97 protein-coding genes (2 of these 97 running past the window's edge) are annotated in these 115,343 nt (G+C 39.5%); 40 read left to right on the forward strand and 57 right to left on the reverse strand.

Features of this window, described 5'->3' with window-relative positions:
- The 3 genes from BTO08_RS07060 to BTO08_RS07070 form a co-directional block, all read right to left on the reverse strand.
- Positions 1–1,146 carry the 5' portion of a hypothetical protein gene (locus BTO08_RS07060; RefSeq protein ID WP_105060452.1) on the reverse strand. Its footprint begins 678 nt before the window's first position, so only the first 1,146 of its 1,824 coding nucleotides appear in the window; the start codon lies at positions 1,144–1,146; its stop codon lies beyond the left edge, outside the window.
- Between the two features lie 326 nt (positions 1,147–1,472).
- Entirely contained in the window at positions 1,473–3,563 is a 2,091-nt protein-coding gene (locus BTO08_RS07065; RefSeq protein WP_105060453.1) for a DEAD/DEAH box helicase, read from the reverse strand.
- The gene (locus BTO08_RS07070; protein ID WP_105060454.1) at positions 3,563–4,486 is read right to left on the reverse strand and encodes a HamA C-terminal domain-containing protein; all 924 of its coding nucleotides are present in this window, start codon (positions 4,484–4,486) and stop codon (positions 3,563–3,565) included. Before BTO08_RS07070 ends, BTO08_RS07065 begins: the two co-directional genes overlap by 1 nt.
- 458 nt (positions 4,487–4,944) lie before the next feature.
- Here BTO08_RS07070 and BTO08_RS07075 point away from each other — a divergent pair, with 458 nt between their 5' ends.
- The gene (locus BTO08_RS07075; RefSeq protein ID WP_105060455.1) at positions 4,945–5,793 is read left to right on the forward strand and encodes a LysR family transcriptional regulator; all 849 of its coding nucleotides are present in this window, start codon (positions 4,945–4,947) and stop codon (positions 5,791–5,793) included.
- A 27-nt stretch (positions 5,794–5,820) separates the two neighbouring features.
- On the opposite strand, the gene BTO08_RS07080 is transcribed toward BTO08_RS07075, so the two are convergent.
- The 10 genes from BTO08_RS07080 to cmoM all read right to left on the reverse strand — a co-directional run bounded on the left by BTO08_RS07080 (position 5,821) and on the right by cmoM (position 20,506).
- Complete coding sequence (locus BTO08_RS07080; RefSeq protein ID WP_105060456.1) at positions 5,821–7,206, reverse strand: sensor domain-containing diguanylate cyclase; 1,386 nt, start codon at positions 7,204–7,206, stop codon at positions 5,821–5,823.
- A 277-nt stretch (positions 7,207–7,483) separates the two neighbouring features.
- Positions 7,484–8,266: a TSUP family transporter gene (locus BTO08_RS07085; RefSeq protein ID WP_045147913.1), complete on the reverse strand. Its 783-nt coding sequence runs from the start codon at positions 8,264–8,266 to the stop codon at positions 7,484–7,486.
- 135 nt (positions 8,267–8,401) lie between these two features.
- Entirely contained in the window at positions 8,402–8,854 is a 453-nt protein-coding gene (locus BTO08_RS07090; protein ID WP_005367166.1) for a group II truncated hemoglobin, read from the reverse strand.
- Between the two features lie 133 nt (positions 8,855–8,987).
- Positions 8,988–11,468, reverse strand: a complete 2,481-nt coding sequence (torA, locus tag BTO08_RS07095) for a trimethylamine-N-oxide reductase TorA (protein ID WP_105060457.1) — start codon at positions 11,466–11,468, stop codon at positions 8,988–8,990.
- A 72-nt stretch (positions 11,469–11,540) separates the two neighbouring features.
- Positions 11,541–12,725: a pentaheme c-type cytochrome TorC gene (gene torC / locus BTO08_RS07100; RefSeq protein ID WP_105060458.1), complete on the reverse strand. Its 1,185-nt coding sequence runs from the start codon at positions 12,723–12,725 to the stop codon at positions 11,541–11,543.
- A 39-nt stretch (positions 12,726–12,764) separates the two neighbouring features.
- Positions 12,765–12,935, reverse strand: a complete 171-nt coding sequence (locus tag BTO08_RS07105) for a periplasmic nitrate reductase, NapE protein (RefSeq protein ID WP_105060459.1) — start codon at positions 12,933–12,935, stop codon at positions 12,765–12,767.
- Positions 12,936–13,166: 231 nt separating this feature from the next.
- Positions 13,167–17,630 (reverse strand): chromosome partition protein MukB, encoded by a 4,464-nt coding sequence (gene mukB / locus BTO08_RS07110; RefSeq protein ID WP_105060460.1) that lies wholly within the window; start codon positions 17,628–17,630, stop codon positions 13,167–13,169.
- On the reverse strand, positions 17,630–18,373 hold the full coding sequence (mukE, locus tag BTO08_RS07115) for a chromosome partition protein MukE (protein WP_005367158.1): 744 nt from the start codon (positions 18,371–18,373) through the stop codon (positions 17,630–17,632). The genes mukB and mukE overlap by 1 nt, the downstream gene beginning before the upstream one ends.
- A complete protein-coding gene (gene mukF / locus BTO08_RS07120; protein WP_105060461.1) occupies positions 18,354–19,676 on the reverse strand; it encodes a chromosome partition protein MukF in 1,323 nt (440 codons plus the stop codon). Before mukF ends, mukE begins: the two co-directional genes overlap by 20 nt.
- A complete protein-coding gene (cmoM, locus tag BTO08_RS07125; protein ID WP_105060462.1) occupies positions 19,673–20,506 on the reverse strand; it encodes a tRNA uridine 5-oxyacetic acid(34) methyltransferase CmoM in 834 nt (277 codons plus the stop codon). The genes mukF and cmoM overlap by 4 nt, the downstream gene beginning before the upstream one ends.
- 119 nt (positions 20,507–20,625) lie before the next feature.
- Between cmoM and elyC the strand changes: the two genes are divergently transcribed.
- The 4 genes from elyC to BTO08_RS07145 all read left to right on the forward strand — a co-directional run bounded on the left by elyC (position 20,626) and on the right by BTO08_RS07145 (position 24,305).
- Positions 20,626–21,453, forward strand: a complete 828-nt coding sequence (gene elyC / locus BTO08_RS07130) for an envelope biogenesis factor ElyC (RefSeq protein WP_105060463.1) — start codon at positions 20,626–20,628, stop codon at positions 21,451–21,453.
- A 344-nt stretch (positions 21,454–21,797) separates the two neighbouring features.
- Positions 21,798–23,186, forward strand: a complete 1,389-nt coding sequence (locus tag BTO08_RS07135; protein ID WP_105060464.1) for an L-cystine transporter — start codon at positions 21,798–21,800, stop codon at positions 23,184–23,186.
- A gap of 349 nt (positions 23,187–23,535) precedes the next feature.
- The gene (hpf, locus tag BTO08_RS07140; RefSeq protein ID WP_105060465.1) at positions 23,536–23,895 is read left to right on the forward strand and encodes a ribosome hibernation-promoting factor, HPF/YfiA family; all 360 of its coding nucleotides are present in this window, start codon (positions 23,536–23,538) and stop codon (positions 23,893–23,895) included.
- Positions 23,896–24,068: 173 nt separating this feature from the next.
- On the forward strand, positions 24,069–24,305 hold the full coding sequence (locus BTO08_RS07145) for an RNA recognition motif domain-containing protein (protein WP_105060466.1): 237 nt from the start codon (positions 24,069–24,071) through the stop codon (positions 24,303–24,305).
- Between the two features lie 34 nt (positions 24,306–24,339).
- On the opposite strand, the gene BTO08_RS07150 is transcribed toward BTO08_RS07145, so the two are convergent.
- The 6 genes from BTO08_RS07150 to BTO08_RS07175 all read right to left on the reverse strand — a co-directional run bounded on the left by BTO08_RS07150 (position 24,340) and on the right by BTO08_RS07175 (position 31,408).
- Positions 24,340–25,065, reverse strand: a complete 726-nt coding sequence (locus tag BTO08_RS07150; protein ID WP_105060467.1) for a potassium channel family protein — start codon at positions 25,063–25,065, stop codon at positions 24,340–24,342.
- Between the two features lie 169 nt (positions 25,066–25,234).
- Positions 25,235–25,981 (reverse strand): 3-deoxy-manno-octulosonate cytidylyltransferase, encoded by a 747-nt coding sequence (gene kdsB, locus BTO08_RS07155; protein WP_105060468.1) that lies wholly within the window; start codon positions 25,979–25,981, stop codon positions 25,235–25,237.
- Complete coding sequence (locus tag BTO08_RS07160; RefSeq protein ID WP_006645988.1) at positions 25,981–26,160, reverse strand: Trm112 family protein; 180 nt, start codon at positions 26,158–26,160, stop codon at positions 25,981–25,983. Before BTO08_RS07160 ends, kdsB begins: the two co-directional genes overlap by 1 nt.
- Positions 26,141–27,175 carry a tetraacyldisaccharide 4'-kinase gene (lpxK, locus tag BTO08_RS07165; RefSeq protein WP_105060469.1) on the reverse strand — a complete coding sequence of 345 codons (1,035 nt, stop codon included), beginning with the start codon at positions 27,173–27,175 and terminating at the stop codon, positions 26,141–26,143. Before lpxK ends, BTO08_RS07160 begins: the two co-directional genes overlap by 20 nt.
- Positions 27,175–28,932, reverse strand: a complete 1,758-nt coding sequence (msbA, locus tag BTO08_RS07170; RefSeq protein ID WP_105060470.1) for a lipid A ABC transporter ATP-binding protein/permease MsbA — start codon at positions 28,930–28,932, stop codon at positions 27,175–27,177. The genes lpxK and msbA overlap by 1 nt, the downstream gene beginning before the upstream one ends.
- 166 nt (positions 28,933–29,098) lie before the next feature.
- Positions 29,099–31,408, reverse strand: a complete 2,310-nt coding sequence (locus tag BTO08_RS07175; protein WP_105060471.1) for a DNA internalization-related competence protein ComEC/Rec2 — start codon at positions 31,406–31,408, stop codon at positions 29,099–29,101.
- 31 nt (positions 31,409–31,439) lie between these two features.
- Between BTO08_RS07175 and BTO08_RS07180 the strand changes: the two genes are divergently transcribed.
- The 3 genes from BTO08_RS07180 (at position 31,440) to BTO08_RS07190 (ending at position 34,082) form a co-directional block, all read left to right on the forward strand.
- Complete coding sequence (locus BTO08_RS07180) at positions 31,440–31,964, forward strand: DUF2062 domain-containing protein (RefSeq protein WP_006645984.1); 525 nt, start codon at positions 31,440–31,442, stop codon at positions 31,962–31,964.
- Positions 31,965–32,260: 296 nt separating this feature from the next.
- The gene (locus BTO08_RS07185) at positions 32,261–32,821 is read left to right on the forward strand and encodes an HdeD family acid-resistance protein (RefSeq protein WP_105060472.1); all 561 of its coding nucleotides are present in this window, start codon (positions 32,261–32,263) and stop codon (positions 32,819–32,821) included.
- Between the two features lie 592 nt (positions 32,822–33,413).
- Complete coding sequence (locus tag BTO08_RS07190; RefSeq protein ID WP_105060473.1) at positions 33,414–34,082, forward strand: DedA family protein; 669 nt, start codon at positions 33,414–33,416, stop codon at positions 34,080–34,082.
- 249 nt (positions 34,083–34,331) lie between these two features.
- Here the strand turns inward: BTO08_RS07190 and BTO08_RS07195 are convergent, their stop codons facing one another.
- From BTO08_RS07195 to lolC, 4 genes are all read right to left on the reverse strand, one after another.
- Positions 34,332–34,871, reverse strand: a complete 540-nt coding sequence (locus tag BTO08_RS07195; protein WP_005367125.1) for an outer membrane beta-barrel protein — start codon at positions 34,869–34,871, stop codon at positions 34,332–34,334.
- A 688-nt stretch (positions 34,872–35,559) separates the two neighbouring features.
- Entirely contained in the window at positions 35,560–36,807 is a 1,248-nt protein-coding gene (gene lolE / locus BTO08_RS07200; protein WP_105060474.1) for a lipoprotein-releasing ABC transporter permease subunit LolE, read from the reverse strand.
- Entirely contained in the window at positions 36,807–37,499 is a 693-nt protein-coding gene (gene lolD / locus BTO08_RS07205; RefSeq protein ID WP_105060475.1) for a lipoprotein-releasing ABC transporter ATP-binding protein LolD, read from the reverse strand. Before lolD ends, lolE begins: the two co-directional genes overlap by 1 nt.
- A complete protein-coding gene (gene lolC / locus BTO08_RS07210; protein WP_105060476.1) occupies positions 37,492–38,700 on the reverse strand; it encodes a lipoprotein-releasing ABC transporter permease subunit LolC in 1,209 nt (402 codons plus the stop codon). The genes lolD and lolC overlap by 8 nt, the downstream gene beginning before the upstream one ends.
- Positions 38,701–38,953: 253 nt before the next feature.
- On the opposite strand from lolC, the gene BTO08_RS07215 reads away from it, so the two are divergent.
- From BTO08_RS07215 to BTO08_RS07235, 5 genes are all read left to right on the forward strand, one after another.
- Positions 38,954–39,538: a PilZ domain-containing protein gene (locus BTO08_RS07215; RefSeq protein WP_105060477.1), complete on the forward strand. Its 585-nt coding sequence runs from the start codon at positions 38,954–38,956 to the stop codon at positions 39,536–39,538.
- The gene (mfd, locus tag BTO08_RS07220) at positions 39,531–42,992 is read left to right on the forward strand and encodes a transcription-repair coupling factor (protein ID WP_105060478.1); all 3,462 of its coding nucleotides are present in this window, start codon (positions 39,531–39,533) and stop codon (positions 42,990–42,992) included. Before BTO08_RS07215 ends, mfd begins: the two co-directional genes overlap by 8 nt.
- 80 nt (positions 42,993–43,072) lie before the next feature.
- Positions 43,073–43,627, forward strand: coding sequence for a GNAT family N-acetyltransferase (locus tag BTO08_RS07225; RefSeq protein ID WP_005367115.1), 555 nt, complete (start codon positions 43,073–43,075; stop codon positions 43,625–43,627).
- A 106-nt stretch (positions 43,628–43,733) separates the two neighbouring features.
- A complete protein-coding gene (locus BTO08_RS07230) occupies positions 43,734–43,973 on the forward strand; it encodes a YecH family metal-binding protein (protein ID WP_105060479.1) in 240 nt (79 codons plus the stop codon).
- A gap of 91 nt (positions 43,974–44,064) precedes the next feature.
- Positions 44,065–44,538: an FKBP-type peptidyl-prolyl cis-trans isomerase gene (locus BTO08_RS07235; RefSeq protein ID WP_005367112.1), complete on the forward strand. Its 474-nt coding sequence runs from the start codon at positions 44,065–44,067 to the stop codon at positions 44,536–44,538.
- Positions 44,539–44,616: 78 nt separating this feature from the next.
- Here the strand turns inward: BTO08_RS07235 and BTO08_RS07240 are convergent, their stop codons facing one another.
- The 7 genes from BTO08_RS07240 to hinT all read right to left on the reverse strand — a co-directional run bounded on the left by BTO08_RS07240 (position 44,617) and on the right by hinT (position 50,316).
- Positions 44,617–45,906, reverse strand: a complete 1,290-nt coding sequence (locus BTO08_RS07240; protein ID WP_105060480.1) for an NAD(P)/FAD-dependent oxidoreductase — start codon at positions 45,904–45,906, stop codon at positions 44,617–44,619.
- 191 nt (positions 45,907–46,097) lie between these two features.
- A complete protein-coding gene (ycfP, locus tag BTO08_RS07245; protein ID WP_105060481.1) occupies positions 46,098–46,637 on the reverse strand; it encodes an alpha/beta hydrolase YcfP in 540 nt (179 codons plus the stop codon).
- 148 nt (positions 46,638–46,785) lie between these two features.
- Positions 46,786–47,625: a DUF6279 family lipoprotein gene (locus BTO08_RS07250; RefSeq protein WP_242446245.1), complete on the reverse strand. Its 840-nt coding sequence runs from the start codon at positions 47,623–47,625 to the stop codon at positions 46,786–46,788.
- Between the two features lie 45 nt (positions 47,626–47,670).
- A complete protein-coding gene (locus BTO08_RS07255; protein WP_105060482.1) occupies positions 47,671–48,582 on the reverse strand; it encodes a phosphotransferase in 912 nt (303 codons plus the stop codon).
- A gap of 37 nt (positions 48,583–48,619) precedes the next feature.
- Positions 48,620–49,210: a penicillin-binding protein activator LpoB gene (lpoB, locus tag BTO08_RS07260; protein ID WP_105060483.1), complete on the reverse strand. Its 591-nt coding sequence runs from the start codon at positions 49,208–49,210 to the stop codon at positions 48,620–48,622.
- 30 nt (positions 49,211–49,240) lie between these two features.
- A complete protein-coding gene (locus BTO08_RS07265; protein WP_242446246.1) occupies positions 49,241–49,615 on the reverse strand; it encodes a YcfL family protein in 375 nt (124 codons plus the stop codon).
- A 350-nt stretch (positions 49,616–49,965) separates the two neighbouring features.
- Positions 49,966–50,316, reverse strand: coding sequence for a purine nucleoside phosphoramidase (gene hinT, locus BTO08_RS07270; RefSeq protein WP_005367093.1), 351 nt, complete (start codon positions 50,314–50,316; stop codon positions 49,966–49,968).
- Between the two features lie 341 nt (positions 50,317–50,657).
- On the opposite strand from hinT, the gene BTO08_RS07275 reads away from it, so the two are divergent.
- On the forward strand, positions 50,658–52,661 hold the full coding sequence (locus BTO08_RS07275; RefSeq protein WP_198038422.1) for a methyl-accepting chemotaxis protein: 2,004 nt from the start codon (positions 50,658–50,660) through the stop codon (positions 52,659–52,661).
- A 31-nt stretch (positions 52,662–52,692) separates the two neighbouring features.
- Here the strand turns inward: BTO08_RS07275 and BTO08_RS07280 are convergent, their stop codons facing one another.
- Positions 52,693–53,616, reverse strand: a complete 924-nt coding sequence (locus BTO08_RS07280; protein WP_045149625.1) for a DMT family transporter — start codon at positions 53,614–53,616, stop codon at positions 52,693–52,695.
- Between the two features lie 110 nt (positions 53,617–53,726).
- On the opposite strand from BTO08_RS07280, the gene BTO08_RS07285 reads away from it, so the two are divergent.
- The 3 genes from BTO08_RS07285 (at position 53,727) to pyrC (ending at position 57,011) form a co-directional block, all read left to right on the forward strand.
- A complete protein-coding gene (locus BTO08_RS07285; protein WP_105060485.1) occupies positions 53,727–54,668 on the forward strand; it encodes a LysR family transcriptional regulator in 942 nt (313 codons plus the stop codon).
- Between the two features lie 219 nt (positions 54,669–54,887).
- Entirely contained in the window at positions 54,888–55,826 is a 939-nt protein-coding gene (locus tag BTO08_RS07290; RefSeq protein WP_198038423.1) for a DMT family transporter, read from the forward strand.
- 153 nt (positions 55,827–55,979) lie between these two features.
- The gene (gene pyrC / locus BTO08_RS07295; protein ID WP_105060486.1) at positions 55,980–57,011 is read left to right on the forward strand and encodes a dihydroorotase; all 1,032 of its coding nucleotides are present in this window, start codon (positions 55,980–55,982) and stop codon (positions 57,009–57,011) included.
- A 91-nt stretch (positions 57,012–57,102) separates the two neighbouring features.
- Here pyrC and BTO08_RS07300 read toward each other — a convergent pair whose 3' ends face one another.
- The 4 genes from BTO08_RS07300 to BTO08_RS07315 all read right to left on the reverse strand — a co-directional run bounded on the left by BTO08_RS07300 (position 57,103) and on the right by BTO08_RS07315 (position 64,025).
- Positions 57,103–60,177, reverse strand: a complete 3,075-nt coding sequence (locus tag BTO08_RS07300) for an efflux RND transporter permease subunit (protein ID WP_105060487.1) — start codon at positions 60,175–60,177, stop codon at positions 57,103–57,105.
- Positions 60,177–61,271, reverse strand: a complete 1,095-nt coding sequence (locus BTO08_RS07305) for an efflux RND transporter periplasmic adaptor subunit (RefSeq protein ID WP_105060488.1) — start codon at positions 61,269–61,271, stop codon at positions 60,177–60,179. Before BTO08_RS07305 ends, BTO08_RS07300 begins: the two co-directional genes overlap by 1 nt.
- Positions 61,268–62,305 carry an efflux RND transporter periplasmic adaptor subunit gene (locus tag BTO08_RS07310; RefSeq protein WP_105060489.1) on the reverse strand — a complete coding sequence of 346 codons (1,038 nt, stop codon included), beginning with the start codon at positions 62,303–62,305 and terminating at the stop codon, positions 61,268–61,270. The genes BTO08_RS07305 and BTO08_RS07310 overlap by 4 nt, the downstream gene beginning before the upstream one ends.
- Before the next feature lie 205 nt (positions 62,306–62,510).
- Positions 62,511–64,025 (reverse strand): fumarate hydratase, encoded by a 1,515-nt coding sequence (locus BTO08_RS07315; protein WP_045083029.1) that lies wholly within the window; start codon positions 64,023–64,025, stop codon positions 62,511–62,513.
- Positions 64,026–64,104: 79 nt separating this feature from the next.
- Here BTO08_RS07315 and pabB point away from each other — a divergent pair, with 79 nt between their 5' ends.
- From pabB to BTO08_RS07340, 5 genes are all read left to right on the forward strand, one after another.
- Positions 64,105–65,601: an aminodeoxychorismate synthase component I gene (gene pabB, locus BTO08_RS07320; protein ID WP_105060490.1), complete on the forward strand. Its 1,497-nt coding sequence runs from the start codon at positions 64,105–64,107 to the stop codon at positions 65,599–65,601.
- 81 nt (positions 65,602–65,682) lie between these two features.
- Positions 65,683–66,291, forward strand: coding sequence for a CoA pyrophosphatase (locus BTO08_RS07325; RefSeq protein ID WP_105060491.1), 609 nt, complete (start codon positions 65,683–65,685; stop codon positions 66,289–66,291).
- Between the two features lie 187 nt (positions 66,292–66,478).
- Positions 66,479–67,732, forward strand: coding sequence for an aromatic amino acid transport family protein (locus BTO08_RS07330; protein WP_105060492.1), 1,254 nt, complete (start codon positions 66,479–66,481; stop codon positions 67,730–67,732).
- Positions 67,733–67,970: 238 nt separating this feature from the next.
- Positions 67,971–69,332, forward strand: a complete 1,362-nt coding sequence (locus tag BTO08_RS07335) for an L-serine ammonia-lyase (RefSeq protein ID WP_005367064.1) — start codon at positions 67,971–67,973, stop codon at positions 69,330–69,332.
- A 358-nt stretch (positions 69,333–69,690) separates the two neighbouring features.
- The gene (locus BTO08_RS07340) at positions 69,691–70,572 is read left to right on the forward strand and encodes an AraC family transcriptional regulator (protein WP_045127163.1); all 882 of its coding nucleotides are present in this window, start codon (positions 69,691–69,693) and stop codon (positions 70,570–70,572) included.
- Positions 70,573–70,672: 100 nt separating this feature from the next.
- Here the strand turns inward: BTO08_RS07340 and BTO08_RS07345 are convergent, their stop codons facing one another.
- Complete coding sequence (locus BTO08_RS07345) at positions 70,673–71,263, reverse strand: acetate uptake transporter (protein ID WP_005367053.1); 591 nt, start codon at positions 71,261–71,263, stop codon at positions 70,673–70,675.
- Between the two features lie 807 nt (positions 71,264–72,070).
- On the opposite strand from BTO08_RS07345, the gene BTO08_RS07350 reads away from it, so the two are divergent.
- The 5 genes from BTO08_RS07350 (at position 72,071) to BTO08_RS07370 (ending at position 77,710) form a co-directional block, all read left to right on the forward strand.
- The gene (locus BTO08_RS07350) at positions 72,071–73,024 is read left to right on the forward strand and encodes a porin (RefSeq protein WP_105060493.1); all 954 of its coding nucleotides are present in this window, start codon (positions 72,071–72,073) and stop codon (positions 73,022–73,024) included.
- A 178-nt stretch (positions 73,025–73,202) separates the two neighbouring features.
- Positions 73,203–73,466 (forward strand): GrxA family glutaredoxin, encoded by a 264-nt coding sequence (locus BTO08_RS07355; protein ID WP_006645951.1) that lies wholly within the window; start codon positions 73,203–73,205, stop codon positions 73,464–73,466.
- A 254-nt stretch (positions 73,467–73,720) separates the two neighbouring features.
- The gene (locus tag BTO08_RS07360) at positions 73,721–75,403 is read left to right on the forward strand and encodes an aspartate:alanine antiporter (protein WP_105060494.1); all 1,683 of its coding nucleotides are present in this window, start codon (positions 73,721–73,723) and stop codon (positions 75,401–75,403) included.
- 286 nt (positions 75,404–75,689) lie between these two features.
- Positions 75,690–76,364 (forward strand): response regulator, encoded by a 675-nt coding sequence (locus BTO08_RS07365; RefSeq protein ID WP_005367047.1) that lies wholly within the window; start codon positions 75,690–75,692, stop codon positions 76,362–76,364.
- Positions 76,361–77,710, forward strand: coding sequence for an ATP-binding protein (locus BTO08_RS07370; RefSeq protein WP_105060495.1), 1,350 nt, complete (start codon positions 76,361–76,363; stop codon positions 77,708–77,710). The genes BTO08_RS07365 and BTO08_RS07370 overlap by 4 nt, the downstream gene beginning before the upstream one ends.
- Before the next feature lie 340 nt (positions 77,711–78,050).
- Here BTO08_RS07370 and fabV read toward each other — a convergent pair whose 3' ends face one another.
- The 3 genes from fabV to BTO08_RS07385 all read right to left on the reverse strand — a co-directional run bounded on the left by fabV (position 78,051) and on the right by BTO08_RS07385 (position 82,443).
- On the reverse strand, positions 78,051–79,253 hold the full coding sequence (fabV, locus tag BTO08_RS07375) for an enoyl-ACP reductase FabV (protein WP_105060496.1): 1,203 nt from the start codon (positions 79,251–79,253) through the stop codon (positions 78,051–78,053).
- Positions 79,254–79,440: 187 nt separating this feature from the next.
- Positions 79,441–81,717 carry an acyl-CoA dehydrogenase gene (locus BTO08_RS07380; RefSeq protein WP_105060497.1) on the reverse strand — a complete coding sequence of 759 codons (2,277 nt, stop codon included), beginning with the start codon at positions 81,715–81,717 and terminating at the stop codon, positions 79,441–79,443.
- Positions 81,718–81,783: 66 nt separating this feature from the next.
- A complete protein-coding gene (locus tag BTO08_RS07385) occupies positions 81,784–82,443 on the reverse strand; it encodes a TetR/AcrR family transcriptional regulator (protein ID WP_105060498.1) in 660 nt (219 codons plus the stop codon).
- A gap of 841 nt (positions 82,444–83,284) precedes the next feature.
- Between BTO08_RS07385 and BTO08_RS07390 the strand changes: the two genes are divergently transcribed.
- Entirely contained in the window at positions 83,285–84,538 is a 1,254-nt protein-coding gene (locus BTO08_RS07390) for an L-lactate MFS transporter (protein WP_105060499.1), read from the forward strand.
- Between the two features lie 733 nt (positions 84,539–85,271).
- Here the strand turns inward: BTO08_RS07390 and BTO08_RS07395 are convergent.
- Entirely contained in the window at positions 85,272–86,090 is an 819-nt protein-coding gene (locus BTO08_RS07395; protein ID WP_105060500.1) for an SDR family oxidoreductase, read from the reverse strand.
- Positions 86,091–86,460: 370 nt separating this feature from the next.
- Here BTO08_RS07395 and BTO08_RS07400 point away from each other — a divergent pair, with 370 nt between their 5' ends.
- Together BTO08_RS07400 and pyk are read left to right on the forward strand one after the other, a co-directional pair.
- Positions 86,461–87,318 carry a MurR/RpiR family transcriptional regulator gene (locus BTO08_RS07400; protein ID WP_005367039.1) on the forward strand — a complete coding sequence of 286 codons (858 nt, stop codon included), beginning with the start codon at positions 86,461–86,463 and terminating at the stop codon, positions 87,316–87,318.
- A 237-nt stretch (positions 87,319–87,555) separates the two neighbouring features.
- On the forward strand, positions 87,556–89,001 hold the full coding sequence (gene pyk / locus BTO08_RS07405; protein WP_105060501.1) for a pyruvate kinase: 1,446 nt from the start codon (positions 87,556–87,558) through the stop codon (positions 88,999–89,001).
- Between the two features lie 66 nt (positions 89,002–89,067).
- On the opposite strand, the gene rimJ is transcribed toward pyk, so the two are convergent.
- On the reverse strand, positions 89,068–89,664 hold the full coding sequence (gene rimJ, locus BTO08_RS07410) for a ribosomal protein S5-alanine N-acetyltransferase (RefSeq protein WP_105060502.1): 597 nt from the start codon (positions 89,662–89,664) through the stop codon (positions 89,068–89,070).
- A 75-nt stretch (positions 89,665–89,739) separates the two neighbouring features.
- On the opposite strand from rimJ, the gene BTO08_RS07415 reads away from it, so the two are divergent.
- Positions 89,740–90,321 carry a methylated-DNA--[protein]-cysteine S-methyltransferase gene (locus tag BTO08_RS07415; protein WP_005367032.1) on the forward strand — a complete coding sequence of 194 codons (582 nt, stop codon included), beginning with the start codon at positions 89,740–89,742 and terminating at the stop codon, positions 90,319–90,321.
- An 81-nt stretch (positions 90,322–90,402) separates the two neighbouring features.
- Here the strand turns inward: BTO08_RS07415 and tyrR are convergent, their stop codons facing one another.
- From tyrR to BTO08_RS07430, 3 genes are all read right to left on the reverse strand, one after another.
- A complete protein-coding gene (gene tyrR, locus BTO08_RS07420; RefSeq protein ID WP_105060503.1) occupies positions 90,403–91,941 on the reverse strand; it encodes a transcriptional regulator TyrR in 1,539 nt (512 codons plus the stop codon).
- Positions 91,942–92,231: 290 nt separating this feature from the next.
- A complete protein-coding gene (locus BTO08_RS07425; RefSeq protein ID WP_105060504.1) occupies positions 92,232–93,383 on the reverse strand; it encodes a DUF1501 domain-containing protein in 1,152 nt (383 codons plus the stop codon).
- A 10-nt stretch (positions 93,384–93,393) separates the two neighbouring features.
- On the reverse strand, positions 93,394–94,755 hold the full coding sequence (locus tag BTO08_RS07430; RefSeq protein ID WP_105060505.1) for a DUF1800 domain-containing protein: 1,362 nt from the start codon (positions 94,753–94,755) through the stop codon (positions 93,394–93,396).
- Positions 94,756–94,944: 189 nt separating this feature from the next.
- Between BTO08_RS07430 and BTO08_RS07435 the strand changes: the two genes are divergently transcribed.
- On the forward strand, positions 94,945–95,451 hold the full coding sequence (locus BTO08_RS07435; RefSeq protein ID WP_005367023.1) for a hypothetical protein: 507 nt from the start codon (positions 94,945–94,947) through the stop codon (positions 95,449–95,451).
- A gap of 79 nt (positions 95,452–95,530) precedes the next feature.
- Here BTO08_RS07435 and BTO08_RS07440 read toward each other — a convergent pair whose 3' ends face one another.
- The 5 genes from BTO08_RS07440 to pspA form a co-directional block, all read right to left on the reverse strand.
- On the reverse strand, positions 95,531–96,556 hold the full coding sequence (locus BTO08_RS07440) for a YcjF family protein (protein WP_005367022.1): 1,026 nt from the start codon (positions 96,554–96,556) through the stop codon (positions 95,531–95,533).
- On the reverse strand, positions 96,553–97,950 hold the full coding sequence (locus BTO08_RS07445) for a YcjX family protein (protein WP_105060506.1): 1,398 nt from the start codon (positions 97,948–97,950) through the stop codon (positions 96,553–96,555). Before BTO08_RS07445 ends, BTO08_RS07440 begins: the two co-directional genes overlap by 4 nt.
- 157 nt (positions 97,951–98,107) lie before the next feature.
- Complete coding sequence (gene pspC, locus BTO08_RS07450; protein ID WP_105060507.1) at positions 98,108–98,494, reverse strand: envelope stress response membrane protein PspC; 387 nt, start codon at positions 98,492–98,494, stop codon at positions 98,108–98,110.
- Positions 98,494–98,721, reverse strand: a complete 228-nt coding sequence (pspB, locus tag BTO08_RS07455; RefSeq protein ID WP_006646015.1) for an envelope stress response membrane protein PspB — start codon at positions 98,719–98,721, stop codon at positions 98,494–98,496. The genes pspC and pspB overlap by 1 nt, the downstream gene beginning before the upstream one ends.
- A 56-nt stretch (positions 98,722–98,777) precedes the next feature.
- Positions 98,778–99,443, reverse strand: coding sequence for a phage shock protein PspA (pspA, locus tag BTO08_RS07460; protein ID WP_005367014.1), 666 nt, complete (start codon positions 99,441–99,443; stop codon positions 98,778–98,780).
- A 209-nt stretch (positions 99,444–99,652) separates the two neighbouring features.
- Here pspA and pspF point away from each other — a divergent pair, with 209 nt between their 5' ends.
- The 6 genes from pspF to BTO08_RS07490 all read left to right on the forward strand — a co-directional run bounded on the left by pspF (position 99,653) and on the right by BTO08_RS07490 (position 106,099).
- Entirely contained in the window at positions 99,653–100,678 is a 1,026-nt protein-coding gene (pspF, locus tag BTO08_RS07465; RefSeq protein WP_105060508.1) for a phage shock protein operon transcriptional activator, read from the forward strand.
- A gap of 137 nt (positions 100,679–100,815) precedes the next feature.
- Positions 100,816–102,435: an ABC transporter substrate-binding protein SapA gene (sapA, locus tag BTO08_RS07470; RefSeq protein ID WP_105060509.1), complete on the forward strand. Its 1,620-nt coding sequence runs from the start codon at positions 100,816–100,818 to the stop codon at positions 102,433–102,435.
- Between the two features lie 3 nt (positions 102,436–102,438).
- Positions 102,439–103,401: an ABC transporter permease gene (locus tag BTO08_RS07475; protein WP_105060510.1), complete on the forward strand. Its 963-nt coding sequence runs from the start codon at positions 102,439–102,441 to the stop codon at positions 103,399–103,401.
- Positions 103,388–104,275 carry a putrescine export ABC transporter permease SapC gene (sapC, locus tag BTO08_RS07480; RefSeq protein WP_045129544.1) on the forward strand — a complete coding sequence of 296 codons (888 nt, stop codon included), beginning with the start codon at positions 103,388–103,390 and terminating at the stop codon, positions 104,273–104,275. The genes BTO08_RS07475 and sapC overlap by 14 nt, the downstream gene beginning before the upstream one ends.
- Before the next feature lies 1 nt (position 104,276).
- Positions 104,277–105,278 (forward strand): peptide ABC transporter ATP-binding protein, encoded by a 1,002-nt coding sequence (locus tag BTO08_RS07485; RefSeq protein ID WP_105060511.1) that lies wholly within the window; start codon positions 104,277–104,279, stop codon positions 105,276–105,278.
- A complete protein-coding gene (locus BTO08_RS07490; RefSeq protein ID WP_005367003.1) occupies positions 105,275–106,099 on the forward strand; it encodes a peptide ABC transporter ATP-binding protein in 825 nt (274 codons plus the stop codon). Before BTO08_RS07485 ends, BTO08_RS07490 begins: the two co-directional genes overlap by 4 nt.
- Before the next feature lie 62 nt (positions 106,100–106,161).
- Here the strand turns inward: BTO08_RS07490 and pyrF are convergent, their stop codons facing one another.
- The 7 genes from pyrF to aroA all read right to left on the reverse strand — a co-directional run bounded on the left by pyrF (position 106,162) and on the right by aroA (position 112,954).
- Positions 106,162–106,872 (reverse strand): orotidine-5'-phosphate decarboxylase, encoded by a 711-nt coding sequence (pyrF, locus tag BTO08_RS07495; protein ID WP_105060512.1) that lies wholly within the window; start codon positions 106,870–106,872, stop codon positions 106,162–106,164.
- A 153-nt stretch (positions 106,873–107,025) separates the two neighbouring features.
- The gene (gene lapB, locus BTO08_RS07500) at positions 107,026–108,195 is read right to left on the reverse strand and encodes a lipopolysaccharide assembly protein LapB (RefSeq protein WP_045082605.1); all 1,170 of its coding nucleotides are present in this window, start codon (positions 108,193–108,195) and stop codon (positions 107,026–107,028) included.
- A gap of 6 nt (positions 108,196–108,201) precedes the next feature.
- Positions 108,202–108,486: a LapA family protein gene (locus tag BTO08_RS07505; protein WP_005366997.1), complete on the reverse strand. Its 285-nt coding sequence runs from the start codon at positions 108,484–108,486 to the stop codon at positions 108,202–108,204.
- Positions 108,487–108,615: 129 nt separating this feature from the next.
- Complete coding sequence (gene ihfB / locus BTO08_RS07510; RefSeq protein WP_008986714.1) at positions 108,616–108,906, reverse strand: integration host factor subunit beta; 291 nt, start codon at positions 108,904–108,906, stop codon at positions 108,616–108,618.
- Between the two features lie 79 nt (positions 108,907–108,985).
- A complete protein-coding gene (rpsA, locus tag BTO08_RS07515; RefSeq protein ID WP_005370867.1) occupies positions 108,986–110,656 on the reverse strand; it encodes a 30S ribosomal protein S1 in 1,671 nt (556 codons plus the stop codon).
- 123 nt (positions 110,657–110,779) lie between these two features.
- A complete protein-coding gene (cmk, locus tag BTO08_RS07520) occupies positions 110,780–111,457 on the reverse strand; it encodes a (d)CMP kinase (RefSeq protein WP_105060513.1) in 678 nt (225 codons plus the stop codon).
- A gap of 216 nt (positions 111,458–111,673) precedes the next feature.
- A complete protein-coding gene (gene aroA, locus BTO08_RS07525) occupies positions 111,674–112,954 on the reverse strand; it encodes a 3-phosphoshikimate 1-carboxyvinyltransferase (protein WP_105061323.1) in 1,281 nt (426 codons plus the stop codon).
- A 162-nt stretch (positions 112,955–113,116) separates the two neighbouring features.
- On the opposite strand from aroA, the gene BTO08_RS07530 reads away from it, so the two are divergent.
- The gene (locus BTO08_RS07530; RefSeq protein ID WP_005370860.1) at positions 113,117–113,542 is read left to right on the forward strand and encodes a nucleotide triphosphate diphosphatase NUDT15; all 426 of its coding nucleotides are present in this window, start codon (positions 113,117–113,119) and stop codon (positions 113,540–113,542) included.
- A 42-nt stretch (positions 113,543–113,584) separates the two neighbouring features.
- On the opposite strand, the gene BTO08_RS07535 is transcribed toward BTO08_RS07530, so the two are convergent.
- On the reverse strand, positions 113,585–114,721 hold the full coding sequence (locus tag BTO08_RS07535; RefSeq protein ID WP_105060514.1) for a DUF5666 domain-containing protein: 1,137 nt from the start codon (positions 114,719–114,721) through the stop codon (positions 113,585–113,587).
- Positions 114,722–114,812: 91 nt separating this feature from the next.
- On the opposite strand from BTO08_RS07535, the gene BTO08_RS07540 reads away from it, so the two are divergent.
- Positions 114,813–115,343 carry the 5' portion of a response regulator transcription factor gene (locus tag BTO08_RS07540; protein WP_105060515.1) on the forward strand. It continues 141 nt past the right edge of the window, so only the first 531 of its 672 coding nucleotides appear in the window; its start codon is at positions 114,813–114,815; its stop codon lies beyond the right edge, outside the window.

Raw genomic sequence — 115,343 nt, forward strand, 5'->3', positions numbered from 1 at the left:
TGATAGTAAATAACTATTTTCAAATAGTTTCTTCGAATGATACGCGATATGTGGCTTATCAAATGTAATGACATAATTACTATTTTTATTAATATACTCTTCAAGAGTGAGCACCTCCCCTGTTGAATAGTGTAAATTAATATTTTTAAAAGTGTCAGACCTAATTTTTATACTTTGTTTTAGTATTTTTATTTCAATATTAATAGCTTTAAAAAGTAGTTTTTTAGTTGGCGAAGACAAAAAAAGCCTTCCCTTACTTTGGAATACCTCTAATGCACTATCATATTTTGAAATGTACTTTTCAAGCTTCAAGTTACTAGTTGATGAATTGTAATTATATGTAACCTTTGTTATTACTCCTTGTTCTATTTGTTCAATAACATCCCCAAGCTTAAATAAAACACCTTTTGGTGTTAGAGAGCCTATTTTACTACTAAATGAGATAGGAACTGCAAAGCTATCCACAAAGCTACTTGAAGCTTTATATTTTGATATGTCGTCGCAGACACTACCAATCCAATTTAAGAAGCTAACGACATCTACTTTTCCACTATGTTTATTAATCCTAGATGTGCCTAAAGACAAACTATATAACTGACCATTTGATGTAACTCGCATATTCCTGATTGCATAATTGTTAGCGCCAAATGTTGAAAAAGAGTTTTTTAACTCTAACGCTTCTATCACTTTACTTCTTAAAGCCAATGAAGAAACGTCCAAATTATCAAGTTGTAACTTGTGAAACTTTGATTGCTCGTCAGCATATAGTTTAGATAGAATAGAGTAATCAATATTATCTAGATACTTATCTAATTCATTTTTATTTTTTACATTCTTCTTACTAATTATAATATAATCAAGATATTCTAGTATGAGAATGTGGCAAAATTTAATCTCATACTCCTTAATATTATAGCTCTTCAAAATTGAAGGTTTGAACTTTTGCTTAAAAACACAAATAGAATATCGTGCATCATTGCCATTAATAGTTATATAATCTCTTTCCACTTTAACAGTATGCGACCTTGTCATCCTGTTCTTTGATATCTCGAAAAAAATATTTTTTATTGCTTTATCGGATATGGTTTTACTATCATTCTTTTTATAAAAGTAGGCACCTTCTGCCATCTCAATTTCATTAATCATTACGTTCCTAACCTAGCTTTCACCCTGAATGCATAATTGTGCTAATAATCTATTATTGGGGGTTTTAGATCAAGAAATCATAATAAAAATTGCTCAAGAATATAATATTAAACTATATTTATCACTTCTTTATTAGAAAGTACTATGGTCAAAAGTCAGGTTGTCACGGACCGTACAAAAATGAAGTTTTTTAGGTACAGCATAATTGGAAATTCAATCCAAGTTAAAATTAACAACTACAGCAAAAGTACTACAAAGTTCGCGTTACACCATTTATAAGATTAGGAGTTAATTGTTGGCTCCTATAATCTAGGAGCCGAAAAATTTTAATCTGTGGTTATGCCTTCTAAGAAGTAGTCATAAATATATCTATCAAAAGGACTAAAAATACGTAATAACATACTTTTGTTCTCTATTGTCATGTTTATAAACTCTTTAAATACGTCGTGTAACTCAATTTCAGTCCTTTCTAAGTCGATAACACCGTGCCCATGTATTTTTTTCGACAACATTCGCGGTAAGCCATACTCTTCTAATTGATAAACAAGAGGAGGTAAAAAAGCGTTTGATGTCCTAGCTATGAACGGTGATATGTCAACTGATTTGTCAATGATATTTTTTTGAATTACATTTATGTCATTCAAAAGTGACGTTAATTTAAAGGTAACGTGTCTTTCTAATTCAAAAAACTTATCAACATCAATATCGTAGTTGTCTAACTCGTCTAGTAATTCAGGTATTGTCAACTTCCAGTTGTTTGATAGCACTTTTATAAAGCCTACAAAACTTCCGTATTGGATTCCCCATTGTCCTGGTGCCATTTTTAGCACCAAATATAGTAAACGATCCCAATCATTAACATTTGTTGAGTTAAGGTAATTTAACCCTGCCCAAGTCTGCTTATTAGCGACAAGTTCCTTAGCTATATTACGAAGCGCCATTGAGTTGCTAGATTCAAACTGACCGGATTCTTGTAATTCGTTGAACTTGCCGTAACCAAGTATCTCGTCCATTTCCTGCTTGTAAGCGATAATATGGGCAATCTGCTCAGGAGTAAGTTCGTTCTTAAGTTCGTCGAGATCAACATCACCAGCTAGCTCTTCGGGTAAATCCAGATTTAACTGTGTATCACTTGCCAGTGGTGGTTTGTCTAATATGTATATTTGACCAATAAAATGCTTAAACATTCTACCGCCACGGCCGATTATGTTTTTATAAGTGAAATCATTTAATTTAGACCTGCCATTTTTGTTCTTCCAAATAATAACGTTTTCCGCTGATGTGTTTACGCCTTCAATGATGGAAGAAGTTGAAACTAAATTGGTCAATCCTTCTGGTTCTTCAAATAACCTAACTTGAATCTGAGTTAACGAGCGATGCAACTGCCCATTGTGAATACCGGTTCCTCTTTTAATCAAATTCGTCAACTTCCAATTTCTATCATAATTTTCAGTTAACCATGACTCAAAGTCTCTCAACAATCGACGTTCAGTAGGTTTGTGCTTGTCTATCAACAAATTAGAAATATTAGTAATGTTGGAGTATGTACCCGCATAAATTAGAGACTTTCCTTTAGTGTTAGAAAGGATTTCCAATAAAACGTCACTTTTTAGATTGTCATCTTTACCAATATCTCTATATAACTCATGCATCTCTAAAAACACCGTATTAAAGTCTACAGGCACAAACTCCATACCCTTAGTGAATATACTTTCATTCACCGACTTAATGTTGGGTGCTAAGAAGTAACGTTGTTTAGCTTTATTGCCAAGTTTCAAAATCGCATTTATTAGTGCCGGAGAACGTTCCTTATCGAAATCAGCACTGGCTTTATAAAACTCATCGATAACAAGCATATCTATTGAATCCAGTTTATTAACATAATGGATTGCTCGTTCCTGAGGGAAAATAAAGATGTTCTTGTCTGCTAAGGAGACTTCTGAAGTCGTAATCACCTTATATTCGCGGCTAAATTTTTTGTGTAAGCGACGGCGTGTTTCATCAGTTAAGGCAATTGTAGGTACGATTATGACAACATTAGTCGGCTTTTTGATTGCAATAAATGAATCGATAATGAAGCTTTTTCCGAAACTAGTAGGGGCGCTTACCGCAAGATGCTTACCGTTGATCAGCTTTTTTAATATAGATGATTGCTCACGATGAAGTGTTAACGGCTTTTCTTCACCGACATCAACCTTAAATGATTCGTGAGCAAAACGGTCTTGCCACGACGATGTATTCAAATCTAAATATGGATAAAGCCCAACTTGCCTAATCAAGTTATTAATTAGTGGGTTATACGGCTTATTATTTTCCTCCAAAAATGCCAGCAACTTAATTAATTCATTTCTGGCAGAAAGTTCATCATGATCATTAATAAAGTCGTTTATTTCAATACATTTATCAAAAACGTCCATCAATCATCTTCCTTGTATTGTTCTACTTTTCTTACAAATCTATCAACGATTCTTTGCTTATCTGGAACAGGAAATAGAATTATATGGAATGTTACTTGATCGTATAAATGGACACCTTTTAAGCCATTTATTTGCTTTTTGAAAAAGGCGTTAGCTCTGTCTAAATGATAATCCTTGATATTCTTTATATAATCGCTATCCATGCTGGTACACGAACTTGTTATTTCGCATTCGTGTAGTATAAAAATAGGCACATGTATTTTGGGTTTCAAAGAATCTATCGAAATACGGCTAGAAAGCGCATCTCTAATTGACTTTCGAAGTGTTTCGTCTTCAATCAGAAAATCTATATCACTGACATTAGTGATAATGCTGTTTTCTTTTTTTAGTTTTTTAGTATCTAAAGAATTAGCTACAGAACTGACGATGGAAGCTAGTCTAGTATCTTCGATTTTATTGTAGAATTTAGCTTCACCAAACCATACAGTAAAGTCATTGTCTTTGATGACTAAATGCACACTATCTGCACCTTTCGCATTATCTTGGGCATTTTGCTTATAAAATATCTTTGGTACTACGGGTAAAGCCCCGTAATGGTGCTTCATAATACCGTATAGCAGTATTTCTGCTAATTCGCTTCCCTTGCTAATGTCTTTACTCTTATCTTTGTCTACCAATCGTAAGTTCTCAGCGGCAGCTGTTAAAAGAGAATGAGATTGGTCGACTAGTGCTTGCCGTTCGGTAATTGAAAGAGAGGTTTCTGCAATGTTATCCCAAATGAAATTTTGGAAATGTTTGAACCTCCATTTACCATCTTCGAAATCATTGACGAGGCTAAGGACATGTTTGTTGTGTATAGGAGAAATGTTTTGGCTACTGCAATGTTCAGAAAAAGAACTATCAATTAGTATTTCGAAATCCATATAGTTGCTACCGTATTAAACTTGGCGGAATGCACATGGTTGTCTAAGAAATAAATAGAAACCAAGCATACACTCTTTACTGTCCAATTAAGCGTACACCCTTTACTGTCCAATTAATAGCAAAAATAAATAAAACATGATAGTTAACCCACTGTTTTATAAAGATCTAATCATAAAAAAGGGAGAGAGATTATAAAAACAGATTGACCAAAAGTCCATAATTACGGTGAATTTACCCCATGATACGTCACGGGGTCTCTCTGTTAACAGTATTATAAGAATGGATATTTTTTAGTAGAGCAAAGTACATGAACCGAATGTGAATGATTATTTGATCTAAATAGTTTTGGGAGCAATTATTAGTTAGCTATGTAAGTTAGCAGCAACAAGTAAGCACCTCGCCTCCTCTCCCATAATCACGTATGATTAATTCCTCTCTTTCATCAATGGAATGAACTATGTTACTCGAAGGTATTGAAACCTTATTAGTGTTAGCGGAAGAAGGCACCATGAGCCGTACGGGTAGCCGTTTGTATATCAGCCAATCCGCAGTGAGCAAACGGATAGCCAAGCTAGAGGCGACATTAGGCACTAAGCTGATCATTCCTGCGGGACGATTAATTAAGCTAACCCCTGACGCCCATGCGCTGATTAACAATGTAGGGCCGAGTTTTAATGAAATTCGAGGGCTGATTTTTGAACATCAGAATTTAGACGATCAAAGCATTATTACGATTGATTGCTCTGAAACCTTAGTCGCGGGTTATTTATCTCAAGCGATGGGGCAATATTTCCAGCACGATAAATACATTTCAATTACCACTCACCATACCCCAGTGATTGTCGAAAACGTGCAATCTGGTAAGGCTTCAATTGGCTTTTGTGCAGGGCATCTACCTGCAAATTATAGTTTTATTGCCGAACATTTAATCGATGAGCCTTTTAAGGTGGTATTTAACCAGCCTTTGAAGGCACTACCGAAAGCGTTAGTGGTTAATGATTTGAAAAACCCATCCAATTATTCTCAAGCTGCGATTTTGCAAAAAGTCGGAATTACACCATTAATGGAGATGGATTCTTACACTGCCGCAGCACAGTTAGCCTTGGCAGGTATGGCACCAGCACTTGTGCCTTTGTCTATTGTGAACACACTACAGATTGAAGATACGTTCTGTTTTGATTTTGAAGAGTTATCTGGCTTAACTCGCCCTATTAACCTGATTTATCGTCAAAATAGTTACAAGCTACCTAGGGTGAAAAAACTGGTTAAGACTATCGCTGATGTTGTGATCCCTAAAACAATATAAATGATCACTCCCCCCCGAGCAGAAACGCTATTTATTCGCGTTTAAATGCCCTAGTGTGACTTTGTTTTTACCCGTTTTTTTAGATACATATAGTGCTTCATCAATACACTTCATCACACCTGTTATCGTAAAATCTGGGGTGGTAAATTCACATAACCCAACCGATGATGTCACTGAAAAGTGACTATCACCAGAGGTAATACGGTGCTGTGACAAGGTGTGAAGAATACGCGTACAAATTTCTTGGCCATAATGACTGTCGGTATTTTCCATTAACAACACAAACTCTTCACCGCCCCAACGCGCAATGATGTCGGTCGAACGTATGCTCGATAAACAAATGTTGGCAAACGCAACCAGTACATCATCACCAACATCATGCCCATAAGTATCATTAACCTGTTTAAAGTTATCGATATCGAATATCGCAATACTATAGGTTTGGTTGTTGGTTAACGTTGAAATAGCGTCTAGCTTTTCATTTAACAACCGCCTGTTGGGTAGATGTGTTAACTCATCAGTATATGACGCTTTTTGCAGCATCATATTCATATCAAGAATCGAGTTCTGGCTCTGTTTAAGGTACATCTCGCGCTTATAGACATAAACGCAGATCAAGCAAGAGAAAATGTAAAGCAAGCACCTTAAATAGATACTGTTGTCTTGGTGGATTTTTTGTTGGTTTTGAATAACGAACAACCACTCACCATTCGGCACTTTTACTGTAAATGAGTTATCGGTTTTTTCGCAGGTCTTTTCTAGGTTATTAAAAATAGTTAATCGATGACCATCTGGGTTAAAGCCAAGGATTTTATAATAGCTTTTATCTAGCGCTAGTTTTTCTCGAAATGTATCAAGGTAACTGATCGCATTAACAAACCCTGTAAACTCATTTTTTTCATTAAATAAGGGTAAGCGTAAAATAAACGCCAGTTTACCGTTTTGAATGAGCTTTACGGGACCAATTAGGCTAACACTTCGGTTTTCAATGGAAAGTAATACGCCTTTTTTACGCTCTTCAATATGGGTGAGATCGTGCCCTATCGCGCTATGCTTTGTCTGGTTGGGGTAAATATCTGTAATAATCCCCCTAGGCGCATATTGAAGTTCTGAAATTACATCGTTATCAGCCATTACTTTTTTAGCTATTTCATCAAATGCTTTCGTATTTTTACTATTTTGAATATTTAATGAATAACTTAATGCTTTAAGGCTAACAACCATACTATTAATTTGTTCATTAATTTTTGTTGTGATGGTCTGACTGATATTAGCAGTATCTTTATCAATTAATATATTATGTTTATTTTTGTTATTAAAAAACAACAATTCAATAACAATTAAAAATAAAAACAAGGCAAGTAATATTGCAAAGCCAGAATGCGTTATCCTTACTTTAAATTTGTTATCCATAAATAAATCACTGCCAGCATTAGAGTTGAAAATATCAATCGCTTAATTGCGCAAATATACTTCATTTTGAATGAAATTAATATCTTATGTGCAAAAAATGAAGCATTTTCTTACACTGCTAGAGTTTATTTAGAATATCGAAGAGTAAAAATATTTAATTATTATGATTTACTATTTTTTTATTTGTTACGCCTATCACTCCTCTTGTCTCTTTCTTTTTATTTTGTATGCCACGCTAAATAGATGTATAGCGTGGCATTCGTTTTATTTATTGAATTTAAAAACTAAGAAATTGAAACCATTGCGGGTGTTGATCCCAAAGCAGTTTAATCGCCATGATCATCGACATAATAATAACCATTGGACGAATAAACTTCTGCCCTTTATTAATCACAATGTGCGCCCCTAAACGCGCACCAATAAAGCCACCTGCTGCCATAATTAAACCCAGTTTCCAAAGAGGTAGCCCTGCGATAATAAAGAAGGTAAGCGCAGCGATATTAGAAGTGAAGTTTAATATTTTGGTTCTCGCTGTTGCCTCAACTAGGCCGAACTTAGCAATAGCAACAAAACAAATAGTAAATAAAGAGCCGGTTCCTGGGCCAAAGAAACCATCATAAAAACCAATCGATGTACCCACGGCAAAAGCAAACATCGCTTCTGATAGTTTTGGATCGCCCTGCGGTTTACCGATATTAGGGCTAAAAAGAAAATACAGTGATACAAATATTAATAAGAGAGGAATAAGACTGGTTAATATACCTGCATCAATATGTTGAACTAACAACGCGCCAATCGCTGAGCCTGTAAAGGTACAGGCAATGGCTAAGCGCATGTCTTTAAGTTTCACTAATCCATTGCGGACAAAGTACAGAGATGCTGAAAAACTACCAAATGAGCTTTGTAATTTATTGGTGGCAAGCACTTGTGCTGGTGGAATGCCCACCGACAATAAAGCAGGAACCGTTAATAACCCGCCGCCACCAGCAATGGCATCAATAAAGCCGGCTAATCCTGCGACAAAAAACAGTAGTACAAAGATCTCTAACGTTAATTCCATTGCGACTCACATTGTAAGTTATTCTTTAATATCGTGATATTAACGTTATGAATAAAAATGCAATAGCGAAAAACAAGACGACAACCTATTCCAACTTGGAATAGGTTGTCGATATAGAAAATGATTGCTTAGCGATTACTTTCTGTTACGACACATTTCTGCGGGGAAGGAAAGCTGTACCATAACGTAGCGTTTGAAGGTTTCTTCATAAGGCTGATCGTCTAACGCTTTTTGCATACACAATAGCCATGCATCTTTTTCTGCTAAACCAATATCTAAATGACGGTGCGCGCCCGGTATATTGATTGAGCCATACATTTCTGCGTAACGAGAAGGGCCACCCATCCAGCCCACTAAAAATGTGGTGAGTTTGGCTTTAGATTCCGTTAAATCAGGGCTATGCATAGCACGTACTTTGGCAGCAACGGGTAAGGTATCCATGTAGTGATAAAAGGCATCCACTAATTGTTTTACCCCTTGCTCACCACCCGCCGCTTGTAAGGTGCTGTCTCCCACCCCATATACGGGCGCTTTGGCTTTCTTAACACCTGAAAACTCATCTTGCTCTGGGTATTCTGAACTATCCAATCTCGACTCACTGTCTTTTACTGCTTTTGTTTATTTTATTATATCCAAAAATAATAAAGAGCCATGTTACTGACTCTTTATTGTTTGCTTGATGTCACAGCAATTGTTGATTTACTGCTGCTGTTATAGCGGTTTAACTCACATAAATTGGCCCACTGAATGAGGTTACAGGTGGCACTTCTCCAGTGAATTTTTCAATATCGACAACAACGGTATTGGCACTGGTTGCTTGCGCTAGCTCTGAGGTTGGAATATCAATGGTGACGGTATTAGGATCGCCGTAAGTATCAATCGCACCAATGTCGTTATTCAACGGCCCAAACCATGCCCCTTCGTAAATTCTTATTACACCTGTCGGGTAATCTTCCGATAATACCGCTCCTGCTAATAACTGGCCGCGATCATTAAAAACTCGAACAATATCACCGTCTTTAATGCCTTTTTTCTTAGCATCATCGGGGTTGATATAAACGGGCTCATGATCTTTCACTGCATAGGTATTACGGTACTCTTCCGAATCACACATTTGCGAGTGTAGGCGTTTATTGGGATGGCAAGATTGCAGCCAGAATGGAAATTGCTCCGATTTCGGCCCACCATGAGAACGCTCTTCTTTTTCAAACCACATTGGGTGGCCTTGGCAATGTTCATAGTTATAACGCGCTATTTTTCGGCTATAAATTTCTATAAACCCTGACGGCGTACCCAGTGAGTTGATTTCAGGATCATTTCGGAACGCTTCATGGCTAACGAAGGTTTGATCGGTTTTGAATTCGACGATGCCATTTTTCCAAAACTCGTTAAATTCTGGCATCGGGTTTTTATCTTTGTTTGCATCACGACAACTTTTATACAGATCTTGTATCCACTGCATTTCTGTCATGCCGCGAGTATATTGCTTACTTTTGCCAAACCGTTCGGTCAGTTCAGTGAAGATCTGAAAATCTGTTTTTGATTGGTATAGAGGGTCAACCAATTTATGCATTGCCAACACACCAGAGGTGGAATACGTGCCGTATTGGTCGAGATCATTACGTTCAAACTGCGTACATGCTGGTAATACGATATCGGAGAAACGACAAGTTGGCGTCCATGTATAATCAATATTGACGACGGTTTGTAACTTTCTAAACGCTTCTTTCATTCGATTACGTTGTTGATGGTGATTCCATGGGTTACAGCCGCTAAACACCATCATTTTAATATCGGGTAACACGACATTACCGCCGTTATATTTGATCTTTTTCCCCGGCTCCATAATCGCATCAATCCACCGAGCAACAGGAATAACTGCACTATAACCTTTGAAGTCATTATTATTCCAAACTGGCTCTTGCCCTTCATCGACATTTCGTGGAAAACCACCCGGCCCTGCTGCGGTACTAAATGGTAACCCAACGCCACTATAGAAATGAGAATATGAAACCCCACCTCCGGGTAAGCCAATTTGCCCGAGCATAGATGCCAACACTGCTCCCATCCAATACGGCTGTTCACCATGTTGCTGGCGTTGTACTGCCCAGCCAAACATTATCATGGTGCGATCTTTTACTAAGCGACGAGCAAATTTACGAATATCGTCAGCTTTAACGCCACAAATTTTTTCTGCCCATTCTGGGGTTTTCTCGACTTTATCTTTACCTGTACCGAGTAAATACGGTAAAAATTCGTCAAACCCTAAGGTATACGTTTCTAAGAATTGTTTATCGTAAAGATTTTCTTTGTATAAGGTATGGGCAATACCTAGCATGAAAGGAACGTCGGTTTGGGGATTCACGTATTGGTGCTCACAGTCGAAATATTTTTGGCTTTTCGACACCACCGGATCGACCGATATCATGGTGAGCTCGCCCTTTGCAACTTTGTCTTTTAATTGGGCGTAATAGCCATAAGAGCCGTGCGTTTCACACTGCCAACCAACTTGGCTGTTTTTAATCGGATCGTTAGACCACCAGATTAAGGTTTTGGTCTCTTTTAAGATTGTTGACCATGTCGTTGCTTGAGCATATACCTCGGTAGAACCTAATACATAAGGTAAAATGGTTTGCCCAGCTCCCGTTGAGTAATCCCCCACTTTTTTAATAAAATTACCATGCATACCCACCGCACGTTGCATGTGTGAGGTACAACTTTGGAACTGCCCTGTTTCACGCCAGCCTGTTTGCCCCGCATGAAGAGCCCAAGGACCATAATCTTTTTGGATACGTTGTAATTCTTGATAGAAGAGATCTAACGCTTCATCCCACGTTACTCGAACAAAGCGATTGTTACCTCGTGTTTCGCCGCTGTATTTGTTTTTCTTAAGCCAGTCTAACCGCACCATGGGATAACGAATTCTTGAAGGGCTATAAATTATCCCTTTAATTCCGTTTAACATATCGGTTGGATGCTTATCTAATTCAAAGGGCTTAATTTCTGCGACTTGACCATTATAAATACGCGCTCTAAATGCTCCCCAGTGTGAACCTGACACTTTCCAAATACCCGGTGGCTCTGTTGATTTTGTGACTTCTTCAGCAGCCTTAGCCGCTTGCATCAGTAATCCGGGACCAATAACAGAAGCAGCACTCGTAGTTGCTAAGCCTTGCAAAAATTTACGTCTACTCAGTGACATAAAAAAATTCCTCACGATTAAAACGTAAAAAGGTTGCTGAACATGATGTATGTCTAGCAACCTTTAGTTTGATTAATGTTCAGCTTTAGAAAAGTCTGACGAATGGTTTTGTAAATATTTCAAAACAATAGCTTCACTATCAGTATCAAAATTCACAAATGCAAGCATACCGTTAAACATGCCAGGCCAAGTATTTGCGTCAAAATGGTTTTCTGCTGGCTGGGTATGACATACGCTACAGTTGGTGTTGTATGCCGATTTAGCGGCAGTCCAAACAGTACTAATATCACTAACAAAGTTCTTTTTCTCAACCCATAATGTTGCGGTTACTTGTTGCCATTTTAGCCCTGTGGTGTCATCTTCTTTTTGCTCGAAACCTTTTACAATATCAGCACTTTGCGCGGCATTTTTACTTAATGCAGCTGTCGGTATATTCATCCCGAAATCTTGATTAATAACCCGACCAAAGCCTTTTTCTTTACGCCAACCGCTTAGTTCAATTTGCAGCATGTCGTCTTTAATCGCTACCACTTTCACCGCAGATGCAGGCTCTAAAGACCCCCCGTCTTTCGTTTTAGCTTCATCTTCATAAAGGGGTAAAAACTGTACGCTGTAATATGTGTCACCTTTTGAATAATCGGTGCTTTGCGATGCGGCGGATAATTCAGACACAATCCCGCCCGACGAGGCCATATTAGCAGGTAAATGGTGGGCAATACCTTTGTGGCAATCAAGACAGCTTTGGTCTTTCGCTGCTGCTTGTTTCATTTGTGCCTGTGCACGTGGTGACATTTCATCCCATTTCATGCTGTCATAATTGTGGCAACTTTTACATTCCAACGATCCATTCGCTGCAAAGCGTTTCCACTCATGCTGGGCTAATTCCAGTCTTTTTGCCTCAAATTTTGCAGGCGTATCAATGGTGCCAGCAATCGCGCCAAAGACTTCTTTACTCGCCTGCATTTTTCGAGCAATTTTATCCGTCCAATTATGGGGAACATGACAATCAGGACAAGTAGCACGGACACCTGAGTGATTTGACCAGTGAACGGTTTCTTGCAGCTCAGGATACACAGTGTCACTCATGGAGTGGCAACTGATACAAAATTTTTCTGTGTTGGTCATTTCAAGAGCGGTATTAAATCCCCCCCAAAATATAACCCCAGCAACAAAACCACCTAACGCGAGAACACCAAGGCTTATTTTGGTTGCTGGACGCCACAGCGTTATCCAAACTTTTTTTAAGGACGACTTCATTATTTACCTACCCGTTTTTTATTTAATGTTGACGAGTGCTTAACCATGACCCGGAGGGCCGAGGAAAAACACTTGCAGCGCCCAAATAAAAAAACCATATCCGCTAACAAACATCACAGATAAAATAGGAAACAGTAAAACAATGATGAATAGAAATGTTCGCCATTCATAACGACCTTTTTCTTTATCATCCATTTCTTCACTTAACATTATTGCTCTCTCACTTATTAGTAAGCCTTATTATTCTTAATAGGCTTTTTCCAGTGCTTAAAATGAATTATAGACAATAGTTATACCTTGCATTAATAAGGTTATTAAAAAGCCACTAGGATCACATTTTCGCTTACCTTATAAATCCTGATTTTTTCTCTAAGCACTTATTTTAGGTATAAAAAAAGGCCAGCATCTCTGCTGGCCTTTTTTACAATATTTAACGGAGAATTATTCTACCGTGTCGATATCTAATACCGTTTGGATTGGATCTGCAATCTTTGGTGTATTTCCAAAGCCACGTAAACCCACCACGTGTACGTGTTCACGATCTTTGAAAATCTTACGTACTAGTTTGTAGGTTGTACCTTTTTCCGGACTGATATTTTCAGGTGCAGCAATCAGTAACTGCATGTCTAAGCGTTCACATAACTCAAACAATGTTGCGATTGATTTACCATCAAGTCGTGCCGCTTCATCCAAGAACAATAGTCGACAAGGAATAATATCTTTACCACGTAAGCGGCGAGATTCTTCTTCCCAACTCTGAACAACCATTAATAGAATTGCCTGACCTGTACCAATCGCTTCACCCGTAGATAGCGCGCCAGATTCCGCTTGTAGCCAACCGTCTGTACCACGGTTAACTTCAATGCTTAACTCTAGGTAATTACGGTAATCTAACAGTTCTTCACCCAAGATCTGCGGTGAACGTTGACCCATATCGATATGTGGATTCAAACGTTGGAACAACTTCGCAATCGCTTCAGAGAATGATAAACGGTTATTACCAAATAGATCGTTATGTTGATCTTTATTCTCAACAAGTCCTGCAAGTAATGATTCGTGCGTATCACGTACTTTAACGTTTAGACGCACACCATTTACCTGACCAAAACCAATACTTTGTAAGCCTTGGTTTAGCATACGAATACGGTTTTGCTCACGCTGGATTGTTTTACGAATAATATTCGCAACAGAATCTGAACTGATCGCTAAACGTTGTTCACGAGCCGTTAGTTCTTCAGTTAAACGACCAAGTTCTGCTTCCATTTCTTCGATAGCTTCAACCGGATCGTCGGTACGAATAATATCGTGTCGAATACGCTCACGTAGATGCTGGTATACCACGATGTAGAACAGAACTTTACGTTCAGGACGCGTCACATCTTCTGACGCACGTAATGCATCACGTAAATCTTCGTTATCCGCAACCGCAAGACGTAGTGAACCGAGCGCTTTATCCGATAGTGAACGTAGTTCATCTGCTGACATATACGCCATTTCACGACGGTGTAAACGACGTTCAACATCGCTTTCACGTGCTAAACGTAATACCGCACACCAGCCCGCTTTCGCGTTAACCACTAACTTACGGAAGTCTTGGTAATCTTTACCCACTTTACGTAAACGCTTCACTAACGACTTCATTTCAAGTTCGATAGAGGTGGTTGATTTTTCTAACTGGCTACGGCGACTACGCGAACTGTGTAAACGCTCATTGAGTTCATCACGACGAATACGCGCGCGCTCTTCTGCTTCAACATCCGCACGAACACCTAGCTCTTGTAGTTCACGTTCAAACTCTTGAACGGTTTCCATTTTCGCTTGGTGCGAGCTCTTCAGTGACGCCATTAACTGGTTGTACTGGTTCGCTTGTGCGCGCGCTTGTTTTAAGCTTTCACGGCTGCGACCACGAGCTTGTTCTGCGGTTGCGAGTTTCGCTTTAAGCTGCTCGTTTAGCTCTGAACTCTTACTCAGTAGCTCTACCGCATCGGCATAGCTAAAGTAGTGACGACGTTCTGCCAAATCAGCGACGGCGAAAATCAGCGTTTTCAGCTCTTGTAGCTTCTTATCTGCCGCTTCGTAATCAGCTTGTAGCGCATCAAATTGCTCTGGATCAGCATCCAGTGCAGACACTAATGTTTCAAGCTCGGCTAACGCTTTGCCATGACGGTCAAGGTAGTTACGCGCTTCATCCATTTGTGAAAGTTGTTGTTCAACTTCTTCAAAACGTGCGATTAGCGTGTCATCTTCAAGCAGTGTTACTACTGGGTTTAATTTACCCAGTAATGCAAGACCTTCACGTGCTGCCGCTAACTGGCTACGCTGTTGTTGTTCTTGCGCTTGTGATTCAGATAGCTGACGTGCAATTTGGTTACGTTGATCACGTGCTTGTTTTAATTCTACTTCTGGATCTGGGTTAAATGCCACAGACATGTGCGTAGCTACAAAGCTATTGAAGCTTTGGTACAAACGCTGAAGTTTTTGCGAATCAAACGATGCTTTTGCGTGATCTTCTACAACTTGATCTTTCTCATCACGTAAGAACTCTAAACGTTGTTCACGTGCTGCACGACCAAATAATGGCATTTCTGGGAAACGTGAATAACGTAGTTGACGATCGTTTAAGTGAACACAAACCGCATCTTCTAGTTCATCAACATCAAAGCCACTGTCATCGAATGAATCCGCATCACCTTCGATGATGTAAAGATCATCTGGGCAATCATCTAGCGAGACTAATTTTTCTTTAATACCGCTAAGATCAGGAACAATAATCGCGTGTCGTGCAGGGCCGTACATCGCACTGAAATATGGCGCATCATCAATAGTGATATCGTCATAAACTTCAGATAACAGCGTACCGCCAAGGGTATCGGCTAAGCCACGTAAACGTGAATCATCACTACCACCTGGCTGTGCTAAACGTTCAATATCAGCATCAAGTTGCTTCTTACGTGCCGCTAATTCATCACGTTGACGCGAAGCTTCACGCTCGTTATCCAACGTTAGTTGCATTGCATCCATTACCGCTTGGCTGCTTGAAAGCTCAGCGTTGGCTTGCTCTGCTAATTTTTCAAGCGCATCAGAAGCTGCAATCCATGTTGGTGCTTGCGATTCTAATGTCGCGATACGAGAAACTAGGCGTTGCTCGTCATGGCGCATGTCGTTACGTTGCTCAACCAGTGTTGCTTGATCTTGCTCTAGGCTTTCAAGCGTTGCTTCATGGCGCGCTTGCTCTTCAACTAACGCTAATTCGCTATCTAATGTAGTAGCGAATTTCTTTGTATACGTTTCAGCTAGTTCAAGCGCTTGGCGTTGGCTACGAACACTGCGCTCTAAGTCACGGTATTGCGCTTTTAGCTGCTCACCACGATCTGAAATCGCACGTAGTTGACGACCATGATCAATCAATTCACGGGCTTTGTTACTTGCGTTTGCGCGATCTACAGCACCTGCAATAGTGGTAATGATCGCTAAGCCTTTATCAAACTGTTGCGCCGCCGCTGACGACATATCCAGTTTGTGTTTAAGGGCTAATAACGCTGTTGTTTGGGTATCTTGCTGCTGTTTAAGTTGCGCAAGATACGGTGGCGCTTGATCAGGTAGCATTTGATGATCGCCAGACAAATCACGTGCTTTTTCTAATGCCTGTACCGCTTGTTGGTACTGCAATGCACGGGTTTGCTGCATATCTAATGCTTGCTGGTAATCGGCTAACTGGGTTTTTAAGCTATCAACTTCTTCTTCCGTTAGCTGTGATTGTTCTTCGGCAATCGCAAGTTGCTCTGCCGCTTCTTCAACCACCATGACCTGCTCTTCAAGACGCTCAGTTAGCTCTTCAAGATCTTCTTTGTAACGCTCGATTTTCTCAGCTTGACGAACAGCGGTTTGTACTAGCTGTAGGTGATCCGATGCTGCTTGATGATCTTGCTCTAACGCGCCTTCTTGCTCAGTCAATTCATCCAGCTCTGCGGTCATGTTATTAAACGTAGACTGCTGATCGATTAAGGTTTGGCGTGAGCCCATTAGCTCACCACGTAAGCTTAATGTTTGCTCTAGCTTCTTCTGACGCTCGTTAGCATGACGCATATAATCGGCAGCAACATAGTTCGTTGCTTCTGAGATCAAATGCTTAAACAAATCACGGTCACGCTGAGTCAGCTTGATCGCTTCTAATGTCGAACGGTTTTCACGCAGTGCTGCTTCCATATCTTGGAAGGCTTTTTTAACACCGGTGTTGTGCGGTAATAGGTAATCACGTAATGAACGTGTGATCGCACTAGAAATACCACCGTATAGCGATGCTTCAATTAAGCGGTAGAACTTAGAACGATCTTGGCTGTTACGTAATTTCTTCGGTAACACGCCCATTTCAAACATTTGAACGTGGTAATCAGTTACCGAGTTAAATGCTTTAAATTGCACGCCTTCATATTGTGAAACAATGTCTTTAACATCATTAAGCTGGCGAACACGCGCTTGATTTTCTGATAGTGTTTCAATTAACACATCAGTTGGTTTGATGTTTGAAGGCAAGCCTTGAATTAAGAAAGGTTTAATATCGACTTTCTTATCACGACCCGCGACTTGCTGTAATTTTACAGCAAAGATAATGCGTTGCTTCTTCGAGTTAACCACATCAAGCGCAGCATAACAGGCACCCGGCTTCAATTTACCGTGAAGACCTTTATCGCGTGAGGCATTTGAGCTTCCCGCTTCCGTTGTATTTCGGAAGTGAAGTAGGCTTTGATCAGGAATGAGTGTGGTAATGAAAGCAGCCATGGTTGTTGACTTACCTGCACCGTTACCACCTGAAAGCGTTGTCACCAAATTATCAATATCAAAGGTACGTGCAAAGAAGCCGTTCCAGTTGACCATGGTGAGCGATTGATACTTACCGCGTTCCATTAAATACTACTCTCCTGTTCCACTTGTTGTGCATCTGCATTTTCAAGTGATTCTTGACTGTCTTGTTCGATATCGTCGAGCAAACTTGATTGGCTTGGTTCTTGATGATGCACGACTGCTTCACCGTCACGGATCAAGCGTAACTGCGCTTCACGCATATCATCACCCGTTCGTACATCAGCACCAAAACGGAATACCGCTTCACTAATACGGAATTTACCGTGATCACCAATTGGAATTAACATCCCAATACGTCGTAAACGACGCAATGATGTTTTCACTTTATCGAACAGTTTTTCACGATCAAGATCTGAACCTGTTGCGCGGTTAGTGACTAATTTCATTAGCTTTTGTTCATCAGCTAATGTTACTAATTCGTCAAATAACTCTTGGTTGGTAAAAATACCTTCGTGCGCTAAACGCTCTGGGCTTAGGTAAAGGAAACACAACACTTTACCTACCAGCATGTCGATTTCTGATAATACAGAACGACCAATCAATGAGGTTGAACGTGGGCGAAGGTATAAAAAGCCTTCTGGCGCACGGACTAATTCCGCATTATAACGCTTGTAAAACATGCCGAGTTCTTGTTCAAATTCGATCAAAAAGGCATGGTTATCTAAATCTTCACTAGAAATATGGCGACCTGAACGGAGCGCGTTATCCAGTGCGGGGAAAAGTGGATTAGCAATCGCTTTTGCTAAATTTTCCGGCATGAATTCTTCAATATTTGTCAATGACATGAGCTTGTACCTTGGCTCCGTATTCGTTAATTGCTTCCCAATCCGGCTGAATTGCATTGAAGTCAGCCTCTGAGTATCCCATTCTTACTGCTTGATCAATCACGATTCTTGCCAAATCAAAATGCTGGGCAAATGGGTGTTGAGCCAAATAATCTTTGAGCAGTGAGCTTAGGTTGATGGGTGCGCCTGTAGCTTTATGCGCTTTTAGCATTGCTGCAACTTTTTCAGCCAATATATCATTAACTAAGTCGAGCTCTTCAAATTCCATCTCAGCAGGAACAATACCTGTTACTTCATCGTCACGAAGCACTAATGCTTCATCACGCATGTCTAATAAACGTTCAGCGTCTGCATAGGTCAATAACCATGGCGCATCAAAATAATCAGTAACCGACTGGCGTAAACGCTGACTAAATGCACGGTTCTTGTCCATGTCTATCGCGGTACGAATAAACTTATGGACATGGCGATCGTAGCCAATCCATAAATCAATCGCTTGCTGACCCCAACTGATAATGCGATCCAGTTTTGCTTGAAGGATATAAACCATCCCATCAACATAATCTAAATCATCACGACCTTGTGTGGATTCTTGAATCGTCAGTAACTGCGTTTGTAGCTGATCGCCTGCCGCTTGTAGTGTGTCTTGAAGCTCTTTTAACGTCGCTGACGTTTCATCAAGTAACTGTTCACAACTACTGATTGCTGCGCGCCAGTCTTGGTTTAGCAATTCAGCAATATCGACTTTAACTTGCTGCTGTTGCTCATCCATGGTGCGCTGGTTTAAATCAATGCGATCGAATATTTCAGCTACTGAGTATTTCAATACGGCATGGACATTTTGACGCCAGTGTTTTTCATCACCGTCTTCTTGTGCCGCTGTTGCTGCTTTATTGATTTCGTCTGCCACCATTGCTAACTGGATAGATAGCTTGAGCGTTGAAAACTCTCGTTGGCGAACGTAATAATCAGTAATGCCTAACGCTAATGGGCTTAAACGATAAATACTAGCGCCATCAGTTACTTCACTAGTAAAGCGTGAAATTAATCGCTGTCTTACCAATTCATTAATGGCGTTGTTGGCGCGAAATGCCAGGGTTTCTTTGGATTGGCCAAACATATCACTTACTATGCGAAATGCGTCAACCAGTTCTCCTTCCCCTAATTCTTCATCAAAGCGATCACCGCTTAAAACGGCAATGGCTAACAAGAACGCCAGCCGTTCCGTTGGTAGGTTTAAAGCAAAGTCGTTTTGCTTTACCCAGCTAACCAACTCAGGAACCGTCTGGGTAACTTCACTCATCCCTTGTCCTTATTGCTGTTATTAGAGTTTGTCGTTGTGATGTGCGTTTCTTTCGCAAAAGGCTTACGGGCATACACATGAATATAACGCCCCAACGACAAAAACGGCTCTTGACGGCAAAGCTTCTGCTCCATCTCAAGAACCTGTTCAAAACTGTAGTCACCTACCATATGAGTCTGAATATAATCATGGAAGGTGCGAACACCTGTTTTACCCATGATTTCAAATCCTGCATCGGTTAGGCACTGATAAACATCTTCTGGTTTTATCCCTTGCTGCGGCTGTAATTTAAAGCGCTTACGATGCGGCATTCCTTGCTCAATATGAGTCAAGTTGCCACAAATTAAGTTTTTAAACAGTAGACCGTTGTAGTTATAAAACATCACGGAAATTGCACCGCCAGGTTTCACATTGTGTAATAGACCAGTAAGTACCTCGATTGGTTCAGCTAACCATTCCATTACTGCATGAAATAAAATTAAATCGACAGGTTCAGGTATGAACTCGCCAATTTCCTGTACAGGACAATGCACTAAACGATATTGCTCAAGCAAACCGTTTTTAGCAATTTCTTGTTGAGCTAATGTCAACATTTCGCTAGAAAGATCACATAACGTTACTTGATGTCCAAGTGATGCAATTTTTTGTGACAATTGCCCAATACCTCCCCCTGCATCTAATACAGTAAGAGGTGATACACTGCTAAGCGAGGTAAGAATTTGTTCAATATCTTGCCAAACGACAGTTTGTCGAATTTGCCCTTTTGCTGTGCCATATATGTTTTCAGCGAACTTTTGCGCTAAATCATCAAAATTTCGGTCTTTGATCACGGCTGCTTTACGTTATGATAGCGAATCTAAAAAGTGACTCATTTTCTCACAAGCAGTAAAGGAATAAAGGCTTGTGATGCTTTTTCAAGCTCAACTGCTGAAATTTCGGACTACATTTCATGTTTGAATTAAAAAAATTAATCGCAACACTCCTTATGCCCCTCCCAGCACTGCTGATCATTGGGGTTATTGGATTACTGGTTCTATGGTTTACACGTAAGAAAAAACTGGCTTCGGGAATTATTGCATTCTCTTTTTTAGGTATTTTTGCCGTCTCTTTTCAGCCTGTTTCTACAAGTTTACTGCGACCATTAGAGCAACAATACCCCGCTTTTGTCGGCTCATCTAAACCTGTCGATTTTGTTATGGTGCTCGGAAATAGCCATGTGATCGATAAAACGTTTCCCATCACCTCTGAAATTTCACGAACTGCATTAATGCGTTTAGTTGAAGGCATACGTATTGCTCGAATGTACCCAGGGTCTAAAATAATCCTCTCCGGTTACGGTGGTGGAACCAATATCAGTCATGCTCGTATGATGGCTAAAGTTGCCCTAGCATTGGGTGTGAATAAGTCGGATATTCTGTTATTAGAAACAGCTAAAGACACATGGGAAGAAGCCCATCAAGCTGCTTCTGTTGTTGGTAGTAAAAGCCTAGTGCTTGTCACTTCTGCCAGCCATATGCCAAGGGCTATGTATGAATTTCATCAAGCGGGACTGAATCCAATTCCAGCGCCGACTAACTTTTTAGCGACGAACAAAATTAAACAGCCTTGGATGCGCTACGCCCCAAGCTCACAGTTTTTAAACCAAACTGAACGTTATTGGCATGAAAAACTAGGAAGTTTATGGCAACAATTACGTACCTTTCTTGCAAACCATAAAGAACCTAGCACTAATGAAAACAATCAAGATAGTGCAGATGCATTAACAGTTGCAGGCTAAAGCTTAACAAACTCTCTTATCGCCCAGTAAATCATTACTGGGCTTTATTTTGCCAACGCCACTCGCCTTTCTTTTATCTCTCTGATTAGTCTTCGATATATTGCCACACAACTATAAATAGCTAAAAACCACATATAACTAAAAGATATATATATAAAACAATTGAGCTAAAAAAAGTCATAAAAAATGTATCTGAAAAAAGCGTTAGCCACTATGATTCTCCTCCAATGAGAAACAATGATTGCTTAACATTTTAATTCCTAAATTTCACAAGCATCAGTTTATTTAACTGCAAATTATTGCTTTCTTATTTTTATTATATTGATAAATTAAAGGTTAGCAGTATGTATCAAATTATAAATTTAGCCGTATTTACGCTACTGATCGCCTTGTTGATTAAGCAACAGCGTACAGATAGTACCCTGTCAAAACGCGTTTTTACCGGATTAATTCTTGGTGTCTTATTTGGCGCCTCCCTACAATGGTTATATCACCCACAAACTCCTGTCGTTAGTGACACCCTTGAGTACATTAATATTGTAGGGGCAGGCTATATCAGCCTTTTAAAAATGATTGTTATGCCACTCATTATGGTTTCTATCATTGGTGCAATTATTAAGGTGAAGGATTCAAGTTCGCTGGGCAAAATATCATTTCTCACCATAGGTATTTTATTAGCAACAACAGCAGTCTCTGCTTTAATCGGCATAATGATCACTAACCTATTTGGTTTAACTGCTGATGGTATTGTAGAAGGTGCGCGAGAAATAGCCCGTGGCGAAGCATTACAAACACGCTTGGGTAGTATTGCGAATGTGTCGTTTGCAGACATGATAATTTCATTTTTCCCTTCTAATCCTTTTGCTGATTTAGCGGGTACTCGTCCTACTTCGACTATTGCAGTGGTAATTTTTTCTGCATTTGTTGGCATGGCTGGCTTAACCGTAATTAAAACAAACCCAGAGTTAGGCGCTAGCTTCGAAAAGTTTGTTAATGTTGCCCAAGAAATTGTTCGTACATTAGTACGTATGGTTTTGAGCTTAACACCTTACGGTGTGATGGCATTAATGACGAAAGTGGTTGCTGGTTCGAACTACGACGATATTTTAAGTTTACTGAATTTTGTTATCGCATCTTATATTGGCCTTGGGCTAATTCTGGTATTGCATCTCGTACTCGTTAGCTTTGTTGGGGTCAATCCTCTGCGCTTTTTCAAGAAGATTTTACCAGTACTGACGTTTGCTTTTACCTCGCGTTCAAGTGCCGGCACAATTCCGTTAAACATTGATGCTCAAGTAAAGTCACTAGGCAATGGCGATGCGGTTGCTAACTTCTCAGCTTCCTTTGGCGCTACGATGGGTCAAAATGGTTGTGCGGGTTTATATCCAGCAATGCTTGCAGTAATGATTGCGCCTACAGTGGGCATTAACCCATTAGATCCAAGCTTTATGATTTCTCTTATTGCCATTGTAACTGTCAGCTCATTCGGTATTGCAGGTATTGGTGGTGGTGCGACATTTGCCGCTCTTATCGTTCTTTCAACATTAGGTATGCCAGTTGCACTTGCAGGCTTATTAATTTCTATCGAACCTTTAATTGATATGGGAAGAACTGCAGTAAATGTTAGTGGCTCAATGACGGCAGGAACTATTACTTCTCGTATTTTAGGCTTAAATAAAACTTCTGAGATAGATAAAGGGAAACAACCAGACGTTATTGATACACATGCTTAAACACAATTTAGCGATGATCATTCTTGTGTTTACAAATAAAAATCACGGGTTGTTTTAATTTTTCACTATTCAATCAAAGATTACTTTTTTAGTGATAAACACCAACCTCACATTTTAATAACACTATTTATTATTTAATTTTAATAAATAGTGTTTTTTTTATTCTTATTCGATAAGAAATTTATTATTAACTATTAGCATCACAATTATTTGCTTATAAAGCAATCAATAATCTCTTCGTTTTAACAAATGCTTTCATAATAATTAATGTGACACAAATCACATTCCATAATCATTTTTAGGTTCATCTTATTAAGCATGAACTCCAACAAATTATGAGTAACTTATTATGAGCATTAAAATTACAGCACGCGGTTTTGAACTTCCTGACTACCTAGAACAACATATTAAAGAAGCATTCTTTAAGTTTGATAAATTCAAAATTGCCTTTCAAAGCAAAGATGTATTCATGAAACTTGAAGAAGGTCGTAACTTTACTGTTGAGATTGCAACTAAATCTAACTTAGGCAAAATCGATGCCTCAGGTGAAGCAAATGAGCTTATTGATGCATTTAACGAAGCATTTGATCGTTTAGAGCGTCAAATCATTAAACATAAAGAAAAACCACAAGCTCACCTAAGTGAAAAAGCACAAAAAGAAAAAGCTCACTTAATTAAAGAAGAAGACGAAACACTAGCAAATCTATAATTTGTCTTTAGTATTAAGAGCAGTCACTGAATTCTCACCCACTATTTCAGTGACTGCTTTTCAATATAGGTAATAGAAATATCTATATTCCTCATTTCTTACTCCGTTATATGCCTATCTTGAATATTTTTCGTGTTAAAATAGTAAAACATCCCTAATCAAAAGATCTCTAAATGAAAATTCTAGTTCGTAACCTTTCTCGAAGCACCACTGAAATCCAACTTCGTAAAATGTTTGAAGAGTTTGGCAAAGTAGGAAACTGTAACCTTGTTTTAGATGCAATTACAGGTAAGTCAAAAGGCTTTGCTTTTGTAGAAATGGACGATGAGGAACAAGCAGCTCGTGCGATGAAAGCTTTAAATGAAACGATGATAGATAACAGTCGTATTCGAGTAAAAACAGCACAGTAATCAGTCTATCTAACAGGGCAGCAACATTGCCCTGTTAGTCAACTTTATGCTGACTATTTTTATCCTTTACTCTGTAGCTATTATCTTTATAAGTAATATTAAAAGCGAAATTACTTAAAATTAAACCTATAAATATAAAATTATACATCGCATGTAATATCACTAAGGCTTTCGCATCATGTGCTATTGGTGCCATGTGCCCATACCCTATTGTTGTCGCCGTAATAAAACTAAAATATATCGCATCAAAATTTGACACTAGATTACTCACTCCACCTGTTGCTTTATATAAAACAGCAAAACCAAAGCAGACTTCGATATAATTAATAACTAACATCAAAAATGATCGTTTTTTAGATATTGGTGGACTATAGATATCTGAAAGAAAAATGATACTTAATAAATAAAGCAACGTTTCTAAGAGTAAATAAGATATAAATACAATTGCAAATGGGGATGATTCAAGATTGAAATTAAAGATTAAGATCGGTGTTATTAATTTAAGAATAACATAAATTTCTGAACATATTTTCCTTGCTAATAAACCAAACTTACCAGAGATATGTCGAATATACAGTCCAGGAAAAATGTATGAGGATAGAACTAGAAAAAGTTTGAATAATCTTTCTATGCCAAATGTATTTTCTTTTTCATCATTCCAGACTTCTTTTACATGATCATTTTGGTTTTTGATTGCGGGTTTAACATAGCGAAAGTCAATGCTCCATTGGCTTAATAATAACTTCTTAATAAATGCCATGGATTCCTTCCTTCTTCTTTCATTAAAACCGTTAACCAAGTGACGTCAGCACTGTAACACTTATTACTTACTACTTTGTATTTAACCGATATAAAGCCTGATCTCTATTCCATTATCAAGACAAATAAAAAAGCCTAAACATTGTTTAGGCTTTACTGTTGTTGCGTTTTTAACCCACGATCTGACGAACTTTCTCCAGATCCTCTGGCGTATCTACCCCAGCAGGAGGCGCATCAATCGCCACATCAACATGGATTTTCTCACCGTACCAAAGCACGCGTAATTGCTCTAGAGACTCAATCTGCTCGAGTGCACTTGGTTCCCAATTAATATAGGTTTTGATAAAACCTGCGCGGTACGCATAAATACCAATATGACGTAGTAAATTATGGTGCACAATTCGTGGCTGTTTCGCAAAGTTATCACGATCCCATGGAATGGATGCACGACTAAAATACAATGCATAACCATCTTTATCCGTAACAACCTTTACAGCATTTGGATTAAACACTTCATCATGGTGATCAATTTCTACCGCTAATGTCGCCATAGGTGCGTCTTTATGCGCAATATTATCAGCAACTTGACGGATAATAGTTTCAGGAATAAGTGGCTCATCCCCTTGCACATTAACAACAATATGATCATCCGATAATTGATATTTTTCAACCACTTCGGCTAAACGCTCAGTACCAGATTCGTGATCTGTGCGTGTTAAACACACCTCACCACCAAAACCTTTTACCACATCAACAATGCGTTGATCATCGGTTGCAACAATCACTTGATCGGCACCAGATTTTATCGCTTTCTCGTAAACCCACTGCACCATTGGCTTACCTGCAATATCTGCCAACGGTTTACCCGGTAAACGTGTAGATTGATAGCGCGCAGGTATAATAACGGTAAATGTCATTATTTAACCTCGTCAGAGCTTAACGTACGTGCTTCTGGCTCAAGTAAAACTGGAATGCCATCTTTAATAGGATAAGCTAAACGATCAAATTTACATACCAGCTCATTATTTTTTTTATCGTAACTCAACTTGCCTTTACATACAGGACAAGCAACGATTTCAAGCAGACGGTGATCCATACGTTTCCTTTACCTCAATGATCTTATTAATAATGTCTGTTGCCTGAGGCTGAGCAATATCTGCATTAACAGGTAAATACCACCAGTTATCTTCAGCAAACGCGTAGCACTTCACGGCATCTTTTTCAGTCATTACTAAATGCTGCCCTTGATGGGCTAACTCTAACAATGTTTGTTTTTCAAATGCTTGATGATCAGCAAAAGGCTGACATAAAACAGGGGTTACGCCTAATTGATTTAGGGTAGAAAAAAAACGAGGAGGATGACCAATACCCGCAATAGCTACGATATCTTTTAAGTCACCAATCAAGCAACGCTCACCTGTTTTCACATTAATTAAATCGGTTGGGACTAATGTCATTGCTGCTTCATTTGCTTGCGCTGAACCACCATTACAAATAAGAAAATCAACGTTATTTAAACGCTCACACGTTTCTCGTAATGGTCCCAGAGGCAATAAATGCTCATTACCAAAACGACGTTGACCATCAATCACAACAATTTCAATATCACGATCCAATGCATAATGTTGAAGACCATCATCAGTGATGATCACATCTACGTTATGATCTAATAGCATCTTCACAGCTTCACTGCGTTTAGGCGCAACAGCAACAGGGGCGTTCGTTCTACGCTGAATGAGTACAGGCTCATCCCCTGCAATATCTGTGCTAGTTGTTGCTTCAACGTAGTATGGATAATACGGCGCTTTGCCACCATAACCTCGAGAAACAACACCGGGTTTTAACCCTTGCGCTTGTAGTTGTTCCACCAACCACACTACAACAGGCGTTTTACCATTGCCACCAGCGGTGATATTACCAACCACAACAACAGGTACAGGCGCGCTATACGCTTGTTTTTCCCCCGCTGTATATTGTCGTCTTTTATGCTGGCTAATCACACCAAATAAAAAACTAAGGGGTTTAAATACAGGCCAAAGCAGAATGTAAAGAAACAGCATCCTTCCTTTCGGCGGATGCTGAAACCACATTTTTTCAATAATTGAAGCCATTAGTCACCAAACTGAATTCGGTGAAGTTGTGCATACGCACCGTCATGGCTAATTAGCTCTGCGTGAGTACCGCGTTCAACAATTTCACCATCATCTACTACTAGGATTTGATCGGCATTTTCAATCGTTGATAAACGGTGAGCAATAACCAGTACTGTTCTGTCTTTTTGAAGCTCATCCAAAGCACTTTGAATTGCGCGCTCAGATTCAGTATCAAGTGCTGATGTTGCTTCATCAAGAATTAACACAGGTGCATCACGTAACAATGCACGAGCAATCGCAAGACGTTGACGTTGACCGCCCGATAAACTAACACCGTTTTCGCCAATAATCGTATCTAAACCATTATCCATGCCTTTGATAAAGTCCATCGCATAAGCAAGTTCTGCGGCGCGTTCAATATCTTCACGGCTATAAGCATCATCGCTGGCATAAGCTATGTTGTTAGCAATAGTGTCATTAAACAGGTGAACGTTTTGAGAAACGACCGCAACTTGAGCACGAAGGTTCGATAGTTTGTAATCGCGGATCTCAGCCCCATCAAGATTAATTTCACCTGACTCAATATCGTAGAAACGCGTCAGCAAGTTCGCAATGGTACTTTTACCCGAGCCTGAACGTCCAACTAAGGCCAGCGTTTTCCCTGCAGGTAGAGTAAAGCTAACATTACGCAATGCTGGGGTATCTTTGGTTGGGTAAGTAAAGGTTACATTCTTAACTTCTACATCACCCTTCACACGCTTAACTTCAACTTTACCGTTATCGTTTTCTGTTTCTAAATCCATTAATTCAAACAAGGTGTGACAGGCAGCCATACCGCGTTGAAATTGGGATGTTACGTTAGTTAATGCTTTTAGTGGACGCATTAAACCAAACATAGCACCAAACACAACAGCAAATGTACCAGGGGTTAATTCCGCACGCAGTGATGGCGTGTTGGCTAAAATAAGCACCACAACTAAAGCAACAGATGCAATAATCTGAATAACGGGGTTAGCAATCGCTTGAGCAGAAACAAGCTTCATGGTCTGGCGACGCATTTGATTACTCACATTATCAAAGCGTTCTTTTTCTACTTGTTGACCACCGTAGCTTAATACGACTTTATGACCTTTAAGCATTTGCTCAGCAGATGATGTTACTGATCCCATCGCATCTTGCATATCACGTGAAATTTTACGAAAACGTTTTGATACAATACGAATACTGATAGCAACAACAGGAGCAATCACAATCAAAATTGCGGATAATTGCCAACTATTCCAGAACATCAATGCCATTAGGCCAATAATAGATGCACCTTCACGAACAATACTCACTAATGCACTACTGGTAGCTGACGCAACTTGCTCTGAATCGTAGGTAATACGAGATAACAATGCCCCTGAAGATTCTTTGTCAAAAAAAGCGACAGGCATTTTCATGAAGTGCTGGAATAACTGACGACGTAAACTCATTACAACGTTACCAGAAACCCAAGATAGGCAATAAGTGGACACAAAACCACTCACACCACGTAGGATCATTAAGCCAATTAAATATATTGGCATCATCGCAAGGAAATCAGAATCGATTTTATCGAGCCCGCCAAAGCTTTCATCAAGCAGTGGCTTGATCATTGAAAGCATTAAAGTATCACCAACCGCATTGATGATAAGCGCGATAATTGCAACAGCAAGGCCAGCTTTATAAATGCTAATATAGGGCCATAAACGCTTGTACGTTTCGCTTGATGATTTTTCTGTTAATTGAGTCATGAAAACCAATTTATTTCTAATACAGTCTATATATTCTACCCTTAACTTCCCTCTCTACCAAATTTGTACCTCATCCTTTTGAAAAATTTATTTTTTGCGCAAAAAAACAACAGTGACAAGAAGAGTTTTACTTCAGTTATTAACATGCTGGTTAAAAACACAACATTCATAACCAGTTAGGGCGGTACCACTGTGTGGCTGAGTGTTGTCGCTCAGTAATAACTTGGTAGTTATGATCGCTAATCGTCACGGTTATTTGCCCAGAGTTTCCTGTTGATAGCCATTCAATCCCCCGGTCCTGATACCTTGCTTGAATACTTTTTGCTGGCAAATTCCACGCATTATAATAACTGGTTGAAGCAATCGCTAAAGAGGGCTCTATCGTGTCAATTAAGGTATGAGTTGATGAGGTTTTACTACCATGATGAGGAACTAACAAAATATCAGCATCCAGTGTCGGTGCACTTTTTAACATCATCAACTCGGCAATTGCATCGATATCACCGGTTAATAACATAGATGGGCCTTGAAGATCACTGTTTTGAATATGGATAACACATGAATGAGGATTTCGAGCATGAAACACGCGCTGTAAAGGCCATTGGACAGTGAACGTTAAACCTTGCCAATGCCATGCTTGACCCTTCTGACATGGCAAATATCCCTTTTCAAAGTTACTGCTGTACTTATATTGCGGTGATAACTTTTCAGTTATGAGTGTTTTTCCACCTGCATGATCACTATCATCATGACTGATAATTAAATAATCTAATTGCTTTATACCTAGCTGTGCCAAAATCGGTAAAATAGTGGTTTCAGCAACCGCTCTATCCTCCCATCGATTGCCTGTATCATATAATACAGCCTTGTTATTTTTGATAATTAGTACCGCTAACCCGTGTCCAACATCGATTACCAACATTTTCCAATGCGACTTTACCGGCTCTTTAATAAACCAACACAATGTAATTACCACCACTGAGCTATATAGCCACTTAAATGAAGATAAAGGCAATAACATCCATGCCACAAAAACGATGATTATCCCCCAAAGTAAAGGTGTTAGATGCACAGACAATGGATACCACGCACCTTCTAACCATTGGATCCCTTCAACGATAGGAATTAAAGACCAGTCAGCACATTGCCAAAACAATGAAGAAATAGCTGGAAACCATAACGTGAGCAGTGCTAATAACACTAAAGGAACAGTGATGGTACTAACCAAAGGTACAGCAACTATATTAGCAATTGGGGCTGCCAACGATAACCCACCGAACCATAACCATTGTATTGGTAACATCAGCACCAATAACCAAAGCTGAATTTTTGCTAATTGAAGTAAAAACACTTTGAAGTGATTATTCGATATCGAGTTATCAAATACGACTCTTCCAACAAAGTACCGCTGACTTAAGCTATATAGTATTAAAACGCCAACGGCATAAAACGATAGCCAGAAAGAAGCACTATAAATGGAGAATGGATCAATAAATAAACTTAGTGCTAACGCAGTTAATAATAGTTGCCAATGCCGCCAATACACCCCAGTTGTTGTCAATATTCCGAGAAATATACACATAATTAATGCACGTATAGTCGGCGTAGTGAAACCACTTAACCATGCATAGGAAAATGCGATACATAATCCTGTCAGCATCGGTAACCAAATAAAGTAACGCTTCTGAGGCAAGAAGAGTTTAGATTTTAGGCCTATTTGCCACCCCAATAACATGGCAAGTGCTATGTGTAGCCCTGAAATAGCTAACAAATGAGCAGTACCACTGTCTCTTAAATGAAGCCAATCTTCTTTAGTTAACCCACTTCGGTCACCAAACGCTAATGCTAATAGATAAGCTTTATTCGGCATATTTTCGACATAACTTAACGCTTTATCATAAAGTCGCTGTCGCCAAGTTATTCTTGATGGGAGTAATAATGGCAACGATGATAATCGATGACGCACCACAGCTTTACCATGAACATTTCGACTCATTGCATATTGTTCAGCATCAAATCCAGCTTGATTTACACGCCCAACAATTCGACTTAACTTAACAGGTAAGCGCCAAATTTGACCTTGTTTTAATGATGGCGCATCTCGCCAGATCAGCAATAACTTATGAGATGCATCTAAAACAGGATTATCAGGCGAAGAATGAAAATAATTATCAACAACCTCCACCTCAATATTTGAAATTGGTATATTTTTATTTATTACAGCACTAATACGAACATTTATGATAAGATTTGTGCGATTTAGCGGAATGTCTTCAACTTTTTTAAGATATTGTTCGGCACATAACACCGCTAAAAAAGCACTTATTGAAAACCAGAAAATAAAATGGTTTTTACAATAATAAAAAATAACAAGACTGACTATTATTGCTGTCATATACCACCAGTACGGTGGTAAAAATGATAACCAATGCAGTGAATGAAAACCTATTGCGATACCTAATGCTATTTGTAACATGCTGTTATCGCCATTTTAATAAATATTAATTATGCCTAGACATCTTATTAAAAAGTTCTTACCAAGCCATGAAGTAATTAAGCGCCAAAAAGCACTTAAGATCTTTGGTAATGTACTTTATAACCCGAACTTATGGTGCTTAAACCGTCGTTCTGCGTCAGGTGCATTTGCCGTTGGCTTATTCATGGCTTTCGTCCCACTTCCTAGTCAAATGATTATGGCGGCTGGGTTAGCTATTTTATTTGGTGTAAATTTACCTCTTTCAGTTGCTCTCGTTTGGGTAAGTAACCCTGTGACTATGCCTGTTTTATTCTATGGTGCTTACAAGTTAGGCGCTTGGGTATTGAATAGCCCTAATGTCGCGTTCCATTTTGAGCTTTCATGGGATTTTTTACTCAACCAAATGAGCCAAATTGGTCCCCCATTTTTACTTGGCTGCTTTATTTGTAGCGTAGTATCAGCACTTATTGGCTATTTTGGCATCCGTAGCTTATGGCGTTATTCTGTTGTTAGAAGCTGGAATAAACGTAAATTCCGAATTGGTAAGGCTCACTGATTTCAATACCCTTCAAATATAAAGAATCAAAAGCCTCTATGACGAGAGGCTTTCTTCTTTCATCTCTATTTTTTTAGATCAAAAAAGCACATTTAATTACCCACCTGTTTCATTTCTCAAAATTTTCACTGCCAGTTCAATTTTCGTTAATACTCACTATCCCTTTTCATTACATGTTGTATTCAAAAACTTAAATTACTGTTTATCAGTAGATATTTTACTAGCTAATCAAATAATTACGTCTAGTATTAGGAAAAACATTTAAATCACACATTTTTACTTTTAAGGTGCTTATTATGGATAACCCAGTGAGTTCAATGCTTAGCAAAGGCTGGAAATGGTTTATTATTGTTGGTGTTATTGTCGCATTAGCTGGCGTGTTTGCAATTAGCTTACCTATTGCAGCGGGCATGACAATCACAACAATAGTAGGGACTATTTTCCTTGTGATTGGTCTAGTACAGGTCTATCACACCTTTAGTATTCATGATTGGAAAACTAAAATTTGGTACGTTATTAGCGCACTATTCTATTTAATTGGTGGCTTATTTATTCTAAGTCAGCCTTTTGTTGGCTTAGTCACTATTACCGTATTAATGATTGCTACAATGATTTTCAACGGTGTTACTCGTATGCTGTTTGGCTTTAATAGTCGTAAACACCTTGCAGGTTGGCGCTGGATTGTAATTAGCGGTTTGGTTTCGACCGCTATTGGTGTCTATTTCTTTACTCTGATGAATAATCCAGAATTCTCTATGTCATTACTGGGTATTTTTGTTGGTGTATCGCTACTATTTGAAGGTTTCAGCTTCATTTTCATTGGTACCCAAATGAAAAAAGTGATTCAAAATAAATAACATAAAAATAGAACCTAGATAAAAAGCCTCAATATTTTTGATATTGAGGCTTTTTTAAATTCAGTTACCGTAAAGTATTTGCAATATTTGTATACAACTAAGCGTTTGCTTTTTAGTTGTAATTTCAGTACTAATAACGCCGCAGATTACTTTAATTAAGATATAGCAATGCCGTGTATTCAACGATTATACGTTTTCTCATTATTGCTTAGTTGCGCTTTCTTTCATCACTGTGCATCTGCAACAGCAAGTGCCATAAATACAAACCAATACCTTATACAAACGGCACCAATAACGTCTGTTGACCCTACTTTTATATCTTCAACACAGCGCCATCGTGTTTTACTTTCATTACCTAAACTGGTGATCTCTTCGTTGTCTCATCAACGTGATCATTTGCTTGCTTTGTTACAACAAAAGAGTAATGTTTTACTATCTTACATATTGATACCTATAGAAAAATTTTGTTTAAAACGGAAAAAACTTTTACCTCTAGCCAATTTTCAATTTCGTTTTACACATAGTCGGGAGCCGCTGTTTCACTAACATCAACCGACTTTTTATTTTCTACTTTTATTACAAGGACACATAGATGCTTGATTCATTTGTATCTATTTTTTCTGCGCTCTGGCATCAAGATTTTGTGGCATTACAAAACCCAGAAAGCATGGTGATGATTTATGTTTGTGTAACATTTGTCATTTGGTTAGAAAGTGCATTTTTACCGGCAGCCCCCCTACCTTGTGATAGCATCGTGATACTTGCAGGTACATTAGGTGCGATGGGGATCATCGATTTTAAATTGATTGTCTTCTTACTAATAGTGGCATCTGCCATCGGTAGTTGGCTGGCTTATTTGCAAGGTCGCTGGCTGGATCATTTGCCAAAAGTAAAAGGCTGGGTGAATATGGTGCCACCTCATCGAATGAAGACGGTGGATAATTTACTTATTCGTCATGGTATTGTTGCATTGTTTACCGCACGATTTATTCCTGTTGTCCGCCCTTTATTACCTTTAATGATGGGATTTAGGATTAAAAATCAGGCTCACTTTTTCCGTTTTGCTTGGTTAAGTGCCACAGCTTGGGTATTACTATTAACAGGGTTAGGTTATTTATTAACACTTCTTCCAGAAAAAATAGCCAAAGTAGCAACAATGGTATTGATGGTTGCACCATTTGTTACTCTCGCTATTGCTATTGTCAGCTTATCAAGTACTTGGCTTTTAAAACGATTTAAAAAGTCTAAAGCACTACCTTAATAACTGAAAAGTCTGCTTATAGATCACGCTTAATGCGATACGTTAAGCAGACTTGCTTTTAATGCGGCATACCATTTATCTTCTCCTTCTACCTTCTACCTTCTACCTTCTACAACGTTATATATATCATCCTTACACGCTTCAACTTTATTGGATTAATGGAGCCTTTGTTCGACTTATTCACTGAATTTTAACTACAAAAAAACCCGCTCAAAGCGGGTTTTTATTACATCGTAATTGTGTTTAAACTTAGAAGTAGAAACGAGTACCGAATACGATATTAGTTAGGCTGTTCTTAGCTTGCTCGCTTGAGTAAGAATCACCAGAGAAGATCTTATCAGTTGCGATGCTGTAGTTAACTTCAGAAGTGATAGCAACGTTAGGGTTAATAAAGTATTTAACACCAGCAGAGAACTTAGCATTTGCGCCCCAGTTGCTGTCAGAACCTTCGTTGCTTAGAGATAGACCGCCAACTTCAGCAGCAGCACCTACGTAAGGAACCCAGTTAGTAGAGTTCACGAAGTTGTACTCTGTGAATACACCTAGCTGACCGCTAAGTTCGTCATTAGCGTCTTGAGCACGAACAGTCGCAGTACCACCTACTTCCCAGTTATCTTTAACGAAAGTACCGTAAGTACCGTTAATATCAGCGTGCCAACCACTACCTAGTTTAGCGTTACCTTGTACACCGATTTCTTGAGTACCAGCTGGTAGTTGAACGGCTGCTTGTGCTGCTACAGGAGCTAATACAGATAGTGCCACTAGAAGGCTTAGTGCATTCTTTTTCATTGTTTTTCCTAAATGTTTTTACTTTTTAAACAAGTTACCTACTTAAATGAAATCCATTTACAACGTTACGTTATTTAAATAGAGAAGTAACAATCCGTATACGACAACTTGTATCCATAAATCAGTGGCGACAAAATTAGCACGCAGTTTCATGCATGTTAAATGAAACAACTTAATTAATTTTCAAATGAACACCATTCACAATTTATAAGTAAAAAGGTTTAATTTTTCAGTAGATGACAAAAAAAGCGAATAAAAAAACAACAAAACGGTAAATAAAAAAGCATTATGAAAAATAAAATAAAAATAAAATTCACAAAAAACAAAACATTGTGAATATTATTTATTTATCGTCCAAATAATCACCACTAAAACTCAAGTAAGAACATTTTATCAGTATGTTTTTTGTTCTTTATCTTTATCACGTAGGACACTTCATCTATTTTTCATTAACCAACCCGCTAAGTTAAATCGAATACTGACAGCAACTTTTCTCTATTAATAAGATAACAAGATCGCTTAAACACATATCAATAATGACAATACTTCCAGTTATTATGATTCAACAGTCGCAAATACACTTCATTGAAAAGCGAAATGTTAACACTAGAAGAATATGTGTAGCTTAATCTATAGATACAAAAACGGAGCCAATGTGGCTCCGTTTAATAAAGATAGTGCAATAAGCCTATTTAGCACTTAGCACTCTGGCAGGTTGCAAACTACTTGCCCGACGAGCTGGATACCAAGTAGCTACAAGGCTGAGTATAATTGCTGTTATAGATACAATTAACACGTCTTTATAAGCTAACTGAGTTGGTAGGAAATCAATAAAATAAATATCTCCCGATAAGAACCGGTGACCAATTATCTTTTCTATTACTCGAACTATATGAGTTAAGTTAACAGCTAATAAACAACCAAATATTGACCCCATCACGCTACCTAACACACCAGATAATACGCCATGCCAAATAAAGATGGATTTCACTAAGCGATCACTTGCACCCATGGTTCTTAATATCGCGATATCAGAAGCTCGATCTTTCACAGCCATCATCAAAGTTGAAACGATGTTGAAACACGCAACCCCGATAACCAATACCATGACTAAATACATAATCGTACGAACTAACTGAATATCACGGTACATGTAGCCGTATTGTTGTGTCCAACTTTTCAGATAAACATAGACGGGAAGCGTATTACCCACCTCTTTAACAATACGCTGCGCTTCTAGGACTTTGTCTACATTAATTTGAATACCAGAGACACCTTGCCCCATATCCATGTACTTTTGTGCATCAGCCAATGGCACTATCGCCAGTTTATGATCAATTTCTCCCCCAAGCGCTAAAATACCTGACACTTGTAATCGAATTCGATGAGGAGCCCGAAGCTGGGTCATTTCGGGGTCAGCATTAGGGATCATTGCGGTTAACCAATCCCCCACTTTCACGTTAAGACTTTTCGCAACACCTTGACCTAAAATGACTTCTTTTTTACCTGCGGTAAATTTGCTCCACGCATCATTTAAAACATAGCGCGGTAATTCACTTACTTTAAGTTGCTCTTGAGGATTAACACCTCGAACACCGACAGCTTTTAGCTTTGTGCCTTTTTCAAGTAATGCTGTAAATTCAACATAAGGCGCAGCCGCTGTCACATCTGGATGTTTTTCTATTTGTTTAACTAACGGTTGCCAATTATTTAAAGGAGGCTCTACCGCCTGTAATTCACCTTGTGGGATCACAGATAACACACGGCTTTGTAGTTCACGTTCAAAACCATTCATTGCTGACAAGCCAACAATGATCACCGCAACACCGACGGCAATACCTAACATGGATGACATTGAAATAAATGACACCATTCGGTTACGTTTTTTCGAACGATTAAAACGACTACCTATATATAGAGAAAGAGGGCGAAACATTAAGCCTCCACAACGACTTGAGATAACACGCCATCTTGCATATGCATACAACGGTCGAGCTTTGCCGCTAATGCACTATCATGGGTAACGACTAAAAATGCGGTACCTGATTCTGCATTTAATTTACGCATCAAGTCATAAATTTCTAATGCTGTTTTATGATCAAGATTACCCGTAGGTTCATCAGCTAAAACAATAGAAGGATTGTTTACCAAAGCACGCGCAATGGCGACACGTTGGCGTTCACCACCACTCAATTCTGAAGGGCGGTGCTCATAACGATGACTAAGACCCACTAAAGACAGCATATCTTGTGCACATGTCCGCGCTTGACTTACACTTTTACCACCAATTAACAACGGCATAGCGACATTTTCAACGGCAGTGAAGTCTGCAAGTAAGTGGTGAAACTGGTATACAAAGCCAATTTCTTGATTACGAATTTTCGCTTGTTTGTTCGCACTTAAAATATCTAAGCGCTGCCCTTTAAAGAACACTTCCCCATCAGTAGGTTCATCTAATGCCCCTAAAATGTGCAACAGTGTACTTTTTCCTGAGCCAGATGATCCTACGATAGCAACCAACTCATTGTCAGCAATTTCTAAATCAACTTGCTTTAAAACTTCAGTCTCAAACTGCCCTTCTTTATAGGTTTTACAAAGTTGGTGACAAGATAACAACGCATTATTCATAACGAAGAGCCTCAGCAGGACGGACAGCGGCCGCACGATAAGAAGGAAAAACAGTCGCTAATAAACTCAAGCTTATAGCGCCTAAAATAACAAACATAATTTGCATCGGTTCAATCAAGGTTGGTAATGTGCCACCGATCGATGCTAAATCAACACCCAACACAGAGATAATGGTATTGAGATAATGCGCGACTAACGCGCCGAGCAAACCACCTAATAATGCACCGATAACACCACTACTTGCACCTTGAACAATAAAAATCGTCAAGACTTGGCGGTGAGTCATACCTTGGGTTTTTAATATTGCAACTTCTGATTGTTTCTCCATCACCACCATCACTAAAGCAGAAATGATGTTAAAAGCCGCCACACCAATGATCAAACCAAGCATCAAGCCCATCATATTCTTTTCCATTTTTACAGCTTGGAAAAGTTCACCGCGCTGCTCGCGCCAATCAGACCACGTCCAATCATTAGGTAATTTCAATTTAGCTAATTCAGGAACAACGAATGGATCATCAAGGTATAAACGCCAACCTGTCATTTGATCCTGCTTATAGCGTAACAAACGTCCTGCATCTGAAATATTGGTGTATACCAATTGTTTATCAACATCAGAGCCAGTGTCATAAATACCTGAAACTTCAAACTTTCGTTGGCTCGGCATACGACCAATTGGCGTAAATTGACTTGCACTGGTCACCATTAAACGAATTTTATCGCCAGGTTGAACACCTAGTTCAACGGCCAACGCTTGGCCAATAACAACTTTAAAACTTCCAGGAGTAAGATCACTTAAGCGCCCCACCATCATATGACGTGAGATGGGATCATATTGATTAGGTTCAATACCAATCATCGTGCCAGCGGAAATTGAGTTTGCGCTTTGAATAATCGCTTCACCGCGTGTGATCGCCGTTACATCTGTCACATGTGGCAATTTTTTTAACACTTCAGGTGCGTTTTCTGATAACGGTACTCGTCCATCTGCGCTCGATACGACGGCTTGCGGTAGAACACCTAAAATTCGACCTTTTAGCTGATCTTCAAAGCCGTTCATCACAGACATAACGGTAATTAACGCTATTACACCAATAGTAATACCGGCTGTAGACATATAAGAGACAAAGCGACTAAAACGATCGCCTGATCGACCACGTAAATAACGTAAGCCAATAAAAAAAGAAACTGGATGAAACATAGGATTGAGAAACCACTCCTTTATTAGGTTGGTAAAGAATACTCGTTCACATCATCAATTACCATCCGACATGGTAAATGTAATGTAAATTCAGTGACTAAATGATAAACACTTACGCCGCTTTTCTTGCTCTAGTATGATTGCTAAGTAATAATCAGTTCAATTAAATCAAGCTTTATATGCTGTGGCTGTAAGTTATGACATCCGCTCCTATTATTAGTTTGAAATAGGATTTATTCACAGTGAGTGCGTTATGACACAACAAGATGAGTATTTTTCAGTCCAGCTAGGGCTTACTATTAACGTTGAACGTTTATCATCTAATGAAAGCGTACCTGACGAACAAGATTTCAATGCCGAAATTCCGCCTTTATTTCGTATTGCCAGCGAGTGTTCGACGTTAGAAGATAATGCCGATCGTTTATTCGCCAGTTTCAATAAAAATGAAACACAAGCATTAACGGATTACCTTGCAGCACAAAACAGTAAAATTAATCTATTACTGTCTTATGTCTTATCGCAGCAAGATGATCCTACCTATCGTTTTACTACCTTAACTTTTGGCGCAAGTAACCTTAGTTTTACCAGTTCATCTTCCTATCAGGTTGGCACTAATGTTAGAGTGAAACTGTTTTTAGATTACCCAGCCGCTGCTATTTTTTGCTACGCTGAAGTCACCGAAAGTATTGCTAGCGATGAGCAATTTATCATTAAATTGCGTTATACCCGTTTGCTTGAAGATGATCGAGATTTGCTGATCCGCGCCGCTTTATATAGCCAGCAAAAACTTTTACGCCAACGTGCTCAACAACGACAATTAAATAATAACGATGAATAATAAACACTTACTTTCTATACCCTTACCTAGTAAGGCTGGGGATAACCGTTATATCGGTAATATCAAGGGTGCAGCCCTTGCACTGTCTTTTGCAGAAGTTGCAGCATCACACAAAGGCCCTGTTCTTGCAGTGGTTCCTGATACCCAAACAGCCTTAAAACTTCAGCCAGAAATCACGCAATTTTGCGATGTTGAGGTGAACGTTTTTCCAGATTGGGAAACCCTGCCTTATGATAATTTCTCTCCACACCAAGATATTATTTCTGAACGTTTAGCGCGTTTATACAAAATGCCAAGCCAAAAATCTGGCATTATTCTGGTTCCGATCAGTACCTTACTTCAGCGTCAAACCCCAAGAGAATTCATCCACCAGCATGCTTTAATCGTAAAAGCTGGCGATCGAATGTCACTTGAAAAACTGCGCTTACAGCTTGAAGTATCTGGTTATCGCCATGTCGATCAAGTGATGGAGCATGGCGAGTATGCCAGCCGAGGCTCGCTGCTTGATTTGTTCCCAATGGGTAGTCAATCTCCTTATCGTATCGATTTTTTTGACGATGAAGTCGACTCTATTCGTCAATTTGATCCAGATAACCAACGTTCTACCGGTGAAATTGATAGTATCGATTTATTACCTGCGCATGAGTTCCCAACTGATGATATCGCAGTAGAAAACTTCCGCATGCGCTGGCGTGAACGTTTTGAAGCTCGTCGTGAACCAGAATCTATTTATCAACAAGTCAGCAAACGCACATGGCCTGCAGGTATTGAATACTGGCAACCACTGTTTTTTGATAAAACAGAAACCTTATTTGATTACTTACCTGACACGTCTTTACTTATCACGTTAGGTGATTTAGAGCCTGCCGTTGATAGCTTTTTAGCCGATGCTGAATACCGTTACGATCAACGTCGTGTTGATCCATTACGTCCTTTACTTGAACCTAAAGAACTATGGCTAACAAAAGATGAAATGTTCACAGGCTTTAAGAACCTGCCTCGCGTTCGTATTCAGTCTGAGCCTGTCGATAGCCAAAAAGCTGGCCGTTTTAATCCTGAATTAAAACCCGTACCAAACATCACAATTAATCATCAACTTAAAGAGCCGTTTGCTGAACTAAGACGCTTTGATGAGCAATTCCAAGGCAAAGTCATTTTCTCTGTTGCCTCTGAAGGCCGTCGAGAAGCACTGCTAGATCTATTAGCACGGATCAAAGTTCGTCCATTGGTTTGTAAAACCTTAGATGAAGCCCTTGATAACCCGACTAAACATAGCCTTGTTATCGGCTCGGCTGAAAATGGCTTTATTCTTGATGATCCTGCTGTTGCGTTCTTGTGTGAAAGTGACTTACTTGGTGAACGTATTGTTCAACGTCGTCGCCGCGACGATAAAAAAACCACGGTCAATGCCGATACGATCATCCGTAACCTTGCTGAACTGCAAGTGGGGCAACCTGTCGTTCACATTGATCACGGCATAGGACGTTACCAAGGTTTACAAACCCTTGAAGCGGGCGGTATTAAAACCGAGTATGTGACACTTGAATATCAAGGTGGCGCTAAACTCTATGTTCCTGTTGCATCACTACATTTAATTAGCAGTTACTCTGGTGGCGCTGAAGATACCGCACCTATTCATAAATTAGGTGGTGAAACATGGTCTAAAGCTCGCCGAAAAGCTGCAGAGAAAGTACGTGATGTGGCGGCTGAATTACTGGATGTTTACGCTAAACGTGAATTAAAACCAGGCGTTAAATTTACCCTAGATCGTGAGGCGTACGCTGAATTCAGCGCAGGTTTCCCATATGAAGAAACCTACGATCAAGCCTTAGCAATTAACGCAGTTCTGTCTGATATGTGTCAAACCAAGGTTATGGATCGCCTTGTTTGTGGTGATGTGGGCTTTGGTAAAACGGAAGTCGCCATGCGTGCTGCATTTGTGGCCGTTGATAATAACAAACAGGTTACAGTGTTAGTGCCAACTACCCTATTGGCACAACAACACTTTGAAAACTTCCGTGACCGTTTTGCAAATACGCCAGTGCGTGTCGAGGTATTATCTCGATTTAAAACAGCAAAAGAGCAAAAACAAATTTTAGCGGATGTCGAAGAAGGTAAAATCGACATCTTAATTGGTACTCATAAGCTACTAAACAGCAGTGTGAACTACCATGATTTAGGCTTATTGATTGTCGATGAAGAGCACCGTTTTGGTGTTCGTCAGAAAGAGAAAATCAAAGCGATTCGTGCCAATGTCGATATCTTAACCTTAACGGCAACACCGATTCCTCGTACATTAAACATGGCAATGAGTGGGATGCGCGATCTTTCGATTATCGCCACGCCACCGGCTCGTCGTTTAGCGATCAAAACATTTGTTCGCCAATCCGATGATGCCGTTATTCGTGAAGCAGTGCTACGTGAAATCAGCCGTGGTGGTCAGGTTTACTTCCTGCATAACGAAGTCGATAGCATTGAAAAAACGACCGAAGATTTAGCAAAATTGATCCCTGAAGCCCGTATTACCTTTGCTCACGGGCAAATGCGCGAGCGTGAACTCGAAAAGATCATGGGCGATTTTTACCACCAGCGTTTTAATGTACTAGTGTGTACCACTATTATTGAAACTGGTATCGATGTCCCTACTGCTAATACCATTATTATGGATCGTGCAGATAATCTTGGCTTGGCTCAGTTACACCAATTACGTGGTCGTGTTGGTCGTTCTCACCACCAAGCTTATGCTTATCTATTAACACCACATCCAAAGCGTATGACGAAAGATGCGGTGAAACGCCTTGAAGCCATTTCTTCTCTTGAAGATCTTGGTGCAGGCTTTACGTTAGCAACCCATGATTTAGAGATTCGTGGTGCTGGTGAATTACTTGGTGACGAACAGAGTGGTCAAATTCAGTCGGTTGGCTTTAGCCTCTTTATGGAAATGTTAGAACAAGCCGTTGAAGCCCTAAAAGAAGGTAAAGAGCCTTCGTTAGATGATCTACTTAAACAGCAAACAGAAGTTGAGTTACGTATTCCAGCATTACTACCTGATGACTACATCCCTGATATTAATACCCGTTTATCACTTTACAAGCGCATCGCAAGTACTAGTGATGACAACGAGATAAACGAAATTAAAGTCGAGCTAATTGACCGATTTGGCTTATTACCAGAAGCGGCATCGAACTTACTGACAGTAAACAGTGTCAAACTTAAAGCAGCAACGCTTGGTATTAAGAAAATCGAGAACGGTGAAAAAGGCGGCTATTTCGAATTTGATCAAAATGCAGCAATCAATCCAACCTTCCTTGTTGGTTTACTGCAAACCCAGCCAAATATTTTCAGAATGGAAGGCCCAACAAAACTGAAAATAATTGCTGAGCAAAGTGATCGTAAAAAGCGAATTAAGTTCCTTGAAGATCTTCTTGAACAATTTCGTCAGCACATGGTGTAAGTAAACCATCCTCTAAAGTACTGACCGAGCAAGGTCAGTACTTTATATTTACATACTTCCCCAATTTCGGCAGGATAGCTATGAAACTTGATTTCGAAATCTCTACTCCTCGGCTCATTCTTCGCCCATTTAAAAATGCTGATCTCAATGATTTTCTCGCAGCCGTACATGACTCAGTTAATGAACTCAGTCCATGGCTTGAATGGTGTGATAATAGCTTTGATCAACATGATGCCCATGAATGGATCAGTGCAAGTCGACTCAGCTGGCAAACCGATTTTAGCTATGAATTTGCCATCTTTAGTCGCTTTGATGATGCGTTTATTGGGACAGTTTCTCTTAGTGCGATTATTCCTATGACCAATAGTGCAAACTTAGGCTATTGGATAAAAACAGGTTGTCATCGACAAGGGTTTGCGACTGAAGCGAATATTGCAGCCGTACAATTTGCTTTTCAAATGTTGGGTTTAACGCGCTTAGAAATCATTACGCATATCGATAATTATGCAAGCCAAAAAACAGCAAAAGCGTGCAATGCTAAATTTGAATGTGAAGCGCGTAATCGCATTTATTATCATAATAAACCGCTTGATGGTCTTGTTTATTCGCTAGTACCAAGCGATTTATTCACTTAAATTAAAAAGCTGCATTTAAGATACACTTTATTATCACACATCAACATTTCCTTTATGTCCTTCACTTATGCTGTATTCGTAAACAATCTTGAAGGACAACTCCCCGATGAATACATATCACGCTCACGATATCCTTAATTTACTGATCGAATCTCAACAGCCGTACACAATAGAAACATTGAAAGTAAAAATTGCGAATAGCTACGGCGCTGATGCGACGTTTTACACCTGTAAGTTAAAAGATTTAACGATTGAACAATTGTTAGAATTTTTTGTTGCTAAGAACAAAGTGACAATTACAGATGGCATCGTTACGACTAACATTGCCAATATGTGTCACCATTAAACGATTAAGCACAACATTCTTTACAGTTTCATGCTGTTAGAAAAACGACACAGTGGTAAGATGCAAGAAATTCATTTGTAAGGAAACTATTGTGTCCAAAATTGTTATTGCCGTTATTGTTGCCGTATTACTCGCTTTCTTCCTTTATCGTTCATACAACAATAAGCAAGTTGCTGCTGAAAACATCAAACAAGGTGAAGCTTTTCTTGCGGAAAATAAATTAAAAGAAGGCGTACAAACGACGCCTTCTGGTCTGCAATACCTTGTTTTACAAAAAGGAACAGGGACTGAACACCCTAAAGCGACAGATAGCGTAACAGTGCATTACCACGGTACTTTAATTAATGGCACTGTGTTTGATAGCTCAGTCGATCGTGGTGAAAAAATTTCATTTCCACTTAACCGTGTGATCAAAGGTTGGACGGAAGGCTTACAACATATGGTTGTTGGTGAAAAAATGCGTTTCTTCATTCCAGCTAATCTAGCTTATGGTAATAACGGTGCAGGTAGCATTCCACCTGGCTCAGTGCTCATTTTTGATGTTGAGTTATTTAAAATCAACTAATAGAAAACAGATATAAACAAAAACGCCAGCAAAAATGCTGGCGTTTTTTATGTCACTATTTAAACCACTATCACTAACTTAGTGCAGCTTTAAACTTGGGCGAAGTACACGGTTTATACGGCTTACTAACATAATAAGTCCTGTTTTAAACATGCCATGTAGCGCCATTTGGTGCATACGGTATAGTGAGATATACACCATACGTGCTATGCGCCCTTCTACCATCATTGAACCTTTTGATAAGTTACCCATTAGGCTGCCAACAGTTGAGAAACGGCTTAGTGATACTAATGAGCCATGATCGCTATACACATACGGTTTCTGTTCACGATCTGTGATTTTCGCAACAATGTTTGAGAAACAGCGACTTGCCATTTGGTGTGCCGCTTGCGCACGAGGTGGAACAAATGAACCATCTTCCTGCACACAAGATGCCAAATCACCAATCACATAAATATTATCATCACGGGTCGTTTGTAGCGTTGGTTTAACTACTAACTGATTAATACGGTTCGTTTCAAGCCCTGCAATATCTTTCATGAAATCAGGTGCTTTGATACCGGCAGCCCATACCATGATTTGTGCTGGAATATGATCGCCATCTTTTGTGGTTAAGCCTGTTTCATCAGCCTTAGTTACCATAGTACCAGTACGTACGGTTACACCCAGCTTAGTTAACTCGTTATGCGCCGCTTGAGAAATACGCGGAGGTAGTGCAGGAAGAATACGATCGCCAGCTTCAACTAGGTTTACGTTTAGACGAGAGCTATCTAAGTCACCAAAACCATAGTTATGTAACTCTTGTACTGCATTGTGAAGCTCTGCTGATAATTCAACACCAGTAGCGCCAGCACCAACAATTGCGATATCAACTGTCTTTTGATCTTTGTTTCCATGTAACTTCATGAATTGGTTGTTCATTTCAGTACGGAAACGGTGTGCTTGCTCTGGGCTATCAAGGAAAATACAGTGGTCACGCACACCCGGAGTATTAAAGTCATTCGATGTAGAACCAATCGCTAACACAAGAATATCGTATTCCAATGTACGCTCAGGTACTAACAGCTCGTTTTGCTTATCAAATAATGCAGCAAGTGTGATCGTTTTATTTTCACGATCTATCGTTTCTAACGAGCCCATTTGAAAATCAAAGTGGTGGTTTTTCGCATGTGCTCGATAGCTAATAGCGTCAACACCTGCATCTAATGAACCTGTTGCTACTTCGTGTAGTAATGGTTTCCATAAGTGGCTTGCACGTCGATCCACTAAAGTAACTTCTGCGCGGCCTTTACGACCAAGGGTACGTCCAAGCTTTGTCGCAAGCTCTAAACCACCAGCACCGCCTCCAACAACAATAATTCGAGTCAAAATCACTTCCTCTCTAATCTTATAAATTTTTTAAAACGACAAATACCTCATTGCATAGCAGACTGTTTTTTGTGGTCTGTTTTGCACGCAAACTGCTAGGCAAAAAGGGATCTGAAGCCAGTAAAGCCACATATGTGTAGGTAGACGGATCTATGATCCGTCTAAAGTGTAGGAGGTAGTATGTTTCGTTATTATTGCGCTTTAAACGCTTTTATTTTTTGTAGATGTTGCGAGATCTTTTTAAACTTATGTGTTTCATTTTCGTCCCACACTATATCATAAAATTGATCTAGCTCATCTTTTGTAGCTTGATTATCTAATACTTCGTCATTAGTTGAAAGTATGCAAAGACAATTACCTGCATTTTTTTTACGAAAATCTTCAACGCATTTCGTCATAATGTCAGTATATTCTTCTGGACGATCAATGCGTCCTTCCATATTTTTTTCCGGATGAAGGTTTGGGTTAAAAATGACTTGTTTAATACCACATAAGAAACCAATTCTTTCGGCCCAATAGCCCCCTAACCCAACCCCACAGATCAGTGGCGTTGTATCTTTATTCTCGTCTACTAACTTATGAACTTCTTTTAGTAAATGCTGCATATCATGCTTTGGATGCAGGGTACTGTAATTTACAAAGCGGATATCAGAATCGATAAACTGTAACTGTAATACCTTTTCATGATTACCAGGGCTTGTTGAATCAAAGCCATGTAGATAAATAATCATATCAATTCCCTCTCGCTAAAGTTTAAAATCATCCGTGCCCTTGTATAGGACGTTATAAATCTACCACTTTCTATATGGTTTAACAGGATAATAATGAAAACTATGATCTTCTTTGCAAACTACGTACATTGATAAAAAACGTTCAGTGCTACTTCTTTTGAATTAACGTCGCGATATCTTTTCTAAGTGACGTGAGTTCACCTTGTAAATGACTTAACTGCTGTGGGCTTAAACTCTCGTTTAACTGTCTCATGATGACAAAACGCTGGATTAAATACTCATCGAGTTGAGTTTGATAAAGCGCATTTTTAAGAGAAAGAATATTTTTCACTTGTTGCTCGATACTCGATGAAAAATTCGGATTAGTACGTTGTTTTAGTATCGTCTTTAATTGTGACAAGTTATCTGTTGCTATGTTTTGAAACATTGTGGATTGCTGTAATTGCAGTTGCGCTAAGTTTAAAATCAGCTGTTTTTGTTGCTTAGTTAGACGTCCAATCCACTCTTGGGCTTTATCTTCAAGTTCATCATAGCGATCTTCAAGGCGTTGCTGTGGATTTTTAGATAAACGCTCTTCACGTCGCTCTGCTATCTCTTTTTCAATCGCTTGGACACTGGCTGTAACTTGTGACGTACTCATTGTTTTTACAACATCAATGATCGGTGAAACAAAAACCAGAGCTGATGCTTCCCCTGCTTGTGTAAAACGCTGATGGTAATTAGCAATTTGTGCCGCAGTTAAAGGCTTTTTAAGATCGGTTTGTAAGGCAGAAATCAATTTGTGAAAGACAACTAGTTGCTGCCGTCGATGCTTTACAAGTGCCGATTCAAGGCCTTGCTCTAACGCATCCTGCTGTTGAGAGTCCAAATCAAGATAATCTGATAAGTAATAATCAATCCAGAAATCCAATGAATTGTATACCAATTTAAATGTGCAACCAGATAACATCACACAAATAAAGATTATGCTTATCATTCTTTTCAACATCAGTACGTCTCCTTGTACAAACGTTTCACACTTTATATAACGTCTCTATATACCCATGCTTTTTAACTTGAGCTCTAGCTGTTTGGCTTGTTGTAAATATTCATCATCATGCCAAACTTGGTAACCAACCAAATACCACAGTAATGCTAGGTACTCACACCAAGGCTGCCAGTAATTAACAGCCTCTAACCACTTTAATGTCTCAGTAGATTCCGAAGTGATCTTCTCTTCTCTAGCCAAACAATAATCTTTCACTGCTTTTTCAGGGCTAAGTGCATTAGCTAATATAGTCATGGTTAAATCAAGAGAAGGATCACCTGCACAGGCATATTCCCAATCGATAACTTTAGCGCTCATCCCATCAACTAATTGGTCACAGTCATTAGGGACAATAATATTGTAACGCCCTAAATCAAAATGACAGCAGGTATCAGGAAAGTAATGATGAATCTTCTGGTTATCAAAATAATGATAAATAGACATTAATTGTTTTGATTTTAAATCAACAGGAATTGTTTGCCAGTAATGCTCAATACGTTGCTTAATATCTAATCGATGGATGGGAAGCGGTAAAGCATGAATACGCGCTTGTAGTTGGCACAGTTGCTGATTGGTAAATCGTTGATCTGCTTGTTCGCCTTCAAGCCAATCTACAATTAATACTTGTTCATTATTATTTGGATTAGTGTCTAACAATGCATAGGGTTTTGGCGCTAATTCAAAATGTTCAATTAAACGTAATAACTGATATTCATGCGTTCGATTAATACCAAAAGCTTGAGCTGTGCTCGTTAGTGGTCGCCACACGTAATGGGAAGATTGATTATTCGAAGGGTGATACAGGAATAATTTCCAACAGCGATTGGTTAAACCGCCCGCTAATGGGCTCGCTGTTAGAAATTGTGTATCTGGTAGCAGAGACAATAATGTGGGATCAAAACTCTCGTTATCTTTCATTATAATTTCAACATTGCTACCAGATATTTAAGCTAAATTACCAACCTTGAGAGTCTGATTCACTCTTAGGTGCTAAACCTGAATCAGCCCACTCAATTGAACCTGAGTTTGTATCCATCAAACGCATGGTCATTTTATAAAAAGGTACATTTTTACCATCTTCAGACTTGCTAGTATTGCTTACATGACCATACAGCATGTATTGCGCACCTGTCATTTTAGCAAATTGAATCGCAGTACCTTGATTAACAAAACGATCATTTTCACTAAAGTTCATTTGTTTACGCACTGCATCAACGCGAGACTTATCGACTAAGTTGAATTTACCCGAACGTGAAATTTTAGACTTAATCGTGTTAGTAAGCGACTTAGTATCAACATGTCCACTGGCATTGTTTTGAATATTATCAACAATCACAATCGGATGCTTACCGCCTGCTGTAATTGAAGAGACAGCCGGTGATGACAACATCTTTGTTGTTAAGTCCGATGCCGTATTATCAAGATCATTAGAGCCAAAATTTACCGATGGAGTTTCAGGTAAATGCGAATTCACATAATCGACAGTTTGGGCACAACCACCTAATAATGAAGATGCCGCTAATAATGTAAGAACGCTTTTTTTCATTGTTTTACCTTAACAATATTTTATATTAAATCAGTATACTGCTCGACGAACGTAAATACGATATTGGGTAGCTTCAGCTTTATCAGCAACACCTTGTAATATTACTTTACCGTTGCCAGCCAAAGCAAAGGAATGCCATGGTGCAGCACTACCACTGATCTCTAAACCTTGGCCATCATACCAATAAAAACGGTATTGCAAGTTCAGATCTGTGTTAACTTTATTTATTGCCTCTACAGAAGCCTGCATTAAACCATTAACTTTCGTTATATGGGCGTCTTTAAAAACTAAGCTACGTGCTAGAACAGCGTTACCAATAACGACATTTTGATTACTGTTTTCGATACTAATACCAGCATGTTCACTGCTACACCCTGTGAGAATTAATGCTAAAAATAATGTCATTACATACTTCATTACATGCCTCTTATTAGCGTGACAATCAAATTTCTTAGTAACATTATAAGAAAGTCACCAATGATCGTGCGTAGTGCTATTACCCACAAGTTCTTACTAACGAATCTAAATATCAGTATTTACCGTCAAATAACAACGCGTTAAATTTTAATGTTAGTCAACAACGATTACCAATGAAGTTATTGATAAGCCGTAGATATAATCAATACACCGCAATAAAAAAGCCTGAATATCGCACTCTTTACCGCATATACGGCGAGAAGATTAAAGATACTCAAGCTTTGTGTCTATCTAAGGATAATTATTATCCATTACATAACGTTATCAGCACGCCATGACTAGCCAACTAGCATTGGTCCTAAAGGACGTCCACCTAATAGGTGCATGTGGATATGGTAAACTTCTTGACCACCATAAGGGTTACAATTAACGATCAAACGGTAGCCATCTTCTGCCACGCCTTCCTTTTCTGCTAATTTACGAGCAACGGTAAACATACGCCCCATCATCAACTCATCATCGGCTTCCACATCATTGACTGTTGGGATCAATTTATTTGGAATAATTAGGATATGGCTTGGCGCACGAGGATTGATATCACGAAATGCCGTGACTAAGTCATCTTGATACAAAATATCAGTTGGAATTTCTTTACGAATAATTTTACTGAAGATAGTTTCTTCCGCCATTTCTGACTCCATCAACTCATTGTTATTTGTTTAGTTAGTGAGTATGCGTCAGTCAACTCTATTGCGCAATATTGAACATTGTTTTAAAGATTTAATAGAGAAAAAATTTCACGTTTTCGTGTTTTTTTGATGCAGCGATCAAACAATTGAACCCTAAACAAATTTATCTATCAAGACTCAAGCAAAACTGACGATAGTATAGGTTAGAGCTAATTTGATAATTCGATTCGCAAATTTAGCATTGATTGCGAAATAAAGGATTAAGCCATTATCAAATTACATTTATGACTAATAGGTCAGCATTATGATGACACTGACCCTTTGCTAAATATAGGGATATTATGAAGAAATCTAGCCAAACTTCGGTCATACGTCGCATGTACTCAGGTTTTGTGGTTATGGTTGCATTGTTTGTTTTAACCATCGTGCTAATGCTTGATGGAACAAACCGTATCCATAACCAGTTAACAACAGTGACAACAGACGCACTTCCTTTAGTCTCTATATCAAATAAAGTCAGTGTTAAACTTCTTGCCGCAGACAAAACTTTTAAAGACTTTTTAACCAGTCAAGATCTAGCCGCAATGAAAACCTATGAGGCCGACTTTCGTAATGCAACAAGAGACTTCGCTTCTGCACGTAAAGAGCTTGTAGACATTGCTGAAAGTAATCCTGAATTAACATCTTACATTAAAGCGCTAACCGAATTAGAACAACGTTACTTTAGCGAAGCTCAAACCGCGATGGGTAACTATCGCGCACAAATGTTAGCCGGTGATGAGCGCCAACAATCAGCACGACGCTTCCAGCGTTTGCAAGCTGAGCTTAGCATTGGTATGAAAGAATACATTAATGAGCAAGATAATATGGCTGTTAAAATGATGGCTAAAAATTTCTTTGTGAAGTTAAAAGAAACAGAAACCATTACTTCTGACGCCCTTGCTACTGACGATATCAGTAAGATTAAAGCAGCAATGAAGGCGAATAAACGCAGTGTAAACCATCTTGCCAACGCATTTCGTAGCTTAACAACCCTACTTTCAGGCTTAAAAGAAACATTCGGTAAATCTGTTACTCAATACACGTTAGATATCGGTAAAAAAGGCGGCGTGCTTGATCAACACTATGAATATATTGAAGCGAAAACGCGCCTTTACGACAACATTGCCACGCTAACTAAAGAAGTTAACCAAGCGCTATCAATCCTTGAGCAATTTAATCAGCAAGCGACCAATCAAATGGATCAAGCGATTGCAACAGCTGATAACACTTACAATCAAGGCGTCACCAAAGCTGTGGGTATTGCGATTGTGGTTATTTTATTAGCCATTTCTATCGGTTGGTATTTAGCGCGAAGTGTACGCCGTCCACTTGTATCTATGCTTAAAACGCTTGAATCATTAACTGATGGTGATATGACACAGCGTACAGAAAGCAGTCAATTCATTGAGTTTAATAAATTAAGTCATCACATCAATACGTTAGCTGGTAACCTTCAACAAATTTTAAGTCAATTAAGCAAAGCATCTGAAGATCTCACTCAAGTTGCAGCAGAAAACCAAAGTACAACAGCACAGGCAAAACAGCGACTCAATGAACAACGAGAGCAAACCGTTTCTGTAGCAACAGCAATGACAGAAATGGAACACTCAGTTACTGACGTATCGCAAAGTGCGCAGAACACAATGGAACGTGTTCATGAGGTAGAACGTGCATCAGCAACAGGTCGTGAAGTGATGAGTAAAAACATCAATATTGCGCATCAGCTTTCAACTCGCTTAGATGACTCTGTAACTGCCGTTGCTGATCTTCAACAAATGAGCAGTAATATTGGCTCTATTTTGGATGTTATTCGTAATATTGCCGACCAAACTAACCTACTTGCACTCAATGCTGCCATTGAAGCGGCTCGTGCTGGCGATCAAGGACGAGGCTTTGCCGTTGTTGCAGATGAAGTACGTGTTCTCGCTAAACGTACCACCGACTCTACCTCTGAGATTGAAGCGATGATCCAAAACCTTCAAGGTAGCTCAGGTCAAGCGATGGAAATGATGCAAAGCTGTGTAACAGAAATGGATAACAGTATTAATCAAGCATCAGATGCCAATAGTGCAATGGAAGAGATCCAAGCGATTATCATTGAAATTAGTCAAATGAGTAGTCAAATTGCACAATCAGCGGAAGAGCAACGTACGACGACTGCCGACATTGCCCGTAGTTTAGAGGATATTAGTCATATTGCTGATACTAACTACAATGCAATGGAAGAAATGGCAGAAGCCAGTACAATGTTAGATAGCTTAGCCACTGAACAAAATAAACTGGTTCATAAATTTAAACTGTAATTTAAGCTAAGCAAATAAATGAAGCCGATCATCAGATCGGCTTTTTTGTTCTAGCGAAAAATTTAGGTTTCACTGAGATGAACATGGCGGCCAGTACAATCAGTCCCGCCCCCACCCATTGAAGCTGTTCAAATCGTTCTCCTAACCACCAATGTGCAAACAAACCACCAAATACAGGCTCTAATCCTAATAAAAAAGAAACTTGGGTTGGACTTGTATGCTTCACCCCATAGTTTTGAAAGTAAAAAGCAAACAAGGTACAAAAAATCACTAGGTAACCAATATACAACCAAAACTCTGGCGCGCTAGGGATGATGAATTGTTCTACAGGGACAGTGAAAACCAATAGGCTAATACAAACAACGGTTACCACTGATAATTGGATAAATGTTGCCACCATAGGATCGCAATGTTGTTGATTCATTTTCTTTTTAGTTGTCACCACAAAAGCTGCACGCCCCAGTGCTGCGATCAAAATGAGAATATTACCGATATTGAACGTTACCGTATTCAGGCTATCTCCTACTAATAACCACACACCGGCAATCGCAATGCATCCGGCAAATAAATCTGTAACCGCAAGTTTATGACGATTAAACAATGCATCAACAGCAGGAGTAAAGATAATAAAAAGGCTAATAAGAAAAGCAGCATTTGAAGCTGTTGTGTGTTTAAGACCATAAGTTTCGGCCAAATAAATAATACTTAATATTCCTCCCGTTGGTGCTAATTGCAGCCAAACCTGTTTATTTAGTTTCTTGCTGACTAAGGGGAATATCACTAAAAGTGTGCAACAAAAACGAATTACCAAAAACATCAACACACCAGTATAAAGCATGGATTCTTTTGCCACACCAAAACTGGTACCCCAAAATACAGCGGCAGCTAGCACACCTATTGTTGCTATTAACGATGTATTCAAAAATACACTTTTATTCTGCTCGACCTGTTCCATTCACACACATCCTTTCTTACACGGTTTTAGTCACTGTTCTTGTAAGATTGAATGGTATATGTTTGACTTGATATTGATAATACCGCTAATAAGCAAAGGATTTGTGACTGATGGACAAAAATAAAATTATTCAACTTCTTCCTGATATTGCAGCCTTTGTCACTGTTGTAGAGTCAGAAAGCTTCAGTCATGCAGCTAAAAAATTGGGAATGACACCATCAGGTGTTAGTCGGCAAATCAGCCGCCTAGAAAAAGAGCTTCAAGTACAACTAATAAAACGCAGTACTCGAAGCCAATCACTCACCATTGCAGGGCAAGAAGCTTACCAATATGGTAAAAATATCCTTCAGCAAGCCCAAGACGTAGTAAATATAGCCAGTAAACAAAAGCAAGATATTGAAGGGGTACTCACCATTGCTTCACCGAAAGCGTTTTGTCGTCAGGTACTTCAACCTCTATTACTAGAATTTGTTGACACTTATCCAAAGCTACAACTAAAAATCCAAGTTACAGACAAACCGATAGACCCGCTCTATCACGACGTAGATGTCGTTTTTAGGTTAACCAACGAGCCTCAAAATAACCTAGTGGCCAAACAGTTAGCCACTAACGATCTGGTATTATGTGCAAGCCCCTATTACCTCGAAAAGAAAGGTACACCAACGCATCCTAAGCAATTAGCCCAGCATGATTGTATCTATCTAGGTGAAACAAATACTGACAATCAATGGCGATTTAAATCTGAAGATGAAGAGCTGAAAGTAACGGTGAATGGTCGCTATATTGTTAATCATACAGAGATGCGTTTAGATGCCGCACTAAATCACTTTGGTATTGCAGTATTGCCTGCATTCGTCGCTCAAAAAGCTTTGCAATCAAAAGCCCTTACTGCAGTCCTTAACGATTGGACACTTCTTGATAATTACCAAGGTACTGTGTTCATGCAATACCTGCCTAATATCAATATGCCTTATCGCCAACGCGTGTTTATCGATTTTATTACCGAAAGATTTTCGTCTGATTTAAGAAAAAAGCTTAGCAACTGCAATTAATTGCTTGTAAGTGTTTTTTATCTCTTGTAAGTTGAACTTAGCGTTCAATAAATAGGCAACACTATGATTTATTCATCTATTTTTACTTGTTACATTTGGCTCCTCAATTCCCTACTGCCATCCGGCCGGTAGAGTTTTGCTATCTGGCTGTGAGTTATGCTCAGCCAGTGACCTCCGCATTTCTCGCAGCATTATTTTCATCTTTAAGCGAGAAATCACATGACATCATCAAATTCAAGCAACAACCCAATTAACGAAAACGTCAGCTCCCCTCATGCTGAACTCAATAAAGGCATTGTTTATGCTCTTATCGGTACTGCTTTATTTTCTATCAAGCCCGTTTTTATCAAACTTGCTTATCAATATGGTGGAGATGCGGTGTCGATTATGTCGTTACGAGCGATAAGTTCTGTGCCGATTTATATCATTATGATGCTATGGCTATTACGAAAAACAGAGCATAGAGATAATCTGAAACAATATGGTTTAGCGGCAAGCGCTATTGGCGTCTTAGGCTACTATGTTGCGTCATACCTTGATATTGCAGCCATGGCGCATATCAGTGCGCAGCTAGAACGACTACTAATTTTTCTATTTCCAAGCTTCGTCGTTTTAATTAGTTGGACTGTCCTAAAACAAAAGCCAGCACAAGGTACATTTAAAGCTATTGCACTTGGCTATATTGGTGTCGCTTTTATTGTTTTTCATGATCTAGGAAGTATGGGGAATAATGTCTTGATAGGAAGTGGATTGGCCATTGCATCCGCATTCGTTTTCGCTTGTTACTTAATCATGAGCAAAAAGTTAATTACCAAAATGGGCAGCCAATTATTTACCTGCATCGGAATGGGATCCGCAGGGATCATTATTTTGATTCAAAGTCAGTGGCAAGGCGTCAATGTGATCGTTCTGGATCCAATGCTTATCCTGCTTGGGATCGCGCTAGGTATCTTTTGTACTGTGTTGCCATCGTTTTTTGTTGCTGCCGCTATGCAAAAATTAAATCCATCACAGCTAAGTTTAACCAGCAACGTTGGCCCTGCTATTACCGCAGTTTTTGCTATCACATTACTTAATGAACCTTTTACTTTTTATCATGCTATAGGCATGCTCTTTGTGGTTTATTCAGTAATAAGCATGAAGAGAAGAGGACAATGATACACAGATTCTAACTAAAGTGCTGTGATCATATTCTCTTTTGGCAAACGATTGCCTTTTAATTCAACAATCAAACCGATTGTTGAATTAATGACCTTTACTTAGCGCAACGATACTTTTAGAATCGGGCAAATTTTTTGGAAGGGAAACAAAATGACAACATTAACGATTACTCGTCCTGATGATTGGCACACACATTTACGTGATGGCGATGTATTAAAAGATACAGTAAGGGATATTAGCCGTTACATGGGGCGCGCGATCATCATGCCTAATTTAATCCCTCCTGTTACTGATACAGAATCTGCTTTAGCTTACCGTGACCGCATTCTTGACGCTCAACCAAGCCCAACTTTTTCACCACTTATGGTTATCTACCTAACAGATAACACATCACCAGAAGAAATTAAGAAAGCCAAAGCATCGGGTCATGTATATGCCGCTAAACTCTATCCTGCTGGCGCAACGACTAACTCAGACTCTGGCGTCACTTCAATTGATAAAATTCGCCCTGCATTAGAAGCGATGCAAGAAGTCGGTATGCCGCTTCTTATTCATGGTGAAGTAACACATAATCATGTTGATATTTTCGACCGTGAAAAAGCATTCCTTGATACTGTACTTGGTCCTATTGTTGAAGAATTTTCATCACTCAAAATTGTACTTGAACACATTACGACAGCAGATGCTGTAAAGTTTGTTCAAAATGCAGGTGACAATGTCGCTGCAACCATTACAGCTCACCACTTAATGTTTAACCGTAACCATATGCTAGCAGGTGGTATTCGCCCACACTTCTACTGCTTGCCTATCTTAAAACGTAACACTCACCAGCAAGCATTAGTGGATGCAGCAACCAGTGGTAGCAAGAAGTTTTTCTTAGGTACCGATACCGCACCGCATGCAAAAGGCATGAAAGAAGCAGCATGTGGTTGTGCTGGCTCTTACACTGCTCACGCAGCTATCGAGCTATATGCCGAAGTCTTTGAACAAGCTGGCGCACTAGATAAGTTAGAAGGTTTTGCTAGCTTCAATGGCCCTGATTTTTACGGCCTACCACGTAATACAGATACGATTACGCTTGTAAAAGAGTCGTGGACAGTAGCAGAAGAAATGCAATTTGGTAGCAACACGGTAGTACCGATTAAAGCGGGTGAGACCATTAGCTGGAAAGTGAACGCTTAACCACTGAAGTAAACCAAACGCTAAACAGCTTTATAAAAATAAAGGCTTCCGAATCGGAAGCCTTTTTAATTGCAGTTAATTTAATTCAGCATTAAGCAGTTTCTTTTGTCGGTATTTTTAGCTTATGGAATAAACGATATAGCACCGGAACAACGATTAACGTTAATACGGTAGCGAAACTTAAACCAAACATAATGGTCACTGCCATTGGCTTAAAGAACACATCTGGTAATAGCGGTAACATACCTAAAACAGTGGTGATAGCAGCCATACACACAGGACGTACACGACTGACAGCCGCATCTAACACAGCTAAATATTTATCTTTACCACTGGCTATCTCAATCTCAATTTGGTCTAACAATACGATACCGTTTTTCACCAACATACCGGATAGACTTAAGAAACCAAGCAGTGCCATGAAACCAAATGGCGTATTAAGTAACAACAAACCTAATGTCACACCAATAATTGCCAATGGCACGGTTGCCCAAACGATCAATGCTTCTTTTACCTTATTGAAAAGCAATACAGTAATTAAGAACATCGCCAAATAACCCATCGGCATCGTTTGGAATAACGAGGCTTGCGCGTCTGCTGATGATTCATACTCGCCCCCCCATTCCAAGGTGTACCCCTCTGGCAGTTCAATATCTGCGATTGCTGGCATAATACGTTTTTGTACTGTCGCTGCCGTTTCTTCACCAATAGGATCTGGATCAGCCATTACCGTTAACACACGTTTACGATTTTTACGCACCACTAATGGATCTTCCCAACGTACATTGACACCTAGCACCACTTGTTGAAGTGGAATATAACCTTGAATGGCAGGGCTCCAGATCTTCATGCCTTCTATGGTGCTAATGTCGACTCGCTCATCTTCAGGCAAACGTGCCACGATTGGCATTAAGTTTGTGCCCTCACGATAGAGACCAATGTTGATCCCTGAAAATGCCATTTGCAGTAACTCATCAACATCTTTTTTAGTAATGCCATAGCGTCTTGCTTGGCTTTCATTAAATATCGGCTCAATTACTTTGGTGCGCTCTCGCCAGTCATGACGAATATTGAATGCGCCAGGATCTGCATTCATCACATCCACCACTTGCGACGCAATTCCACGTAGTATGGTTGGATCTGATCCAACAATTCTCGCTTCAATTTTAGCGCCGGATGAAGGCCCTAACATGACTAGTTTGGCTTTGTATTCAATTTCGGGAAATTGTTTATCTAATTGTTCTCGGAAATTTTTCATCACAGGAACAACACTATCAAATGAGTCAACACGCACAATTAACTCACCATAAGCGGCATAGCTTTTCTCTGGTGCATACGTCAACATGAAACGTTGCGAACCTTTACCCGCACTTGAACTGACATATTCTACGCCCTTTTCCGCTGCGACCACTTTCTCAAGCTGTTTTAGCGTATTATTGGTAGCACGGATATCGGTCCCTTCAGGAAGCCATACATCCACCATAAACATTGGCGTTGTTGATGCAGGAAAGAACGATTGTTTCAATAATGTAAAGCCATACAAACTCCCACCTAGCATCAGGATCAAGGTGATCACTGTTAGCCATGCACGACGCATGCAAAACTCTAATGACTTACGGTATACGGTGAAGAAAATACCTCCATACGGATCTTTTTGATCGCTATCTTGATCCACCTTGACGTTTTTAAAGAACAGATCCGCAAAGAATGGCGTTAACGATATCGCTGTAAACCAACTCAACATCAGTGAGATCAGAAGCACCGTAAATAGTGTTCGACAATATTCACCCGTTGAATCTTGCGATAAACCAATTGGCGCAAATGCCATTACTGCAATGACTGTTGCCCCTAGCAGTGGCCACTTGGTTTGAGTCACAATGTCAGAAGCCGCTTGCATTCGCGTTCGCCCCTTCTGCATGCCTATCAATATTCCTTCGACCACGACTATGGCATTATCCACCAGCATACCCAGTGCAATAACTAAGGCGCCTAAAGAGATACGCTGTAAATCGATCGCTAACCACTTCATAAACACAAAGGTGCCTAAAACAGTCAGGAGCAAGATTAAACCAATCAGTAAGCCTGAACGAAGCCCCATAAAGAACAGCAGCACCACAATAACAATAGCTACTGCCTGACCTAAGCTAACAACAAAACCACTTACTGACTTATCTACTTCAATCGGCTGGCTATATACTGCATCAATATCAATACCCACTGGTTGTTGTTCTTTCAGTTCAGCCAGCCTTTGCATAACCCGTTGGCCTACTTCAACAACATTAACGCCAGCGACAAAAGAAATACCAACGTTCAGCGCTTCTTTGCCGTTAAAGCTAACTAAGTTATCTGGAATCTCCTTAAAACCTTTTTTGATCTCTGCGACATCTCGAAGGTAAATCAGCCCATTAGCGCCTTTATCGGTAATGATTAAATCGCCCAGTTCATCAACATTTTTGAATTCACCAGTAGGATGAACGCGAACATATTCATCGCCAATACGAACTGCGCCCGCACTCGTAACTAAATTTTGTGTCGCTAAAATGTTGTAAATTGTATCTAAAGAAATGCCGAGGCTACTGAGTCGCTGCATTGAGATTTCAATGAATACTTGCTCTTGCTGATTGCCAGTAACACCCACTTTTCCCACGCCATCAACAAGTTCAATTTCTCGGCGTAAGTAATCAACATAATCACTGAGTTCTTTATAGCTATAACCTTCACCCGTTATTGCTAACAAAATGCCGTAAACATCACCGAAATCATCAATGACTTTAGGCTTTGCGACTCCTGGAGGTAAGTTAGAGGATATATCATTAACCTTACGGCGTAATTCATCCCAAATTTGTGGTAAATCGTCAGGGCCATAATTGTTTTTCATGGTCACTGTGATTTGTGACAATCCTCGACTCGAAATAGAATTCACTTCATCAACATAAGTTAACTGCTGAATCGCTTTTTCTATAGGATAGGTCACTTCTTCTTCAACTTGCTGTGGTGTCGCCCCTGGATAAGAGGTAACAACCATAGCGTCTTTAATAGTAAATGCCGGATCTTCTAATTGGCCTAAACCAAAGAAAGAAAAGGTGCCACCGACAAGAAATATTAGCGTCAGCATCCAGCTGATCACTTTATTCTTAATGAAATAAGTCGCGATATCTTGCTTCATTATTGTTGTCCCTCCTTAGCCAATACCACCACTTTTTGTCCCTCTCGTAAGCGGTTAACGCCTGTAACAACAACTTGTTCCCCTTGTTTAACACCAGATTTTAATCGTACCCCTTCAGGCACAACTTTATCTGTTACCACAAGGCGTTTCGACACCGTATTGTCAGGTGTCAGTATCCAAACATATTTCTGATTAGAGGCGATATCATCACCGTCTAAATTAAATAAGGCTTCAAGTGGTACGATTTGCTGCCCAACTTGATAAACTTGTAACTTCTGAGCATCGGCCTCAACTTCAACTGGCATGCCTTCCAAAATAAACTGATCTTTAGGCATCGGCATCGTTAAGGTTACGAGAAATGAACCCGATTCAGGATCAGGTTCAGTGGTAAACTCTTTTAATGTCACCACATATTTTTGGTTATTCGGTAAAATGACTTTCGAAGAAGACCCCTGTGCTTTATTAACATCCAAAATACTTTGTTTGGAATAAATCATATCTGGCGCTTGGATCTCGATATCAACAGAGTCAATGCTATGAATATTCATAATCTGCTGACCTACTTTGATATTTTCAAATTGCTCAACTGGAATAGTCGAAATCACACCACTAAATGGGGCTTTAAGCGAAGTAAAACTTAATTTTAATTTAGCTAAATCAAGATTTGCTTTCGCAATACTTCGCTTAGCTTTTAATTCATCAAATTGAGACTGAGGTAAATAGCCATTTTTTAATAATGTTGCTGAACGGCGGTATTGGCTATCAATAACATTGTATTTAGCTTGAGCATCATCCACCTCTAATGTGTAATCACGTGGATCTAATCGCGCTAATACCTGCCCTTTTTTAACGGTGTCTCCTGAACGCACTAATATTTGCGTAATCTCTCCAGCAATACGAAATGATAAAATAGATTTATCAGCTGCTGAAGCCACTGCTGGAAACGTTAATTTCGGTGATTGTTTACCTGACTGTACCTGCTGTACCTTGACTCGCGGTTGCGCTTCGCGCGGCTCAACACTTGGTTTCTCACAACCTTGGAGTAACCATGTTGTACAGATAACCAATGTCAATAAACGATAACGTTTGATCATAGTCCACGCTCCTTGATCCATGAGCGGACCTTCTGACCTGATTGCAATTCAGATACGCCTGATGTCGCTATAACATCACCATCTTCTAAACCTGATATCACACGATTATTGTTATCTAATATGACTTCAGTTCTTACAACTTGCTGATTATCATCAACACGCCATACATAATCTTTATTGTCTTCAGTAATGATCGCACGCATTGGTATTGCGCCTGCATTTCCTTGTGGCAGAACAATTGTCACGCTACCAGACATTCCCGGCATGATATTACTTCCTTCCGGACGTGCCATTGAGAGTGTTACTTTATAACTGGATGTTTTGCTATCTGGCTCTGTATCAATTTCTTTAAATTGTGCGGGAAAGGTTTGATTAGTTAAGGTATCGAAAGCTACGGTAGGATTAATATTTTCGGCATGACCTTGAAAGCGTGCTAAAAGATAATCAGGAAGCTGAAATGTCATATTGATCAATTTAGCACTTTGAATATGCATTACAGGCTGTTTAGCACTGATATATTCATAGTTTTCAACCATAGATAAAGAAAGGTGCCCGTCATAAGGTGCGATAAGCTTGGCATAACTTAAATTCGATATTGCTTTATCTAATGAAGCTTTTGCCTGTTTTAAGTTAGCTTTAGAGGTATCGTAATCTAACTCTGATACTACATTTTTTTTCCGTAATTCTTTATCGCGCTTAAATTGCACATTCGCTAAATCATATTGCGCTTGTGCCTGCTTCACTAGCAGTGAAAATTCATCGCTATTTAATGTTGCAAGTATCTGTCCTTTCGTCACAAATTGACCAGGGTGAACATCTACGCTAGCAAGTTGACCTGAAACGCGAAAAGCTAAAACGGCTTTATCTCCCGCCTCAACAATCGCTGGAAACGCCCGTTGTGATTCATTATTACCTACTGAAACTGATTGTAATTTAACCGGTCGAGACTCAGGCTCAGCAATCGCTGATTTATCATCCTTGCAGCCAATTAATGCTAAGCATGTAAACAATGCCGCAAAAAAGCGATATCTCATACTACTCTCCATGATGTTTCATACTAAATCTTACTATTGTTAAAAAAATGTATGAAAAAATATATATCTATGAATAGTAGAGGCTTTTAAGTTGACAATCTTGTTTCATATATGAAAATAGAGTCAATATCACAATCCTTTTAAGATAAAAGAGACAATAAAAAAAGGAGCACAAGGCTCCTTTTCTTAGATATGCTTATATAGCTTACTTTTCCATTTCAGCGATATTTACACGCCATGTATCAGGGCCTGTTTGATGAGCATTAGTACCATTAGAATCAACAGCTACTGTTACTGGCATATCTTCGACTTCAAACTCATAAATCGCTTCCATACCAAGATCTTCAAACGCCACTACACGTGATTTTTTAATAGCTTTGGCAACTAAATAAGCAGCGCCACCCACAGCCATTAAGTAAACAGCTTTATGCTGCTTGATTGACTCGATCGCCGCGGGACCACGCTCAGCCTTACCAATCATTCCGGTTAGACCCGTTTCACCTAACATCATGTCGGTAAATTTATCCATACGCGTTGATGTTGTAGGACCCGCAGGACCCACGACTTCATCACCCACTGCATCAACAGGACCAACGTAGTAAATAAAACGATTATTGAAATCAACGCCTTCAGGTAAACCTTCACCTTTGGCTAACATTTCTTGAATACGTTTATGCGCAGCATCACGACCGGTTAAAATCTTACCAGACAGTAAAACAGTCTCACCTGATTTCCACTCTTGAACATCTGCTTTCGTAACCGTATCTAAATTTACGCGACGAACGCTATCACCCACTTCCCATGTCACTTCAGGCCAATCTTCTAACTTAGGCGGTGTTAATTCTGCAGGGCCAGTACCATCTAAAGTAAAGTGCACGTGACGTGTTGCGGCACAGTTAGGGATCATACAAACAGGCTTCGATGCCGCATGTGTTGGTGCGGATTTAATTTTTATATCAAGAACTGTTGTTAAACCACCTAAACCTTGCGCACCAATACCAAGCTTGTTGACACGATCGAAGATATCTAAGCGTAATGCTTCTTCTGTTGTTTGTGCTCCGCGCTCTTTCAATTCATGAATATCAATCGATTCCATCAATGATTCTTTCGCAAGCACAGCCGCTTTTTCTGCGGTTCCGCCGATACCAATACCCAACATACCAGGAGGACACCAGCCAGCTCCCATCAGCGGTACTGTTTTTTCAACCCACTCAGCAATATCATCAGATGGGTTCAACATCACCATTTTAGTTTTATTTTCAGAGCCGCCACCTTTAGCTGCTAACTGAATTTCAACCTTATCACCTGGTACCATATCGATATGAACAACAGCAGGCGCATTATCTTTCGTATTAATACGACGACCTGCAGGATCCGCAACAACCGATGCACGTAACGGGTTATCTTGATTGGTATAACCTTGACGCACACCTTCATCAATCATTTGTTGTACAGTAAGATCGCTATCCCACTGTACGTTCATACCAATCTTCACGAAACAGGTAACAATCCCTGTGTCTTGACAGATTGGACGATGCCCTTCGGCAGACATACGAGAGTTTATTAAAATTTGTGCAATCGCATCTTTTGCGGCTTGGCTTTGCTCTTTGTTATAGGCTTTTTCTAAAGCTTGCACAAAATCCAGTGGGTGGTAATAAGAAATATATTGTAATGCATCTGCCACACTACTAATTACGTCTTCTTTGCGGATGACAGTCATAGTTCCCCTCGTTGAGTTATATCATTCCATAGCGCCCGAAATTTACTTTCAATTTTTGTAGGGAAGATGTTCACGTTAAGTGCATGCACATCTTTGGGCGTCGTTCTCTGAATATGATACTCTTGCACTTATTATTGCGCTACGCGCCAATCAAACTTTTGTCACAAAAAAGAAAATGATTTGTAAATCACATCCAGAATTAAGCATTACATCGCTCGCCTACTCAAAAGATGCAGCATTAACATGGTTTGCACCACTCTCTGGTTTGCCATGGGCAATGCTATTACGCTCGGCGGCAGAAAATCATCCAGATAACCGTTTTGACATTATCGTTGCTGATCCTTTAGCCACTATTGAATCAGAAAATGGGATAAGCAAGGTGTGTTATGCAAATGGTACAGAAGAAACGTATACCGATGATCCATTTGCATTAGTACAATCATTACAAGCGCAATTATTACCTGCAGTTAGCCCAATGATGACACTGCCATTTATTGGTGGGGCATTAGGCTACTTTAGTTACGATTTAGGTCGTCAGGTTGAAAATATCTCAACAATTGCTGAACATGACATTCCGCTACCTGATTTAGCATTAGGGATCTATGACTGGGCATTAATTGTTGATCATCAAGAACAAACGGTATCGCTAGTAGAGCCGCAAAGTGCCGAACGTCAAACATGGCTTGAACAACACCTTAGGGCATTCTCACAACAACATTCAGCAACAGATCCAAACCCTGCTGATAGCTTTTCTTTAACATCTGCTTGGTCATCCAATATGACCAAAGAGGATTACTGTAACAAATTTAACAAAATCCAAGATTATTTGTTGTCTGGCGATTGTTATCAAATCAACTTGGCGCAGCGCTTTTCTGCTAATTACACAGGCGATGAATGGCAAGCATATCTAACTCTTGAAGCAGAAAATGGAGCGCCATTCTCTGGTTTTATTCGCTTAAAACAAGGTGCGATTTTATCGGTATCTCCAGAGCGTTTTTTACAACTTCGTGATGGACTGATTGAAACTAAGCCGATTAAAGGGACTCGACCTCGTAGCAAGAATACCGTTCAAGATAATGCCAATGCCGTAGCTCTTCAAAATGCTGAAAAAGATCGTGCAGAAAACTTAATGATTGTAGATTTACTGCGTAATGATATTGGTCGTGTTGCCACCCCCGGTACAGTTCGAGTACCACATCTTTTTAAGATTGAAAGTTTTCCAGCCGTACATCACTTAGTGAGTACAGTCTCAGGCGAATTACCAGCAGATCATAGTGCGACAGATCTATTAAAAGCATGCTTCCCTGGAGGTTCGATAACAGGCGCCCCGAAAGTACGAGCGATGGAAATTATTGAAGAGTTAGAACCGCACCGCCGCAGTATTTATTGTGGCAGCATAGGTTATGTCAGTCGTTGTGGCACAATGGATACCAGTATTACGATTCGTACATTGGTGGCTAATGAACAGAAAATTCATGCGTGGGCTGGAGGCGGGATTGTTGCTGATAGTGATCCAGATAGCGAATATCAAGAAACACTCGACAAATTGAGTAAGATTCTGCCAACCTTACAATAGGTATTGATAAATGCATCACAATGATATTTAAAATAAAAAGCATTTAAGATGAAAACACCTTCATTTTACTAACGAGGTTTTATGGTTGGACAGCAGCAAATTTTAAGTCGATTTCTTCTTGCACCTAGTCAGCAATATGATCAAAACCATCAAGATCGAATCCGACAACATTGGGAAGACACATACCGATTTAAGCAAGCTGCTGTTTTGATCCCTCTCGTTCATCGCGAAAATGGTTTGAATGTTGTATTAACGCGTAGAGCAAAACATCTTAAACACCACCCAGGGCAAATTGCTTTTCCTGGCGGGCGATTTGAACCAACAGACGAAGATTTAATCGCAACCGCTATTCGTGAAACATTTGAAGAAACGAATATTACTTGTTATCGCAATGATGTGCATGGTTGCCTTTCTACCTTGCCGACCATGAGTGGTTATATGGTCACGCCTTTTATCGCCACAATAGGTTCCGATTACACCCCTATCGCAGATCCCAATGAAGTCGATTGCATTTTTGAGGCACCTCTGAACCATTTACTTAACCCAAACAATATTCGCCAATATAAATTCTTACTTAATGGCAATAATCACAGTGTATATAACATCCCCTTTGAGGATTATTCTATATGGGGTGCTACCGCTCAAATGATAAAGCTACTTTCAGATCAAATTTGGCATGATGATTTATAGCCTCTTAGCTGTTTTTTTAGCTTCTACCAAATTTAAAATTGTGAGCTAAGTCGTCTTTATTTGTACAACAAATAAAGACGACTTACATAACGGGATCTTTATCATTGTATTCCAGCCGTAAATAGCGAGAATGCACGTGTTCCTAAAACAACGTTCCGTTCCGTTCCCTTTTTTTGGATTACAAAAAATGCAAAATACATCGACCGCAGTTAAAACTGGTGTAGAAAAAACTCGTTGGACATACAAAGATTTCACATGGGCATTATCACTATTCGGCACAGCTGTAGGTGCAGGTGTTCTATTCCTTCCAATTAAAGCAGGTGCGGGCGGTTTTTGGCCGTTAGTTATTTTAGCACTGATTGCTGCACCAATGACTTGGCTTGCACATAAAGGCTTAGCACGTTTTGTTCTTTCAGCTAAAAACCCAAATGCTGACATTACTGATACCGTTGAAGAGCACTACGGTAAAACAGGTGCAAACCTTATTACATTCGCTTACTTCTTTGCTATCTACCCTATCGTTCTTATCTATGGCGTAGGTATTACAAACACTGTTGATTCATTCATGGTTAACCAGTTAGGTATGGATTCTGTTCCTCGCTGGCTACTATCGGGTGTCCTTATTTCATTAATGACAGCAGGTGTTGTATTTGGTAAAGAGCTAATGCTTAAGGCAACATCAGCAATGGTTTACCCTCTGGTTATCATTTTGCTTGCACTGTCTATTTACCTAATTCCTGACTGGAACATGTCAATGGTGTCTGTTGCACCTGATTGGTCATCAATGCCTACTGTTATTTGGCTAGCAATTCCAATCATCGTGTTCTCTTTCAACCACAGCCCAATTATCAGCCAGTTTGCAAAAGAGCAACGTCATGTATACGGTGAAAATGCAGCAAAGAAAACTGACATGATCACTGGCGGCGCAGCAATGATGCTAATGGGCTTTGTAATGTTCTTCGTATTCTCTGTTGTACTGTCTATGTCACCAGAGCAACTAAACATGGCTAAAGAGCAAAACATCTCTGTTCTTTCATACTTAGCAAACATTAAAGAGTCACCAGCAATTTCTTACTTAGGTCCACTGGTTGCATTTGCTGCTATCACTTCAAGCTACTTCGGCCACTTCCTAGGTGCACATGAAGGTCTTGTTGGTCTAGCGAAATCTCGTAGCAAAATGCCTATTGGTAAAATTGAAAAACTATCTCTAGCATTCATCGTTGTAACTACATGGATTGTAGCAATCATCAACCCAAGCATCCTAGGTATGATTGAAACAATGGGCGCACCAATGATTGCGGCAATTCTTTTCCTAATGCCAGTTGTTGCGATGCAAAAAGTACCAGCAATGGCGAAATACAAAACCTCTGTTGCAGCACGTGTTTTCACTGCTCTATGTGGTGTGGCTGCGATTACTTCAGTAATTTACGGCGCTTTTTAATAGCGCTGTAACCAGACGCGATACAAACACAAAAATACTTCTTTTTTGAAGCATAAAGTGTAAGAAAAGGTATAGCGTTCTGGTACAATAAACACAATCTATACGATAATTAAGAGCAGGATGCTAAACGCCCTGCTCTTGCTTTTTTAAGTACGCTCGCCAAGGAAGGGGCGAGTCATAAAACGCATACAGTCTTGGCCGGAGGCAAGAATCGCTTCCCCCGACTGAGGTAATAAACATGATCAGTGTTTTTGATATTTACAAAATCGGTGTGGGCCCTTCCAGCTCACATACTGTTGGCCCAATGAAAGCAGGTAAAGAGTTCATCGATGATTTACGTGCTATGGGTAAATTACGTGACATAACTAAAATTACTGTTGACGTATACGGCTCTCTTTCTCTTACAGGTAAAGGACACCATACTGATATTGCTATTATTATGGGTCTTGCTGGTAACAGCCCTGAACATGTTGATATCGATAGTATTCCAGGCTTTATTGCCCGTGTTGAAGAAACCGAACGTCTTCCTGTTGGTATGCATTGCCACACGGTAGACTTCCCACGTGATGGTGGTATGAATTTCCATACGACTAACCTTTCACTGCACGAAAACGGCATGTCTATTCATGCTTGGATTGGTGATGAGAACGTTTTCTCTAAAACTTACTACTCTATCGGTGGTGGTTTTATTGTTGATGAAGAAAACTTTGGTAAAACGCAAGAATCAAGTGTTGTTGCGCCTTACCCATTCAACTATGCCTCTGAACTGGTTGAGCAATGTAAAGAGCATGGTTTATCAATCAGCTCTTTAGTTATGGCTAACGAACGTGCAATGAACGCTGAAGATGAAATTAGTAATTACTTTGCTAACATCTGGAAAACAATGCGTGATTGTATGGAACGTGGTATGAACGAAGAAGGTATCCTACCGGGTCCTCTACGTGTTCCTCGTCGTGCAGCAGCACTTCGTCAACAGCTAATGACATCTGAAAAACTAAGCAACGACCCAATGACGGTTGTTGACTGGGTTAACATGTTTGCTTTTGCTGTGAACGAAGAAAATGCCGCTGGTGGTCGTGTTGTAACAGCACCGACAAACGGCGCATGTGGCATTATTCCAGCTGTACTTGCTTACTACGATAAGTTTGTTCAGTCAGTTGGCCCAAAAGAATACACTCGCTACTTTGCAGCTTCTGGTGCTGTTGGTGGTCTTTACAAGCGTAATGCTTCTATCTCTGGCGCTGAAGTAGGCTGTCAGGGCGAAGTTGGCGTGGCATGTTCTATGGCAGCTGCTGGTCTTGCAGAGCTTATGGGTGGTAGCCCTGAACAAGTTTGTATGGCTGCAGAAATTGCAATGGAACACAACCTTGGCTTAACGTGTGATCCTGTTGCTGGTCAAGTTCAGGTTCCATGTATCGAGCGTAACGGCATTGCGGCAGTTAAAGCAATTAATGCTACACGTATGGCACTTCGCCGCTCATCTGATCCACGTGTTTCACTTGATAAAGTCATAGAGACAATGCTTGAAACAGGTAAAGACATGAATGCTAAATACCGTGAGACATCTCAAGGTGGTCTAGCGATTAAGGTTATTTGCTAATCTTTAAGCGTTAACTGATTAGAAAAGCTGCTTTTAAAGCAGCTTTTTTTATACCTTTCATTTATAACGACGGCATGATAAATAGCATAATATCCCGTATATAGAGCATAAGACCTAAATTACTCATAATCACATATCAATATGTATCCATTTTATATAGATAAACATACTCAATATGATCAATAACAAAAGTTGAGTAGATTTCATCTATTCAACCGTTTCTTTTAGTCCTATACTCATGCGCATGTACCTTGGTATCAGCATATTCCAACATAGAATACCGGTACATATAGAACGGTCGCCTAATTATGGTGTGTAATGAAGGATTTATTTCCACTTTTAGAGAAGCAGTACTGGTATGAAATATAAGCGTATCCTCTCTCAGAGCCACGTAGTTCTAAAAGAGTTTTATGTCGACCACCACTTGATTGTAAAATTATCAAATGTTCAAGGTGATGTTCACATCAACGGTCATGCTATTGAATTAAAAAATAATAGTACTTTTGTCGTTCCTAAATTCAGTCATATCTCTTGCTCTATTAATCAGCTTAATAGCCAAGAAAATATTGAATTACAATTGTTGATGATTGATGAAGAATCTATCACTGAAGCGTTCAAATATATCAGTGCGTTAAAACAACCGACTTTCCCAACGGCGAGTTGTTCTCCTGTCTACACGATTCCAACACCTGCAATTGTGGATCAAAACTTCGTTCTGTTTAATAAATTACTGCCTTCGATATGTGGCTCTTCCATGGAAAAAACGCTGTTAAGCCAGTGTTTAGTATTTATTTTAATGGCATTAAATGAAGCAGGCATTGATGTCTTCAACGTTTACCGCTTCAACTATGATGAACCTAAAGAGCGAACTATTGCGCGTTTAATCACCCAAGATCCTCAACGCAAATGGAGTGTCGACGATATGGCTAAAGCGCTCTTTACAACGCAATCTACACTGCGTCGACATTTGGCAAAAGAAGGGGTTTCATTTAGTCAGTTATTGCTTGATGTTAGAATGGGCTTAGCATTGAACTACCTTACTTTTTCAAATTATTCTATTTCACAAATAGGTAATCGTTCTGGTTTTGGTAGTGCCGCGTATTTCTGCGATGCATTTAAACGTAAATATGGTATTACGCCTTCTCAGTTTAGAACAACATCACGTCAAGAAAATGATGTTAATCCTGAAGGCCACTTTACTTATAAACCTAACATTCAAATTACTGAATCTTGCTTCTAAATATTATTTCTATCACATGTGATAGCGTTATTTTTATAGATTTTAGATATAAAAAAACCTCGTTAATTAACGAGGTTTTTTGTCTCAATTCTTCGCAAAATTAAGCAGCTGCTTTTAGGCTTACTTGCTCAGTCTTAAGCTCACCAACAGGTAAGATTGTACGGCCGTATTCAGCATTTAATACTTGAGCCATTGCAAAATAAATTGCACTTAGACCACAGAAGATACCTTCAATTCCCGCGATGAAACCAATTGTTGTATTACCCGTAAAGTCACGAGCAGCTAACAAGAAGAATAAAATAGTTAGAGAACCAAAAACTACTTGTTTAGCACGAGGGTAACGCAAAGAACCGATAAACATAAATGCAGTAAATAGGCCCCAAAGTGTTAGGTACCAAGCCATGAATGGTGCAGGGCTTGCTGCAAAACCCATCTTAGGTAATGCGATAAGACCTACTAGCGTTAACCAAAATAAGCCATAAGAAGTAAACGCCGTTGTTCCAAACGTATCACCACGCTTAAAGCACATCATGCCTACAAGAACTTGACCTAGACCACCATAGAAAATACCCATCGCTAGGATCATTGAATCCAATGGAAAAAATCCAGCATTATGAATGTTTAAAAGAACGGTAGTCATACCAAAACCCATTAAGCCTAATGGCGCTGGGTTCGCTAATTTCGTAGACATGTATTTCCCCTGCAGGAGTAATTCAACAAAAATGATAAATCTTAAAATATAGATGCATGCTAAATGCGCCGCGAATTCTAATTGATGGTGCGATCCAGATCAATGGTTAACCACCGAAAAAGGCAATAAAGTGAGAAAAAATGAGAGTTCATCCGATTTTGTAAAGATTTTTAATAATAACATCTGTTGAATTTTGTTAGAGAATATGAATTCATGAATAACTATATACCAAATTAGAATAATGATACGCGATAACAATTTAAATAACTGATTTAATTGAAGTAAAAAACAATAAGAACATATAAATTCATTCTGATTCATTTAAAAAAGTAAGGTCTATAGATATTTTGAAATAGCAGAAACCATCTATTTGTCATATGAATGATGATATATAACTAAAAATAGATAACAAAATAGCACTTTCATCACATTTTATACCCTAAAGCGATAAAAACCATATTTTGAATGTAATGCTCATATTCAACCTCATGATCATCATATTCGTTAACTTATTTATTAACGTCTAATATCCCCTCTTTTTACTAACTATCAATTAACTCACACTCTTATAAACCGACTTTAACTAGCACCTTTATCTATATATTTATATGAGACAAGGCTTTCTTGTGATCAAATATCACCTTATACAAAATACATAGCAGATCACAAAAAATACCTACTTAGTTCATTGATATATGTAATAAAAGTAACTTTTTACTTACACATAACTTTAACATTCATGCACTAATCTGCTCTCATTCAAGAGGCACTGAAGCCCAAATAACATTCTTTCTAGGGGATTAGAAAATGAAAAAAGTAGCATTGGCATCGGCAATTTTAGCGTCATTAGCAGCAGGAACAGTAAACGCTGCAACTGTTTATCAAGATGATGATAAATCACTAAGTATTGGTGGTCGTGCTGAAGCGCGTTTTAACCTATCTGATGCAAATAAAGGTGAAGACGGCACTGGTAATGCTTTTAAAGATAAGAGCCGTGCTCGTATTAATCTAAAAGGTAAAGCAAAGATTACTGATCAAGTAACGGCTTTTGGTAAATATGAAGCTGAAATCTCTGATAGTAGTGATTCTACTGTAAAGAGTCGTTACGTATTTGCAGGGTTTGATACTCAGGCAGGTGCATTTTCTTACGGTAAGCAAGACTCAGCACAGGTTATGCTGACAGATTACACTGATATTCTTGCTACTTTCGGCGGTGACGGTGTTGATCTTGTTGACGGTAACAAAGATAAGCGTGAAAACAACTTTTTATACGCTGGTGAATTCAATAATTTCACAGTTTCAGCTAACTACATTGCTGAAAACAATGATGCTGAAAAAGATTCAGACAGCTATGGTATTGCAGCACAATATGCCTTCCCATTTGGTCTATCTCTAGGTGCAGGTTATGTTAGTGGCAAAGATGGTGTTGACGTTGATGCTAACCAATATAACTTAGCAGCAAGTTACGAGTTTAATAACTTCTACGCAGCTGGTACTTATGCGAGTGGTGAAAATGGTAATACCGATCTAACAGGTTATGAGTTAGCAACTGCTTACAAAATGGGTCAATTTGTCGTTCAAGCAGCATACAACTTTAAGCAATCTGAAAACGGTGGCGTAAAAACTGACAAGGTAGATTACTTTGCGTTAGATGGTGTCTATAAGTTCAATAAAAACCTACGTACTTATGCAGGTTACCTATTTAACCAAATTGATGGCGAAGATGACGAATTACAAATGGGTATTCGTTACGACTTCTAAGTTTTGCCATAAACGGTAATAAAAGCCAAGCCTCGTGCTTGGCTTTACTCTTTAACGTCGCCCCGCCTTGAAATATATCCCACCATCGATTTTCTCTATTGCTCTAACAGGCAAATCCCCCTTTCTCTATCAATAAACACACGTTATAGTAACAACATAATTTTGCAGGAGAGATTTTATGTTCGTAGTTATTTTTGGTCGCCCAGGTTGCCCATTCTGTGTACGTGCTAAGGAATTAGCAGAAAAAATTAAAGTAGAACGCGACGACTTTAACTTCCGTTACGTTGATATTCATGCGGAAGGTATCAGTAAAGCGGATCTAGAAAAAACGGTAGGTAAACCAGTTGAAACTGTGCCACAGATCTTCGTTGATCAAGAGCACATTGGTGGCTGTACTGAGTTTGAAGCTTACTCTAAAGAACATAATCTACTGTTCCAATAAAAAATAATTCAATTTGTAAAAGGTCGACATTGTTCGACCTTTTTTTATCTCTATTTTATTACTTACTGACAACGTAAATGAACAGTATTTTTAACGTACAGTAATCCGTTTTATTTTCGATTTTTAAAGAATACACAATCAAAAGTTATTAATACTAACTTTCAACATTTTTTTAGAATATACGCTATAACACTCTGGAAAAATCAGCTAGAATTTGACAACTTTTACTTCTCCACTATGTCGGAAATTCTGTTGTGAACATTGATGTAGCAGCACTTCTACACCATAATGATATTTTATTACTCTTTGTTGTCCTTGCCGTAGGTTTAAGTATTGGCAAAATACGCTTTGGTAAGATGAGCTTAGGTAATTCTATTGGCGTTTTAGTCACAGCACTGCTGTTTGGTAATGCTGGTTTTACTTTTGATACTGACGCTTTAAATATTGGCTTTATGCTGTTTATTTTTTGTGTAGGTATAGAAGCGGGTCCAAACTTTTTCGGCATCTTTTTTCGAGACGGTAAGCACTACCTTTTACTTGCGCTCGTCGTTCTGCTTTCCTCCATCGCGATAACCATGACAATGGCGCATTATCTACATATGGATATTGGCCTTGCGACAGGTTTAATGGCAGGTTCATTAACGGCAACGCCAGTATTAGTGGGCGCTAAAGACGCATTAAATACGGGTCTATCAGGCATTACCGATCCAGCAATGATTAAACAGCTTACAGAGAGTTTAAGTGTTGGTTATGCGATGTCCTATTTAGTGGGTTTAGTGAGCTTGATATTCCTTGCTAAACTTATGCCTACACTACAAAAACAAAATCTTGCTGAATCATCACAACAAATTGCACGTGAACGAGGTATTGGTGAAGTCGCACAGCGAAAAGTTTACCTACCAATTATTCGCGCATACCGTGTTGGACCAGAACTGATTAATTGGATTGATGGCCGTAACCTTCGTGAATTAGGTATCTACCGCCAAACCGGGTGCTATATCGAACGTGTACGTCGTAACGGCATTTTAGCGAACCCTGATGGTGATGCGATTTTACAAGAAGGTGATGAAATTGCGCTAGTAGGTTACCCTGATAGCCACGCACGTCTTGATCCTAGCTTCCGTAATGGTAAAGAAGTTTTTGATCGTGATTTATTAGACCTTCGCATTATTGAAGAAGAAATCGTGGTAAAAAACGATGGTATTGCCGGCAAACGTTTATCAGAACTGAACCTTTCAGAGTACGGTTGTTTCTTAAACCGTGTGGTTCGTGCTCAAATCGAAATGCCGATGGATCACAATATTCTGTTAAACAAAGGTGATATTCTGCAAGTTAGTGGTGAGAAAAGTCGTGTTCATGGTTTAGCAGAACGTATTGGCTTTATTTCAATCCACAGCCAGATTGCAGATTTATTAGCTTTTTGTTGTTTCTTTATCATAGGGTTACTGCTTGGTTTAATTACCATGAAGTTTGGTCATATCGCGTTTGGTTTAGGTAGTGCTGCAGGTCTGTTAATTGCAGGTATTACACTTGGATTTTTACGTGCAAACCACCCTACTTTCGGTTATGTCCCTCAAGGGGCATTAAATATGGCGAAAGATTTAGGCTTGATGGTCTTTATGGTTGGTATTGGCTTAAGTGCTGGCTCTAACCTTTTTGAATCCATTGGTCATATCGGTTTAACTGTTTTTGTCACCAGTTTAATGGTAAGTGTGATCCCAGTGGTTTTAGCTTATCTGTTCGGTGCTTATGTGCTGAAAATGAACCGTGCACTACTTTTTGGTGCCATCATTGGCGCGCGTACTTGTGCCCCAGCTATGGATATGATCAACGCTCATGCGCGTAGTACTATTCCTGCTTTAGGTTATGCAGGTACCTATGCTATCGCCAACGTATTGCTCACTATTGCAGGTACGTTAATTATTATTCTGAAGTAATTATTAGCTTTAATACCGCTATTTCTAATAGGGGCTGATTAATGAGTTATCTCATGAGTCAGCCCCTATTCAGTCAAGATACCTACACTAAGACCTATAGCGTTAATTTGTTATTAATCAAACCTTTTAGTTAATGGCACACCATAGCAATGTGACTTATAAATCCCCATTCTGCTATAACGCTCAAATTTTAAGTTTATGGCAATGATAAATAATGCGGATAATTGCAATATTTCGTACCATAGATATTTATAACTATAATCAGCAACCTTGGGTGCTTTAATTTATGCGAATTCTTATTGTCGAAGACGATGCAATCCTTAGCCATCACTTAAAATCTCAACTCAGTGAATTAGGCAACCAAGTTCAGTGTGCAAACACAGCAGAAGAAGGTTTATTCTTTGCTGAAAACTACCCCAATGATATTGCGATTGTTGATATTGGTTTACCCGACCGTGATGGGATCAGTTTAATCAAAGACATGCGTAAAAAGGGGCTTCGTCTTCCCATTCTTATTCTTACTGCGCGTTCAAATTGGCAAGACAAAGTTACAGGGCTTGAAGCTGGTGCTGATGACTATCTCGTTAAGCCATTCCAAAAAGAAGAGATGGTTGCTCGCTTAAGCGCACTCGTTCGCCGAAGCGCTGGTTTTGTAAAGCCAGAAATGACCGCAGGTGATATCCGTGTTGATCTCCTCGCTAAGCAAGTTTATGTTCATGAAACATTATTAGAGTTAACCGCTTTTGAATATGACTTACTTGAATATCTCATGCGCCATAGCCGTCAGGTTGTGTCAAAACAACGCTTACTCGATGTGTTATATGAAGATCAAGAAGGCGATCCTAATACAATCGAAGTTATGATTAGTCGTCTACGTAAAAAATTCACTAAAACAGGCCAAGATAATCCAATATCAACCATTCGTGGTCAAGGGTATATTTTTGAACTTAATGCCCAATGAATAAACTTATACAGCCGCGTTTAAGACGTCGAGTTTTAATCACCTCTGTAGCTATTATTGCTTTAGTCACATCGGCCTTAGCCGGTGTGATTAATAAGCTTTATTCTCAAAGCTATATGGCTTCATACTCTTCAGAGCTTGTCGCTCAAATGCCCATGGTTGTTGCTCAACTTAACCGTGCAGGCTTAATTAAAGATGTTGATAAGTGGATTGATTCTCTTGATCCATCAGATACCGATTATATTGCCGTAGTGTGCGATCAAGCAGATAACACCACATGGTTATCTCATGAAGCCAATAAAGCGAATTTAAAAGATGTTTGTCGTTATCTGCCAGAAGAAATACCAACCCCTACCCTAATAAAAATGGGTGATGATAAAGGCTATATCGCTTATAACCTCAGTCGAGATAAAGAAAATGGCAACATTTATCAGCTCGTAGTACTACGTTCTGCAAATGATTATGAAAAATCATTAGAAAAACTCCACCAACGTACAGCATTTTATCTCGGTCTGTTTGTACTTATTGCGGTTGCATTTCTTATTGCTGCCTTTCACTGGGGATTTCAGCCGTTACGTAAGTTAGCCTCTCAACTCGATCAAATGGCAGAAGCGAAAAGAGAAAAACTCGATAATGATTATCCAATGGAGCTGCAAGAAGTAACTAAAGCAGTTAACCGATTAAATCGTATCAGCAGTGATCAAAAAGGACGTTACCGCCATGCGATGGATGATCTTGCCCATAGTTTAAAAACCCGTTTAGCGGCAACAAATGCATTATTGGATGATAAAACGTTAGAGCGTCACGAGCTAAATCAACGCATTATGGAGCAAATCAGCCAAATGGATGATCTTGTCCAATATCAGCTCAAACGTGCAATGGTGGGTCAGCAAGGGCTACAAAAAAGTAATTCTCAATTAATGCCAGTTGTTAATAGCCTTAGTTTAATGCTCAGCAAAATCTATGCAGATAAACAAGCTCAATTGCATTACCACTTCAATGAAGATGTTATGTTGCCGCTAAATAAAGATGATTTAATGGAATTATTTGGCAACATGCTCGAAAACTCATTCCGTTTTTGTATTAGCCAAGTGCATATTACTGTGACAGAAACCAACACTCACTTTACCATTAAGATTGAAGATGATGGCCCTGGTGTCAAACCGGATATGAGAGAGGCGATATTTCAACGAGGAGTACGTTCAGATCAGCTAAACCCAGGCCAAGGTATTGGTTTATCGGTGTGTAATGAAATTATCGATAGCTATCAAGGGACTATCTATGTTGAAGATTCGCCATTAGAAGGGGCTGCATTTATTATTACACTGCCAAAACTTAATGATTAAGAAATATTAAAAATTTATGACAGACCGAATAATTGAATGTACGGCACTGAAACGCCAAAAAATTGACACTTATTCGTAGACATTAAATTTATAATATTTAAAACTATCACTAGTAATTTATTAATAGCTTGGAGAGTTAATAAATGCAGTGCGGAAAATGCGCTAGTTTCGATGTAGGAAGAATTAAACGAAAACTATGGCATAAGTTTTACATTAGAAGAATTCATCTCTGTAACCAATGTGGTTGGATGCATAAACAAAAAAAATAATAAATAGATTATATTGATGAATCAAAACAATAAAAAACCGCCTTTCGGCGGTTTTTTTATTTTGTATTGAATTAGATGTCTTTCACATCAAACTCAACAACCGGATTCACATCTGCATCATAATCAACAGCGTCAATACCAAAGCCAAATAGCTTTAAAAACTCATCTTTATATTGCTGATAGTCAGCGACATCAAATAAGTTTTCATTAGTTACATTTGGCCATAAATCACGACAATGTTGCTGAATATCTTCGCGAAGTTCCCAATCATCTAGACGTAAACGGTTTTCGCCATCAACTTCTGGTGCTGTACCATCTGCTTTAAATAAGCGTTGATTGAACATACGTAAAATCTGCTGCATACAACCTTCGTGTACGCCTTCTTCACGCATCTTCTTAAATACCATCGCAATGTAAAGTGGCATAACAGGAATTGCAGCACTAGCTTGCGTTACAACACTCTTAAGCACAGCAACATTCGCTGAGCCACCATGTTGTGCTAATTTTTCATTTAGCTCTGTTGCAGCACGATCAAGATCCATTTTCGCTTGACCTAATGCACCGTGCCAGTAAATTGGCCAAGTAATTTCAGTACCAATGTAGCTATAAGCAACCGTCTTGCAACCGTCAGCTAAAACGCCAGCATCAGATAGAGCATCAATCCAAAGTTCCCAGTCTTGACCGCCCATAACCGTTACAGTATCAGCAACTTCTTGCTCTGTAGCTGGCTCAATGCTTGCTTCGATTAATACATCTTTATTGGTATCTACTGCTGTTGCTGTGTACGTCTCACCCATTGGTTTTAAGCATGAGCGGATAACTTCACCTGTTTCAGGTAATTTACGTACAGGTGATGCAAGTGAGTAAATCACCATATCAACTTGACCAAGATCTTCTTTGATCAATTCGATTGTCTTTTGTTTTGCTTCGTTAGAGAAAGCATCACCATTCAAGCTTTTTGAATAAAGACCTTCTTCTTTCGCAAACTTGTCAAATGCTGCTGAGTTATACCAACCTGCAGTGCCTGGTTTCTTCTCTGTACCTGGTTTTTCAAAGAACACACCAATAGTTGCAGCACCACCGCCGAATGCCGCAGCAATACGAGACGATAAGCCATAACCACTTGATGAACCAACAACTAACACACGCTTAGGTGCGTTCGCGATTGGACCTTGTGCTTTAGTATAAGCAATTTGCTCTTTTACGTTCTCTTCACAACCCACAGGGTGCGTTGTTGTACAAATAAATCCACGAGTTTTAGGTTTGATGATCATCTTCAACTTCCCTTACATAGTTGTCGATAGGATAAAAGGTTAGCGTCAAATGCGCATTAAATTTATGACAGAAAATGATAAAAACCGTAGTGGTTGGAGGTGTTACAGATATTTCTGGTCAAAAAAAGTGCCACGCTTAGCGTGGCACATGGGAGATTCCAGGTTTATATATCACTAACTAAGCTACCTAAGCCGCTTTTCCTGGTAGTATGCGAGCTTTTTTAAAATGGTCTGCACAAAAATGATCAACTTGAACCGCTTTTTGTCTTAGCTGTTCAGCATTTTCTATTTTTTTCTTATCTGCTTCTGTGATTACTCCCACATCTAATGCAACTTGTAACTTATTTGTTAACGAAGCTTTGCGTGGGATCTCACCTCTACGTGTTGCTTTCATCAGTTTTCGCTCTAAAGGTTTGATCTCGTGCATAGCTAAAAAGGCACGTTCCATAATCGCAACAGGATCATCCTCTTTATCACCAACATAACAAAGATGAGTTAATCGCTCACGATGTACACCTGGAGTCATTAATGCTTCTGCGATGTCGATAGCTATTACATCTGATGGTGCGTGATAATGGATGCCTAACGGGAAGTTAATCGTACGAAGTAGACGCCCAACACCTTTACGAGGGAAATTATTAAATACATCATTAAAAGCAACACCACATTGATGTAAACAATGCTCTACACCGTATTTCACCATTGATAAATCTTGCTGTTGACGCCCTTCATCTTCATAGCGTTTCAATACTGCCGATGCTAAATAAAGATGACTTAAAACATCACCTAAACGTGCAGAGACTAATTCTCGGCGTTTTAACTCACCGCCAAGGCTTAACATCGCAAAATCCGCACTCACCGCCAATGCCTTAGCCATTCTTGCTAACTGGCGATAATAAGGTGCTGTTTCACCACTAACGGGTGAACGGTTAAAACGAGAGCCTGAAAAGGCATTCAGTAAAGACTTACTAACATTACCAATAGCAAAACCAATATGTTTTGATAGCAACTTATCAAACTCTTTTGCACCTTGCTGTTCATCTGGGTTAGCAGCCGCTTCCATTTCACTAAGCACATAAGGGTGGCAACGTGTTGCACCTTGACCAAAGATCATCAAGTTTCGAGTTAGAATATTCGCGCCTTCAACAGTGATAGCAACTGGCATACCAAAGTAGTGATGGCCTAAATAGTTCATTGGACCGAGCTGAATAGCACGACCAGCATGCACATCCATTGAATCATTAAGGATTGTTCGTGCCATTTCAGTCATATGGTATTTAGCAATGGCTGTAACAATCCCAGGGGTTTGTCCCATATCTAGTGAAGTCGTGGTTAACGTTCGGGCAGCTTCCAACATATAAGTGAAGCCACCTATTCGCCCTAAAGATTGTGCAACGCCTTCAAAATTACCGATTGAAGTACCAAATTGCTTACGAACAACGGAATATGCGCCTGTCGTTTTCGCTGTTAAATGACCAATGGCAGTGCCTAATGCAGGAAGGGAAATACCACGTCCTGCTGATAAACACTCCACTAGCATTCGCCAACCTTTACCAGCATATTCTTGACCACCTATTAACCAATCCATTGGAATGAACACATCATTACCGCGTGTAGGTCCATTCATAAATGCCATATTCAATGGGTCATGGCGTTCACCAATTTCAACACCAGGATGATCGGCGGGAATTAATGCACAGGTAATACCTAATTCTTTTTTATCACCAAGCAGGCCATCAGGATCTTTCATTTTGAAAGCTAGACCTAATACTGTTGCAACGGGTGCTAAGGTAATATAGCGTTTGTTCCATGTTAGGCGTAAACCTAATACTTGCTCACCTTCATGTTCGCCATAACAAACAATACCTTCATCAGGAATACTACCGGCATCTGAACCAGCTTCTGGCCCAGTTAATGCAAAACATGGAATATCTTTACCGTTAGCTAAACGTGGTAGCCAATAATTCTTCTGCTCTTCTGTCCCGTAATGAGTCAATAATTCACCAGGCCCTAGGGAATTAGGTACCATGACACATACCGCAGCACTTAAACTACGCGTCGCAATTTTGGCAACTATGGTTGAATTCGCATGCGCTGAAAAATCAAGGCCACCGTATTCTTTACCAATAATTAACGAGAAAAACTTTTCATCACGTAAGTACTGCCACACCTCTGGCGATAAATCTTTATCTTCTTGTACAATCTGATAATCGTTTAACATAGCCAATAACGTTTCTAGCTTAGTGTCGATAAACACTTGCTCTTCATCAGAAAGTTTGGGCTTAGGATAGGTTAACAACGTATTCCAGTTAGGTTGTCCACTAAATAACTCGCCATCCCACCATACACTTCCCGCTTCCATTGCCTCGCGTTCTGTTTCAGATAACGGTGGCAACACTTTTTTAAACATCTTAAAGGCGGGGTCGCTGAGATAACGTTTTCGCATTACAGATAAAGTGCTCATAGTTCAGATCCTTTTGCTTCGATTATTTTTATAATGACTAAGTAGGTATACATTCGTTATTTAGTTTTAGACTTGCTTAACCAGAGAAATATTCGGTTCTATTGGCGCACCAACCCCTGCTGCGAGATAGGGGACAAGGCGATCAATTAAATCTTCAGTTTTCACATGACTCGAAAAATCGTTTTCTGCTATTTCACACAAAGCGGCGCTTGATGCCATCGTGAATACCGATGCACCTAACGTGAAATGTAAGCGCCAGAAAAGAGTTTCCGGATCTAAGGATGGATTAGCACGGCATACTGCTGTGACAAAAAGAGAGAGAACTTTGTCGTAACGGGTAACAATAAACCACCGTAAATGTCCCTGTACGTCAGTATAACCTCGCCCTAGTAATGACATAAAAACCGTCGCGCCATTAGTTCGACAATCATTAAGGCTCACTAACGGTGACTTGGTACAGTGGAAAACATCTTCCATCGTAAAATCATCGCGGGTTAAGAGTCTTTCTAATTCGCTTTGCAGCGCTGGCATAAAAATATCAAGGTAGCGGCTGAGTACTGCACGTACTAATGTTTTCTTGTCTCCGTAATGGTAATTTACAGAGGCAAGATTGACTCCAGCTTTACTCGTTATGGTCCGCAGCGACGTTTCGTTAAAACCATGCTCGGCAAATAACAGCTCAGCGGCATCTAGAATGCGACTTTTAGTTTCACCTTTTCCAGCCATTTTCATTCACCCGTATTAAACACATGTTTAAATACTACAACTCGTTAACACTTTTAACAAGTTTGCTATCTCATTTTGAGAGGTGAAATTTCAATAGATCTTAAAGACAGATAAAATAAAAATTAGACATTAAATATCAACAACTTAAAAAACCCAAGCATAACCAAGGTTAATAATTAATAAAATATAATAGAAAAAAGATATATTTTCGGAACTTAACCCCATCGACTGGGTCTGATTACATGCCACTACTTTTTGTTGAAGATTTTCCTTCATAGCCTGCTCCTGTTATTGGAGTAGGTTTTATTTCTTTGCTTACTTTTACGAAGTGCCCCCTCTTGTTCTTCCCCTCCTATTAATATATACACACATATCATTTATACCACCGCTAAATGATTCACTTTTATATACAATTTCACGATACTACTAATAATAGTAATTACTTTGGCAATTTATATAAATAACCATTACTCAAGACAATTAATCAATTAAATTAAAACATAACATGATATCTAATTATCTTTATTTTTAGTTCTGTTAATTATAATTAAGAATGGTTATAAAATTAGTTTAACGATTAAAATTAACCAATACAATATTTGTAATACATAATACAAATAGAGATTCATGCACTTTTATTTAAAAAACAAATAAAACAATAAATACCATTAAAATCAGTGTCTTATTTTATTTTATATTTAGTTACATTTTAACTTGCCATCATTGTTTTTATCGCTAGAATTCCCCCACAGTATTAACGGTTAATATTTAATAAAGATATATATTACTACGATCTATTTATTCGGTTTTTCACCGTATAAATATCATTAGAGAGAAATTCATGTTTGATAGAGCAAAGCAAATTCTTATTGCTGGTTTTTGTATTAATTTATGTATTGGTATTCTATTTACTTGGAGCGTATTTAAAAAAGCGCTAGTTGTTGATTTAGGATGGACAAACTCAGAAGCATCTCTGCCTTATACTGTTGCTATTATTACCTTCTCTATAACTCTTCTTTTAGCTGGTATTTTACAAGATAAATTTGGCCCTAAACGTGTATTAATAGCAGGTACAATTTGCTCTGGTTTGGGTTTAATCGCATCAGGTTACATCACAAACCCTACTCAACTTATTTTTACCTTTGGTATTCTTGCTGGTGGTGGCATTGGTTTTGGTTATGCTTGTTTAAGCCCTGCTGCAATGAAATGGTTTCATCCTTCGAAGCGCGGGCTTGTAAATGGCCTTATCGCTGCGGGCTTTGGGCTTGCTGGTGTTTATCTTGCTCCATTAATTACATCGTTAATAGGGAGTTACGGTATTAGCTATAGCTTCATTATTTTAGGTATTGCGCTTTTATGTATTGCTACACCATTAGCATTTACCATTACTAATCCACCAACGCATTACGTACCTGTCGCTTCATCTAAACAAACAAATAAGAAAGTAGCGGTGCCACAAAAAGAAATGCGCTGGACTGCTATGCTCAAAACGACTCAGTTTTATAGCATTTGGGTTATGTACCTTTGTGCATCATCAACAGGCTTAATGATCATTGGTAATATTACCTCTATCGCTTCGGCACAAGCAGGTATGACGGATGCTGCTCACCTTGTTGTTATTCTAGCTTTATTTAATACATCAGGCCGTGTGTTTGCTGGCATGCTATGCGACAAAATTGGTGGTCTTAAAACATTATCATTGTCATTTATGTTATCTATTGCCAACATGATGTTGTTCCCTCATTACACAAGCCATATTAGTCTTATCATCGGTATGGCAACAGCGGGCTTATGTTATGGAACCTTACCTGCAGTATTTCCATCACTAACTGCAGGTTTCTATGGTTTGAAAAACTACGGTACAAACTATGGTGTCGTATACACAGCATGGGGTGTCAGTGGTTTCATTGGCCCTGTTATCGCCGCAGTTGCTGTTGATACCACAGGTAATTACAACCTCGCTTATTTCTACTCGGCAATTATCATGGGAATCGCATTTGTGTTTTCGGTGCTAACAAAGAATCCAACAGGCAAAGCTGTGAAAACTGTTGAAAAAGAAGACAATGAAATTCTAAATACAAAAGTTACGGCCTAAATATAAACAAAGCAGTTTAGATATTACTTAAAAATCAATGCATTAAGTAATCACGATACTTTAATACTAAAAATATTCGAAAACTTAGGAACCTTTTTTAAAATCCTAAGTCTTAAATAGTGTATTCAGATTGATAAAGATTTAGCAAAACAAACATGTTTCAACAATTTTTATCATTGTAAATGCCACTACTGCTTTAACTCCTAATTGTAATTTTTAGTTTGCCCACTATTTTTTAGTGGGCTTTTTTTTGTAAAAAACGGTCTTTGGTGGTCACCATAAAAAAAGATGACTTTTTTTTCACTTTTATTGAACTAACTTTAATTTCGTTACTCTTACTAATATGATTCATAATAAAACCTACTATGCCTTTGGTTTTGAATCAGTGTTTTACAGTTTTTTATTTATGTTAGATGTCCACTACTGCTGAACTTTTTGTAAAATTTACGGAACTTTTTATCCCATTAAAATATTTTTAATGGGATTTTTTTTATCTATTCAGATGACTTAAGTAGTCGAAACGGTGTTGTTGCGTGTTTTTTTGCCTGAAAACTATTTTTTGAAAAAGTTTTGAACCAAACCTAAAATTCAGAGTCTGAATATATAGAATCCATAATATTGGTGAGAATTGTTTAACTGGCCGTCGAACTTCTTCCAATACTCCTTATTGCCACTGCAATTATCCTTTAATTGCATATTTTTACGCTGAACTGTTGTTCAGCGTTTTTTTTATCTATTTAGACAGCATCAAATCTCTATGTTTAAGAACATAACCTAGATCAGTTAATGTCTTCGCAGCATCAATCACTTTTGCAGTACTACTTTCATCATCAGGTAAAAATTCAGGCAATGGCAATGATAATTGCTTCGCCATCTGAGTATAATACTCTCTACGTGTAGGGTGAAAGTCAGATGCTAAATGTAAGACAGACATAGTATCTTTGATACCAATCAACCTTACTATCGCCGCAACACAGTCTTCTAAGTGAATAAGATTAACGGGATTACTGCCTCCTTTTAAACCGTTTCTACCCGCTAAAAATTTGACAGGATGACGGTCTTCACCAATCAACCCCGATAACCGCACTATCGTTAATTGATCACCCCATTGAGCACGCAAACTATTTTCAATCTTCACATGCGTCAAAGCAGAATCAGTTAATGGCATCACATCTTCATCTTCAGTCACACGTCCTTTTCGTCCATCATAAACTGACGTTGTACTAATGAATATAATGCGCTGACATCCTGATTGATAAGCCGCATTAGAAAGGGATAACACATTCTGATAATGCTGTTCTTTATCAATACTATTGCGACCGGCAGCAATATTAATCACCATCACATCACTTGATAACATCGTAGCTAAAGATGCTAGTTGTTCATCTTCTGTTAATGGTAACTGCATTGGCACACCATGTATGCCACATGCACTTAAAGCATTCGCATCTCTCGCATTTCTTTTTGTACCGTAAACGTTATGGCCCTCTTTATATAATGCCTTTGCTAAGGGCAAACCAAGCCAACCACAACCGCATATAGCAACATTCATTTTTCACCCTCAAATTACATCAAATCCATATAAGAAAAATAACACCAATGACCTGAGGCTTTAAGCGACAACTTAAAAATGATGACAAATTACATCAGTCTATTTTTCACGCTGTAAAATAATCCCTTAGATATGAAAGGAATATACAAAAACTCACCATATCTGCTGCTTTTTTGTAATTATTCATCAATCAGAGTTTCAAAACTGAAAGCCAAAAGGCGATCCCTGTCAAAAACTAATAAAATTAGCCTTTAAAAAGCGCTGATCAGCTAGGAGATAGTCAAAATTAAGTAGTATAGTTTCATTAAACAAGCATCTTGATGACAAGTTTGCTACAAATGAAATTCAATAACGAAGTGCATTATTAGCTATGAACACCATAGAAAAAATACAAAATAACTTAGAACACTTCAGTAAATCAGAGCGCAAAGTCGCCGAAGTTATTATTGCCTCTCCACAAACAGCTATCCACTCAAGTATCGCAACACTTGCCAAAATGGCGGATGTTAGTGAGCCGACCGTTAACCGCTTTTGCCGTCGCTTAGATACTAAAGGGTTCCCTGACTTTAAATTGCATTTAGCGCAAAGCCTTGCGAACGGTACGCCTTATGTAAATCGTAATGTTGAAGAAACGGATGGGCCAGATGCCTATACTGCTAAAATTTTCGAATCAACAATGGCGTGTTTAGATGTCGCAAAAAATAGTCTCGACACAATGCAGATAAACCGCGCTGTCGATCTGTTAACACAAGCAAAAAAAATCTCATTCTTTGGTTTGGGCGCTTCTGCATCTGTCGCTCACGATGCGCAAAATAAGTTTTTCCGTTTCAACATTCCTATTGTCTGTTTTGATGATATTGTGATGCAACGCATGAGCGTGATTAACTGCTCTGATGGTGATGTCGTTGTTGTTATTTCTCACACTGGTCGCACTAAGAGTTTGGTTGAGATTGCACAAATGGCACGCGCTAATGGCGCAACTGTTATTGGTATTACGGCAAAAGACTCACCGCTAGAACGTGAATGCTCCTTGTCTATTTGCCTAGACGTACCAGAAGACACTGATATTTATATGCCAATGGCGAGCCGTGTTGTACAAATGACCGTTATTGATGTGCTAGCGACAGGTTTTACACTTCGTCGTGGTGCAGGGTTTAGAGATAACTTGAAGCGCGTAAAAGAGTCGCTGAAAGACTCCCGCTTTTCTAAAGACAGTTCAACGCTGTAACACTTTAAAAGCGAAGCCTTAGCTTCGCTTTTTTATTCGCAACTTTTTCATTACATATTTTTTGTTACAACAAAAAAGAATAAAAAAGTGACAGTTTATTGTCTTTTGATATACATCATTAAGCACAATTAGCGAGATATGGTATCAAAACTATCTCATGTTTTATTGCCGACTTGGTGATCACCACTCTCAAGCCAAGTGCTCAATAAAGCTCGTTTCTATAAATTGGAGTTTCACATGACTGAACGCCTAAGACGTACAAAAATTGTAACCACTTTAGGTCCTGCAACTGATCGCGATAATAATCTTGAAAAAATCATTGCGGCGGGTGCCAATGTTGTACGTATGAATTTCTCTCACGGCAGCCCTGAAGATCATATTCAACGCACTAAGCAAGTACGTGAAATTGCAGCTAAACTTGGTAAAAACGTAGCAATTCTAGGTGACTTACAAGGTCCTAAAATTCGCGTATCTACGTTTAAAGAAGATAAAATCCAGCTCGCTATTGGTGATAAATTCACCCTTGATAGTGATCTACCTAAAGGCGAAGGCGATCAGTTTGCAGTCGGCCTCGACTACAAAGAGTTACCTAAAGATGTGGCAACGGGTGACATCCTGTTATTAGATGATGGCCGCGTACAATTAAAAGTAACGTCTGTTGAAGGTAATAAAGTACACACAGAAGTAACAGTAGCAGGCCCATTATCAAATAATAAAGGCATCAACAAAAAAGGCGGCGGTCTTTCAGCTGAAGCACTAACAGATAAAGATAAAGCCGACATTTTAACAGCTGCGGCAATGGGCGTTGATTACCTTGCCGTATCATTCCCACGTAATGGCGAAGACATGAAATATGCGCGCCGATTAGCAACTGAAGCAGGTCTAAATGCAAAATTAGTCGCTAAAGTTGAACGTGCAGAAGCAGTAGCAACAACCGAAGCTATGGACGATATCATCCTTGCATCTGACGTTGTTATGGTTGCTCGTGGTGATCTTGGTGTTGAAATCGGTGATCCTGAGCTAGTTGGTGTTCAAAAGAAACTGATTCGTCGTGCTCGTAGCTTAAACCGTACGGTTATTACAGCGACACAAATGATGGAATCAATGATCACTAGCCCAATGCCAACACGTGCAGAGGTTATGGATGTTGCTAACGCTGTACTCGATGGTACAGATGCGGTAATGCTTTCAGCGGAAACGGCTGCGGGACAATTTCCTGAAGAAACCGTAAAAGCAATGGCAAGTGTTTGTTTAGGCGCAGAAAAAGAGCCTAGTATTAACGTATCTAACCACCGTTTAGATCGATTCTTCTCATCTCCTGAAGAAACGATTGCGATGTCAACCATGTATGCTGCAAACCACATGGAAGGCGTAAAAGCGATGGTTGCAATGACTGAATCAGGTCGTACACCGTTGATGATGTCTCGCATTTCATCAGGTCTGCCTATTTTCGCGCTATCGCGAAACGAAAATACTCTAAACCAAGCTTCATTATTCCGTGGTGTAACACCTGTGTTTTTCAATCGCGATAGTGATGCTGGGTTAGAAGCGGCAAAACATGCGTTAGACGTACTTCGTGATGCTGGATTTGTTAACGTAGGTGATCTTGTGATCATCACTCAAGGTGATGTGATGGATACTGTTGGTTCAACTAACAATATGCGTATTCTAACTGTCGAGTAATTTATTTATCTCGTACAAGAATGCACTAAAAGGCAACGTTCGCGTTGCCTTTTCTATTGCTTATTTTTAAGACGCTGACCACGTAACTGGCGCAGTCCACTGCTCATTAATCAATGAGGTTAAAACATGATCTTGCCATTTCCCATCAATTAGAAGATACGCTTTCGCTAGTCCTTCTTCTTCAAAACCGACGGAGTGTAGTACGCTGGCACTTCTTTTGTTATGTGGCATGTAGGCGGCCATAATGCGATGAAAACCTTTGACTTCGAACATCCAGTTCACAGTCTCTTTTAATGCTCGACGCATAATAGCGCGCCCTTGATAGTCTTGATCAAGGGAGTAGCCAACATGACACGCATGAAAAGGAAATTTCACTAAATTACTGTAGTTAATCACGCCAATAATTTCGTCAGTACTTCGGTCTTCAATCACAAAATAAAATGCCATTTCATGACGATGTAAGGTAGCGATTTGTTCAACTCTTTTTTGCCAACCGAGCTCTGAAAAAAACAATTCATTACGCATCGGCTCCCAAGCTTTCAGAAAATCTCGATTTTTTTGATAATACGTTGTTATCTTTGCCACATCCTGACTAGAAATAAGCCTAATTTTTATATCATCAAGCGCAATTGTGGATGAACGGTTTATAATTGAATGGAACAAACTATTACCTCGACACAAGGATGTTAATAAGAGGTGCTGAGCATTGTCGTAAGATTAGCATAACTAATAAACATATTGTTATATGTTATCAAACTGTTATCTGTTAATCTTAGCTTAGCAATGTTATTAATTACTAACGCATTTAGTGAGTTATGGATGTATTACGATTGTATAGAAACTGAACTAGGCAGCATTATGTTGCTAGCCGACCATCAAGGCTTAAGAAGGTTAACTGTCAATAGTCCTGGCTATTACCCCGACGAGTCATGGCAGCATAACCCCTCTTTTATGAGACCATTTATAAGGCAACTAAAAGAATACCTCTTAGGCTCACGTAAACGCTTCACCTTCCCTCTCGCTCCTCAAGGAACGATGTTTCAACAGCAAATATGGCATGCTATTGCTGATATTCCTTTCGGTGAAACATCCAGTTACGAACAAATCGCACTCGATATTGGCAATTCAGCTGCAAGCCAAGCTATAGGCATGGCAAAGAATGTAAACCCTATACCTATCATTATCCCTTGTCACCGTGTACTTAATAGCAATCAAAATCTTTGCGGCTATCGTTATGGCGCAGAAATGGTAGAGCTATTACTTGCATTAGAGTCAGGTAACGCCATTCTCATTAAAGAACCACAACATGAAATAGCATAACGCCAAATGCTAAGTTGATATTCGAACTCATAAAAAAGAGATAATATTTATTATCTCTTTTTCTTTATATATCTAAAGTAATTAGGTGCGCTTACTTAAACCATATTCTCGTAATTTATTAGCAACAGCAGTATGTGATACGCCTAACCGTTTCGCTAATTTGCGGGTAGATGGATAACTGCGATAAAGATTCGATAAAATACCGGATTCATAACGTTTCATGATCTCATCAAGAGAACCATCTAATATTTCATCACTGATAATACTACTTGATTCATTTTCAGGTAACTGTACATCATCTGATGTCATGACCGTATTCTCAAGTTGTGTCATCGCACGGAATAGCACATTACGTAATTGGCGAATATTACCAGGCCATGCATATTGCTTTAAGTATTCTGCCAACTCCTCAGATAGCTGAGGTTTAGGCTGATGTAATTCTTGTGATAACTGAGTTAAAAATAATTCAGCTAACGGTACTATATCTGCCGATCTTTCCCGTAATGGTGGAACAACCAAAGCAAGAACATTTAAGCGATAATATAAGTCTTCGCGGAAATCACCTGATGCAACTAAATCTGGTAGCTTTTTCTGTGTAGAGCAGATTACGCGAAGATTAACCTTTTTCTCAGCTTCTTCACCCACGCGTCGGAATGTGCCATCTTGTAAAAAACGTAGTAATTTAATTTGTAGATGTTTTGACATCTCACCAATTTCATACAAGAAAACAGTACCACCATCCGCTTGCTCAAAAATACCTTTTTTACTTGGCTCTGTTGTACTTCCAGCAAAACCAAATAGCTCTGTTTCAGCAGCGTTATCAGGCATAGATACGCAGTTTACAACTAAAAATGGTTTCTCTCGTCGTATAGAACGTTGGTGACATGCGCGGGCTAACATTTCTTTACCTGTTCCTGTCTCACCTTGGATCAATAACGGTGCATCTAATAAAGCCAACTTTTTCGCTTGAGCTAATAAATGCTTGAAACGCGATGATTGCCCAACTAAATGCTCAAAACCACTGTCTCCATCTAACTGGCGAGTTACAATCGGCATGGTTGCTTCAGACAGTGATTTTAGAAGAATAAGCGCACTGGCAAAAACAGGTATATCGGTTTCATCGTTAATATAAACAGGCATGACTTCCATTTGGTAATCTAAACCTGCAATCACCACCATCTCAGTATGTTTTTCAGCCTGTTTTGTTTCTAACCAACGCTGAACATTAAATCCAAAGAGCGTATGAACATTTTCGTGATGAAGTGAGCCCTGATGATGAGCTAATAACCTTTCAGCTGCTTGATTGGCAAAATCAATTTTTCCGTTTAAATCGATGGAAAAAAAGGGATCAGGCAAGGTTTGAAGTAATGCAGAAAGCTCTGTATGTTCACGTTCACTCGGCATGAAATTTATTTTTCTTACATCTGTTACGCCATCTAACTGCCTTATTTGCGACATTAGATGACTAAACTGTTCAAATTCAATTTCAGGACAATTGAGATAAATGATACCAATGCGATCAATTTCAATCCCTCGAAGATCAATCTCCTGACTAGTCAGAATATCGAGTAGCTCGCGAGTCATTCCAACCCGATCTTCACAAAATACCTGTAGTCTCATTCTTTACGCCTTCTCAATATAAACTTTCCATTGTTAAGTTCGAAATATTCGGCTTATCAGAATAACAACAACAAAAAGCAATGACTTAATTCTTCAATTTCAACTCATACCACAAACAAAAATATATGTATTAATACGAGTTTACACTTAGGTGTCAACAATTCCTGACACTTTTAACAGTGTGCGACTAACACTAAATTGAGTCAAGTCTCCCGCTCAGAATCAAGCCATTTATAATTAAAAAATAACGTTATGCTTTTAGTATCTATTGAACTAACAGCGCCTTTATTTTAAGTATGGCGGATTAAATCTTTCATGATAGGTAGCTCACTTGAGCTAGGAAAAACTATATCGAGTTGCTTATTTGTTGCCCCTAAATGTGAATGCAATACCGTTTTACATATAGAGCGAATATCCGTCGTTGGGGCTAAATCTCTTCCTTTGTATTGCTGAGATTTAGCTAACCCTGGCCATTTTGTTATCACTTGATTTCCACTCACCGCGCCTCCCGCTATCAACATTGCGTTAGCCGTACCGTGATCGGTTCCTTTAGTTCCATTTTCAGCAATTGTTCGGCCAAATTCACTCGCGGCAATAACCACCGTTCGCGACCAAGCCTCACCTAACTGTGATTTTAAAGCTGAAAGTCCCTCATCAAGTTTCTTTAATTGGCTCGCTAAACGACCTTTAACCGCGCCTTCTCCTGCGTGTGTATCCCATCCACCTAACTCTAATACCGCAATATTCGGTCCATTTTCCGACGTTAAAAATTTTCCGGCTTGTTGCGCCAAAACATGAAATTGTTGACCGCCTTTTACATGACCTGCCATTTTTTCAATGTCTAATGCATTAATAAAGTTGTCAGATAAAGCTTGATCACTTTGATACATTTCTTGCAACAATTCAGCTTGTTGCTGCTTAATCTTCAATTTATGTGGATACCAACTATCAGCTTGGGCATTACCTTGAACAATTAAAGGTAAACCAGAATCTATGGCTATCGTATGCTGCTTACTATCAACTGACAGGAAGCGATTTAGCCAACCATCACTATGTAACGGATCCTCAGTTCCATTTTCTAATACTTTCTGCCCATCAAAATGTGAGCGCTGACGATAAGGTGATGCACAAGCATGAATAAAAGCCATCTCACCTTGTTGATACCACTGATAACAACTCTTTAGTGCTGGATGTAAACCAAAGAAATCATCGAGTTTATTAAGCTGATTTTTATGTAACCCAATCGACGGTCTTTGCGGTAGATAGTCTTTATCTCCATAGGGTACAACCACATTTAACCCATCCATTGCACCGCGCAATGTAATCCATACAAAAATATTTGCCGACTGTGTTTTCGCAAAAGCGACAGACGGCAATGCACTGCATACACCAAACGCAGCTAAAGATTTTAAGAACATACGGCGATCAAATATATTATCCATCACGATCTCGCTATCGATACATAAACTGTGGGCTTAGCCATAATAAAACTAACTTCGTTATCGCACCGTTAGCCTTATTCATTGCAAGCTCTGTATGTTGATCAAGATCTTTTCCATAAAGATTATTGACCACTTTTTTTACCAACTGAAGCGGTTTGACTTTTTGCTTCTTCGCTTCTCTTACCACAAGCACCGCAAATGTATTTGCTACTTGCCAACGTTGTATCAACGCTGAAGAACTATTGAAATCACTATCTTGATCAGACCATCCCGCCGGAGAACCTGCCATAAATGGCTGTTGTCCCAATAACCTCAATTGTTGAGTAATTTTGTGTTCAGGTGGGTTGAGATCAGCACTACGTAAAAGTGCAAATAACCATTCTTGAGGCGTTCTAAACCGAAGAGGCGCAGCCGTATTCACTTCAGGCTCTTGCAATAATCTCTTATAAACAGGCTGTAATTCACCGTTATTTTTTAGATAAATACCGGATAAATCATCCACTAGCTCCTTCTTGGGTTGACCAATAAAGTGTTGAGCTAATTTAGTTGCCAAATGTCTTGCGGTTTGTTGATGCAATGCAAGATCTTTTAAGCACGCTTCTCCCTGTCCAATCCCTGTTTGTGCGTAACGCTGACCTAATAACATCACATCACCAGGTTGATGCGCCCAAGCAGCAAATTTAAACCCAGGATTTTGCTTATCAAAACTGACCATCCAGCCTGTTATCGCATGCGCTAATTGGATAACATCTTGCTGATTGTAACCGCCATCAACCCCTAAGGTATGTAACTCCATAATTTCACGTGCGAGATTTTCATTCAGTCCCTTATGGCGTTTCTTACCCAATTTAGAATCAGGTCCTACCGATAGATTATTATCGAGAAACATCAACATTGTTGGGTGCTTAATCGTTGCTTGAAGCATATCGGCAAAATTACCATTCCAGTGTTGGCGTATTACCTCATTCTCAATCCCAGCAATAATCGGTTTTACTTTGCGCGTATCGGCAGAGACTGCAAAATGGTTACTCCAAAATTGAATTAAACGTTCTTGAAAACTATTGGAGGAATGCAATGTTTGTAGATTACGTGCAGATACTTGCTGTTCATAACTCAGCTTAAAAAATTGATTAACCTGCTTTTGAACTGCACGCTTTTCATTCGGGGATTTTTTTAATTTTTTACGCTGTTGATTAAATAGACCAATCTGAACCAAAATATTATTCGTCGAAGGTAAAGACTGTAGAGCGGTATCAATATATGGTTTAGTTGAGATCTGCTCTGACAGCGATAATACATGCTGATCATTCAGTTTGGGGCCAAAGCCAAATCGTTGCTCAGTGATGATGGCTGCCGTTGGATAATAATTCACCTTGTTGTCCTTATCATTAACCCAAAGGTACGATAACAACTCTAACGTAAATAAGCTTCAGAGAATGTAAAGTGTTGTAAAGATGCTATCTTGACGACATAACAAGAAAATAAGTATTTAATTTTCAATCTTCTAACACCCCAACTCATATTTATGGTTAAGCTGATTCTTTTAACAATAGAGTAAACCATGAAGAAACTGAGCATATTACTTCCCTTAGTCATCACTCTATTTGGTTGCGATGCACAAAGCTCAGCCAAGCAAGTCGAGACGACGGCAGAAAGTCTATGTGGTAAAGGTGAATTTGTTTTATCACTGCCAAAAGACATGGATCAGTACAAACAAAAAATGGCAGATTTTATTCAGGCAGGTGGTACAGATCCTTTTGATAAAACTGCCTTTACTGATACTTGTAAAAAACCTCGTAACGGTAAAATAGACTTAAAAGACATTGCAGAACAAGCAGCTCTTGCAACGCTCCCCTACCAAGATGCAGCTAAAGTGCTTTATTTTAAGCAAAAGAAAGAGACACTTTATATTGTGCTATCAGCACAAGAAAACGGATGGGCGGGCGTGTCTACCGCACTCGGTACTTCGATGCCTGTTATTATTCGTAATATTCAACTTAATAGCAGTATTAAAAACATTAAATTTGGTTATGCTCCCGGAGATGAAGATCTCGCGATCGTTAAATAAGATAAAAAAGTGGTCAAATATTAGCATTCTCTCTGACCACTTTATCTCTTCTATTTATACTTGATAAAGGAGTATCTACTTAATCTTTTTCTTTGGTGCCAAGCTGTTTAAATAGATCGCTTCGTATTTCAGCCAATTTAGGTTGCTCTCCCGGTAACCATGGTAAAGGACGTACTAAACTGATCGCTTTTAGGCCAAGTCTTCCCGTCAATAAACCAATACTCACCCCTTGCGCAACTCGGGTAGACATACGTCCCGCTAAGTCCATTGATAGCATATCCATCCCCAAATCAGTGATCACTTCAGATGCACCTGCAAATGCCATATTAGCCAATACCAGCTTAAGAAGCTTAATCCGAGACCAGTAACCTAATTCAACACCATAAACTCGCGAAACTTGTTCAATTAAGCGTAAATTACGCCATGCCACCAGCAACATATCAGCCACTGCTAATGGGCTTAATGCAACCATTACTGCGGCATCAGTTGAGTATTTCGCTACTAGCTTTCGGGCTAATTTATCTTGCTGACTGACCACTAAGCGATCATATAGCTCAAGTACTTCGCGATCATTGTGCGTAGCATCTAACGAATTCATCCAGCGATCATAGCCATAGTTATCACTACTAATCTGACTATGCTGCGCTAGTTTTGTACAGAAGGCTTTGCCGTTACCTATGCCATCACCATCAAGCAAGAGTTGAGCTTCATCACGCTCTGTTTGACGTGATTTTAACCGCCGTAATTTCAAAAGCTCTCGACCTAATGCACCAATACCAGTCACGGCAATACCGGCAACCAATGCACTCCAACCAAGCGATAACCAATCTGCTGTTTGATAAGCTGTCACAACGTGGTTGACCGTCTGCCACCCCACCATTGCTGCGCCTGCAACTACTAATCCTTTCAAAAAGCCATAACGACGCTTAGGTTTCGCTGCTAATACTTGCTTGAGATCTTTTTCAATTTCAGTTTCTTGTTGCTCTATTGCTTCAGGTAAAAAGTCGGCTTGTTGAGCAAACTCCAATTTCGACGCAATATTGAGTTGTTCTTGGTTAACTGTTGGATCATCAAAAACAATTTTACTTTTTAACGGTTCACTCATTGCAGTTTATCTCCCAACAAATACTCAAGCGCTTTATCCATTCGGATATGCGGCAAAGGCTCGTCACTTTGCTGTTGCAACGGACGGAAATTAATAAAATCAAAGCTCTGCTGTTGCCAAAAATCAACGTTTGGTAACCGTTTTGGCACTTCTCCAGGAAAAAGAGTTTGTGCATTCCCTGACAAATCGACACCCCTTAACGCTGGAACTTGCTGCCCTTTGTGATTAACAAAGCCAGGCTCAGTCGCTTGAATCGATGCCAAGCTAACACAATCCATTTTAATCCCTTCAAAGGAAGCGGTTTGCCATGCTTCATTTACTAGCTGCTGTAATAATCCGACTAAATTCGGGTGCTGCTCGGGCGTAATATGATCGGCTTTGGTTGCAGCGAAGAGTACTTTATCAATACGCGGTGAAAATAGACGGCGTAGTAACGAGCTACGCCCATATTTAAAACTTTGCATCAACTGATCTAATGCTTGACGCATATCATTAAACGATTCAGGTCCTGCATTAAGAGGCTGTAAGCAATCAACTAATATGATTTGGCGATCAAACTTAGAGAAGTGATCGTTATAGAACGCTTTAACCACATGCTGTTGATAATACTTATAGCGATTTCTAAGCATCCCTACATTGGTGCTTTCATCCGCATCTATCAGCTGTTTTTCTGTGTACTTTTTATTCCACAATAGTGGGAAAAATTGTAAAACAGGTGCACCAGCTAATTCACCGGGCAGAACAAAGCGTCCTGGTTGAACCCAATGTAATCCCCCTTCAGCTTTACATTGATGCAAATACTCGGTGAACGCCTTCGATATTTCTTCAATCTGCTTTTCATCTGCGGGTGCAAAAGGATCAAACATCTCGGTTTTAGCAAGCCAATTCTGTGCTAACTCAAGGCGTTTACCTTTTAATACTTGGCTTTGTTGTGCCGACCACTGAGTAAAATCTAAATCAAGTAACGGTAAATCTAATAACCACTCACCGGGATAATCAATAATATCCAAATACAAAGTGGCGGTATCTTGAAATAATTTCATTGCTCCTTTCTGAGGCTTATAGCGAAGAGCTAAACGCGTTTGGCTCACATCTCTCGTTGGCTCAGGCCATTCAGGAGGCGTCGACAAAATTGATTGCATTCCTTCATCATAGCCAAATTTAGGCACATGCAGATCTAACTGAGGAACACGCTTTGCACCTAATAAATGACCATCACGCATCGCACTAAACATAGGTAGGCGAGCATTCGTACTTACATGCAGTAATTGATTAATAAGAGAAGTAATAAAAGCCGTTTTACCCGCTCGAGACAATCCTGTAACGGCAAGTCGAACGTGTCGGTCTAAGCTGCGATTGACGAGCTTATTCAACTCATTACTGATTCGATTCATGATTAACCCTAGTTGTTTTCATTTTTGTTTTAGGTTTAACAACTTTATTCTAATAACTATCAATAAAGTGATTTAACTATATTACGCCTTTATAACGAAAAAAAGCAGGTCTGACATTGATCAGCACCTGCTTCATTAGGCTAAGCTTTATGGATAATTAAAGCTTATTGAACTCGCGATCGACTTTAAATGCAGAAGATGTAACATACGCTTCCATCTGTTGAACCTTCTTTTCTGCGGTATCAAATTCTGATTCAACTTTTTGTAAAATTTGATGCGCAGAGCGACCAGCCTGCCATGGTTTCTGTTTTACGTTGTGCTCGGTATAAGTATCTTGTTGCTCTTTTCGCTGTGGTGGCATTTTATCTAAAATTAACCATGCAGCGATATAAGCAATTGTGGCAAAAAAACCTAAACCAAGTAAGAAGGCCGAAACAGCAAGAATACGTACTAACCAAATTTCAATGCCGAAATATTCAGCTAAGCCAGCACACACACCACCCAATTTTCCTTTTTTAGGATCACGGTATAAGGTCTTACTCATTATTTTTGCCTCCACCTTGGCACTTCTGCATCAAGAATACGCTCTAACGTCACAATACGTTCTTGCATATCTTCTGCGCGTGCCACCAAGGTCTCTAACTTTTTCTGATCTTCACCTGACAGCCCTTCACCGGCTTGACGTTTACTGCGATAGTGAAGGATTAACCATAGCGGTGCGACAATAATCATGAACACCACTAATGGAACGCTAATAAAACCCATTGACATTATTTGTTCTCCTTTCGCGCAGAATCAATGAAACAACGACGATAACTTAGTTGTACTTACTCTTTATCCTTGATGTTCGCTTTTAAGCGCTCAAGTTCTTTTTCAATTTCGTCTTGTGCTTGTAAATCAGCAAATTCTGACTCTAAGCTTTTGCCACGGCCAAAGCTATAACTATCTGCTTCTGCTTCCATTTCATCAATGCGACGTTCATATTGCTCAAACTTAGACATCGCCTCATCAACTTTACTTGTATCTAGCTGACGACGAACATCACGGCGAGTGCCTGCGGCTTTATGACGCGTCACTAATGCTTGTTGACGAGCGCGTGTTTCTTGCAACTTACGCTCAAGTTCAGCGACTTCTAATGACAATTTTTCAATTGTCTCTTCTACGAGTTTGTATTCTTCATTTAACGTTAATGCGACATCAGCCAGTTTTTGCTTTTCGATCAGTGCTGCACGGGCTAAATCTTCACGACCTTTTTGCAGTGCAAGGCTCGCCTTTTCCTGCCAATCTGTAATTTGTGATTCAATCGCTTGAATACGACGGTGTAGCTCTTTTTTATCAGCTAATGCACGTGCTGAAGATGTGCGAACCTCAACTAATGTATCTTCCATCTCTTGGATAATAAGACGGATCAGCTTTTGTGGATCTTCAGCCTTATCCAGTAACGAATTCACGTTAGCATTTACGATATCAGCAAAACGAGAAAAAATACCCATCATTAAACTCCTTGATTAAACCCATTTCACAGTAATCACGCTTACAGGTTTATATAGTGATACTAACTTAATATTATTGTGTTGCCACTTAGATATATCAAGTACTGTGCCAACTTTTAAATCATTTAATATCAATAACTTAATTTATAACTAACTTTTAACCAAGCTATGATATAGTTAATTTAACCAATTAATAGTGAGATTAACCAATGCGTAAGACGGAAAACTTAATCGGTGAATCTGATGCTTTTCTAAGTGTTCTAGACCAAGCATCACGCCTCGCTTCGCTCAATCGTCCCATTCTTATTCTTGGTGAGCGAGGCACTGGTAAAGAGTTAATCGCCCAACGCGTTCACTACTTATCAAAGCGTTGGGATCAACCTTTAGTAACACTAAACTGTGCCGCACTAAGCGAAGGCGTCATTGATTCTGAACTATTTGGTCATGAAGCTGGCTCCTTTACTGGGGCGAAAGGTCGTCACCAAGGACGCTTTGAACGTGCAGAAAATGGCACACTTTTTTTAGATGAATTAGCGACCGCTCCGATGGGGGTTCAAGAAAAATTATTACGCGTAATTGAATACGGTGAGTACGAACGCGTGGGCGGTAATAAACCTTGCCAAGCGAATGTACGCTTAGTTTGTGCAACTAATGAAAATTTACCCAAATTAGTTGCTGAGGGAAAATTTCGAGCTGATTTACTTGATAGACTGGCCTTTGAAATCATCCACCTACCACCAATACGCGAACGACAAGACGATATTTTACCATTAGCAGAACACTATGCTGTGCGTATGTGTCGAGAACTAGGATATAGCTATTTTGCAGGTTTTACTCAACAGGCAAAACAACAACTACTCGACTATCAATGGCCAGGGAATATTCGAGAGTTAAAAAACGTTGTCGAGCGGTCTGTATTTCGTCATAGCACAGAAGATGAAGCTATTGCCGAAATTTATACCGATCCTTTCGCTACAGCTTGGCAATCTTGTGAATCAATATCACCACAATCTTTATCAAAAGTTGATACACCAGTAGTCAAACAAGAAAACTCAATCATTCAACTTCCCGTTGATCTTCGCCAATACTTGCAAGATCAAGAAATCATATTGATCAATGATGCGCTTGAACAAGCTCGTTTTAATCAAACGAAAGCCGCTGAACTTTTAAGCTTAAGTTATCACCAGTTAAGAGGATTAATTCGAAAGTATGACATTAACGTTAATGGTGATTAATCAACCAAATTCGAGAAATAATTAAAGATATGTAACGGTTTTAGACTAATTCCTTATAAATAAAGCAGGATAGCTTGGTGACGTTAAAAGAAAAATGTTAAATTTAACGACTTAATTTCATTTAACGCCTATTAAATATGAGCGCTTACAGTCGTCTTTTGATTGCCGGCTTCACTTTACTTGGCCTTTTAGGTTGTAAAGAGCCGTCACATAATACCGCTAAGCAAAGCAATGGCTTTGTTTATTGCGGTCAAGATACTCCGACAACATTAAATCCACAGCTAACGGATGGCGGATTAACAGCAGAAACACTCTCGGCTCAAATTTTCGATCGCCTGCTGTTACTCGATCCTATCAGTCACAAACCACTTCCTGATCTAGCAAAAAGCTGGACTGTCAGTGACGATGGCTTGGTATATACCTTTAAGCTGCGAGATAACGTTAAATTCCAACATACTGATTGGTTTACTCCAACACGTCCGCTTAATGCTGACGACGTTATTTTTAGCTTTGAGCGTATCATTAATCCACACCACCCTTTTCATAATATTTCTGGTGGTCGTTACCCATGGTTTGAAAGCCTTGGATTCGCTAATTTAATTGATACTATCAAAGCTAAAGATCCTCTTACGGTTCAATTTACCTTAAATCGCCCTGATAATTCTTTCTTGTCTAACTTAGCAACCAGCTATGCGGTGATTTATTCTGAGCAATATGGCCAACAACTATTAAAATCAGGACGTATCGGCCTTATTGATACAAAACCTATTGGTACGGGGCCTTTTTACGTTGATCAATTTATACCCAATGATCTTATTCGCTTAAAACGTAATAAGGATTATTGGCAAGGTGCCGCGCCAATGGAGCAAGTGGTATTTGATATCTCTGCCCGTGGCATGGGTAATCTTGCTAAGTTGCTAAGCTCTGAATGTGATGTACTTTCTTCTCCTGTTGCGAGTCAGTTACCTGTTATTTCAAATAACGATAACTATAAACTACTTGCACAAACGGGGATGAATGTATCCTTTCTAGCATTAAATACAGAACGTACACCGTTAAATAAATTAGAAATCCGTGAAGCTATTAATTATGCAATAAACCGAAAAACACTGCTCAATTCTGTTTATTACGGTACTGCAACAGAAGCAAAAAGCTTATTACCCCCAATGTCTTGGGCTTATAACCACGACAGTAAAGCGCTTTCTTATAATCCTAAATTAGCCAAACAACTGCTTGATGCCGCTGGCTATGATTACAACCAAGTCCTGACAATGTGGGTACCACTTGAGCCTCGACCGTATAACCCAAGTCCTCGTAAAACCGCGGAATTAATCCAAGCTAATTTGAAAGCTGTTGGTATCAATGTGTCTTTACATCATCAAGAAACGATTGGACGTGTTGGTTTAACTGATACCACTCAATACGATATGGTTCTTGCCGGTTGGATCGCAGATAACGGTGACCCTGATAATTTCTTAAGACCATTATTGTCATGCAATGCTAAAAAAGCAGGGCTCAATGTCGCTAACTGGTGTGATCTTGGTTTTGATAATTTACTTGAAATTGCACTACGCACAAATAAGCAACAACAACGCCAAGCATATTACCAGCAAGCGCAAAATATTTTGGATCAACAAATACCTGTGATCCCATTAGCTCATGGTGTCCATTTCCAAGCCCACAATAAATCGCTAGGTGGGTTACAGATGGATCCCTTTGGCTCACGATCTTTTTCCAGTGTTTATCGAATTGAGTAAAGTATGTTTATTTATACGATACGTCGCCTAAATTTGTTTGTAATTACGCTATTAATACTGACCTTAATTGGTTTTAGTATTTTGCGTTTAGATACCCAATTACAGTGGGCGCATCAAAGCTTTTTTAGTGGTTGGATTTTATATTTAGAGAACCTACTTTCAGGTAATCTCGGTATCACACCCAATGGTATACCTATTAGTAGCGAAATCTTAACCGTATTTCCTGCAACGTTAGAGCTGTGCTTTTTTGCCTTTATACTATCGTTAATCGTTGGTATTCCGCTGGGCACTATCGCAGGCGTACATCGAGGACAACCTATTGATACCATCATTTCCTCAATAACCTTACTGGGCTATTCCATCCCACTATTTTGGTTAGCGATGTTATTAATTCTATTGTTTTCACTGAATTTAGGCTGGCTTCCTGTTTCGGGGCGTTACAGTTTGTTATATCAATTTGATCATGTCACAGGCTTTGCTCTGATTGATATTTTGCTGTCAGATAAACCATACCGTATGGAAGCATTTCTTAATGCACTACAACATTTAGTATTGCCAACGATTGTTTTAGCGATGGCGCCTACAACAGAAGTGATACGTTTAACCCGAGCCTCAATTTCAGACGTAATGACGAAAAACTATATCAAAGTCGCCCAAACGAAAGGCTTATCTACCTTTGAAATCGTTCGCCGCCATGCGATGAAAAATGCCCTTCCCCCAATCATTCCTAAATTAGGGATGCAGTTTGCGGCAATGATGACCTTTGCCATGCTTACGGAATCTATTTTTAATTGGCCGGGTATTGGTCGTTGGTTACTTAATGCGATTGCAGATCAAAATTATGTTGCCATTCAAGCAGGTGTAATCACAGTAGGTAGCTTCATCTTATTGGCTAACATTTTATCTGATTTGGCTGGTGCTATGGTGAACCCATTAGTAAGGAAGGAATGGTATGCCATCAAATAGTGTTTACCAAGAAGAAACAATCCCAACCCAATGGGAACGCGCTTGGCAAAATTTCAGGGCTAACTCACTGGCTATGTTTGGCCTATGGTGTTTACTGTTTTTGCTCATTGTCACCCTAACAGCACAATGGTTAGCACCCTATTCTCCGATAAAACAGGTTGGTGAGCTTCTCATGCCACCATCATGGGATAATTCTGGTCATGTGAACTTTTTCTTTGGTACTGATGATTTAGGGCGTGATATTTTATCTCGCTTGATCATAGGTTCACAGTTAACCTTTGGCTATGCCTTATTAGTCGCTTTTGCATCCAGCATTATTGGTTTGCTGATCGGTATTCTTGCCGGAATGAGCAAAGGCTTAAAATCGAGCTTTTTAAATCATATTTTAGATACCGTGTTATCTATCCCTTCGCTTTTATTAGCCATCATTGTGGTCGCCTATATGGGACCAGGGGAAACACATATCTTGCTCGCTATTTGGCTAGCTTTGATCCCTCGTTTTATTCGAGCAGTGTACACAGCCGTTCATACTGAAGTTGCTAAAGATTACGTTATTGCTGCACGATTAGATGGCGCTAATAATTTTTACCTCTTATGGAATTCAATCTTACCCAATATTTTATCAACCATTATTACTGAGATGACGCGTGCAATCTCGATTGCTATTTTAGATATTGCCGCATTGGGTTTCCTAGGGTTAGGTGCGCAAACACCACAACCAGAATGGGGCGCCATGTTAGGTGACTCTGTTGAACTAATTTACCTTGCACCATGGACAGTCACATTACCGGGTCTTGCCATTATGTTTAGCGTTCTAGTGATTAATTTAGTCGGTGATGGTCTTCGCCAAGCACTTAATGCAGGGATTGATTAATATGCCATTACTCGATATACGTAATCTCACTATCGAAATCGACACGCCACAAGGCATGGTGAAAGCGGTTGATAGAATGAGCATAACCATTAACGAAAGTGAAATTCGTGGTTTAGTAGGCGAATCTGGTTCAGGTAAAAGCCTTGTCGCGAAAGCGATTGCGGGCGTGTCAAAAGATAATTGGCGCGTCAGTGCCGATCGCATGCGCCTAGGTGATATTGACTTACTCACTCTATCTCATCGTGAGCGACGAAAAATTGTTGGCCGTGAAATGGCAATGATCTTCCAAGAGCCATCAACCTGTCTTGATCCCTCTGAAACAATTGGGGAACAATTGGAAGAAGCCATTCCCTCTTCATCATTTACTGGGCATTTTTGGCAACGCTTTCACTGGCGTCAAAAACAAGCTATCGCACTGTTGCATAAAGTCGGCATCAAAGAGCACAAACGCGTAATGCGTAGCTACCCTTATGAATTAACCGATGGCGAATGTCAAAAAGTCATGATCGCGATGGCGATTGCAAACCGTCCACGATTATTGATTGCCGATGAGCCCACAAACGACTTAGACCCGATTACCCAAGCTCAAATCTTTCGTTTATTAAGCAGGATGAATCAGCTAGGTAACACCACTATTTTATTAGTCAGTCATGATCTAACGACTGTTACCCAGTGGGCTGATAGAATTACGGTCATGTATTGTGGACAATCGGTTGAATCTGGTACTTCTAAGCAGTTGTTAGAGTCACCACATCACCCTTATACCGCAGCGTTAATGCGTGCTATGCCTGATTTTAGCTTAAACAATATAAGCCATAAGACGAAACTAGAAACGTTACCGGGATCTATTCCTCCACTTCAGCACTTACCGATTGGTTGCCGATTAGGTCCTCGTTGTCCTCATGCTCAACGTAAATGTGTTGAAGTGCCTAAACGTAGAAAAATTAAAAACCATAAGTTTAGCTGTCACTTCCCGCTAAACATGGAGGAAGACAGTAAATGAGTTCGCTATTGGAAGTAGAAAATCTAAAGAAAGATTACCATTATCGTTCAAGTTTTTTCCGTAGACGCACAATCGAAGCTGTAAAACCTGTCTCTTTTCACCTTGAAGCAGGTGAAACAATTGCGCTGCTGGGTGAAAATGGTTCAGGTAAATCAACCTTGGCAAAAATGCTTTCTGGTGTTGTCGAACCAACCAGTGGCATTATTCGCGTAAATGGTGACACCTTATCAAGCGGTGATTACCAAACGCGCTGTAAACTGATCCGAATGATTTTCCAAGATCCGAATACATCGCTTAATCCTCGTATTCAAATTGGTCGTATTCTGGAAGGCCCATTAAAACGTAATACCAATATGACGCCGCAAGCGCGTGAAAAACGTATTATGGATACACTAAAACGAGTTGGCTTACTTCCTGAACATGCCTATTTCTATCCACAAATGCTGGCTACGGGTCAAAAACAGCGTGTTTCATTAGCTCGTGCTCTCATTCTTCAGCCCTGTATTATCGTTGCTGATGAAGCACTAAACGGGCTTGATATGTCCATGCGTTCTCAGATGATAAACCTGTTATTAGAACTGCAAGAAGAAATGGGATTGTCCTATATCTATGTGTCACAGCACATGGGTGTGATAAAACACTTCAGTGATAAAGTGATGGTGATGCAAGATGGTGAAGTGGTAGAGAAAGGTCGTACCGCGAATGTATTTAACAATCCAAAACATCCATTAACGCAAAAATTATTAGATAGTCACTTTAGCTCGCCAAAGAAAGATAAAAGCACACGAATTAATAACTCAACACCCAAAATCAGCACATAACGCAAAATATAAAAATGAAAAAGCCCGCATAAAAGCGGGCTTATTCATTTATATCGCGGATGCTACACAAGCGATTTGTTTATCTGTGCCAAGACACTTGCAGGATCTTCAGCTTGTGTAATTGGGCGACCTATCACGAGGTAATCAGAACCAGCAGAAATTGCCTCTACGGGTGTCATGATTCGACGCTGATCGCCTGCATCACTACCTGCTGGGCGAATACCTGGTGTTACTAGCTTAAAACCCTGACCTAAACCTTGTTTCAGCGTATGAGCTTCATGGGCAGAACAAACCACACCATCTAAACCACTATTTTTTGCCAGTGATGCAAGGTTAAGTACTTGCTGATGTGGCTCACAGTTAATACCAATACCCGCTAAATCTGATGCTTCCATACTGGTTAACACCGTTACACCAATCAATAGTGGGCGGTCTTTACCATACGGTTCTAAAATTTCACGTGAAGCTGTCATCATACGCTCACCACCACTCGCATGAACGTTAACCATCCATACACCAAGATCTGCCGCTGCTTTTACCGCCTTTGAACAGGTATTGGGAATATCGTGAAATTTAAGGTCTAAAAATACAGAATGACCCCGATCATGCAGTTGACGCACGAAATCAGGGCCAAAAAAAGTGAACATCTCTTTACCGACTTTTAATCGGCAACTTCCCGGCTCAATACGATCGACGAAAGCGAGTGCCTCATTCTGATTATCATAATCAAGGGCTACGATTACTTTAGGGTCTATTACTTTAGCGTCTAGCATTGAGTCTCCTGTGATATCTAATTGTTTCCTACTGCAGCAATCCAGCCGCGCGCAGATTCTACATCAAACGCAAACGTTTACGAATAAAATTTACGCTTTAATAGGCATAAAAAAACCAGATCACAATGTCTGGTTTCTTTATTTTTTCATACATTATTCGCCATCTAATCCACGAATTGGCTTAACTTGTCCCCAATTCTTACAAGATGGACATTGCCAATACAATGAGTGAGTAGCAAAACCACACTGGCGACAACGATAACGCGGTTTAATTTTTAATTGCTCACCAACGAGATGTCGTAAGCTGGTTAAACTTTCTTTCGCACGACCTTCTTCCGCTTCATCTAAATGGTAATCCATTAACTGATAAAAGCCTTTCATGGTCGGGTTCTTTTGTAGCTGACGAGTCATGAATGCTTGAGCAGACACTGCCCCTTCATTTTTCGCAATTTCGTCTGCTAACATGAGTTCTGCTGAAGCGCCCGCTTTAGCTTCAACACATTGCTGTAGATATTTCAGCCACCCCGATTCATTATGCAATGCTTCGTAACATTCTAATAATAACGGCAAAGCCTCACCAATAAATTCAGCATCTTGCTCTAGAATACGTTCAAGTGTTTTGGCTGCCTGCTTAAATTCTTTATCTTTGATCTGAATCTTAGCCATTGTGATCGAAGCGCGGACACACTGCTTATCTGCTGAAAGTGCCTTTTTCAAACACTGAATCGCTTTATCCTGATTCTGCGCACTCATTTCAAGCATGGCAAGTTCACACCAATAGTGTGCAATATCATGCTTTAATTTTGTTTTGCCTAATTTAACAAGTTGAGAAGCCATATCTATCGCATTTTCCCACTCTCGTGTTTGCTGATAGATAGACAATAACTGTTGTAGCGCAGGTTTTTTATATTCTGGTTCATCCAGCAATTGTTCAAAGATACGTTCAGCACGATCTAAAAAACCTGCAACCATATAGTCTTTTGCTAGCTGCTGAAGCGCCAAATTACGTTGCTCTATCGTCAAGTTAGGACGAGCAATCAAATTTTGGTGAATACGAATAGCACGATCGACCTCCCCTCGGCTTCGGAATAAGTTACCCAAAGCAAGGTGAGTATCGATAGTTTCGCTATCAACTTGAAGCAGCTCAATAAACAGATCGACGGCTTTATCTGATTGATCAGATAACAGCAAATTAAGACCTGTTACATATTGACGAGATAAGCGATGAGACTGCTCTTGTCGATTGTTACTTGCGCTCCTGTTACCCATATACCAGCCATAAGCTGCAGCAATAGGTAATAGTAGGAACAACAGTTCAAGCATTAATACTTATTCCTTTACAGGCTGTGCGCGTAGAGAATCTAGTTCTTGTTGCTGTTTTGTCACTTTCTTCGCTAAACGGTTTTTAGCAAAACGTGCTTTTAGATATAGCGTGCCACAGATTAACCAACCAATGATAAAGCCAGAACCAAAGGCAATACCTAATAGCGTTGATAATTGGAATTCGCCTTGAGCAACTAAATAGTCAAAGTTTACTAAAATTTGGTTTTGCGCACCGAGAGCCAGTGTTATTAAGAATGCAGCAACTAAAACAATAATACCCAAAATTTTCATCGTGAATCCTCTCACTAAATCAACAATATGATAGATTGATTATGCAGTAATTTTACTCATCAGACCATGACCAAAAGACATAAAAAAACGGCATACTGAGAGTATGCCGTTTTTTTGTTCTATTCGCGGTTAAGCAGCAATTGATGCATTAACACGGTCACGTAATTCTTTACCTGGCTTGAAGTGAGGAACGTATTTACCGTCCAACTCAACTTTATCACCAGTTTTAGGATTACGGCCTACGCGAGGAGCACGGTAATGCAATGAGAAGCTACCAAAGCCACGGATCTCAATGCGATCGCCTTCAGCAAGCGTGTTCGCCATATTTTCAAGGATGTCCTTGATTGCATCTTCTACTTGTTTAGCAGAAAGATGTGTTTGTTGACTACATAGTCTTTCAATTAACTCAGACTTTGTCATAAACACTCCGTTTTAGTAAGTTTCTCAATAGTATAGCCGTTTAGAGGGAAAAAGCTAAGCCTATTCCCTCTATGCTCAATTATTCGCCTTTAGCAGCTTTGAAAGCGTCAGCCATAGCATTACCGAACGCAGCATCATCTTGCTTGTTCAGAGTAGCCATTGCTTCTTGCTCTTCAGCAACGTCTTTAGCACGAACAGATAGGTTGATTACGCGGTTCTTACGATCAACGCCTGTGAATTTAGCTTCAACAGAATCGCCAACAGAAAGAACTAGAGTTGCGTCTTCAACACGGTCTACAGATGCTTCAGAAGCGCGTAGGTAACCTTCGATGCCTTCGCCTAGCTCAACAGTTGCGCCTTTAGCGTCAACAGCAGTAACTTTACCAGTTACTAGAGCACCTTTCTTAGTATCAGCAACGAAAGAGTTGAATGGGTCTTCTTCGATTTGCTTAACACCTAGAGAGATACGCTCACGCTCAGCGTCTACTGCTAGAACTACTGCAGAGATTTCGTCGCCTTTCTTGAAGTCACGAACTGCGTCTTCACCAGAAACATTCCAAGAAATGTCAGATAGGTGAACTAGACCGTCGATGCCGCCTTCAAGACCGATGAAGATACCGAAGTCAGTGATAGACTTGATCTTACCAGTAACTTTGTCGCCCTTAGCTTGCATTTCTGCAAATGACTGCCATGGGTTAGCTTTACACTGCTTAAGACCTAGAGAGATACGACGACGCTCTTCGTCGATATCAAGAACCATAACTTCAACTTCGTCGCCCACGTTAACAACTTTAGATGGGTGGATGTTTTTGTTAGTCCAATCCATTTCAGAAACGTGTACTAGACCTTCAACGCCTTCTTCGATTTCAACGAAGCAGCCGTAGTCAGTTAGGTTAGTTACGCGGCCAGTAAGCTTAGTGCTTTCTGGGTAACGCTTAGCGATTGCAACCCATGGATCTTCGCCAAGTTGCTTAAGACCTAGTGATACGCGAGTACGCTCACGGTCAAACTTAAGAACTTTAACGTTGATTTCATCGCCAACATTAACGATTTCAGAAGGGTGTTTAACACGCTTCCAAGCCATGTCAGTGATGTGTAGAAGACCGTCAACACCGCCAAGATCAACGAATGCGCCGTAGTCAGTAAGGTTCTTAACGATACCTTTAACTTCCATGCCTTCTTGTAGAGAAGCAAGTAGTTCATCACGCTCAACGCTGTTCTCAGATTCGATAACTGCGCGACGAGAAACAACAACGTTGTTACGCTTCTGGTCTAGCTTGATTACTTTGAACTCAAGTTCTTTGTTTTCTAGGTGAGCAGTGTCACGAACTGGACGTACGTCTACTAGTGAACCTGGTAGGAACGCACGGATGCCGTTAAGTTCAACTGTGAAGCCGCCCTTAACTTTACCGTTGATGATACCAACAACTGTTTCAGCATCTTCGTAAGCTTTTTCAAGCTGGATCCAAGCTTCGTGGCGCTTAGCTTTCTCACGAGAAAGTTTAGTTTCACCGAAACCGTCTTCGATCGCGTCAAGAGCAACGTCTACCTGAGCACCAACTTCGATTTCTAGTTCGCCAGCAGCGTTCTTGAATTCTTCAGCAGGAATAGATGACTCAGATTTTAGACCAGCGTCAACTAGTACGTAACCGTTTTCGATAGCTACTACAGTACCTTTAACGATTGCACCTGGGCGAGTTTCAACTTGGTTTAGCGACTCTTCAAAGAGTTGAGCAAAAGATTCAGTCATTTAATTAATCTTCAATATGATAAACAACCATGGGTATCCTACCGCATGGGGTTGATAATAAAGTCAGTTATCATCCATGACACTGACGTTATTTAGCTGTTTACACAACTAAATATGGATTCGTTATTTTAGCTTAGCATCAACATATGCTAAGACTTTCTCAAGTACCTGTTCAATCGATAATTCGGTTGAATCTAGTACTAATGCGTCATCAGCAGGACGTAAAGGCGCTACAGCACGATTACGATCGCGGTAGTCTCGCTCCTGGATTTCGCTTAAAAGGCTGCTAAAGTTAACATCTAAGCCTTTTTTTTGCAACTGATTCATACGTCGAGTTGCGCGTTCTTCTGCACTTGCGTCAAGGAAGATTTTCACTTCTGCGCCTTGAAAAACAACGGTTCCCATATCGCGACCATCTGCCACAAGGCCTGGTTGCTCACTAAAAGCGCGTTGACGACGTAGTAATGCTTCTCGAACGCGAGGTAAAGCAGCCACTTTTGATGCTGTATTACCTACTTCTTCAGTGCGAAGCGTGCCAGAAACATCTTCACCTTCAAGAATAACCTTAACCAACTCACCTTCTGCAATAAACTGAACATCTAAGTGCGCAGCAAGAGGAACTAAAGCGTCTTCTGATTCGATATCAACACCATGATGAATAGCCGCTAACGCTAAAACACGGTAAATTGCACCAGAATCTAATAAATTCCAGCCCAGTTTTTCTGCTAATAGCATACATAGCGTCCCCTTTCCGGCGCCGCTTGGACCATCAACAGTGATGACTGGAGCATGAGTAGACATAGGTTTTCTCCGATGTAGTTTCCGTAACAGATGAAAGACAGAACCAAAGGTTTCTCTGTACCTTCAAACGGTGGCACATTATACGGAAAAAAAATCACAATTTATAGTGTAATGTCCTAACCTTATGTTCCTTTTTACGCCAATAAAAAAGCCTGATGCAAGAAGATCAGGCTTTTAAAAATGTAATCTCAGCTATCAGACAAATTTATTACAGTCTTAACAACTTAATCCCTTTAATTTATCAAAGTAGTCAGGAAATGTTTTTGAGGTACACTTTGGATCATTAATCGTTACTGGCGTATCGCTCAATGCCACCAGCGAGAAACACATCGCCATTCTATGGTCATCATAGGTATCAATAGCCGCATGCTGTAATGTGGTTGGTGGCACGATAGTGATATAATCCTCACCCTCTTTTACTTCTGCACCAACTTTACGAAGCTCTGTAGCCATTGCAGCTAAACGATCGGTTTCTTTTACACGCCAGTTATAAACATTACGAATCGATGTTGTACCTTTGGCAAACAATGCGGTTGTTGCAATAGTCATTGCTGCATCAGGAATATGGTTAAAATCCATATCTACTGCACTGAGATCTCCGCAACGAGCAATAACATAATCATCACCCCACTCGATATCCGCCCCCATCGCAGCAAGCGCATCAGCAAATTGAATATCACCCTGAATACTCTTTTTACCAATACCTGTGACTTTTACTTCACCGCCTTTAATCGCAGCAGCTGCTAAGAAATACGACGCTGAAGACGCATCGCCTTCAACAAGTAATTCACCCGGTGAAACATAGGTTTGATTACCTCGAACAACGAACTCTTGATAATTACGGTTTTCAACTTCAACACCAAACTGCGCCATAATGTGTAGCGTAATATCGATGTAAGGTTTTGATACCAAATCACCCTTAATGCGTATAACAGTATCTGCTTGTGCTAAAGGTGCAGCCATTAAGAAGGCAGTTAAAAACTGGCTTGAAATAGAGCCATCAATTTCAACTTCACCACCTTTCAAACCAGTACCTATAATCTTTAGTGGTGGATAGTTTTCATTTTCGAGATAAGTAATGTCAGCGCCAGCACTACGTAACGCGTCAACAAGGTGGCCAATAGGGCGCTCTTTCATTCGCGGCTCACCCGTTAGAACAAATTCACCGCCGCCTAAACACAATGCAGCTGCAAGCGGACGCATCGCTGTCCCCGCATTGCCTAAATATAATTCAAGGGGCTCATTAGGTGAAAATGCGCGGCCCAACCCTTCAACCTCACAAACCGTTTTATCTTCAGATAATTGGTAATTCACACCTAACTGCTTTAATCCGTTAAGCATATGGCGAATATCATCACTATCTAATAAATTAGTGAGGCGCGTGGTACCTGTTGCTAACGCTGCCAATAATAGGGCGCGATTCGAAACACTCTTTGAGCCCGGTAAATTTACTTCACCATTGATCTTAGCTATCGGCTGTAACGTTATACTTTCCATTTGATTATTCATCCAATCCTAATTCTTTAACCTTTAAGCAGATTAACGAATATTGCATCAGTTAGCTAGTACCCGTTCATTGCTAGCTATAACAATAACGATATTTGATTTATTATTTGGTAAAATCAATAGGATGCAACAGTGAATTAAAGGACAGCAGTAATGACGACAACTCCTATGGTCGGGATCGGTATCATCATTGTGAATGAGCAAAACCAGATTTTGATAGGAAAACGAAAAAACAGTCACGCTCCCTACTATTCCATTCCAGGCGGTCATATGGAGGTTGGCGAAACATTTCGTCAATGCGCGATTCGTGAAGTTAAAGAAGAAACAAATTTAACTATTTATAATCCCGAGGTTATAGCTGTAACTAACAACTTAGAAACCTATGATGAATGTGGAAAGCATTATATTAGTGTTACTTTGTTAGCGACATCATTTACAGGCGAATTGCAGCTAACAGAACCTGATAAATGTGAGCATTGGTTATGGGTCGATCCTCATCATGTCCCATCACCACAATTTGATGCTAGCGAACAAGCAATTCGTTGCTATTTAGAAAATCGATTTTGTGTCAGTGAATAAACTAAAAGCACCCTTAGGTGCTTTTAGTTATTAAATGGCTAATTAATCATCTTCACGCTCAATTTCACGTGCAACTTTCTTACCATTAATGAGGACACCTTCAACATCAACGTATTGTCCATGTAACGTATCTAATGTTAAAAAGTCTTCAAACTCAGTATAAGCATCAACATAGAATGTTTCACCAGCAATCATAAAGTGATCATCTCCTACTGAGGTTACATAACCTTCACGATCAAATTCACGCCAGTCGCCTGTTTCACCGCCAAAGTCACGTTCAAATTCGATCTCTTTCGCAATACCATTAAACGCTGTAACTTCAACGAGTTCACCCGCAACTAAATTCGCTTTAGTTCCGTCTTCAAAACGCGTTTGTACATTAACAGTAAAGCGCCCACGCGCATTTAATTCAAATTGAGATTTATCACTATTTACCCAAGTGACAATACCTTCGATTTCATGATCATCATCAAAGTCATCATACGTTTCTACTTCCACTTCAGTTGCATGAAACTCATCATTAATCATTTGGCCTTTAACTTCGACCCACTGACCATTCATCAATACGGCATTATCTTCAATTTCGTCAGGGTTAAAGAAAACCTTTGTACTAGCACCTAAAGTGAAAGTATTCTTATTTAGATCTAAACCGCTCAAACGACCTTCAATTTCATATTGACCAGCAACATCTTCTTGTTCGATTTTTATAACCGACAATACTTTATATCCAAGGCCATCAGCAGTGGCTTGTGGCAGTGAAGACACCATCACCCAATCATGTAATTCAATGTGCCGATCTAGTGCAAAAGATAACGTCACACCATTCACCACAAACGTTTTACGATCTGCACTGATTGTTGTGACTATACCCACCATTGTCGGCTCAACAGAAACAACAGCACCGCTTCTGGTTAACATTGAAACTTCAACCATCATATTAGGTTTAAGGCTAGTGATAGATAACTCTTGAGAGCCATACTTAACTTGCTCTACCTTGTAACTATGACCATTCACATCAATAGTGTTGTTATCATAGTTCACACTCTTAATAGTACCTTGTGCTGCTGTAGGTTTAATATCAACAATAGGAGGTGGAGTCGGTTTACTCTCATCACTACCACCGCCGCCACAACCAGAAAGAGCAACACCAACCACTACCGCTAAGAGCAATTTTTTCATCAACTAACCTTTATAATTATGAATATTGTTTTATTGAAAAGTATATTAATATTGCCTCTGTGAAATATTCGTGAAAAACATAAGGCTAAACGTGAAAATACTCATTGCTGATGATAATGACCAAATCGTTGAAACAATCTCTGATTATCTTGAGCTTGAAGGCAATATTGTTGACTGTGCTTACCACGGTGAAAGTGCGCTTAAATTAATTAAAGATAATTATTATGACGTGATTATCATGGATATCATGATGCCTAAATTGGATGGTATTTCGACCGTTGCTAAAATTCGGAATGAGCTTTTTTGCGGCGCGCCAATTCTTTTCCTTACGGCGAAAGATACACTCGACGATAAAATCGCAGCCTTTAAAGCCGGTGGCGATGATTACCTTCTAAAGCCATTTGCGATGGAAGAGCTGTCTCTTCGAATAAAGGCACTCGCTAATCGTGGTCAGCGTAAAGATATTGGATTGCTAAGCTATGCAGATATTCAAATAAACAACCAAACAGATGAAGTACATCGAGAAAACCACATAATAAAGTTAAATCGTACTCAACTAAAAATATTAAAATTATTGGTTCAACATGCACCTAATGTTGTCACTAGACAGCAAATAATAGAA

Source organism: Photobacterium angustum (genome assembly GCF_002954615.1).
In the GTDB taxonomy this organism is placed as follows: domain Bacteria; phylum Pseudomonadota; class Gammaproteobacteria; order Enterobacterales; family Vibrionaceae; genus Photobacterium; species Photobacterium angustum_A.

Bases quoted from the DNA above. Each gene is read 5' to 3' on its own strand.
- BTO08_RS07065 (WP_105060453.1), bottom strand. From the start codon at position 3,563: ATGGACGTTTTTGATAAATGTATTGAAATAAACGACTTTATTAATGAT.
- BTO08_RS07070 (WP_105060454.1), bottom strand. From the start codon at position 4,486: ATGGATTTCGAAATACTAATTGATAGTTCTTTTTCTGAACATTGCAGT.
- BTO08_RS07075 (WP_105060455.1), top strand. From the start codon at position 4,945: ATGTTACTCGAAGGTATTGAAACCTTATTAGTGTTAGCGGAAGAAGGC.
- BTO08_RS07080 (WP_105060456.1), bottom strand. From the start codon at position 7,206: ATGGATAACAAATTTAAAGTAAGGATAACGCATTCTGGCTTTGCAATA.
- BTO08_RS07085 (WP_045147913.1), bottom strand. From the start codon at position 8,266: ATGGAATTAACGTTAGAGATCTTTGTACTACTGTTTTTTGTCGCAGGA.
- torA (WP_105060457.1), bottom strand. From the start codon at position 11,468: ATGTCACTGAGTAGACGTAAATTTTTGCAAGGCTTAGCAACTACGAGT.
- torC (WP_105060458.1), bottom strand. From the start codon at position 12,725: ATGAAGTCGTCCTTAAAAAAAGTTTGGATAACGCTGTGGCGTCCAGCA.
- BTO08_RS07105 (WP_105060459.1), bottom strand. From the start codon at position 12,935: ATGTTAAGTGAAGAAATGGATGATAAAGAAAAAGGTCGTTATGAATGG.
- mukB (WP_105060460.1), bottom strand. From the start codon at position 17,630: ATGGAACGCGGTAAGTATCAATCGCTCACCATGGTCAACTGGAACGGC.
- mukE (WP_005367158.1), bottom strand. From the start codon at position 18,373: ATGTCATTGACAAATATTGAAGAATTCATGCCGGAAAATTTAGCAAAA.
- mukF (WP_105060461.1), bottom strand. From the start codon at position 19,676: ATGAGTGAAGTTACCCAGACGGTTCCTGAGTTGGTTAGCTGGGTAAAG.
- elyC (WP_105060463.1), top strand. From the start codon at position 20,626: ATGTTTGAATTAAAAAAATTAATCGCAACACTCCTTATGCCCCTCCCA.
- BTO08_RS07135 (WP_105060464.1), top strand. From the start codon at position 21,798: ATGTATCAAATTATAAATTTAGCCGTATTTACGCTACTGATCGCCTTG.
- hpf (WP_105060465.1), top strand. From the start codon at position 23,536: ATGAGCATTAAAATTACAGCACGCGGTTTTGAACTTCCTGACTACCTA.
- BTO08_RS07145 (WP_105060466.1), top strand. From the start codon at position 24,069: ATGAAAATTCTAGTTCGTAACCTTTCTCGAAGCACCACTGAAATCCAA.
- BTO08_RS07150 (WP_105060467.1), bottom strand. From the start codon at position 25,065: ATGGCATTTATTAAGAAGTTATTATTAAGCCAATGGAGCATTGACTTT.
- kdsB (WP_105060468.1), bottom strand. From the start codon at position 25,981: ATGACATTTACCGTTATTATACCTGCGCGCTATCAATCTACACGTTTA.
- BTO08_RS07160 (WP_006645988.1), bottom strand. From the start codon at position 26,160: ATGGATCACCGTCTGCTTGAAATCGTTGCTTGTCCTGTATGTAAAGGC.
- lpxK (WP_105060469.1), bottom strand. From the start codon at position 27,175: ATGGCTTCAATTATTGAAAAAATGTGGTTTCAGCATCCGCCGAAAGGA.
- msbA (WP_105060470.1), bottom strand. From the start codon at position 28,932: ATGACTCAATTAACAGAAAAATCATCAAGCGAAACGTACAAGCGTTTA.
- BTO08_RS07175 (WP_105060471.1), bottom strand. From the start codon at position 31,408: ATGTTACAAATAGCATTAGGTATCGCAATAGGTTTTCATTCACTGCAT.
- BTO08_RS07180 (WP_006645984.1), top strand. From the start codon at position 31,440: ATGCCTAGACATCTTATTAAAAAGTTCTTACCAAGCCATGAAGTAATT.
- BTO08_RS07185 (WP_105060472.1), top strand. From the start codon at position 32,261: ATGGATAACCCAGTGAGTTCAATGCTTAGCAAAGGCTGGAAATGGTTT.
- BTO08_RS07190 (WP_105060473.1), top strand. From the start codon at position 33,414: ATGCTTGATTCATTTGTATCTATTTTTTCTGCGCTCTGGCATCAAGAT.
- BTO08_RS07195 (WP_005367125.1), bottom strand. From the start codon at position 34,871: ATGAAAAAGAATGCACTAAGCCTTCTAGTGGCACTATCTGTATTAGCT.
- lolE (WP_105060474.1), bottom strand. From the start codon at position 36,807: ATGTTTCGCCCTCTTTCTCTATATATAGGTAGTCGTTTTAATCGTTCG.
- lolD (WP_105060475.1), bottom strand. From the start codon at position 37,499: ATGAATAATGCGTTGTTATCTTGTCACCAACTTTGTAAAACCTATAAA.
- lolC (WP_105060476.1), bottom strand. From the start codon at position 38,700: ATGTTTCATCCAGTTTCTTTTTTTATTGGCTTACGTTATTTACGTGGT.
- BTO08_RS07215 (WP_105060477.1), top strand. From the start codon at position 38,954: ATGACACAACAAGATGAGTATTTTTCAGTCCAGCTAGGGCTTACTATT.
- mfd (WP_105060478.1), top strand. From the start codon at position 39,531: ATGAATAATAAACACTTACTTTCTATACCCTTACCTAGTAAGGCTGGG.
- BTO08_RS07225 (WP_005367115.1), top strand. From the start codon at position 43,073: ATGAAACTTGATTTCGAAATCTCTACTCCTCGGCTCATTCTTCGCCCA.
- BTO08_RS07230 (WP_105060479.1), top strand. From the start codon at position 43,734: ATGAATACATATCACGCTCACGATATCCTTAATTTACTGATCGAATCT.
- ycfP (WP_105060481.1), bottom strand. From the start codon at position 46,637: ATGATTATTTATCTACATGGCTTTGATTCAACAAGCCCTGGTAATCAT.
- BTO08_RS07250 (WP_242446245.1), bottom strand. From the start codon at position 47,625: ATGTTGAAAAGAATGATAAGCATAATCTTTATTTGTGTGATGTTATCT.
- BTO08_RS07255 (WP_105060482.1), bottom strand. From the start codon at position 48,582: ATGAAAGATAACGAGAGTTTTGATCCCACATTATTGTCTCTGCTACCA.
- lpoB (WP_105060483.1), bottom strand. From the start codon at position 49,210: ATGAAAAAAAGCGTTCTTACATTATTAGCGGCATCTTCATTATTAGGT.
- BTO08_RS07265 (WP_242446246.1), bottom strand. From the start codon at position 49,615: ATGACATTATTTTTAGCATTAATTCTCACAGGGTGTAGCAGTGAACAT.
- hinT (WP_005367093.1), bottom strand. From the start codon at position 50,316: ATGGCGGAAGAAACTATCTTCAGTAAAATTATTCGTAAAGAAATTCCA.
- BTO08_RS07275 (WP_198038422.1), top strand. From the start codon at position 50,658: ATGAAGAAATCTAGCCAAACTTCGGTCATACGTCGCATGTACTCAGGT.
- BTO08_RS07280 (WP_045149625.1), bottom strand. From the start codon at position 53,616: ATGGAACAGGTCGAGCAGAATAAAAGTGTATTTTTGAATACATCGTTA.
- BTO08_RS07285 (WP_105060485.1), top strand. From the start codon at position 53,727: ATGGACAAAAATAAAATTATTCAACTTCTTCCTGATATTGCAGCCTTT.
- BTO08_RS07290 (WP_198038423.1), top strand. From the start codon at position 54,888: ATGACATCATCAAATTCAAGCAACAACCCAATTAACGAAAACGTCAGC.
- pyrC (WP_105060486.1), top strand. From the start codon at position 55,980: ATGACAACATTAACGATTACTCGTCCTGATGATTGGCACACACATTTA.
- BTO08_RS07300 (WP_105060487.1), bottom strand. From the start codon at position 60,177: ATGAAGCAAGATATCGCGACTTATTTCATTAAGAATAAAGTGATCAGC.
- BTO08_RS07305 (WP_105060488.1), bottom strand. From the start codon at position 61,271: ATGATCAAACGTTATCGTTTATTGACATTGGTTATCTGTACAACATGG.
- BTO08_RS07310 (WP_105060489.1), bottom strand. From the start codon at position 62,305: ATGAGATATCGCTTTTTTGCGGCATTGTTTACATGCTTAGCATTAATT.
- BTO08_RS07315 (WP_045083029.1), bottom strand. From the start codon at position 64,025: ATGACTGTCATCCGCAAAGAAGACGTAATTAGTAGTGTGGCAGATGCA.
- BTO08_RS07325 (WP_105060491.1), top strand. From the start codon at position 65,683: ATGGTTGGACAGCAGCAAATTTTAAGTCGATTTCTTCTTGCACCTAGT.
- BTO08_RS07330 (WP_105060492.1), top strand. From the start codon at position 66,479: ATGCAAAATACATCGACCGCAGTTAAAACTGGTGTAGAAAAAACTCGT.
- BTO08_RS07335 (WP_005367064.1), top strand. From the start codon at position 67,971: ATGATCAGTGTTTTTGATATTTACAAAATCGGTGTGGGCCCTTCCAGC.
- BTO08_RS07340 (WP_045127163.1), top strand. From the start codon at position 69,691: ATGAAATATAAGCGTATCCTCTCTCAGAGCCACGTAGTTCTAAAAGAG.
- BTO08_RS07345 (WP_005367053.1), bottom strand. From the start codon at position 71,263: ATGTCTACGAAATTAGCGAACCCAGCGCCATTAGGCTTAATGGGTTTT.
- BTO08_RS07350 (WP_105060493.1), top strand. From the start codon at position 72,071: ATGAAAAAAGTAGCATTGGCATCGGCAATTTTAGCGTCATTAGCAGCA.
- BTO08_RS07355 (WP_006645951.1), top strand. From the start codon at position 73,203: ATGTTCGTAGTTATTTTTGGTCGCCCAGGTTGCCCATTCTGTGTACGT.
- BTO08_RS07365 (WP_005367047.1), top strand. From the start codon at position 75,690: ATGCGAATTCTTATTGTCGAAGACGATGCAATCCTTAGCCATCACTTA.
- BTO08_RS07370 (WP_105060495.1), top strand. From the start codon at position 76,361: ATGAATAAACTTATACAGCCGCGTTTAAGACGTCGAGTTTTAATCACC.
- fabV (WP_105060496.1), bottom strand. From the start codon at position 79,253: ATGATCATCAAACCTAAAACTCGTGGATTTATTTGTACAACAACGCAC.
- BTO08_RS07380 (WP_105060497.1), bottom strand. From the start codon at position 81,717: ATGAGCACTTTATCTGTAATGCGAAAACGTTATCTCAGCGACCCCGCC.
- BTO08_RS07385 (WP_105060498.1), bottom strand. From the start codon at position 82,443: ATGGCTGGAAAAGGTGAAACTAAAAGTCGCATTCTAGATGCCGCTGAG.
- BTO08_RS07390 (WP_105060499.1), top strand. From the start codon at position 83,285: ATGTTTGATAGAGCAAAGCAAATTCTTATTGCTGGTTTTTGTATTAAT.
- BTO08_RS07395 (WP_105060500.1), bottom strand. From the start codon at position 86,090: ATGAATGTTGCTATATGCGGTTGTGGTTGGCTTGGTTTGCCCTTAGCA.
- BTO08_RS07400 (WP_005367039.1), top strand. From the start codon at position 86,461: ATGAACACCATAGAAAAAATACAAAATAACTTAGAACACTTCAGTAAA.
- pyk (WP_105060501.1), top strand. From the start codon at position 87,556: ATGACTGAACGCCTAAGACGTACAAAAATTGTAACCACTTTAGGTCCT.
- tyrR (WP_105060503.1), bottom strand. From the start codon at position 91,941: ATGAGACTACAGGTATTTTGTGAAGATCGGGTTGGAATGACTCGCGAG.
- BTO08_RS07425 (WP_105060504.1), bottom strand. From the start codon at position 93,383: ATGGATAATATATTTGATCGCCGTATGTTCTTAAAATCTTTAGCTGCG.
- BTO08_RS07435 (WP_005367023.1), top strand. From the start codon at position 94,945: ATGAAGAAACTGAGCATATTACTTCCCTTAGTCATCACTCTATTTGGT.
- BTO08_RS07440 (WP_005367022.1), bottom strand. From the start codon at position 96,556: ATGAGTGAACCGTTAAAAAGTAAAATTGTTTTTGATGATCCAACAGTT.
- BTO08_RS07445 (WP_105060506.1), bottom strand. From the start codon at position 97,950: ATGAATCGAATCAGTAATGAGTTGAATAAGCTCGTCAATCGCAGCTTA.
- pspC (WP_105060507.1), bottom strand. From the start codon at position 98,494: ATGAGTAAGACCTTATACCGTGATCCTAAAAAAGGAAAATTGGGTGGT.
- pspB (WP_006646015.1), bottom strand. From the start codon at position 98,721: ATGTCAATGGGTTTTATTAGCGTTCCATTAGTGGTGTTCATGATTATT.
- pspA (WP_005367014.1), bottom strand. From the start codon at position 99,443: ATGGGTATTTTTTCTCGTTTTGCTGATATCGTAAATGCTAACGTGAAT.
- pspF (WP_105060508.1), top strand. From the start codon at position 99,653: ATGCGTAAGACGGAAAACTTAATCGGTGAATCTGATGCTTTTCTAAGT.
- sapA (WP_105060509.1), top strand. From the start codon at position 100,816: ATGAGCGCTTACAGTCGTCTTTTGATTGCCGGCTTCACTTTACTTGGC.
- BTO08_RS07475 (WP_105060510.1), top strand. From the start codon at position 102,439: ATGTTTATTTATACGATACGTCGCCTAAATTTGTTTGTAATTACGCTA.
- sapC (WP_045129544.1), top strand. From the start codon at position 103,388: ATGCCATCAAATAGTGTTTACCAAGAAGAAACAATCCCAACCCAATGG.
- BTO08_RS07485 (WP_105060511.1), top strand. From the start codon at position 104,277: ATGCCATTACTCGATATACGTAATCTCACTATCGAAATCGACACGCCA.
- BTO08_RS07490 (WP_005367003.1), top strand. From the start codon at position 105,275: ATGAGTTCGCTATTGGAAGTAGAAAATCTAAAGAAAGATTACCATTAT.
- pyrF (WP_105060512.1), bottom strand. From the start codon at position 106,872: ATGCTAGACGCTAAAGTAATAGACCCTAAAGTAATCGTAGCCCTTGAT.
- lapB (WP_045082605.1), bottom strand. From the start codon at position 108,195: ATGCTTGAACTGTTGTTCCTACTATTACCTATTGCTGCAGCTTATGGC.
- BTO08_RS07505 (WP_005366997.1), bottom strand. From the start codon at position 108,486: ATGAAAATTTTGGGTATTATTGTTTTAGTTGCTGCATTCTTAATAACA.
- ihfB (WP_008986714.1), bottom strand. From the start codon at position 108,906: ATGACAAAGTCTGAGTTAATTGAAAGACTATGTAGTCAACAAACACAT.
- rpsA (WP_005370867.1), bottom strand. From the start codon at position 110,656: ATGACTGAATCTTTTGCTCAACTCTTTGAAGAGTCGCTAAACCAAGTT.
- cmk (WP_105060513.1), bottom strand. From the start codon at position 111,457: ATGTCTACTCATGCTCCAGTCATCACTGTTGATGGTCCAAGCGGCGCC.
- aroA (WP_105061323.1), bottom strand. From the start codon at position 112,954: ATGGAAAGTATAACGTTACAGCCGATAGCTAAGATCAATGGTGAAGTA.
- BTO08_RS07530 (WP_005370860.1), top strand. From the start codon at position 113,117: ATGACGACAACTCCTATGGTCGGGATCGGTATCATCATTGTGAATGAG.
- BTO08_RS07535 (WP_105060514.1), bottom strand. From the start codon at position 114,721: ATGAAAAAATTGCTCTTAGCGGTAGTGGTTGGTGTTGCTCTTTCTGGT.